The organism is Mycobacterium sp., from assembly GCF_036490025.1.
Taxonomy (GTDB): Bacteria; Actinomycetota; Actinomycetes; order Mycobacteriales; family Mycobacteriaceae; genus Mycobacterium.
The window spans coordinates 57,672-162,319 of record NZ_DASXEP010000127.1 but is presented as its reverse complement, the minus strand read 5'-3'; the positions used below and the strand labels follow the sequence as shown (position 1 = coordinate 162,319).

113 protein-coding genes and 3 pseudogenes (1 of these 116 only partly in view) are annotated in these 104,648 nt (G+C 63.8%); 50 read left to right on the top strand and 66 right to left on the bottom strand.

The features are described from left to right. The 5 genes and pseudogenes from VGG53_RS14185 to VGG53_RS14165 form a co-directional block, all read right to left on the bottom strand. Nucleotides 1-275: pseudogene (locus tag VGG53_RS14185) on the bottom strand (hypothetical protein); the annotation flags it as partial. Then, nucleotides 272-868, bottom strand: a complete 597-nt coding sequence (locus tag VGG53_RS14180; protein ID WP_331518671.1) for a hypothetical protein — start codon at nucleotides 866-868, stop codon at nucleotides 272-274. The pseudogene VGG53_RS14185 and the gene VGG53_RS14180, both read right to left, overlap by 4 nt. Beyond that, nucleotides 865-1,470 carry a hypothetical protein gene (locus VGG53_RS14175; protein ID WP_331518670.1) on the bottom strand — a complete coding sequence of 202 codons (606 nt, stop codon included), beginning with the start codon at nucleotides 1,468-1,470 and terminating at the stop codon, nucleotides 865-867. Before VGG53_RS14175 ends, VGG53_RS14180 begins: the two co-directional genes overlap by 4 nt. A gap of 10 nt (nucleotides 1,471-1,480) precedes the next feature. Continuing rightward, the gene (locus tag VGG53_RS14170) at nucleotides 1,481-2,764 is read right to left on the bottom strand and encodes an MFS transporter (protein ID WP_331518669.1); all 1,284 of its coding nucleotides are present in this window, start codon (nucleotides 2,762-2,764) and stop codon (nucleotides 1,481-1,483) included. A gap of 41 nt (nucleotides 2,765-2,805) precedes the next feature. Continuing rightward, the gene (locus VGG53_RS14165; RefSeq protein WP_331518668.1) at nucleotides 2,806-3,720 is read right to left on the bottom strand and encodes an alpha/beta hydrolase; all 915 of its coding nucleotides are present in this window, start codon (nucleotides 3,718-3,720) and stop codon (nucleotides 2,806-2,808) included. A 143-nt stretch (nucleotides 3,721-3,863) separates the two neighbouring features. Here VGG53_RS14165 and VGG53_RS14160 point away from each other — a divergent pair, with 143 nt between their 5' ends. Together VGG53_RS14160 and VGG53_RS14155 are read left to right on the top strand one after the other, a co-directional pair. After that, nucleotides 3,864-4,931 carry an amidohydrolase family protein gene (locus VGG53_RS14160; protein WP_331518667.1) on the top strand — a complete coding sequence of 356 codons (1,068 nt, stop codon included), beginning with the start codon at nucleotides 3,864-3,866 and terminating at the stop codon, nucleotides 4,929-4,931. 139 nt (nucleotides 4,932-5,070) lie between these two features. Continuing rightward, nucleotides 5,071-5,649: an XRE family transcriptional regulator gene (locus tag VGG53_RS14155; protein ID WP_331518666.1), complete on the top strand. Its 579-nt coding sequence runs from the start codon at nucleotides 5,071-5,073 to the stop codon at nucleotides 5,647-5,649. 9 nt (nucleotides 5,650-5,658) lie between these two features. On the opposite strand, the gene VGG53_RS14150 is transcribed toward VGG53_RS14155, so the two are convergent. From VGG53_RS14150 to VGG53_RS14125, 6 genes are all read right to left on the bottom strand, one after another. Then, nucleotides 5,659-6,876, bottom strand: a complete 1,218-nt coding sequence (locus VGG53_RS14150; RefSeq protein WP_331518665.1) for an acyl-CoA dehydrogenase family protein — start codon at nucleotides 6,874-6,876, stop codon at nucleotides 5,659-5,661. A gap of 264 nt (nucleotides 6,877-7,140) precedes the next feature. Then, entirely contained in the window at nucleotides 7,141-7,812 is a 672-nt protein-coding gene (locus tag VGG53_RS14145) for an esterase (RefSeq protein ID WP_331518664.1), read from the bottom strand. Between the two features lie 28 nt (nucleotides 7,813-7,840). Next, nucleotides 7,841-8,353 (bottom strand): hypothetical protein, encoded by a 513-nt coding sequence (locus VGG53_RS14140; RefSeq protein WP_414688966.1) that lies wholly within the window; start codon nucleotides 8,351-8,353, stop codon nucleotides 7,841-7,843. A 39-nt stretch (nucleotides 8,354-8,392) separates the two neighbouring features. Then, a complete protein-coding gene (locus VGG53_RS14135; RefSeq protein WP_331518663.1) occupies nucleotides 8,393-8,851 on the bottom strand; it encodes an STAS domain-containing protein in 459 nt (152 codons plus the stop codon). A gap of 210 nt (nucleotides 8,852-9,061) precedes the next feature. After that, entirely contained in the window at nucleotides 9,062-9,691 is a 630-nt protein-coding gene (locus tag VGG53_RS14130; protein ID WP_331518662.1) for a nitroreductase family protein, read from the bottom strand. A gap of 162 nt (nucleotides 9,692-9,853) precedes the next feature. Then, entirely contained in the window at nucleotides 9,854-10,840 is a 987-nt protein-coding gene (locus VGG53_RS14125; protein WP_331518661.1) for a nitronate monooxygenase, read from the bottom strand. 183 nt (nucleotides 10,841-11,023) lie between these two features. On the opposite strand from VGG53_RS14125, the gene VGG53_RS14120 reads away from it, so the two are divergent. From VGG53_RS14120 to VGG53_RS14105, 4 genes are all read left to right on the top strand, one after another. Next, nucleotides 11,024-12,256 (top strand): acyltransferase, encoded by a 1,233-nt coding sequence (locus tag VGG53_RS14120; protein WP_331518660.1) that lies wholly within the window; start codon nucleotides 11,024-11,026, stop codon nucleotides 12,254-12,256. A 241-nt stretch (nucleotides 12,257-12,497) separates the two neighbouring features. Then, complete coding sequence (locus tag VGG53_RS14115; RefSeq protein WP_331518692.1) at nucleotides 12,498-13,190, top strand: Rv0518 family GDSL lipase; 693 nt, start codon at nucleotides 12,498-12,500, stop codon at nucleotides 13,188-13,190. A 79-nt stretch (nucleotides 13,191-13,269) separates the two neighbouring features. Continuing rightward, on the top strand, nucleotides 13,270-13,680 hold the full coding sequence (locus VGG53_RS14110) for a hypothetical protein (RefSeq protein ID WP_331518659.1): 411 nt from the start codon (nucleotides 13,270-13,272) through the stop codon (nucleotides 13,678-13,680). Nucleotides 13,681-13,767: 87 nt separating this feature from the next. Then, nucleotides 13,768-14,931, top strand: a complete 1,164-nt coding sequence (locus VGG53_RS14105; protein ID WP_331518658.1) for an LLM class flavin-dependent oxidoreductase — start codon at nucleotides 13,768-13,770, stop codon at nucleotides 14,929-14,931. A gap of 13 nt (nucleotides 14,932-14,944) precedes the next feature. Here the strand turns inward: VGG53_RS14105 and VGG53_RS14100 are convergent, their stop codons facing one another. The 3 genes from VGG53_RS14100 to VGG53_RS14090 are packed head-to-tail and all read right to left on the bottom strand — an operon-like array spanning nucleotide 14,945 to nucleotide 17,907. Beyond that, nucleotides 14,945-16,507: an FAD-dependent monooxygenase gene (locus tag VGG53_RS14100; protein WP_331518657.1), complete on the bottom strand. Its 1,563-nt coding sequence runs from the start codon at nucleotides 16,505-16,507 to the stop codon at nucleotides 14,945-14,947. Between the two features lie 46 nt (nucleotides 16,508-16,553). Continuing rightward, nucleotides 16,554-16,895, bottom strand: coding sequence for a DoxX family protein (locus VGG53_RS14095; protein WP_331518656.1), 342 nt, complete (start codon nucleotides 16,893-16,895; stop codon nucleotides 16,554-16,556). A gap of 16 nt (nucleotides 16,896-16,911) precedes the next feature. Beyond that, nucleotides 16,912-17,907 carry an LLM class flavin-dependent oxidoreductase gene (locus VGG53_RS14090; RefSeq protein WP_331518655.1) on the bottom strand — a complete coding sequence of 332 codons (996 nt, stop codon included), beginning with the start codon at nucleotides 17,905-17,907 and terminating at the stop codon, nucleotides 16,912-16,914. Nucleotides 17,908-18,021: 114 nt separating this feature from the next. Between VGG53_RS14090 and VGG53_RS14085 the strand changes: the two genes are divergently transcribed. Next, nucleotides 18,022-19,080, top strand: a complete 1,059-nt coding sequence (locus VGG53_RS14085) for a phosphotransferase (RefSeq protein WP_331518654.1) — start codon at nucleotides 18,022-18,024, stop codon at nucleotides 19,078-19,080. Nucleotides 19,081-19,086: 6 nt separating this feature from the next. On the opposite strand, the gene VGG53_RS14080 is transcribed toward VGG53_RS14085, so the two are convergent. The 5 genes from VGG53_RS14080 to VGG53_RS14060 form a co-directional block, all read right to left on the bottom strand. Further along, nucleotides 19,087-19,362: a cytochrome C oxidase subunit IV family protein gene (locus VGG53_RS14080; RefSeq protein ID WP_331518653.1), complete on the bottom strand. Its 276-nt coding sequence runs from the start codon at nucleotides 19,360-19,362 to the stop codon at nucleotides 19,087-19,089. A 4-nt stretch (nucleotides 19,363-19,366) separates the two neighbouring features. Beyond that, on the bottom strand, nucleotides 19,367-19,948 hold the full coding sequence (locus tag VGG53_RS14075; RefSeq protein WP_331518652.1) for a cytochrome c oxidase subunit 3 family protein: 582 nt from the start codon (nucleotides 19,946-19,948) through the stop codon (nucleotides 19,367-19,369). Nucleotides 19,949-19,961: 13 nt separating this feature from the next. Then, nucleotides 19,962-20,717: a hypothetical protein gene (locus VGG53_RS14070; protein ID WP_331518691.1), complete on the bottom strand. Its 756-nt coding sequence runs from the start codon at nucleotides 20,715-20,717 to the stop codon at nucleotides 19,962-19,964. 8 nt (nucleotides 20,718-20,725) lie between these two features. Further along, nucleotides 20,726-21,469 (bottom strand): hypothetical protein, encoded by a 744-nt coding sequence (locus VGG53_RS14065; RefSeq protein WP_331518651.1) that lies wholly within the window; start codon nucleotides 21,467-21,469, stop codon nucleotides 20,726-20,728. Between the two features lie 93 nt (nucleotides 21,470-21,562). Further along, the gene (locus tag VGG53_RS14060) at nucleotides 21,563-22,153 is read right to left on the bottom strand and encodes a helix-turn-helix domain-containing protein (RefSeq protein ID WP_331518650.1); all 591 of its coding nucleotides are present in this window, start codon (nucleotides 22,151-22,153) and stop codon (nucleotides 21,563-21,565) included. 100 nt (nucleotides 22,154-22,253) lie between these two features. On the opposite strand from VGG53_RS14060, the gene VGG53_RS14055 reads away from it, so the two are divergent. Continuing rightward, nucleotides 22,254-22,619 (top strand): hypothetical protein, encoded by a 366-nt coding sequence (locus VGG53_RS14055; protein WP_331518649.1) that lies wholly within the window; start codon nucleotides 22,254-22,256, stop codon nucleotides 22,617-22,619. A 36-nt stretch (nucleotides 22,620-22,655) separates the two neighbouring features. Further along, entirely contained in the window at nucleotides 22,656-23,435 is a 780-nt protein-coding gene (locus tag VGG53_RS14050; RefSeq protein WP_331518648.1) for a hypothetical protein, read from the top strand. Here the strand turns inward: VGG53_RS14050 and VGG53_RS14045 are convergent. After that, nucleotides 23,432-23,599, bottom strand: a complete 168-nt coding sequence (locus tag VGG53_RS14045) for a hypothetical protein (RefSeq protein WP_331518696.1) — start codon at nucleotides 23,597-23,599, stop codon at nucleotides 23,432-23,434. The genes VGG53_RS14050 and VGG53_RS14045 overlap by 4 nt on opposite strands. On the opposite strand from VGG53_RS14045, the gene VGG53_RS14040 reads away from it, so the two are divergent. Next, nucleotides 23,532-24,995: a glycosyltransferase family 39 protein gene (locus VGG53_RS14040; protein WP_331518690.1), complete on the top strand. Its 1,464-nt coding sequence runs from the start codon at nucleotides 23,532-23,534 to the stop codon at nucleotides 24,993-24,995. The two genes, VGG53_RS14045 and VGG53_RS14040, sit on opposite strands and share 68 nt — an antisense overlap. Before the next feature lie 7 nt (nucleotides 24,996-25,002). On the opposite strand, the gene VGG53_RS14035 is transcribed toward VGG53_RS14040, so the two are convergent. Further along, complete coding sequence (locus VGG53_RS14035; protein ID WP_331518689.1) at nucleotides 25,003-25,833, bottom strand: glycoside hydrolase family 16 protein; 831 nt, start codon at nucleotides 25,831-25,833, stop codon at nucleotides 25,003-25,005. Between the two features lie 196 nt (nucleotides 25,834-26,029). Between VGG53_RS14035 and tpx the strand changes: the two genes are divergently transcribed. Continuing rightward, a complete protein-coding gene (tpx, locus tag VGG53_RS14030) occupies nucleotides 26,030-26,533 on the top strand; it encodes a thiol peroxidase (RefSeq protein WP_331518647.1) in 504 nt (167 codons plus the stop codon). On the opposite strand, the gene VGG53_RS14025 is transcribed toward tpx, so the two are convergent. Next, the gene (locus tag VGG53_RS14025) at nucleotides 26,530-27,825 is read right to left on the bottom strand and encodes an acyltransferase family protein (protein ID WP_331518646.1); all 1,296 of its coding nucleotides are present in this window, start codon (nucleotides 27,823-27,825) and stop codon (nucleotides 26,530-26,532) included. The genes tpx and VGG53_RS14025 overlap by 4 nt on opposite strands. Before the next feature lie 151 nt (nucleotides 27,826-27,976). On the opposite strand from VGG53_RS14025, the gene VGG53_RS14020 reads away from it, so the two are divergent. Continuing rightward, entirely contained in the window at nucleotides 27,977-28,321 is a 345-nt protein-coding gene (locus tag VGG53_RS14020) for a hemophore-related protein (RefSeq protein WP_331518645.1), read from the top strand. A 3-nt stretch (nucleotides 28,322-28,324) separates the two neighbouring features. Here VGG53_RS14020 and VGG53_RS14015 read toward each other — a convergent pair whose 3' ends face one another. Genes VGG53_RS14015 through VGG53_RS14005 form a run of 3 tightly spaced genes read right to left on the bottom strand, consistent with a single transcriptional unit; the run spans nucleotide 28,325 to nucleotide 31,037 of the window. Beyond that, on the bottom strand, nucleotides 28,325-29,134 hold the full coding sequence (locus VGG53_RS14015) for a glycoside hydrolase family 16 protein (protein ID WP_331518644.1): 810 nt from the start codon (nucleotides 29,132-29,134) through the stop codon (nucleotides 28,325-28,327). 28 nt (nucleotides 29,135-29,162) lie between these two features. Then, nucleotides 29,163-29,984, bottom strand: coding sequence for an alpha/beta hydrolase (locus VGG53_RS14010; RefSeq protein ID WP_331518643.1), 822 nt, complete (start codon nucleotides 29,982-29,984; stop codon nucleotides 29,163-29,165). A gap of 12 nt (nucleotides 29,985-29,996) precedes the next feature. After that, nucleotides 29,997-31,037, bottom strand: coding sequence for a class I SAM-dependent methyltransferase (locus VGG53_RS14005; RefSeq protein ID WP_331518642.1), 1,041 nt, complete (start codon nucleotides 31,035-31,037; stop codon nucleotides 29,997-29,999). A 60-nt stretch (nucleotides 31,038-31,097) separates the two neighbouring features. On the opposite strand from VGG53_RS14005, the gene VGG53_RS14000 reads away from it, so the two are divergent. Both VGG53_RS14000 and VGG53_RS13995 read left to right on the top strand, forming a co-directional pair. Continuing rightward, nucleotides 31,098-31,949, top strand: a complete 852-nt coding sequence (locus VGG53_RS14000; protein ID WP_331518641.1) for an SAM-dependent methyltransferase — start codon at nucleotides 31,098-31,100, stop codon at nucleotides 31,947-31,949. A gap of 2 nt (nucleotides 31,950-31,951) precedes the next feature. After that, a complete protein-coding gene (locus tag VGG53_RS13995) occupies nucleotides 31,952-32,743 on the top strand; it encodes a DUF1906 domain-containing protein (protein ID WP_331518640.1) in 792 nt (263 codons plus the stop codon). Nucleotide 32,744: 1 nt separating this feature from the next. Here VGG53_RS13995 and VGG53_RS13990 read toward each other — a convergent pair whose 3' ends face one another. Further along, on the bottom strand, nucleotides 32,745-33,908 hold the full coding sequence (locus VGG53_RS13990; protein WP_331518639.1) for a glycosyltransferase: 1,164 nt from the start codon (nucleotides 33,906-33,908) through the stop codon (nucleotides 32,745-32,747). A 68-nt stretch (nucleotides 33,909-33,976) separates the two neighbouring features. On the opposite strand from VGG53_RS13990, the gene VGG53_RS13985 reads away from it, so the two are divergent. Together VGG53_RS13985 and VGG53_RS13980 are read left to right on the top strand one after the other, a co-directional pair. Next, on the top strand, nucleotides 33,977-34,624 hold the full coding sequence (locus VGG53_RS13985) for a hypothetical protein (RefSeq protein WP_331518638.1): 648 nt from the start codon (nucleotides 33,977-33,979) through the stop codon (nucleotides 34,622-34,624). Nucleotides 34,625-34,628: 4 nt separating this feature from the next. After that, a complete protein-coding gene (locus tag VGG53_RS13980) occupies nucleotides 34,629-35,006 on the top strand; it encodes an NYN domain-containing protein (RefSeq protein WP_331518637.1) in 378 nt (125 codons plus the stop codon). 61 nt (nucleotides 35,007-35,067) lie between these two features. Here the strand turns inward: VGG53_RS13980 and katG are convergent, their stop codons facing one another. The 3 genes from katG to VGG53_RS13965 all read right to left on the bottom strand — a co-directional run bounded on the left by katG (nucleotide 35,068) and on the right by VGG53_RS13965 (nucleotide 38,545). Next, nucleotides 35,068-37,308, bottom strand: coding sequence for a catalase/peroxidase HPI (katG, locus tag VGG53_RS13975; RefSeq protein WP_331518636.1), 2,241 nt, complete (start codon nucleotides 37,306-37,308; stop codon nucleotides 35,068-35,070). 36 nt (nucleotides 37,309-37,344) lie between these two features. Further along, on the bottom strand, nucleotides 37,345-37,782 hold the full coding sequence (locus VGG53_RS13970; RefSeq protein ID WP_331518688.1) for a Fur family transcriptional regulator: 438 nt from the start codon (nucleotides 37,780-37,782) through the stop codon (nucleotides 37,345-37,347). A gap of 70 nt (nucleotides 37,783-37,852) precedes the next feature. Beyond that, nucleotides 37,853-38,545 carry a hypothetical protein gene (locus VGG53_RS13965; RefSeq protein WP_331518635.1) on the bottom strand — a complete coding sequence of 231 codons (693 nt, stop codon included), beginning with the start codon at nucleotides 38,543-38,545 and terminating at the stop codon, nucleotides 37,853-37,855. A gap of 246 nt (nucleotides 38,546-38,791) precedes the next feature. Between VGG53_RS13965 and VGG53_RS13960 the strand changes: the two genes are divergently transcribed. From VGG53_RS13960 to VGG53_RS13940, 5 genes are all read left to right on the top strand, one after another. Beyond that, nucleotides 38,792-40,273: an FAD-dependent monooxygenase gene (locus VGG53_RS13960; protein ID WP_331518634.1), complete on the top strand. Its 1,482-nt coding sequence runs from the start codon at nucleotides 38,792-38,794 to the stop codon at nucleotides 40,271-40,273. A gap of 170 nt (nucleotides 40,274-40,443) precedes the next feature. Further along, nucleotides 40,444-42,480, top strand: coding sequence for a DUF2961 domain-containing protein (locus tag VGG53_RS13955; protein ID WP_331518633.1), 2,037 nt, complete (start codon nucleotides 40,444-40,446; stop codon nucleotides 42,478-42,480). 114 nt (nucleotides 42,481-42,594) lie between these two features. Beyond that, nucleotides 42,595-43,836 (top strand): osmoprotectant NAGGN system M42 family peptidase, encoded by a 1,242-nt coding sequence (locus tag VGG53_RS13950; protein ID WP_331518632.1) that lies wholly within the window; start codon nucleotides 42,595-42,597, stop codon nucleotides 43,834-43,836. A 36-nt stretch (nucleotides 43,837-43,872) separates the two neighbouring features. Beyond that, complete coding sequence (locus VGG53_RS13945; protein ID WP_331518631.1) at nucleotides 43,873-44,259, top strand: DUF732 domain-containing protein; 387 nt, start codon at nucleotides 43,873-43,875, stop codon at nucleotides 44,257-44,259. Between the two features lie 75 nt (nucleotides 44,260-44,334). Beyond that, nucleotides 44,335-45,222: a transglycosylase SLT domain-containing protein gene (locus tag VGG53_RS13940; RefSeq protein ID WP_331518687.1), complete on the top strand. Its 888-nt coding sequence runs from the start codon at nucleotides 44,335-44,337 to the stop codon at nucleotides 45,220-45,222. A gap of 18 nt (nucleotides 45,223-45,240) precedes the next feature. On the opposite strand, the gene VGG53_RS13935 is transcribed toward VGG53_RS13940, so the two are convergent. Beyond that, nucleotides 45,241-45,888: an FKBP-type peptidyl-prolyl cis-trans isomerase gene (locus VGG53_RS13935; protein WP_414688965.1), complete on the bottom strand. Its 648-nt coding sequence runs from the start codon at nucleotides 45,886-45,888 to the stop codon at nucleotides 45,241-45,243. A 165-nt stretch (nucleotides 45,889-46,053) separates the two neighbouring features. Between VGG53_RS13935 and VGG53_RS13930 the strand changes: the two genes are divergently transcribed. The 3 genes from VGG53_RS13930 (at nucleotide 46,054) to VGG53_RS13920 (ending at nucleotide 48,152) form a co-directional block, all read left to right on the top strand. Next, nucleotides 46,054-47,307, top strand: coding sequence for a cytochrome P450 (locus tag VGG53_RS13930; protein WP_331518630.1), 1,254 nt, complete (start codon nucleotides 46,054-46,056; stop codon nucleotides 47,305-47,307). A 56-nt stretch (nucleotides 47,308-47,363) separates the two neighbouring features. Then, on the top strand, nucleotides 47,364-47,690 hold the full coding sequence (locus VGG53_RS13925; protein WP_331518685.1) for a VOC family protein: 327 nt from the start codon (nucleotides 47,364-47,366) through the stop codon (nucleotides 47,688-47,690). Between the two features lie 129 nt (nucleotides 47,691-47,819). Further along, the gene (locus VGG53_RS13920) at nucleotides 47,820-48,152 is read left to right on the top strand and encodes an aminopeptidase (RefSeq protein ID WP_331518629.1); all 333 of its coding nucleotides are present in this window, start codon (nucleotides 47,820-47,822) and stop codon (nucleotides 48,150-48,152) included. Nucleotides 48,153-48,305: 153 nt separating this feature from the next. Here the strand turns inward: VGG53_RS13920 and VGG53_RS13915 are convergent, their stop codons facing one another. Together VGG53_RS13915 and VGG53_RS13910 are read right to left on the bottom strand one after the other, a co-directional pair. Beyond that, entirely contained in the window at nucleotides 48,306-48,554 is a 249-nt protein-coding gene (locus tag VGG53_RS13915) for a cytochrome P450 (RefSeq protein WP_414688967.1), read from the bottom strand. 134 nt (nucleotides 48,555-48,688) lie between these two features. Beyond that, entirely contained in the window at nucleotides 48,689-49,354 is a 666-nt protein-coding gene (locus VGG53_RS13910; RefSeq protein WP_331518628.1) for a helix-turn-helix domain-containing protein, read from the bottom strand. Nucleotides 49,355-49,480: 126 nt separating this feature from the next. Here VGG53_RS13910 and VGG53_RS13905 point away from each other — a divergent pair, with 126 nt between their 5' ends. The 3 genes from VGG53_RS13905 to VGG53_RS13895 all read left to right on the top strand — a co-directional run bounded on the left by VGG53_RS13905 (nucleotide 49,481) and on the right by VGG53_RS13895 (nucleotide 51,529). Beyond that, nucleotides 49,481-50,803, top strand: a complete 1,323-nt coding sequence (locus tag VGG53_RS13905; RefSeq protein ID WP_331518683.1) for a cytochrome P450 — start codon at nucleotides 49,481-49,483, stop codon at nucleotides 50,801-50,803. 12 nt (nucleotides 50,804-50,815) lie between these two features. Beyond that, nucleotides 50,816-51,226 carry a nitroreductase family deazaflavin-dependent oxidoreductase gene (locus VGG53_RS13900; RefSeq protein WP_331518627.1) on the top strand — a complete coding sequence of 137 codons (411 nt, stop codon included), beginning with the start codon at nucleotides 50,816-50,818 and terminating at the stop codon, nucleotides 51,224-51,226. A 108-nt stretch (nucleotides 51,227-51,334) separates the two neighbouring features. Continuing rightward, a complete protein-coding gene (locus tag VGG53_RS13895) occupies nucleotides 51,335-51,529 on the top strand; it encodes a hypothetical protein (RefSeq protein WP_331518695.1) in 195 nt (64 codons plus the stop codon). Here VGG53_RS13895 and VGG53_RS13890 read toward each other — a convergent pair. Next, nucleotides 51,470-51,862, bottom strand: a complete 393-nt coding sequence (locus tag VGG53_RS13890) for an HAD family hydrolase (RefSeq protein WP_331518626.1) — start codon at nucleotides 51,860-51,862, stop codon at nucleotides 51,470-51,472. The genes VGG53_RS13895 and VGG53_RS13890 overlap by 60 nt on opposite strands. 77 nt (nucleotides 51,863-51,939) lie before the next feature. Between VGG53_RS13890 and VGG53_RS13885 the strand changes: the two genes are divergently transcribed. Both VGG53_RS13885 and VGG53_RS13880 read left to right on the top strand, forming a co-directional pair. Beyond that, a complete protein-coding gene (locus tag VGG53_RS13885; RefSeq protein WP_331518625.1) occupies nucleotides 51,940-52,173 on the top strand; it encodes a hypothetical protein in 234 nt (77 codons plus the stop codon). Then, nucleotides 52,163-52,474 carry a type II toxin-antitoxin system PemK/MazF family toxin gene (locus VGG53_RS13880; protein ID WP_331518624.1) on the top strand — a complete coding sequence of 104 codons (312 nt, stop codon included), beginning with the start codon at nucleotides 52,163-52,165 and terminating at the stop codon, nucleotides 52,472-52,474. Before VGG53_RS13885 ends, VGG53_RS13880 begins: the two co-directional genes overlap by 11 nt. Before the next feature lie 47 nt (nucleotides 52,475-52,521). Here VGG53_RS13880 and VGG53_RS13875 read toward each other — a convergent pair whose 3' ends face one another. The 4 genes from VGG53_RS13875 to VGG53_RS13860 all read right to left on the bottom strand — a co-directional run bounded on the left by VGG53_RS13875 (nucleotide 52,522) and on the right by VGG53_RS13860 (nucleotide 55,754). After that, complete coding sequence (locus VGG53_RS13875; protein ID WP_414688964.1) at nucleotides 52,522-52,992, bottom strand: nitroreductase family deazaflavin-dependent oxidoreductase; 471 nt, start codon at nucleotides 52,990-52,992, stop codon at nucleotides 52,522-52,524. A 57-nt stretch (nucleotides 52,993-53,049) separates the two neighbouring features. Beyond that, on the bottom strand, nucleotides 53,050-54,273 hold the full coding sequence (locus VGG53_RS13870) for an NAD(P)/FAD-dependent oxidoreductase (RefSeq protein ID WP_331518623.1): 1,224 nt from the start codon (nucleotides 54,271-54,273) through the stop codon (nucleotides 53,050-53,052). Nucleotides 54,274-54,334: 61 nt separating this feature from the next. Next, the gene (locus VGG53_RS13865; RefSeq protein ID WP_331518622.1) at nucleotides 54,335-54,874 is read right to left on the bottom strand and encodes a hypothetical protein; all 540 of its coding nucleotides are present in this window, start codon (nucleotides 54,872-54,874) and stop codon (nucleotides 54,335-54,337) included. A gap of 4 nt (nucleotides 54,875-54,878) precedes the next feature. Continuing rightward, the gene (locus VGG53_RS13860) at nucleotides 54,879-55,754 is read right to left on the bottom strand and encodes an alpha/beta fold hydrolase (RefSeq protein WP_331518621.1); all 876 of its coding nucleotides are present in this window, start codon (nucleotides 55,752-55,754) and stop codon (nucleotides 54,879-54,881) included. A gap of 64 nt (nucleotides 55,755-55,818) precedes the next feature. On the opposite strand from VGG53_RS13860, the gene VGG53_RS13855 reads away from it, so the two are divergent. Further along, nucleotides 55,819-56,469: a helix-turn-helix domain-containing protein gene (locus VGG53_RS13855; protein WP_331518620.1), complete on the top strand. Its 651-nt coding sequence runs from the start codon at nucleotides 55,819-55,821 to the stop codon at nucleotides 56,467-56,469. A gap of 30 nt (nucleotides 56,470-56,499) precedes the next feature. Here VGG53_RS13855 and VGG53_RS13850 read toward each other — a convergent pair whose 3' ends face one another. The 6 genes and pseudogenes from VGG53_RS13850 to VGG53_RS13825 all read right to left on the bottom strand — a co-directional run. Beyond that, nucleotides 56,500-56,958, bottom strand: a complete 459-nt coding sequence (locus VGG53_RS13850) for a cupin domain-containing protein (protein ID WP_331518619.1) — start codon at nucleotides 56,956-56,958, stop codon at nucleotides 56,500-56,502. Between the two features lie 16 nt (nucleotides 56,959-56,974). Then, on the bottom strand, nucleotides 56,975-58,351 hold the full coding sequence (locus VGG53_RS13845; RefSeq protein ID WP_331518618.1) for a hypothetical protein: 1,377 nt from the start codon (nucleotides 58,349-58,351) through the stop codon (nucleotides 56,975-56,977). A gap of 32 nt (nucleotides 58,352-58,383) precedes the next feature. Then, on the bottom strand, nucleotides 58,384-58,602 hold the full coding sequence (locus VGG53_RS13840; protein WP_331518617.1) for a hypothetical protein: 219 nt from the start codon (nucleotides 58,600-58,602) through the stop codon (nucleotides 58,384-58,386). 81 nt (nucleotides 58,603-58,683) lie between these two features. Continuing rightward, a complete protein-coding gene (locus VGG53_RS13835; RefSeq protein WP_331518616.1) occupies nucleotides 58,684-59,439 on the bottom strand; it encodes a maleylpyruvate isomerase family mycothiol-dependent enzyme in 756 nt (251 codons plus the stop codon). Between the two features lie 450 nt (nucleotides 59,440-59,889). Continuing rightward, complete coding sequence (locus VGG53_RS13830) at nucleotides 59,890-60,219, bottom strand: type II toxin-antitoxin system PemK/MazF family toxin (RefSeq protein WP_331518615.1); 330 nt, start codon at nucleotides 60,217-60,219, stop codon at nucleotides 59,890-59,892. Next, nucleotides 60,216-60,467, bottom strand: a pseudogene (locus tag VGG53_RS13825) (antitoxin); the annotation flags it as partial. The pseudogene VGG53_RS13825 and the gene VGG53_RS13830, both read right to left, overlap by 4 nt. A 339-nt stretch (nucleotides 60,468-60,806) precedes the next feature. Between VGG53_RS13825 and VGG53_RS13820 the strand changes: the two are divergent. Next, nucleotides 60,807-61,235 (top strand): cellulose-binding domain-containing protein, encoded by a 429-nt coding sequence (locus tag VGG53_RS13820; protein ID WP_331518614.1) that lies wholly within the window; start codon nucleotides 60,807-60,809, stop codon nucleotides 61,233-61,235. Between the two features lie 161 nt (nucleotides 61,236-61,396). Here the strand turns inward: VGG53_RS13820 and VGG53_RS13815 are convergent, their stop codons facing one another. Further along, the gene (locus VGG53_RS13815) at nucleotides 61,397-62,005 is read right to left on the bottom strand and encodes a MerR family transcriptional regulator (RefSeq protein ID WP_331518613.1); all 609 of its coding nucleotides are present in this window, start codon (nucleotides 62,003-62,005) and stop codon (nucleotides 61,397-61,399) included. Nucleotides 62,006-62,080: 75 nt separating this feature from the next. On the opposite strand from VGG53_RS13815, the gene VGG53_RS13810 reads away from it, so the two are divergent. The 3 genes from VGG53_RS13810 to VGG53_RS13800 all read left to right on the top strand — a co-directional run bounded on the left by VGG53_RS13810 (nucleotide 62,081) and on the right by VGG53_RS13800 (nucleotide 64,303). Beyond that, nucleotides 62,081-62,482 carry a hypothetical protein gene (locus VGG53_RS13810; RefSeq protein ID WP_331518612.1) on the top strand — a complete coding sequence of 134 codons (402 nt, stop codon included), beginning with the start codon at nucleotides 62,081-62,083 and terminating at the stop codon, nucleotides 62,480-62,482. An 804-nt stretch (nucleotides 62,483-63,286) separates the two neighbouring features. Then, entirely contained in the window at nucleotides 63,287-63,748 is a 462-nt protein-coding gene (locus VGG53_RS13805; RefSeq protein ID WP_331518611.1) for an antitoxin Xre/MbcA/ParS toxin-binding domain-containing protein, read from the top strand. Beyond that, nucleotides 63,749-64,303, top strand: a complete 555-nt coding sequence (locus VGG53_RS13800; protein ID WP_331518610.1) for an RES domain-containing protein — start codon at nucleotides 63,749-63,751, stop codon at nucleotides 64,301-64,303. 581 nt (nucleotides 64,304-64,884) lie between these two features. On the opposite strand, the gene VGG53_RS13795 is transcribed toward VGG53_RS13800, so the two are convergent. The 3 genes from VGG53_RS13795 to VGG53_RS13780 form a co-directional block, all read right to left on the bottom strand. Further along, nucleotides 64,885-66,429 carry a PE-PPE domain-containing protein gene (locus tag VGG53_RS13795; protein WP_331518609.1) on the bottom strand — a complete coding sequence of 515 codons (1,545 nt, stop codon included), beginning with the start codon at nucleotides 66,427-66,429 and terminating at the stop codon, nucleotides 64,885-64,887. 1,095 nt (nucleotides 66,430-67,524) lie between these two features. Beyond that, nucleotides 67,525-68,208, bottom strand: coding sequence for an MBL fold metallo-hydrolase (locus VGG53_RS13790; protein ID WP_331518608.1), 684 nt, complete (start codon nucleotides 68,206-68,208; stop codon nucleotides 67,525-67,527). Nucleotides 68,209-68,643: 435 nt separating this feature from the next. Further along, a complete protein-coding gene (locus tag VGG53_RS13780) occupies nucleotides 68,644-69,192 on the bottom strand; it encodes a MarR family winged helix-turn-helix transcriptional regulator (protein WP_331518607.1) in 549 nt (182 codons plus the stop codon). 55 nt (nucleotides 69,193-69,247) lie between these two features. On the opposite strand from VGG53_RS13780, the gene VGG53_RS13775 reads away from it, so the two are divergent. The 3 genes from VGG53_RS13775 (at nucleotide 69,248) to VGG53_RS13765 (ending at nucleotide 71,344) form a co-directional block, all read left to right on the top strand. Next, nucleotides 69,248-70,369 carry a hypothetical protein gene (locus tag VGG53_RS13775; RefSeq protein WP_331518606.1) on the top strand — a complete coding sequence of 374 codons (1,122 nt, stop codon included), beginning with the start codon at nucleotides 69,248-69,250 and terminating at the stop codon, nucleotides 70,367-70,369. Between the two features lie 73 nt (nucleotides 70,370-70,442). Further along, a complete protein-coding gene (locus VGG53_RS13770; protein ID WP_331518694.1) occupies nucleotides 70,443-70,952 on the top strand; it encodes a hypothetical protein in 510 nt (169 codons plus the stop codon). After that, nucleotides 70,844-71,344: a M24 family metallopeptidase gene (locus tag VGG53_RS13765; RefSeq protein ID WP_331518681.1), complete on the top strand. Its 501-nt coding sequence runs from the start codon at nucleotides 70,844-70,846 to the stop codon at nucleotides 71,342-71,344. The genes VGG53_RS13770 and VGG53_RS13765 overlap by 109 nt, the downstream gene beginning before the upstream one ends. A 28-nt stretch (nucleotides 71,345-71,372) precedes the next feature. Here the strand turns inward: VGG53_RS13765 and VGG53_RS13760 are convergent, their stop codons facing one another. Then, a complete protein-coding gene (locus tag VGG53_RS13760) occupies nucleotides 71,373-72,236 on the bottom strand; it encodes a haloalkane dehalogenase (RefSeq protein ID WP_331518605.1) in 864 nt (287 codons plus the stop codon). 1,249 nt (nucleotides 72,237-73,485) lie between these two features. Next, nucleotides 73,486-75,126, bottom strand: a complete 1,641-nt coding sequence (locus VGG53_RS13755) for an adenylate/guanylate cyclase domain-containing protein (protein ID WP_331518604.1) — start codon at nucleotides 75,124-75,126, stop codon at nucleotides 73,486-73,488. 966 nt (nucleotides 75,127-76,092) lie between these two features. Between VGG53_RS13755 and VGG53_RS13750 the strand changes: the two genes are divergently transcribed. Together VGG53_RS13750 and VGG53_RS13745 are read left to right on the top strand one after the other, a co-directional pair. Further along, entirely contained in the window at nucleotides 76,093-76,440 is a 348-nt protein-coding gene (locus VGG53_RS13750; RefSeq protein WP_331518680.1) for a type II toxin-antitoxin system Phd/YefM family antitoxin, read from the top strand. A gap of 22 nt (nucleotides 76,441-76,462) precedes the next feature. Continuing rightward, nucleotides 76,463-77,116: a zeta toxin family protein gene (locus VGG53_RS13745; protein WP_331518603.1), complete on the top strand. Its 654-nt coding sequence runs from the start codon at nucleotides 76,463-76,465 to the stop codon at nucleotides 77,114-77,116. 164 nt (nucleotides 77,117-77,280) lie between these two features. Here VGG53_RS13745 and VGG53_RS13740 read toward each other — a convergent pair whose 3' ends face one another. The 3 genes from VGG53_RS13740 to VGG53_RS13730 all read right to left on the bottom strand — a co-directional run bounded on the left by VGG53_RS13740 (nucleotide 77,281) and on the right by VGG53_RS13730 (nucleotide 79,333). Further along, nucleotides 77,281-78,063 (bottom strand): alpha/beta hydrolase, encoded by a 783-nt coding sequence (locus VGG53_RS13740; RefSeq protein ID WP_331518602.1) that lies wholly within the window; start codon nucleotides 78,061-78,063, stop codon nucleotides 77,281-77,283. Between the two features lie 98 nt (nucleotides 78,064-78,161). Then, nucleotides 78,162-78,878, bottom strand: coding sequence for a class I SAM-dependent methyltransferase (locus tag VGG53_RS13735; RefSeq protein ID WP_331518679.1), 717 nt, complete (start codon nucleotides 78,876-78,878; stop codon nucleotides 78,162-78,164). A 32-nt stretch (nucleotides 78,879-78,910) separates the two neighbouring features. After that, on the bottom strand, nucleotides 78,911-79,333 hold the full coding sequence (locus VGG53_RS13730) for a PIN domain-containing protein (protein WP_331518601.1): 423 nt from the start codon (nucleotides 79,331-79,333) through the stop codon (nucleotides 78,911-78,913). Between the two features lie 590 nt (nucleotides 79,334-79,923). Here VGG53_RS13730 and VGG53_RS13725 point away from each other — a divergent pair. Continuing rightward, nucleotides 79,924-80,892, top strand: a complete 969-nt coding sequence (locus VGG53_RS13725; RefSeq protein ID WP_331518600.1) for a PE-PPE domain-containing protein — start codon at nucleotides 79,924-79,926, stop codon at nucleotides 80,890-80,892. Nucleotides 80,893-80,931: 39 nt separating this feature from the next. Here VGG53_RS13725 and VGG53_RS13720 read toward each other — a convergent pair whose 3' ends face one another. The 4 genes from VGG53_RS13720 to VGG53_RS13705 all read right to left on the bottom strand — a co-directional run bounded on the left by VGG53_RS13720 (nucleotide 80,932) and on the right by VGG53_RS13705 (nucleotide 85,756). Continuing rightward, nucleotides 80,932-81,411: a VOC family protein gene (locus tag VGG53_RS13720; RefSeq protein WP_331518599.1), complete on the bottom strand. Its 480-nt coding sequence runs from the start codon at nucleotides 81,409-81,411 to the stop codon at nucleotides 80,932-80,934. A 33-nt stretch (nucleotides 81,412-81,444) separates the two neighbouring features. Next, complete coding sequence (locus tag VGG53_RS13715; RefSeq protein WP_331518598.1) at nucleotides 81,445-82,077, bottom strand: DUF5642 family protein; 633 nt, start codon at nucleotides 82,075-82,077, stop codon at nucleotides 81,445-81,447. 92 nt (nucleotides 82,078-82,169) lie between these two features. Further along, nucleotides 82,170-84,140, bottom strand: a complete 1,971-nt coding sequence (locus VGG53_RS13710; protein ID WP_331518597.1) for a zinc ribbon domain-containing protein — start codon at nucleotides 84,138-84,140, stop codon at nucleotides 82,170-82,172. Further along, nucleotides 84,137-85,756, bottom strand: a complete 1,620-nt coding sequence (locus VGG53_RS13705; RefSeq protein WP_331518596.1) for a S53 family peptidase — start codon at nucleotides 85,754-85,756, stop codon at nucleotides 84,137-84,139. The genes VGG53_RS13710 and VGG53_RS13705 overlap by 4 nt, the downstream gene beginning before the upstream one ends. Nucleotides 85,757-86,071: 315 nt before the next feature. Between VGG53_RS13705 and VGG53_RS13700 the strand changes: the two genes are divergently transcribed. From VGG53_RS13700 to VGG53_RS13690, 3 genes are all read left to right on the top strand, one after another. Continuing rightward, entirely contained in the window at nucleotides 86,072-87,412 is a 1,341-nt protein-coding gene (locus VGG53_RS13700; protein WP_331518595.1) for a sensor domain-containing protein, read from the top strand. Nucleotides 87,413-87,603: 191 nt separating this feature from the next. Further along, nucleotides 87,604-88,266, top strand: a complete 663-nt coding sequence (locus VGG53_RS13695) for a sensor domain-containing protein (RefSeq protein ID WP_331518594.1) — start codon at nucleotides 87,604-87,606, stop codon at nucleotides 88,264-88,266. A gap of 65 nt (nucleotides 88,267-88,331) precedes the next feature. Next, complete coding sequence (locus VGG53_RS13690) at nucleotides 88,332-89,126, top strand: sensor domain-containing protein (protein WP_331518593.1); 795 nt, start codon at nucleotides 88,332-88,334, stop codon at nucleotides 89,124-89,126. A gap of 57 nt (nucleotides 89,127-89,183) precedes the next feature. On the opposite strand, the gene VGG53_RS13685 is transcribed toward VGG53_RS13690, so the two are convergent. Genes VGG53_RS13685 through pncA form a run of 6 tightly spaced genes read right to left on the bottom strand, consistent with a single transcriptional unit; the run spans nucleotide 89,184 to nucleotide 94,717 of the window. Then, nucleotides 89,184-90,254 carry a sn-glycerol-3-phosphate ABC transporter ATP-binding protein UgpC gene (locus VGG53_RS13685; protein WP_331518592.1) on the bottom strand — a complete coding sequence of 357 codons (1,071 nt, stop codon included), beginning with the start codon at nucleotides 90,252-90,254 and terminating at the stop codon, nucleotides 89,184-89,186. A gap of 3 nt (nucleotides 90,255-90,257) precedes the next feature. Further along, on the bottom strand, nucleotides 90,258-91,100 hold the full coding sequence (locus tag VGG53_RS13680; RefSeq protein WP_331518591.1) for a carbohydrate ABC transporter permease: 843 nt from the start codon (nucleotides 91,098-91,100) through the stop codon (nucleotides 90,258-90,260). After that, a complete protein-coding gene (locus VGG53_RS13675; protein ID WP_331518678.1) occupies nucleotides 91,091-92,002 on the bottom strand; it encodes a sugar ABC transporter permease in 912 nt (303 codons plus the stop codon). The genes VGG53_RS13680 and VGG53_RS13675 overlap by 10 nt, the downstream gene beginning before the upstream one ends. A gap of 26 nt (nucleotides 92,003-92,028) precedes the next feature. After that, on the bottom strand, nucleotides 92,029-93,354 hold the full coding sequence (locus VGG53_RS13670) for a sugar ABC transporter substrate-binding protein (RefSeq protein ID WP_331518677.1): 1,326 nt from the start codon (nucleotides 93,352-93,354) through the stop codon (nucleotides 92,029-92,031). Next, the gene (locus VGG53_RS13665) at nucleotides 93,354-94,157 is read right to left on the bottom strand and encodes a ketosteroid isomerase family protein (protein WP_331518676.1); all 804 of its coding nucleotides are present in this window, start codon (nucleotides 94,155-94,157) and stop codon (nucleotides 93,354-93,356) included. Before VGG53_RS13665 ends, VGG53_RS13670 begins: the two co-directional genes overlap by 1 nt. Continuing rightward, entirely contained in the window at nucleotides 94,157-94,717 is a 561-nt protein-coding gene (pncA, locus tag VGG53_RS13660; RefSeq protein WP_331518590.1) for a pyrazinamidase PncA, read from the bottom strand. Before pncA ends, VGG53_RS13665 begins: the two co-directional genes overlap by 1 nt. A gap of 211 nt (nucleotides 94,718-94,928) precedes the next feature. Between pncA and VGG53_RS13655 the strand changes: the two genes are divergently transcribed. From VGG53_RS13655 to VGG53_RS13645, 3 genes are read left to right on the top strand one after another with little or no spacing between them, the layout of a single operon-like run. Further along, entirely contained in the window at nucleotides 94,929-96,200 is a 1,272-nt protein-coding gene (locus tag VGG53_RS13655; RefSeq protein ID WP_331518675.1) for a glycosyltransferase family 4 protein, read from the top strand. Then, the gene (locus VGG53_RS13650) at nucleotides 96,194-96,925 is read left to right on the top strand and encodes a class I SAM-dependent methyltransferase (RefSeq protein WP_331518589.1); all 732 of its coding nucleotides are present in this window, start codon (nucleotides 96,194-96,196) and stop codon (nucleotides 96,923-96,925) included. The genes VGG53_RS13655 and VGG53_RS13650 overlap by 7 nt, the downstream gene beginning before the upstream one ends. Further along, nucleotides 96,912-97,988, top strand: coding sequence for a prenyltransferase (locus tag VGG53_RS13645; RefSeq protein WP_331518588.1), 1,077 nt, complete (start codon nucleotides 96,912-96,914; stop codon nucleotides 97,986-97,988). Before VGG53_RS13650 ends, VGG53_RS13645 begins: the two co-directional genes overlap by 14 nt. Here the strand turns inward: VGG53_RS13645 and VGG53_RS13640 are convergent. After that, nucleotides 97,985-98,662 (bottom strand): class I SAM-dependent methyltransferase, encoded by a 678-nt coding sequence (locus tag VGG53_RS13640; protein ID WP_331518587.1) that lies wholly within the window; start codon nucleotides 98,660-98,662, stop codon nucleotides 97,985-97,987. The genes VGG53_RS13645 and VGG53_RS13640 overlap by 4 nt on opposite strands. A gap of 72 nt (nucleotides 98,663-98,734) precedes the next feature. Here VGG53_RS13640 and VGG53_RS13635 point away from each other — a divergent pair, with 72 nt between their 5' ends. The 4 genes and pseudogenes from VGG53_RS13635 to VGG53_RS13620 form a co-directional block, all read left to right on the top strand. Continuing rightward, on the top strand, nucleotides 98,735-99,316 hold the full coding sequence (locus VGG53_RS13635; protein WP_331518586.1) for a TetR/AcrR family transcriptional regulator: 582 nt from the start codon (nucleotides 98,735-98,737) through the stop codon (nucleotides 99,314-99,316). 32 nt (nucleotides 99,317-99,348) lie between these two features. Further along, on the top strand, nucleotides 99,349-99,864 hold the full coding sequence (locus VGG53_RS13630) for a DUF6328 family protein (RefSeq protein WP_331518585.1): 516 nt from the start codon (nucleotides 99,349-99,351) through the stop codon (nucleotides 99,862-99,864). A gap of 49 nt (nucleotides 99,865-99,913) precedes the next feature. After that, nucleotides 99,914-100,864 (top strand): DoxX family protein, encoded by a 951-nt coding sequence (locus VGG53_RS13625; RefSeq protein WP_331518584.1) that lies wholly within the window; start codon nucleotides 99,914-99,916, stop codon nucleotides 100,862-100,864. Nucleotides 100,865-100,872: 8 nt separating this feature from the next. Then, nucleotides 100,873-101,055: pseudogene (locus VGG53_RS13620) on the top strand (RDD family protein); the annotation flags it as partial. Here VGG53_RS13620 and VGG53_RS13615 read toward each other — a convergent pair. The 3 genes in view from VGG53_RS13615 to VGG53_RS13605 are tightly spaced (at most 27 nt apart) and all read right to left on the bottom strand, a layout consistent with a single transcriptional unit that may run on beyond the window. Then, a complete protein-coding gene (locus VGG53_RS13615) occupies nucleotides 101,045-101,569 on the bottom strand; it encodes a gluconokinase (protein ID WP_331518583.1) in 525 nt (174 codons plus the stop codon). The pseudogene VGG53_RS13620 and the gene VGG53_RS13615 overlap by 11 nt on opposite strands. Continuing rightward, nucleotides 101,542-103,560 (bottom strand): DUF7065 domain-containing protein, encoded by a 2,019-nt coding sequence (locus tag VGG53_RS13610; protein ID WP_331518582.1) that lies wholly within the window; start codon nucleotides 103,558-103,560, stop codon nucleotides 101,542-101,544. The genes VGG53_RS13615 and VGG53_RS13610 overlap by 28 nt, the downstream gene beginning before the upstream one ends. Nucleotides 103,561-103,587: 27 nt before the next feature. Continuing rightward, on the bottom strand, nucleotides 103,588-104,648 hold the 3' portion of the coding sequence (locus VGG53_RS13605) for a carboxylesterase/lipase family protein (RefSeq protein WP_331518581.1). 445 nt of this gene lie beyond the right edge of the window; the window shows 1,061 of its 1,506 coding nt (coding positions 446-1,506); the start codon falls outside the window, past its right edge — the gene reads right to left on this strand; it ends in the stop codon at nucleotides 103,588-103,590.

Genomic DNA, 104,648 nt, shown 5'->3' with positions numbered 1-104,648 from the left:
CCCGACCGCTCGAGAGTGACCACGACTAACGTCGCGCCCTGCGGCACCGACGGCCCGTAGGGGCGATCCGGCAGCTTGGCGATACGACGAATCGATTCCAGCCGCCATGTCTGCCCGAACCCCTGCGCCCGCTCTCCGCTGGTGACGACCTGCTGCGGTACGACAGTTTGCCGATAATGCGACCACTGCGGATACAACTCCACGATGCAAATGGTCGCGAGCGCGGCGGCAGCGACTGCGATCCCGATCAGGTTTCGCACCCACAGTCTGTTCATCCGGCCGGACCAACCTCATACGGTTTGACCGCGACGATGTCGACGCGCTCCGGCGCTGGTTTCTCGAGGTTGATCACCAGACGGCTGTTGAGCCGTTCCTCGCCGTTCGACCACACTCGCAACTGCAGCGGTGTGGTGATCGACGGCTGGATCAACTCGGGCGCCACGTCGAAAACCCAGTAGCCGTGTTGCGGCAGGCCTGGGTCGACATGAATGCCGAAGCCGCGCGCCGGACTGCGCAGTGACACCTGATAGGTGTTGCCGCCCACCACCAGATCGGCCGACGGTAGCTCCGAATCCTCGATCGCCGACAGCGTCGCATCTACCACAAACCACAGTCCCGTCGCCGAGATCTTTTCCGACGTGAATTGGCTCAGTGCGAATTTCCCTTTGGGCGCCACCCGCACCCTGGTGGCGGTGACGGAGAGCGCATGGCCACGCACCGGACTACCCAGATTGCCGTAGACGTCGAAGGGCGCGTAAATCTCTGTGGGAACAGGCAAGTGGTGCCACAGCACCGCGGCCGCGGTGATCAGTACCGCGGTTACCGGCACAGCCACCCGGCGGGCGATCCCGGTCCGCGCCGCACTCATCGTTTCACCACGGGCACGACGATTTGGGCGTAACTGGTTTCGCTGGCAAGCCAATCCTTGCCGTAGGTGACCACCATTTCACGCAATTGTTTCTGCCAAACTCGCAGGGTCACACTGGAACCGGCAGCAACCTCGCTGCGCGGTACTTTCCAGAGGAAGACCACCTTCTCGGACAATTTCGGGGCCAGCAACACGACCATCGAAGCATCGGCGATCCGGAACGCTCCGAGGAACTCGTTGCGCGGCTGTTGCAAATCGAACTCTGCATGCTTGAGTCCCGTACTCAGGGAACCCTGGATCGGCCCGTCGTTACGGATCGTGCTCACCAGGCCCAGGTAGATATGTCCGGGTTCGGCGGGCATGATCACACGCGCGCCGGCCCGAACATCGTCGAGAGCGGTCGCCCGCTCGACGGTCACCGTAAATTCACCGTCGCTGTAGGGCTGCCCGACGTTGAACACCTTCGGTTTGGCGTCCACACTGTCCAGGCCGCCGAACAGCGCTGCCACCGCGACCACCGCCCCGGCGACCAGATGCCACATCTGCAGAAGTTTCAACTGCGCCAACTCGCCGCGGATCACCCTGGCGAGGCCGGCGAGCATGCTGGTGAGCCTATCGGCCACTGTCGTCAGCCAAAGCAATCGCGCTGCTTTGGCTGGTGCCGAAGCGGATTCCGGTGGCGTCTCTGCCGATCGCGGTTAGGACGGCGACAGCGATCAGCACCGGCCCGATCGTCGCTGCCAAGGCGAACGGGTAGCCATGCGTGGCGGCCAGCCGTTCCTGGATCGGCAAGTTGAACGCCGCCAGCAGATTGCCCAGCTGATAGGTGACACCGGGATAGAAGCCGCGGATGGCGTCCGGCGACATCTCCGTCAGATGTGCGGGTATGACACCCCAGGCGCCCTGCACGGCGAACTGCATCAAAAACGAGCCGAGGCAGAGCATCGCGGCGGTATGCGAGTAGGCGAACAGCGGCACGATCGGCAGCCCGAGCACGGCGCAGAACACCACGGTGTGCCGGCGGCCGAACCGCTGCGACAGTGAGCCGAAGATCAGTCCACCGACAATGGCGCCGACGTTGTAGATCACCGCGGTCCATTTGGCAGTTGCGTGGGACAGTGCGGCACCGCCGTCGTGGGTGGCCGACAGAAACGTCGGATACACATCCTGGGTGCCGTGGCTCATCCAATTGAAGGCCGTCATCAGCAGCACCAGATAGATGAACCGCCGGATGACGGCGGCATCGCGCAGCACGTCGCGAATTCTGGTGCGGGTCAACCGCATTCGATTCCGCTCGGCCTGCCACACCTCGGACTCCTGCACCCGGTATCTGATGATCAGGCTGATCAGCGCCGGGATGATGCTCAGTCCGAACAACCAACGCCAGGACAGCCCCAGCCAGTTCATCAGCAGCAGCGACATCAGCGTTGCCAGCAGGTACCCGACCGCGTAGCCCTCTTGCAGCAGACCGGAAAAGAACCCGCGCCGCTGAACGGGAACCTTCTCCATCGCAAGCGCTGCGCCGAGACCCCATTCGCCGCCCATGCCGATGCCGTAAAGCAGCCGCAGAACGACCAGCACGGTGAAATTGGGCGCGAAGGCGCATAGAAATCCGACCACCGAATAGAACGCCACGTCGACCATCAGCGGCAGTCGTCGACCTACCCGGTCGGCCCACAGCCCGAACAGCAGTGCGCCGACCGGCCGCATGACCAGGGTGGCCGTCGTCAGGAACGCGACTTCGGTTCTGGTGTGGTGGAAGGCCTTCGCGATATCGGCGTAGACCAGCACCACCAGGAAGTAATCGAAGGCGTCCATCGTCCAGCCCAGCAGCGCGGCGATGAACGAGTTGCGTTGATCCGTGGTGAGCGGCGGATTTCCGGGCACTCGCACCATGTATCACACGGCGCGCGACGGTGTGGCGCGCACGAGCCAAATCACGTCTTTTCGATGCTGTCCCAGAGCTCGAGCATGGTGCGCAGAATTTCCTCGGCAAAGCCCAGGCCGGCGAGATGGCTCTCTCCGGGCAGCGTGTAGAGCTCCGCGTCGGGCAGCCTGCTCACGACGTGCGCGCCGTGCGCGAACGGCACGATGTGATCGCGGTCGCCATGCCACCAGCGGACCGGGATCTTCACCTCATCGAGCCGAAAGCCCCAGTCCCGCGCGAAAACGACGATATCCGCGAATGGGGCCGCCAGTTGCTTGCGCGAACCGTTGAGTAGATCGTCGAGGAACATCGCCTTGAATTCCGGCCGCACCAGCAACCGCCGATCGCCCTCGGGGGAGACCCGCGCGTAAAGGTACAGCGCGGGCTCGGCGACCGGCTTGAGCAGTCGGATGAATCCGACGGCCGCCCACCGGATCGGGAATCCGGCAACGGACAGCAGTGGCGCAACGAAAGAGGCGAGTGTCATCAGACCGCCGCGTATCGCCTCCGGGCCGACTGTGGGCGCCACACCACCCAGCACTCCGACCGCGATGACGCGATCGGGCAAGGCCGCCGCGCATCCCAATGTGTAGGGGCCGCCGCCGGACAGGCCGATCACGGCCATCTTGTCGATGCCCAAGGTGTCGGCGACAGTGCGCAAGTCATCGGCGAAAGCGAGGACATTCTCGTACTGATGAGGCGTCGATGCCCCGATGCCGGGTCGGTCGATGCCGATCAGCCGGATGTGGTTGTCTTCGGCGTAGATGCGGGCCTCGGCCGGGATCTGCCGTCGCGCCCCGGGGGTGCCGTGCAGCCAGAAGATCGCCCGCCCCTGCGGGTCGCCGAACTCGGCGAACCCCAGCTGCCGATCATCGCCGACCGCGATGTTGCCTTCCAGCTTGGGACGAGCGATCGAATAAGCCATTACCGCAGTGTTGCACGGCAGCGGGGCGCTCAATCCGAGCTGGGCACCTGCCAGGCTTGTTTGGCTGGCGTTTTGGAAGCGATGACGCCGTCGGTGGTGCAGGCTGCATACAACACCGTGGATGCTGCCGACGGGAGCGAGTTATGCGCATCATCGATGCCGACGGACACGTCGCGGAGAACCCGTCGCTGGCCATCGAGGCGATGAAGCGCTGGCCGCACCTCGTCACGGCCAGCGGCGACCGCAAGCCGAGGTTGGTCATCGAGGGACGCAACTATCCCGAGGACCGCGGCCCCGGCGCCGGCTGCCCGCCCGAGCACGGGATCAGCGCGGCACCGGATATCAACTGCAGATCGGTCGACGGCGTGCTGGGCGACGCCGATCGCGACCACATCAACACGATGGTGCTGTATCCGAGCCTCGGGCTGTGCGCACCCAGCCTCGAGGACCCGCAGTTCGCCGCCGGTTTCGCGCGGCTCTACAACGAGTGGATCATCGACTTCTGCGCCCCGGCGGCCGGCCGGCTGCGCGGCGTCGCGGTGACCCCGATCGAGCACGGGCAGTTGGCGATCGACGTCATGCGGGAAGCCAAAGATCTCGGGCTGGTGGCCACCCTCGTCCCGCCGGCGCTCAAGACACGTAACCTCGACCACCCCGACCTCGACCCGTTTTACGCCGCCGCGGTCGAGCTCGGAATGCCGCTGGGGATTCATGGCGCGCCGGGCATCCACCTGCCGAAGATCGGCGTTGATCGCTTCACCAACTATATCCAGGTGCACTGCATCAGCTTCCCGTTCGACCAGATGACGGCGATGACCGCGCTGATTTCCGGTGGTGTCTTCGACCGGCATCCGGGGTTGCGGGTGGCCTTCCTCGAGGCGGGTGTCGGCTGGGTGCCGTTCTTCATCGACCGGCTGCACGAGCATTTCGAGAAGCGCGGCGACTGGGTCGAACACGGCTGGCAGCGCGACCCGCAGGACTATCTGCGGGACGGCAATATTTTCGTGACGTGCGAGCCGGAGGAGCCGATCCTGCCCGGTGTCATCGACGTGCTCGGCGACGACTTCATCATGTTCGCCAGCGACTACCCGCACTGGGACGGGGAGTGGCCCGAGAGCACCAAGCACCTGCGCACGCGTCCGGACATCAGCGAAAACACGCGCGCGAAAATCGGTGGACTCAACGCGCAGCGTTTCTACGGTCTCGACTAGCAGTTGACCAAAGTGCGGACGCACTACTGTTGTGCGGCCGACGCTGTTACCAATACCCTCTTCCATGCAGCTGTCGGGACGGAAGTTGGTGGCAGCCCGTCACGACGTGAGCTGAACACCATCAATCGATTGAGGGGTCATGGGCGAATTCGATCAGCACGAAGGTGAAGCGCAAACCATAGTGAATCTCGCCGAGGCGGCGATGCACATGTACCGGGCTGCTATCGATTCGCTGCCTTTTCCCGAGGACAAGAAATTCCAGAAGCGCGCCGAGGTTGTTCTCAGCGGTATGCGGAAACTGCGCTCGGCGCTGACCGACGCGGCAAGCCACAGCAGGCCCACTCCCACCGTCATGATGGCGCTCAGCGACGTCCGGCGACGCTACGACGATCTGATGGAGCGGGCGGCCGACGCCCCCGGATCGACTCTGGGCCAACAGCTCTACAACGCCCGCATCCACGCCAAGCTGTCCGCCCACGAGGCGGCCAACGGCATCGGGCTACCGCGCGAGCTGCCGGACGAGCTTGAAGAGGGAGCGACGCCCACCGCGAACGAGACACCGCTGGTCGAGCAGCTGATCGCCGCCATCCGGTTGGTGGCGGGGCTCGACGAGGCTGAATTCGAGCCCGAGCTGCCCGCGGTCGAGGAGCACGTCGACGGCTGGGATGAAGCGCTGGCCACCAATGGTGCCGGAGAAGAGGCCAAAGCCGCGCATTAGCGGCGTTGGTCACCGAATGGGCAGGCCGGTCAGTGCCCGGCCGATCACCAGTCGCTGAATTTCGCTGGTGCCTTCAAAGATGGTGAAGATCTTGGCATCCCGGTGCATCCGCTCGACGGGGTAGTCGCGCGTGTAGCCGTTGCCGCCGAGAATTTGGATGGCTTCATCGGTGACATACACCGCGGTTTCACTGGCGTAGAGCTTCGCCATCGAACCCTCGGCTGAGGTGAACGGCTTGTTGTTCCGTTGCATCCAGCTGGCTCGCCACACCAGCATCCGGGACGCATCGATGCGACTCTTCATGTCGGCCAATTTGAAGGCGACGGCTTGGAATTCGGCAATTTTGCGGCCGAATTGTTCACGCTGGCCGGAGTATTCCAGCGCATATTCGTAGGCAGCACGAGCGATGCCCAGAGCCATCGCCCCGACGGTGGGGCGAGTGCGTTCGAAGGTCATCATCGCGGCCTGACTCGACGTGCGATGCCCTTCGCGGATCTTGGCGACGCGGCGTTCGAATTTCTCGCGGCCGCCCAGGATCAGCTCGCCGGGAAGGCGGACGTCGTCGAGCACCACCTCGGCGGTGTGCGATGCCCTAATGCCGTGCTTTTTGAACTTCTGGCCCTGAGACAGTCCTTTGGTATCGGGAGGCACGATGAACGTCGCCTGCCCTCGGGTGCCTAGATCAGGCTCCACGGATGCCACCACCACATGGACGTTGGCGATTCCACCGTTGGTCGCCCATGTTTTGGTGCCGTTGAGCACCCACTCGTCGGCAGCTTCGTCGTACTTCGCTCGGGTGCGGACGGCTCCGACATCCGAGCCGGCACCGGGCTCGGAGGAACAGAACGCGGCCAGCTGGGGATCGCCGGGGCTGCCGAACATCTGCGGCAGCCACTCGCCGATCTGCTGTGGAGTTCCGTTAGCGGCCAGCGCGGCCGCGGCCAGCCCGGTGGCCATGATGGACAGCGCGATGCCGGCGTCACCCCAGAACATCTCTTCGAAGACCGTCGGCATGCCCAGCCCGCTGGCTTCGCCTGCCATCTGAGCAAACAGGTCCGGGGTGTAGAGGCCGACCTTGGCCGCCTCTTGGATGATCGGCCAGGGCGTTTCTTCGCGCTCGTCCCACTCGGCCGCCGCCGGCCGGATGACGGACTCGGCGAACTCGTGCACCCAGTCCCGGACCTGCACGACTTCCTCGGACAGATCCAGTGAAAAGGTGGCTTCCATCCTTGCTCCTATCAGATGTCGCGCCCGCGTACCTGCGGAGTCCGGTCCGTTCGGCGACTGACACATACAGTAAACGTTTGTACACTGAGCAAACAAACTGGCAGTTCAGAACGGGCTTCGTTACGGGTGTTTGGGCGGCTAAGCGATCTGGCGGCGGAGGCGTCGGCGGTGCCGATGACCCCTGATGCGGCCGAAAAGCGCTGCAGGCCTTGGTAAGTCACGACGAATCTCCTTCGAGGCCGAGCGTGGGCTGACGTGGCCCAATCACCGGCAAGCATCAGCGATACGGGCCGCGACGTCCGCGGCGACGGCTAACGACGCTGCGTCGGCGGCCGCGGAGTAGCGTCCGGCGACGGGATCGTAGACCGCGCCGGCAATCGATCCGTGGTCGGCAGCCAATTCGACGACCGCCACCGGCCAGTTGTGCTGCCGCAGCGCCGAGGCGAAATCTTCGGTCGCCGAGACCGGTATGGCGCGATCGGCGACGCCGTGCAAGAGGGTGAACGGGGAGCGTTGCGCGCCGTCGTCCAACTGGGTCGCCGGAAGCTGGTTGAAGATCGGGTCAGGGACCATGAACGCGCCGGCCAGGCAGACCGTGTGGGCAACCGCCATACCCAACCGGTGCGCCTGGACCGTCAGCCCCGCGGCCGCGAGACCTCCCATGGACCAGCCGGCCAGCACCAATTCGTCGGGGTTGTCCATCCGCTCCCGGGCGAATCGCACGGAGCCCACCAGGTCGCCGCGGCCACCGTCTTCGGCGTACGAATCCCAGTCGGGGGCGATGACACCCAGACCATGACCGGCGATCAGCTCAGCGAGCGGCCGTACCGAGCCGCGCGCATTGGCCTGCTGGCCGTGCCACAACAGAACTGTGCGTTGTGAGGGTTCACCGGATATGTCGGCCAGCCGACCGGCGGCGTATTCGACGGTCTCCATACCCTGAGTTGTTCTACCGACTAGGACGTCACGGCTTCGGCGGTGCCGGCGGTGGGCTCCCGGGCGCCGGTGCGCCGCCGCCGATCAGCGAGTTGAGGATGCCCAGCGACAGGCCTGCCTCGGCCGGTGACTTTCCCGGATCGGGGACCGCGGCGTCGTTCTTCTGCCAGGCCTGGCAACCATCCGTCTTGAACGTCTTGTCGGTGGGGTCGATCTTCACCACCTGCGGCTTTTTGCTCATAGCGTTGTCGATCGGCTGTTTGGCATCGTCACCGAGCCGCTTCCAGTAGCAGACGCCGTTGCCGACTGGACCGGCCGACGTATAGATGCCCGGCACGATGTCGGTTCCAACGTTGTAGACACCGTCGTGGTCGATCGTCGTCTTTGCGTCGGCCGGCGCCGGTCCAGCCGGCGGAGCAGGGGCCGGAGAAGGAGCGGGCGCGGGAGGATCAGCGCTGGCAAGGCCGCCGGACACACCCCAGCCCAGCGCGATTACCGCCATAGCGGCAGCAGCTGACTTGGACGTCACAGATAGCAGCATACGGACTTTGCGAAATGGCCGCCGGAACCCAGATACGGGCTAGGCGGTTTTGGTGAGCAGCGGCAGCAACAGGCGGCGACGCGCGGAGTTGGCGTCCGCGAAGTAGTGCAGCGCCTCGTGGACCGTTGCGGCGGTGGGGAAGCTGATGTCCTCGCGGGTAACCAGCAACGTCAGGCTGACCGATTGGCTGGGGATGACCGCCCATTCCAACCCGGCGGCGTTGCAGGCGTCGTCGATGCCGTAGAGAAGTCGCACGGCCGGTGCGGCGAACGTTTCCAAACCGGATAAATCAAGGACAAAAGGCTTGTCCGGCAGGATGAAGCGGCGGGCGTAGTCGATGACCTGATCCACGTTGCTCGCGTCGACGGCGCCGGTGATCGTCAATACGGTCGCCAGATGACGACACTGTGCGCGCACCGCGGCGCCGCTGCAGTCGAAGGGGAGGTGGGCGTGCCGCGGCGCCAAGTACGAAGCCGCCGTGTTAACCGAGTCGTCCATCAACGCGTCCCCATTCCCAAAACCTGCTACCGCGATATCGGAATCTGCGACGACCCCGACCTGTTTGAGACGCTAATTGCCTACTCTAAGGTCACTGGGTGCGGCGTTTAATACTTCGGTAAGAAACAATTCCTCGGGCTCTTCTTCGAGTTCGTGGTGGCCTCAACGCGCGACCACAGCGGCTTCGCGATCGCATGGCGGAGGGTTGCATCAGCTTTCTCCCCAGCTGTCCCAGAAGGTGACGGTCTCGGCGGGCGGTCGCGAGGCCGGCCGGAAGTCAGTGCCAATCGTGTAGGCCACCGGGAAAAGCGCAGCCTGTGTGACCGTGGCCGGGATGCCCAACAATTCGGCTACCTCCTGCTCCTTGGCCAAATGCATTGTCGTCCAGACTGATCCGAGGCCACGAGACCGAAGCGCGAGCAAAAAACTCCAGCCGGCCGGGATGATCGAGGCCCACGCCGACGAGGCGACCACCAGATCGTTGCCGTCGAAGCGGCGCTGCAGACACGGGATAACGTGCACCGGAACTTCAGCGAGCGTGTCGATGAGGCTCACCGCGCTGCCGAAGACTCTTCGGGTCTGCGGATCGGACTCGACCGCCGCGAGTCCAGGCAGATATTTCATACCGATGCTGCGGTAGATCTCCGCGATCGCGGCCCGCTTGTCGGCATCGGTGATCACCAGCCAGCGCCAATCCTGCGCGTTGCTCGACGTGGGCGCCTGCATTGCCACCCGCAGGCACTCCAGGATCACGTCACGCCCCACGGGCCGTGTCAGGTCAAGACGTTTGCGCACCGACCGGGTGGTGGTGAGCAATTCGTCGACCGAAGCGATGTCCACTCGTCCCCTAGCAGCTGGTGTCACACGTCGATTGCGCAGGACTGATCGACCCCGAGGACAGCCAACGAGCGCCCCAGGCCGAAGATCACTGCCCCACACCCGAGCCAACCAGATGGTCGTCGTCAATGTCCAGGTTGTGCGGGAGACGGGAGGTCAGCCTGGTCACCCGTGTACTGACCGCGGCCTAAAGCTGTTCTCGCGGTTGAGGATTCGGTTAGCCTCTGCCACCATCTCGGCCACGATGGCAGCGGCGGGACGCACCGCGTGGATGAGGCCGACCGCCTCGCCGATGAGGATCGCGGCGATGTCGAAATCTTGTGCAGCAACGGCGGCTTCAAACGTGCTCACCGCATCGGGCAGCGACGCCAGCAGTTCGGCTTCGTTGCCGTGCCAGCCGTCGACAAACGGGTTACTCAATGCCCGCTCGTTGTATTCGGGTGCCCAATCCAGCCGGCGCACGTAGTCATAGACCCGCGTGCGGTAGGTGTTGTCACCGTTGGCGCCGATAGCTCGCTCGTGGGCGCGTGGTGACACCAACGCTTCGGGGGAAGCCCAGAACCGGGTGCCCACCACCGCGCCATCGGCACCGAGTGCGAGGGCCGCCGCAAGTCCGCGCCCGTCGGCGACGCCGCCGGCCGCCAGCACAAGCGCTTCGGGCACACGTACGGCCGCGAGATCCACGACTTCGGGTACCAGGGTGAACGTCGAGCGAACGGTCATTCCGTGCCCGCCGGCTTCGCTGCCCTGGGCCACCAATATCTGCGCGCCGTCGTCCAGAGCCTGACGCGCGTGGTCGAGCGTCTGAATCTGCGCGATGAGCGGGACACCGGCCGCGTGGATGCGCTCCGCGAACGGGTGCAGATCGCCGAAGGACAACATGATCGTGGCCGGTCGCCGTTCTAGTGTCTCGTCGAGTAGTCCGGGGTTGCGGGCCAGACTCCAGGTGATGAAGCCACACCCGACCCGAGTCCCACCGGCCAGACTGAATTCGCGCGCTACCCACTCCGAGTCGCCGTAGCCGCCGCCGATGAGGCCGAGCCCACCGCTCGCTGTCACGGCGGCAGCGAGCCTGCCCCCGGAGACCAGCGCCATCGGCGCGGACACGATCGGGTGGTCGATGCCGAAGAACTCGGTGAGACGAGTTTTCAAAAGTGGTCCACTTCATAGCGGTCGCGTAACGGCCTGCCTGCGGCAATGCCACTGTAATCGGGACAAGCCACACCGGCCCGACAACTCGCTATCACTCCATCGCGCTGATACCCTGCCAACGCCGTCGTTTGTGACGATGCGCCGCGGTGAACGAAGCACCAGCGGCCTCACGGAAAGATTGTTGTGCGCAGCGGAGAGATCAAGGCCCTCACAGGACTTCGCATCATTGCCGCGGTCTGGGTCGTGCTCTTTCATTTCCGACCACTGTTGCGCGATGCGGTGCCCGGATTTCGGGACGCACTCGCGCCAGTGCTCAACTGCGGAGCCCAAGGTGTGGATCTGTTCTTCATCCTGAGTGGCTTCGTGCTGACCTGGAACTACCTCGACCGAATGGGCTGGTCATGGTCGACACGGGCCACCGTGCACTTCCTCTGGTTGCGGCTGGCCAGGGTGTGGCCGGTCTATCTGGTCACCCTGCACTTGGCCGCGCTGTGGATCATTTTCACGCTGCACGTCGGTCACGTGCCGTCGCAGGACATCGGCCGGTTCACCGCGATCAGCTACGTGCGTCAGGTCCTACTGGTGCAGTTGTGGTTCCAGCCGTTCTTCGACGGTTCGAGCTGGGACGGGCCGGCATGGTCGATCAGCGCAGAGTGGTTGGCCTACTTGTTGTTCGGCGTACTGGTGCTGGTGATCTTCCGGATGGCACGCAGCACTCGCGCTCGCAACCTGATGTGGCTGGCGGTCGCCGCCTCGTTGCCCCCAGTGGTGTCGCTGCTGGTGACCGGGCAGTTCTACACGCCGTGGAGTTGGCTGCCGCGCATCGTCATGCAGTTCACCGCCGGAGCACTGGTCGCTGCCGCAGTCAGCAGGTTGCAGCCGACGGATCGCGGTCGGCGTACCGCCGGCTATCTATCGATACTGCTGATCGGTGCTGTCGTGGGCCTGCTGTACTGGTTCGATGCGCATCCGCTGCACGGTGTCGCGGACACCGGCGGGCTGGTCGACGTGCTGTTCGTGCCGCTGGTGATGACCCTGGCGATCGGCACCGGCGGCTTGCCGGCGCTGCTGTCCACCCGGTTGATGGTGTATGGCGGGCAAATCTCGTTTTGCATCTACATGGTTCACGAGCTGGTGCACACCACCTGGCTGTGGACCGCCGAGCAGTTCCGGCTCACCCTGTTCGGCAATGGCGGAAAGCTGATCCTCGCCGGCGTCCTCGCGGTCACCTTCGTCGCCGCGATGGTGCTTTTCCACGTCGTCGAAGAGCCTGCACGTCGATGGATGCGCACGATGGTCAACATCGACCGCCCGAAGACCGGAGCCGATCCTGCTGCGCATGTCGCCGGCGGCAAACTGCAGTCGATCGACGGGACCCAAGAACGACCGTTGCCCATTTCGGCGCGCGCCGGCTGAACCTCGCTTGATGGCGCGAGCGATACTGCGCCACATACTGATCAAGTACGATCCCCTGTGGCGCGAGACCTGGGGTGTCTCGCGTTCGTCGACCAAGTGGGGGCTTCACCTGTGGCGGCCGGTTCCCACCCGGCGTCCAACCGGATGCCAGCGCGTCGACGGTGAATTCGTCGTTGTGCTTTTACGATGCCGCTGATCCGGACACGACACGCGGCCGAGGTGGTGGACAGTGCAGGTAGCGGTGGGTCGTCTAGCCGCAGTTGTCATTTCGGTTGCTGTCGCGGTTGCCATGTTCACCCACCGGCCCGCCCCGCCGCGGCCTTATCAGACGGTGGCCCGGGGCACGCCGATCGACCATGTCGCGGTGATCGGGGATTCCTACACCACCGGCACCGATGAAGGCGGTTGGGGATCGAATGCGTGGACCACACGCACCTGGCTGACGCTGGCACGGCAGGGTGTGCAGGTGGCGCCGGAGGTCGCATCCGAAGGCCGGGCCGGCTACGTCGTCCGTGGGGACCACGGCAGCGTTTTCGAGGACCTGACGAACAGAGCGGTGCACCCCGACGATGCGCTGGTGGTGTTCTTCGGTTCACGCAACGACCACGGCGTGGACCCGGCGCAGATGATCGGCATGGCGCACGACACCTTGGATCTGGCTCGCCGTATCGCGCCCTCGGCGAAGCTGTTGGTGATCGGCCCGCCGTGGACGGGCCCCGATCCGCCGTTCGATGTCCTCTACATCCGCGACATCCTCAGCGGTCAGGCCCACGACGCCGGCGCGACATTCATCGACCCGATCAGCGACGGGTGGTTTGTCGGCAGGCCCGACCTTATCGGCGCCGACGGCATACATCCCAACGACGCCGGGCACGCCTACCTGGCGGAGAAGATCGCTCCGTTGATCCATGCCCAGTTGTCCAGGCGAGCCTGATCCCGCTCGCATTCAAAGCGTTTCACCAGCACTCGTCGCGGGTACTTCGGGCTGCACGAGACGAGATGGGGGATTGCAGATGAAGTCTGGCGCTCGGACAGCGATGACACTGTTCTTCGGGGCGGCCATGCTGGTGTTGGCAGTTGGCTGCGGCGGGGGCGGCAAGGGCGGGCCGACGTCGACCACAACAACGACGACGACCACGACTCCGTCGTCGAGCGTGGCGCCGGCACCCCCGATGGCTCCCGGCGGTGGTGGACCCGGCGGTGCGACCGGCGGCGGTGGACCGAATGGCGGGGGCGGCAGTGTTCCCGGCGGCCCGACCGGTGGCGGCGGGCCCGGCGGTGGGGCTGGCAGCATCCCGGGCGGTCCGACCGGTGGCGGCGGACCGGGCGGCGGCAGCGGCTGTGTCCCCGGTGTGGGTTGCGGCGGTGGCGGCCCCGGCGGTGGTGGTGGCTGCATCCCCGGCGTGGGCTGCGGCGGCGGCTGACCGCGGCCGGGCGTTGTCCGGAACCTTGAGTCCCGACGTGCGGGCAGGATTAAGGTTCGGGGCAACTCGACTGCTAGGGGACCGCAGATGGCCAAGCTCAGGTTTGGATATTTCATAGCACCGTTTCACCCCGCGGGCACCAACCCGACGCTGGCGATACAGCGAGATCTCGAATTCGTCGAGCACCTCGACGCGCTCGGCTTCGACGAGGCGTGGATTGGCGAGCATCACTCCGCGGGCAGCGAGATCATCGCCTCGCCGGAGATCTTCATCGCGGCCGCTGCGCAGCGGACCAAGTGGATCAAGCTGTGCACGGGCGTCATCTCGCTGGCGTACCACAACCCACTCTGGGTCGCCGACCGGTTGATGATGCTGGATCACCTCACCCACGGCCGGGTGATCGGCGGGGTGGGGCCGGGCTCACTGCCCAGCGATTCGTCGATGATCGGGCTGACACCGACCGACACGCGAGAACTGTTGGACACCAATCTCGACATCGTTGTCCGGCTGCTGCGCGGGGAGGCGGTGTCCGCGAAGACCCCGACGCACGAGTTGCACGACGCCCGCTTGCAGCTTGCCCCGTACTCCGACGCGGGTGTCCCGTTGGCGGTGGCAGCGGTCGCCTCGCCCACGGGTGCGCGACTGGCCGGCAAGCACGGCATCGGCCTGCTGTCCATCGGGGCGACGCTGACCGTCGAAGGCTTCAACGCGCTGCGGTACCACTGGGACATCGTCGAGGAGCGCGCGGCGGCATTCGGCACCGCGGTCGACCGCAAGAACTGGAGCCTGGTCGGGCCGTTCCACCTCGCCGAAACCGACAAGCAGGCCCGCGAAGACGTGAAATTCGGTCTCGAGCCGTGGTTCCGGTACTTCCAGAAGGTGGCCGCGTTCCCGCAGATGACCATGCCCGGCGAGCAGATCGACGAGATGATCGACGTCATCAACGACAACGGCGCCGGGGTGATCGGTACACCGGAGCGGGCGCGCGAACAAGTGCAGCGGATGTGGGATCAGTCCGGCGGATTCGGCTGCATGCTGCAGATGGGCCACGAGTGGGCCAACCCGGCGGCAACCAAACGGTCGGCCGAACTATTCGCCGCCGAAGTGATGCCGCATTTTCAGGGTCAGGCGCAACCGACATTGGATGCCGCCACGCGTGCCAGCGAAGTCCGGGAAGGCCTTGCGCAGTCGCAGAACGACGCCGTCGCCCATATGACCAAGAAGTACCAAGACGAAATCGAGTCGAAATAACCGACTTTCGGTTTCAGCCTGCGTCGATCCCGAACCACTCTCGAAGGACGAGACGAAGTTCGTCAACCTCGGGCTTGGGCGCCGACGAGGCCCACGCCACATAGCCATCCGGGCGGACCAGCAGCGCCGTGGCCGACACCTCGTCGACCGGGCGTCCCACGGCAACGGTAATCCGTTCTGCGACATCAGAAGTCGCATCGGCTACCACTGCGTCCTCGGTGAGGTCGATCAGCAACGGACGCCCGGTGCGCGCCAGCTCGGCCACCCGCCGTGCCGCGCCGCCGTAACCAATCGCGAAATCAGGCACCCACAGTCCGGCCAGCGGATGTGAATCGGCGCCCACGGCGTAGCGATTATCGTTGCCGGACAACAGATCACTGAGCCGGCGGGCGTTGTCCGAATCCTCGAGAAGTTCGGAGAACAGGTCCCGCAAGGCTGTGACTTCTGTCCCGGGCCGCACAAGAGCCAGCTGGGCGCGGCTGTGCATGACCACCCGCTCGGCCGCCGGCCGGCGCTCGGACTCGTAGGTGTCGAGCAGCGCAGGATCGGCACCGCCGGAAACGACCGCGGCCAGCTTCCAGCCGAGGTTCACCGCGTCCTGCAGGCCAAGGTTCAGGCCTGGCCCGCCCAGGGGTGAGTGGACATGCGCCGCGTCGCCGACCAGGAAAACCCGGTCCGATCGGTACCGCGACGCGATCCTCGAGTTGATGCCGTAGAAGCGGCGCAGGTCCAACGGAGCATCGGGCGAAGCCGGCCGCAGCGGTACGTCGGCGCCCAGCACACGTTTCACGCTGGCCTCGATCTCGGCCAGGCTCACCGGTGTCTCGTCCTCGTCGTCATCGATCCGGTCCTCTTGGGCCGATCGATCGAGTTCGAGAGTGATGAGCATCGACCGGCCGGCGAATTGGCGGCAGGCGAAAACGCCGCGCTCGGCACGGTGAAACGGCGTAGGCGGAACGCTGCCCCAGCCGGGAATTTCGAGCGCACCGGTGACCGGGTCGACCCATTCATCGGGCGGCAGCACCCCGAACGCCATCCGGGCTACCGCGTCATGCGAGGTCATTCCCGGAAAGTCCACGCCCGCCAGTTTGCGCGTCTGACTGCTGCCCCCGTCGGCGCCGACGAGGTAGGTGGCGCGCAGCTCATAGCGGCCGTCAGGACCGTCGACGTGCACGACGACGCGGTCGGTGTCCTGGTCGAATCCCACTAGTCGGTGTCCCCAGCGAAGGTCGGCGCCGTTGTCGCGGACCCGCTCGGCCAGAGTTTGCACCAGCCGGGGTTGTTGGACTGGGAACATGTAGTGCTGCGAATCCGGCACTCTCGTCAGATCCAGCACCATAGCTGCGAACATCGCCCACGGGGACGGCTGAGGCGGATCGGGTGTCCCGGCCAGGACGCCGTAGAGGCCGCGATGGTCGAGCAGCCGAACCGCTTGGCCGATAATCCCATTCGCGCGCCGTTGCGGGTTGGGCCCGGCCAGCGGTTCAAGTACGACTGGTCGCACACCCGCCAATCCGAGCTCATTGGCCAGCATCAGCCCATTCGGGCCGGCCCCGGCGATGACGACGTCATTCATTTAGCCCAGCTTAATAGTCGTCGGCCGGTGCCGGCAACGATGTCGGCTACGCCTGCAGGATAGCGGTCGCGACGGCCAGCCCCAGGCCGATCACCGCGGGAGCCGCGTCCGATGCGCTATCGGCGGCACGCACGTGAAAAACGATGGCGCCCAACAAAAGTAGGACTAGCCCCACGGCGGCGGCGACGCCGATCGGCGGCCACGCCAAGCCCGCCAAAATGCCGGCGACGCCGGCAAGTTCAAGCGTCCCGATCATCCGCCACTGCACCGGGTTGACGCCGAGGTGATCGCGGATCGTCAGCGATTGCTGAATCCCGGCAAGCTTGATCGACCCGGCAAACCCCATCAGCACCGCGAGCAAAGCCGTCACGACCACTTTGGCGATCATCACTACACCGTAGTACTCAACCCGCGACACCGGTGGCGGATGCGAAGGCGCGCAGCTCGCGTTCGATGTCGGATCCCGCTGGCTGGTAAGCGACTTCGGTCACCCCGACCGCGGCGAGTTCGCGCACCCGCGCCGCGACCTGTGCTGCGGTACCGGTCAGCGCCGCGGCGCTGGCCATCGGCATGAGCTCGGCGACGTACGGCTCGTCGCGCGGGTTGGCTTTCACCAGGTGCCCTTCGTGGATGACTAGGTGCCGTTCGTTTTCGGGGTGAGCCTCGACCGCCTCACGCCACCCAAGTCCGCCGGGCAGCGCGTCGACCGCGGTGGCGCCGCCGCGCTCGTACACGGCGTGATACATCGCCACTGCTGCGGGGGCCACAGCGTCGACGACTCGCGGGGAGGTCAGCTCCTCGCCCTCGTCGAGCACCGAGCCGAACGCCAGCAGTGCCCGCCAGTCGGCCGCGTTGACGGCATCCGGCTGCGGCACGACGGCAGAGAACACGCCGTCGCCGAGTTCGGTCGCCACGGCCAGCCCCTTCGGACCGTCGGCGCCGATCAGGATCGGCACGGTGATGGGCCTGGCCGCCCCGAAGCCGGACGGGTGCATCATCCGGATCCTGCTGCCGTCCCATTCGGCGGTCTCGCCGGCCAACAGCGTCTTCAGGCCGCGGACATATTCAGCGACCTGCCGCCACGGCATCGGCCGCTTGCCCAACGAAAACCGGCCGGTGAAGCCGGATCCGATTGCCACTGCGACGCGGCCCGGCGCCTGGTCTACGAGCTCGGCGATGGCGGCCGCGTTGACCATCGGGTGTCGCAGGCTGGGGACGAGCACACCCGGCCCGAGGCCTATCCGCGATGTCCGTTCGGCACATCGCGTCAGGATCATCCACACATCGGGATACAGAGCGGGGGAGTCGTAGAGCCACGCCCGCCGGTAGCCGAGCGCCTCAGCCAGTTGAACATGCGCCGGGGTGTCCGAGGACGTTGCGAACTCGCAAGAGATGTCCATACCCGGACATTAACCGGGTTCGCCCGTTCGCTCCTCGGTAGGGTTTTCGCAGACCCGGTTGAGTGGACGCTCAACAATCGGGCGCGCATCAACGAGGGGCCGTAGATGGCGGGGATGGCAGAGCTGGTGCCGGTGCTGCCTGCGCATCGCTTCGACGAGGCTGCGCTGGCCCGGTACTTGCGCGGCCGGCTGCCCGGATTCGACGGCCGACTGCAGGTTCGACAGTTCCAGGGCGGCCAGAGCAATCCCACTTTTCACCTGCAAACTGCCGGCGGCGACTATGTGTTGCGCAAGAAGCCGCCCGGCAAGCTGCTGCCGCGGGCGCACGAGGTGGAGCGTGAGCACCGCGTCATGGCCGCGCTGGCCGAAACGGACGTGCCCGTGCCGCACATGCAGCTGCTGTGCAACGACGAATCCGTCATCGGCACATCGTTTTTCGTAATGGACCACGTCCCGGGGCGGGTCTTTCCGGATCGGGTCTTGCGCGAGGGGACTCCCGCGCACCGCGCAGCCGTTTATGAGGACCTTGCCCGGGTGCTTGCGGCGCTGCACCGCGTGGATTGGCGCGCGGTCGGACTCGAGGGCTTCGGCCGGCCGGAGGGTTACATGCAACGTCAGGTGGCGTTGTGGACTCGGCAGTGGGAGGCCGCGCGCATGGAGGACATGCCGGCGATGGATCTGCTGGCGAAGTGGCTGCCCGGGCACCTGCCGGCCGATGACACACCGGCGTGCATCGCCCACGGCGACTACCGACTGGGCAACGTCTTGCTGCACCCGACCGAGCCTCGGGTGGTGGCGGTGCTGGACTGGGAGCTGGCGACGATCGGTAATCCGTTGGCAGACCTCGGGTATTTCTGCGTCACCTATCACGTGCCGGGCGGGCCTGGCGGCAGAAGCGGCCTCCTCGGTGAAAACCTCTCTGGCACCGGACTTCCCGACCAGCAGTCGTTCCTTGACAGCTACCGCGTGCATGCCGGTAGGGAGCTTCCAGACTCGCTCGACGTTTTCGTGGTGTTTTCGATGTTCCGGCTGGCCTCGATCACCGCCGGGGTATGGCGACGGGGCGTCGAGGGCAATGCCGCCGATTCGCGGGCCGGTACCGACGAATATCGTGAGCGCTATCGCGGTTTGGCCGAGACTGCATGGGAATTGGCGCAGAAGTTGACCGACTGACAGCCTTCAGTACAAGTAGATCGCCAGCACGCCGGCCCACAAGGTGGCGAGCCAGGCGTCGGTGAACAGCTTGAGCCACCGGGGAGCAGCACGCACCTCCATGAAGTACCGGATGATCACGCGTCCCTTGATGAATGCCAGCAGGGTCACGGCGAGGGTGATCGGCACGCTGGGTACAGCAGCTCCATGAGCGTGGCCGGGCGCCAACCACCACGAGACGATCGTGATGACCGATAGCACGACCCATGCGTAGGTCGTTGTCCGGGCAGCCGTCGTGGTCATGAGCTCACCTCATCACGTAGAGCAGGGCGAAAATGACGATCCACAGCAGGTCCACCATGTGCCAGTAGGTAGCGCCGGATTCGACCATGAACAGTCGCCGACGCCCGGGGTTGCGCAATTCGCGGACCACGACACCGAGGATGAGCAGCCCCAGGGAGACGTGGAACAAATGCACACCGGTGAGCATGTAGTAGAACATGAAAAAGTCGTTGCTCGAGATAGAGTGTCCCGCAGCGATTTCCGTCGACCATTCGTAGGCCTTGATCGCGATGAAACTCAGCCCGCACAGCCCGCCGAGATAGGTCAGGCGCAGCGCCCGGGCGGGTTCGTCGGCGCGGACGGCCTGGACACTTCGGGCGATGAACCAGGAACTGGCGAGCAGCACCAGGGTGTTCAGCACACCGATGTTGATGTCGAGATGCTGCTGGGACGTCAGGAAATCTTGCGGCTCCATGGCTCGGTAGACCATGAAGATGATGAAGTAGGCACCGAAGATGATCAGATCTCCGAGGACCATCACCCACATGTGGCCATCGCCCGGGGTGTGCGACTTGATGCCAGCGGTCGCTTGCTCTGCTTTGGTCATGATTATGGCTCGCTCAGTCCAAGGGTGGTTCGTCGGCGGGCTGAAGTTCGGTGGCTTTCATCAAAAAGACAATCACGCAGCTGAGCCAGCAGCCGAAGACCACAACTCCCATCCAGAACGAAATCGATCCGTTCCAGGCGAACGGCCCGGCTTTCGACACGAAGACCGGAGTCGCCAAGAGTTCGGTGACGATCTGCCAGACGGACACGTAGGCAAGCCATTTCGGGAAGATCTGATTCCTGTCGTAGAGGATCGCCACTGCCAAGGCAAAGTAGGCCGTCGAGAAACAGCCCAACGATCCGACGTAAGACAACAAACCGAGGTCGTAAAGCAGTGCCAGCAGTTGCGGATCACGGTCGGGCCGATACACGGCGGTCAAGAAGCAGAACGCAACCAGGAGACATCCCGGCAACGCGCCGACGGACATCGCACCGAGATAGGCGTAGGCCATCACCGATCCGACAGTCATGCGTTTCATATGGAAGGCGACGATCCCGTTCGACACTCCGGCGCCCCCGACGATCAGCACCAGCACACCGAAGCCGATTCGAATAGTCAGCGCGTGCGCGTGGAAGAAATGCACCATCTGGTCGACGGTCACGTCGGGACGCGGCGGCGGCATGACCCTGGCCAGCGCGAAGAAGATCATCCCGAAAGCGGTGTAGAAGGCGGGCACGATCCAAAACACAAGCCAGACATCACGTTTGCCTGCCCGCGATGATCGGCCGCGATCGACGGTGTCCGCAGTCGGTGACGACGGCGTTGAGATCGTGCTGCTCACCGCGCCACGCCCTCCTCGACTGCTTGGCGGTGCAACACATTGCGAAGCACGAAGAACATCACGATCACGAAGAGCGCGAAAGCAGCGTTGCGAAGCCAGAACGAGATTGCGCCGTTCCAGGCCAGCGGGCCACTCGAGAACACGGCGGCGCCGACGGCCGGCGCCATCGCAAGCGCGGTGAGCACGGCGTAATGCCCGACCCAGCGGGGAAACACTGCTTGCGGCCCGTCGTCGAAATAGATTGCCAGCCCGAGCAATAGGTTCATGGCGACGGCCGCCCCGACCGGGGCGATGAAGATCATCCAAGCCATGTCGTTGAGCAGCTGAATCAGCTCGGGGCTCCTGGCCGGACGAAAGGCCGCGGTCAGATAGAAGATGTCCGCGAGCGCGAACAGGGTTGCACCGCTGACCGCCGCGGTGAGGTAGCAGTAGGCGAAAATGTGGCTCTGGGTGGCCATTCGCTTCATCTGGACGGCGATCACCATGAAAATCGGCAGCAACATGATCCCGCACAGGTTGAAGGTGATCATGCTGAACCGAATCATCGCGGTGTGGTCGCTGTAGAACTTCGCAACTTGGCCGGCGGTCATATCCGGCGACATCGGCGGGAAGAAGCCCGGAAAGGCCAGGAACGCGATCAGCAGGATGACGCCGAAAACGGGCGCGGTCCACAGGCTGATCAGTTGGGTCTTGCTGTTGGCGGTGTTGGGTAGGTCCTCGGCCTCAGCAAGTATCTGCATAGCGCCTCCGTTGGCGGGGGTAGCCGATCGGCTACTGCAACCATAGACGATTCGACGGAAAGACAGCAAGAGCAACGACGTCGGCCGTCGGGATCAGCCGGGCAACTTGAACATGCGCGCAAGGAGCTGGATCAACACCGAGCGCAGCGTGTCGTCATCGATGTCGTCGACGAGGGGATTGATCACTGTCCCGGCGATCGCACCGGAGAACAGCGCCGCCGATATCCGCGCCTCGGTGTCGTCGGCCTCGTCCAGCAAGATCGCGTACAGCCGGGTGATCAGGTTGCGGAACGGCTCGTGCTCACCCAAAACCCGCACCATCACCGGGTCGTTCTGCAGGCTCATCACCCAGCGGCGGCGCTCGACGGCCATCCCGACCACTTCGGTCAGCAGCACTTCGCGGGCGCGCACCGAGTCCGCCTGGGCTTCGGCCGCTTCCAGCGCGCCCTCTAGCGTCGCCAGTTCCATCTCGGCGACCGCGATGACGATCTCCTCTTTGGTCTTGAACTTGTGGTAGACCGCAGCCTTGGTCACTCCGACCGCGTCGGCGATCATCTGCAACGACGTTCCGCTGACACCGTGATCGGCGAACAAGTCCAAAGCGGCCTGCAGGATGCGACTCTGAGCAGGAGTGCGCCGGACGCCCCCGAGCAGGCGCCCGGCGCGGGGCTCCTCGTCCGGCACCGGTTCAGGTTAGCTGAGCCCAGCCGGGCGCCCCTGGTCTCACAGGCAGGCGATAAGCGCTACCAATGCTGGAGCTAATGACCGAGCGCAATCATGGCTGATGACCACCACCACAGAATCTCCTGACATCAATTCAACCGCGGCGGGCCATCATGCGATGGGAGTGCTTGTCGCCGGTGCGGCCGCCGTCGCGCTGTTCGCGCTATTCGGCACCGCTTGGCCCGGCGCCGCCGAAACAACTGTCGCGTCGGTGCCGGCGCAGCTAGTAGATCAGTCAACCGCGCAGACGCCCCAAATACGGCTGGTCGACGACGACGACGATCAAGCTCAGCAGGCGGAAAACAATGCGATACAGACCATGATCCAATCCGAACAGCAGGCCGAACAACAAAATGAGCAGGCCCAGCAGCAGTTCATCCAAGACCAGTTGCAGGCACAACAAACCGAGCAGCAAGCCGGCCAGTAGCTCCGGTCAACCGTCACGCCCATACACTGACCGATCGTGGGCATTCTGTTTGGCTTCGCGCCGTGGATCGTCTATTGGGTGCTTGTCGGTAACGTGCCGTTCCTTGTTGCGGTGTTGGTTGCGTTGGCGCTCGCCGTCGTCGGGTTGGTGGTTGGCCGCGCCACACGGACACCGGGGCGGGCACTCGAAATCGGGGCTGTCGCAACATTCTTGGTGCTGACAGCCGCGACCTTGTTGTTCAGCCCGTCGTTGATACAGCGGTGGGCCCAGCCGTTGAGCAATGCGGGGATCTTGCTGGTTGCCCTTACCGGCCTGTTGATCGGCAAGCCCTTCGTGCACGAGTTCGCCGCCGCGGGTCAGCCCCCGGGGGTGGTCGAGAGCGATCTGTTCGGCCAGATCACTGCGCGGCTGACCTGGATCTGGGTTGCTGTCTTCGCGGGCATGACAGTCTCGTCGGCAATTCCACCGATCGTGCAGCGCGACGCGACGATCCTCGACACCAAGACACCGCTGTCGTTCATCTGCTACTGGGTCATCCCATTTTCGTTGTTGGGCCTGGGGGCGCTGGCGACAAAAATCCTGCCCGCCCTGATGCTCGCCGGGGCCGCCGACATCGTTCGAAAGACAACCTTCGTCGCCTACGGCGAAGCCACTATCGACGAGCTGTACTACCTGGCACAGGAACACGCCAACCGCGAAGTCGGGGCCGGAGAGCAGGCCTACGACGTCAAGGTCGGAGGCATGGGCACACCGCTGGTGGGCGACGACACCCGGCAGTCGTGGCCGTCAACATACAAAGTGCGTCAGTCTCGTTAGAAGACGCGCACCCAGTCGATGAGCATCGGTCGAACCCATTCCAGACGCCTGATCGCAACACGGTCGCGAGCTTGGCTGGACCCGCTGATCGTTGCAGTGTTGGCCGCCACCGTGAGCTTGGCCGGCGCAGGCTGCCCGTCGTTCTGGTACGACGAGGCCGCCACAATTTCGGCCTCCTACAGTCGTTCGCTGGCTCAGTTGTGGCAGATGTTGCGCAACGTCGATGCCGTCGAAGGTCTGTATTACCTGTTCATGCACGGCTGGTTCACAATTTTCCCGCCCACCGAGTTCTGGTCCCGCGCGCCAAGCGGTTTGGCTATTGGAGGCGCCGCGGCGGGAGTCGTCGTATTGGGCAAGCAGTTGTCGTCCCGAACGGTCGCCGTGGCCGCCGGACTCGTGTGTGCCATCTTGCCTCGGGCGACGTGGGCAGGCATCGAAGCGCGGCCGTACGCCCTGTCGATGATGGCGGCCGTGTGGCTGGCGGTACTGCTCGTCTACGCCGCACGCCGCGACAACGGTTGGGCATGGCTGTCCTATGGGATCGTCCTGGCGATATCGGTCCTGCTTGATGTATACCTCCTGCTGCTGCCTTTGGTGCACGTCGTTTTCATCTATGTCTTTCGGCGTGGCCGAAGCGTAGTAAGACGGTTCGCGCTCGCCTCGGTTTTGGCAGGTTGTGCCGTAACGCCGTTTTTGATCGTGGCCATTGGCCAAGCGCACCAGATCAGCTGGATCGCGCCGATTGGTCGCCGCACGATCGAAGACGTGGCGATTCAACAGTATTTCGAACGAAGCCCCCCGTTCACGATTGTGTCGGCGCTGATAGTAACGGCGGCTATTGTGTTGTGGCGCTTTACATCCGCGCACCTGGAGAAAGCAGACCGGCAGTTGCTGACCTTGGCGATTGGCTGGTTGGTGATTCCGACCGCCCTGATCGTCGTCTGGTCGGCGTTGGTTCACCCCATTTACACGCCGCGCTACTTAGCCTTCACGGCACCTGGCATCGCGCTGGCACTGGGCGTGTGCATCGGTACGTTGGCAGTGACACCGTGGGCAGCGGCCGCTGTCATCAGCCTGCTCGCTATCGCCGCGGCACCTAATTATGTTCTGGCTCAGCGTAATCCCTATGCGAAGTACGGTATGGACTACAGCCAAGTCGCCGATTTGATCACGGCGAAGGCGGCGCCGGGTGATTGCCTACTCGTCAACGACACGGTGACGTTTATGCCCGCTCCGATGCGCCCACTGATGGCGGCCCGCCCGGATGCCTACCGGAAGTTGACCGACCTCACGCTGTGGCGGCGAGCGACGGATCGTCGCGATGTCTTCGACACCAACCTCATTCCGGGGGTCGTCGCCGGGCCGTTGAGCCGCTGCAGTGTCGTGTGGATCATCACCCAAGCCGACAAAACGCGGCCCGATCATGAACAAGCACCGATGCTCCCACCCGGCGAAAGCTTCGGAACAACCTCGGCTTTCGCGGTTCCACACAATCTGGGCTTCCGGCTCGTCGAGCGCTGGCAGTTCAACCTGGTTCAGGTGATCAAGGCGACGCGATGACCGTCGGTTACCAGACCCGGATGTAGTCGATCAGCATTTGGGACGGAAAGGTTCCCTGGGCGGGATCGCCGGCGCCGACCCCGCCGACCGCGAGCGTGAACATCGGAGACATCCAGTAGCCGGGGTTGTTGAACGGCCACCGGAAGTCGTCAGGGGCACCACCGTGGACGTGGATGGGCTTCGGCGGAACCTTGAAGTACTCTGCACCGTCCCGCGAGAATTTGAAACCGTCCGTATCCCAACGCATTTGCCAGGTGTGCCAGGCGCCGTCAACCAACCCGGGAATCGATTTACCTTCCCAGGTTTTCCCGTTCGATGCCGCGTGGACGGTGCTACCCGGGGCCCATTGGCCGTTGCCATACCACTCGAAGATGTCGACCTCGCCGTCCGGCAGTGGATCCTCGTTGACAGTCCAGAACGACGGCCACAAGCCGGGGAACAAACAGTCGAGTTTGATCCGCGCCTCCCACGTGGTGTTGATCATGCCCCGCCAGTTGCCGCGCAGCTTGCCGCTGAAGTATTGACCGTTCTCCTGGCTGGCCTGCAGGACCAGATTGGAATTGCCGTCGATGAACACATTTTGCGTGCGGTATATCCCGTCGACCGGCGGGAATACGTCGTCCTGCCAGGTTTGGATCGTCCATTTCGACAGATCGGGGCCTTGGCCGGCCGGTCCGTCAAACTCGTCCTGGAAGATATAGGGCCCGGCGGGGCCCGCTGATGGCGCACCCGGTGGGCCCGCATGGGTCGGGTTGGCGCGGGCTTCCGGACCGCTCACCGCAGCGGCAGCCGCAAGCATGCCCAGCCCCGTCGTCAAGAACATGTTGCGTCGATTCATCTCCGGCACAGCTCGACGATATAGCAGACGGCCTGGCGGCACGCAGCGGTGGCGGCAGAATTCAGCCCGTGTCGCTGGTACCCGGCCGGTATCCTGAGCTACTCCAGCCAACCTGACCGGCGCCTATCGGCTCCCACAACCCGATGACACCAGCCCCGACCCACGGCTGCCCGTCCCGGCTTGGCAGACTGTGGCCATGGCACAGATAACTCTGCGTGGAAACGCGATCAACACCGTAGGCGAGCTACCGGCCGTCGGAGCTCCGGCTCCTGCTTTCAACTTGACCGGATCGGATCTCGGCGCGGTCAACAGCGAGCAGTTCCACGGTAAGCCCGTGTTGCTGAACATCTTTCCGTCGGTGGACACACCGGTGTGTGCGGCCAGTGTGCGCACCTTCAACGAGCGCGCAGCCGCAGGCGGTGTGTCGGTAGTGAACGTCTCCAACGATCTGCCGTTCGCGCAAGCGCGGTTCTGCGGCGCAGAGGGCATCGAGAACGTGCAGAGCGCATCGGCGTTTCGGGACAGCTTCGGTCAGGACTACGGCGTCACCATCGCCGACGGCCCCTTCGCCGGCCTCCTTGCCCGGGCCGTCGTCGTGATCGGCGCCGACGGCAATGTCACGTATGAGGAGCTGGTACCGGAGATCGCGCAGGAGCCAGATTACGATGCAGCGCTGGCCGCGCTGAGCGCCTCGGGCTAACTTTTCCTCGCGCCGGCACCGCCCTGGGAGCACACTGTCACCAGCAGCACGCCGACGGCGAATATCAAGAGGATCAGCCAGGGCAAATACCCGTACGGCGCAAAGCCTGCTGCGGCGAGGAACGCCAGCCCGTATGCCGCCATTGCGGCGCCGGCCAGCATGACCGGTTCGGCCCAGCGATCCCGGAGCACGGCCAGCCCCGGCAGCGGCGCGGCGAACAGGCGCCGGCCCCACCACAGCAGTGCCAGCTCGACCGCCGTCACCAGGCTGAGGATGATCACCCATTCCAGCCGGGCGAGCCACCACACAGCGCTGCCCTCGACCGGTTGTGGCAACAGGCCGGCCGGGTAGCCGATGATTGCCACGATCACCACTGGAATCATGTGCCAAAGGTAAAGGGCCATCACGTTGGTGTTGGCTCGCCACAGCACTCGCTGCATGGCATCGGTGCGCAGCGCTCGGTTGAGCACCGGCGCGAACGCGATCACCAGCCCGGCCTGTGCACCCCCGAACGCCACCATCGCCACCGAGGGTGGCTCGGTATTCTGCACGGCTTGGCCGGGAACACCGATCATGCTGACCGGGTAGGGACCGAGCCAGATCAGCAGCCACAGCGCGAACGCCGACCCGATCCCAAGCAGTACGGGTCTGAATCCCGCCAATAACCCGCTCTGCCAAGCTATTCCGAGTTGATAAAGCAGGCCCCAGCAGAGCAGATAGTTCAGCCAACTCAGATACGGCAGGTGGCCGGCCAGCGTGGCGACATCGACTGCCGCCGCGCCCACTGCGAGCGCCACGGGAACTAGAAGTCCCCAACGGCGTTGGGCCGCAATCGCTATCGGCGTCAGCGAAACTACCACCACATACACGGCGAGGAACCACAGATGCATTGCCACCGCCCAGCCCGCATATTCCAGAAGCGACTTCGCCGTCCCAGCGGTGCCGACCGCCGCAACTACTGCCGACACCAGCGCGACATACACCGTCGACGGCCCCAGTACGCGGGCGAGGCGATGTTGCAGCCAAGTCTGGCGTGACATCCCTCCGGTGGCCCGCCGATGACTCCAAGAGACTGCGGCTGCATAACCGGCGACTAGAAAGAAGGTGGGCACGGCTTGAAAGAGCCAAGTGAGCCACTGCGTCCAGGGCTGGTCCATCAAAGGGTTTTGCCGGCCGAAATATCCGTCGCGGTAGGTCACCGATCCGGCGAGCCAATGGCCCAGCACGATCAGGACCACCCCCGACACACGGTAGAAATCCACTGCCGAGTTGCGGACCGGGCCCTCGGACATACCCAAAAGTACCCATGCGGCGAAAAGCTAGGTGTGACCTGTGAGGTTGATGAGTCCGGTCCTCGCCAAATCCCACCTGCGAATCCTTCCGGTAAACTCAGCCTATCGACGCCGAGGTTCGGCAGTTCGTAATCCGGAAGGTGTCCCACATATGGTCACGCGTTCAATGAGCAAGCTGGCTGCCGCAGCCGGGGGTCTGGCGTTGGCGACGCTCGCTGGCGCGGGGATCGCGTCCGCTGACGAGCTGAGTCCTGCGGCGATCAACACAACCTGCAACTACAACCAGGTGATGCAGGCGCTTCAGCAACAGTCACCGGATGCAGCGGCGCAGTTCAACAGCTCGGGTCGGGCGAAATTCTTTCTGAATCAATACCTCGGGTCTGCGCCGCCCCAGCGCGTTGCCTTGGCCCAGCAGGCCCAGGCAGCCGCTCCGGACATGGCGCAGCGCTACATCCCGCTGATCAACCAGGTTGCTGTTACCTGCAACAACTTCTGACTCCTACCAGACCCGTATCCAGTCGACCAGCATCTGCGCTGGATAGCTTCCGGGCCCGGGATCGCCGCCGCCTGAACCGGCAACCGCGAGGTTGAAGACCGGATAGACAGTGTAGCCGGGCCCGTTGAACGGCCAATCCGGCAGCGAGTCCGCCGGAACGTCGAAGTACGGTTGCGCGCCGTCCACATAGTCTTTCCAGAACCGGATGCCGGCCGCATCCCATTGGCATCGCCACGTGTGCCAACCGCTGTCTAAAGCCACGTTGCGGGTCTTCCATTCGCCACCGTTCGCTTTCGCGTGCACCGTGGTGGCCGACGGCCAGCTGCCGTTGCCGTACCACTCGACGACGTCGATCTCGCCTTGGTCGTCGTTTCCCAGCCAGTAGGCCGGCCAGCTGCCGGCGGTGAGGCAATCGAACTTGATCCGCGCCTCCCAGGTATGGCCGACACCGCCGCGCCATAGGCTCTGGATTTTGCCGCTGTAGAAAGTGGGGCCGTCTTTCACGGCCCGGAGCACCAGGTTTGACTTGCCGTCGAGAAAGACGTTGCGGCGATCATCACGGTATTGGCCGATGTTCTCGGGCAGTTCCCAGTGCGTTGGGTCTTTGATCTGCTCGCGCGCTTTGGCCACCGTCCACTTACCCGGGTCAGGCGCTGCGCCGGACGAGCCATCGAAGTCGTCTTGGAAGATGTAGCCGCCCGACGGCGCGGCCGGTGGGCCCGGGTAAGCCCGGGCCTGCGGGACGGGAACGGCGGCCGCCAGCACGCCGACGCCTGTCATCAACATCATGCTGCGACGATCCATCTCGGGCATAAGCACAGCACGATAGCAGCGGCGACGATCACAGATGAGTCAGGAGTCGCTCCGCGAACGCGTCAGGGTGCTCGCGGTGCATGAAATGTCCGCCCGGAACCTCCTCGACGACATAGTCGCCACTGAACATTCGGCCTGCGTGCCGGTAGTCCGCAAGCTCCGCGACCGGATCGTCGAGCCCCGCGAACACGACGGTGGGCACGGTGATTCGTGTCTTCAACGAGGCGCTGGGCACCGGCGAAAGCTTTCGGTAGTAGCCGAACGCCGCGTTCAGACTGGCGCGGTTGGAGAAGCTCGCTCGTACCGCGTCGAATTCTTGCGGGTCGGGATTCCAGTCCGGCGACCATCGCCGTACGATCGCCGGCAGCGCCGCGAAGTCGTTGCGCGCGAATCGGTTCGGGGCTCCCGGTAGCTTGTAGACCGCGAAATGGCGGACGCCCCAAAGCTTTTTCAGCGACGGCCGGAGTGTGGCGGGGTGGGGAATGGCCAGAGCGAACAGCTTCCTCACTCGATCGGGACCCAGCGCCGCCGCGCCGTAAGCGGCCGCGGCTCCAAAATCATGACCGATCACGACGGCCTCGTCGGTGCCAAGTGCCTCAATCAACGCGAGCGCGTCGTGCGCCAGCGTCTCTTGGTCCGCGTCACGATCCGGGATCGCGGTGGGGTGGTATCCGCGCATGAACGGGCTGACCGCGCGATATCCCTTGGCCGCGATCCGGGAGCGCAGATCGTCCCAGGTGTGCGCGGTGTCCGGGAACCCGTGCAGCATCAGTACCAATGGCCCCGAGCCGTCCTCGAGATAGCCGAAATTCAGCCCGTTCGCATCGACGAAATGGATCGCATCGGCCATGGCAATCGCACCTTACGCCTTCTGATAAACGAGCCAGCGCAACTCGATGGGGGATTCCGCACGCTCGAGGTCGAACACATCGAGGCCGCTGGCCCACCCGTCGTACCAAGCGGTGGGCGGCCAGGCGCCGTCGGGCAGATAGGTTTTCTCATACTCGTATGCCGAGTCATCACCGACGAGATCAAGCGGTAATCCGGCTGTGGCCGTGGCTAATTCGTCGCGGGTGAAGATCATGGTGTTGCACTGCTGACCGAGTTCCCGCGCCGAGTCGTCGGGCGTGTAACCCGCGCGCGCCACAAAGGAGTTGAACACCAGCCGTCCACCCTGGGCCAGGCAATCGGCGGCGAGCTCGAATATTCCACGCAGCTCGCTGGTGGTCCGAAAATCGGGAACCACTTCGGCCAGGACGATCAACTGATAGTCGCGGCGGACACCGGTCATGGTCTCGAAGACGTCGCCATTCATCACGCGTACCTCGAGAGATTCGCGTTCGGCCTCCGTACGAATGATGTCGGCGAAATTCGGACTCATCTCCACCGCGTCCACGGGGTGGCCGCGTCGGGCCAGGGCCAGCGCGTTGCGCCCAGTTCCCGCGCCGATGTCGAGCACCGGATGGGACCGGGGATCGGTCACTTCGCCGGCCAGCGCCCATACCCGAGCGTCCGGTTCGGTGCCGAACAGCGGGCCCTCGCGGGTGCTGACCCAGCCGTCGTAGGCACCTCCGATCGTGACGGATTCGGTTGCGACACGGTAATTCATCGTGATGCCGAACGGAGCGTGGAACGAGATCACGATGTTCGACCGGGAGGACGCCGTGAAGGCCTTGGCCAACTCGGCCTCCAGCACCGTCTTCAGCTGTGCGGATTGTTCGGCGGTGTACCCGACGCCCGCGACCGCAAAGACATTGGCGCACATCGTGACGTACTCGTCGATCATGCTGGGAACGGCGGGGACGGTGATCTGTGCTGTCACTGCCGCTCGGCGATACAACCGGCGGGCCACCGCTTCGCGCAGCTTGGACGGATCGAAAGACCTGACCGGCGGATCCTCCATGAGATTCTTCTACACGACCCACCCCGGTTCCACCAGCGGCCAGGTGCTATAACGCAACGTATGGCAGAGGCCGGGCACATGATCACCCACGTTTCGGACACGGCCCGGTGGACCGCGCTGTACCGGGCGACCGAATCAGCGCGTGCCGACCCGCTGTTCAGAGATCCACTGGCCGAGCGCCTCGCGGGCGAGCAAGGCCGCGCGATCGTCGCGAAGACCCCAGTGACGAGCCGCAACGGCTGGTGGCTCATCGCGCGCACCAAGATCATCGACGACGCCATCGCCGAAGCGATCGCCGACGGCTGTGACCGGGTGCTGAATCTCGCCGCCGGGTTGGACACCCGACCGTATCGACTGGACCTTCCGGCTGATTTTCCCTGGATCGAAGCGGACCTTCCGCAGTTACTCGCGGAGAAGACGCAACTTCTCACCGACCAGACACCGCAGTGCAGGTTGACCCGGGCAGCGGTCGACCTTTCCGACCCGGTGGCTCGCGCCGCTTTCTTCGATGAGGCACTTGACGGTGCGACAAGAGCACTGGTGTTGACCGAGGGCCTGTTGATGTATCTGGAAGACCGTGACGTTGACGCACTTTCGGCATCGATCAACCGGCCCGACGTGGCCTGGTGGATGCTCGACTTCGCCGGTCCGGGCTTGAAAAGGCTGATGAACGATAAAATGGCCGGGCTGCGGCAGAACGCCCCGTTCATATTCGCACCCGAGGACGGGTTGGCCTATTTCGAAGACCTGGGTTGGCGCGTGCTCGAATCCGAATCGCTGATGGTGGCTGCCAACCGATTCCGCAGATTGCCGATTTTCATGCGGCCGGCCATCTGGGTGCCACAGCCGAATCCACGCCGCCCGGGCAGACGACCCTGGAGCGCCACGGCCCTCCTTACCCGTCGAGCGTGACCATGGCCGACTCATCCGGAAAGCGGACCGTCTCGCGGCGCGAGCTCGTCAAACGTGGTGCGGCAGCGGTTGTCCTGAGCCTGGCACCGCTGGACGCCATGCTCGAGGGGCGCAAAGCGTCGGCTGACAACGCCAGGCTGATCGATTTCGCGGAACGCAGAATCCCACCGGACGAAATCAAATCGGCAGGTTATACCGGAGTGGTGAACTACGTGTCCGAGTCGCGACCGGGCGCCAACTTTGAAGCCAAGCCCCTGACCCGCGACTACGCCGACGCGTTGCGAGCAGCGGGTCTGCACATCGTCAGCAATTTCCAGTACGGCAAACCGAACTGGCCAAACGCGCCGTCGGATTTCACCCGCGGCTTCGACGGCGGAGTGGCCGACGCGCACACCGCACTGGGAATCCACGCCGCGGCCGGGGGCAGCAATTCAGCCCCGATTTTCTTCAGCGTCGACGACGACATCAATGCCGACACCTGGAACAGCTTGGCTGTCAATTGGTTCCGCGGTATCAACTCGGTATTGGGCACCCAGCGAACCGGGATCTACGGCCATTTTCAAGCTTGCCAGTGGGCGATCAACGACGGCGTGATCGGCCACTCCGGCACCGCAGGACACCGATGGGCATGGCAGACCAGATCTTGGTCACACGGCCAGCGCGAATCCGCCGCGGTGTTGTACCAGGAAATAGTCAACAGCCCATCGAACCCCGGTCCGCTCCTTGGCGGCATCAACGTGGACGTCGACCAGGTGCTCGCCGCCGATTTCGGCCAATGGGATCTCGATCGATGATCTAGTTTGCTTGTGCGGCACTCTCTACGAAATCGGCAGCACAGGAAGCACTTTCGTGGGGCGACATCATCTGTGCAGCAATCTTGCGAGCTCGACTGAGGTAGTCCGGTGCGAGAATCGACTTCAGTTCCGCCACCAATGATTGCTGGGTAACATCCGAGAACTGTTGCGCTGAGCCGATTTTCAGCTGCTGAATGGCGGCTGCCCAAACCGGCTGATCGAGCCAGAGCGACAAGACCAGCGACGGTACACCTGCGCGCATGGCCGCGGCGGTGGTACCGGCGCCTCCGTGGTGCACGGCGGCTCGGCAGGCGGGCAGAATCGCCGCGTGATTGACCGCGCTGACTAACTTCACCTGGTCGAAATGATCGAATTCGGACAAGTCATTGGGTCCCGAGCAGATCACCAACCGCTCATCTAACTGCGCACACGCCGCAATGATCATCTCGACGATAGTGGCCGGCGGGGAGATCGGCGTGCTGCCCAAGCCGAAGTAAATGGGCGGAGTTCCGTCGGCGATCCACGACAGCACCGCGTCGTCGGCATCCGTCGGCGACTCCAGCGTGAGCGCACCGACGAACGGCTTGCCCGGTTCTGCCCACTGTGCAGGCTGACCCGGAAGGCAACGCTCGTCATACGCCTGGATCTCGAGCAGAGCCGCCCGGGGCTCCGGTGCCTCCGGCAGGCCCAGCGCCCGGCGTAGCGGGTCTTCGGAGAGCTTGGCAAGTTCTGAATCAAGTACTCCGGCCGGCTGGATCCGCGACGGGAAGAAGTGCAGCGCAACCAACGGAATATGGTGGTACTCCGCGATATTGGCGGCGAGTCGCTGCTCGTTCATACCCGTTACGAGCAGGTCGGCCCCGGCTGCCAGCGATGCCAGTACCGTGCCCTTGTCCACCCAGATCCGCGTCACACGTTCGATGACCTCAGGCAGCGCGCCGTACGGATCGGTCATCTGGGCCATGAATTCCGGAAGCGCATTGAATTGCGCGTGGGAATCCGGTCCATAGGCGACCGCGGCGAGACCGACCGACTCCACGAACGTGAGCATGTTCGGCGGGACCGCCATGCGCACGTCGTGACCTCGGCGCAGCAGCTCCCGGCCGACCACGGCGCAGGGCTCGATATCGCCCCGACTCCCGTAGCTGACCACTACACATTTCATCGGCCAAACCTCACTAGGGAACTCAGCGGCGACGAGTCTAGCGTGGTTCTGGGTGGCATCCTGATGAGGTGGGATTGCTGTTCCGATTGGTCGAGCTTCTGCTCGTCGTAGCGCCGCTCGCGGCCGTCATCATCGCGGCGGTGAAGGCGTTTTCGCGCGACAGGCCCTTAGGCGAGCAATCCCACGATCCAGGTCCAACGAGAACCGCCACCAATCAGGCCGCGCGATGGCGCTCACTCATCCGCGTCGTACAGGAGCACGACCGTACCGACACCCGATGGCTCGAGTACGAGCTCGACCACGGAAAACTACTCGACTTCCCGCTGATGACCGATATGAGCAGTCCGCTCACGGTCGCCTTCCACAAGGCCAAGCTGCGAGCAGACTTCCTGCGACCGGCCAAAGCCGAGGATCTTCTCGACGACCCTGACACTGCGGCGCGGTACCTGACCGCCGTCGAAGAGTATGTGACCGCGTTCAACATCGCCGAAGCGGAAGCAAAACGCAAGCGCCGCAACGACTTCTCAGCAGACGAGCAACAGCGCATAGTACGCGCGCAAAGTCTTTTACGCGTCGCGACCGACTTAGCAGCGACGCCGCAAGAACGCCAGAAGGCGTACGACCTGGCGCGCCGAGAACTCGACGGCCTGCTGGTCTTGCCGCCCGCAACGCAGGCCGGTATCGAACGTGGAATCTCCGGCCAGATCGACGGATAAAGCTGTGCGGTGGATCGTCGACGCCATGAACGTCATCGGGACCCGGCCGGATGGCTGGTGGAAGGACCGTCAGGGTGCCCGGGTCCGGCTAGTCGAACAGCTAAACCGGTGGGCGACGGCCCAAGCCCATGTCGTGGCTGTGGTCTTCGAGCATCCGACGTCGATTCACTCCACTGCAATCGAAATCCACCACGCGCCATGGGCAGCAGCCAATTCCGCTGACGACGAGATCGTCCGCATGGTCAGCGCTGACGATCGCCCCGACGAGATCAACGTCGTGACCTCGGATGCCACGCTGGCGCAGCGGGTCCGAAGCGCGGGCGCGGCTGTCTATCCTGCGGCGAAGTTCCGCAACCTCATCGACCCGTTCAACGCCACTTGATGCACACTGCGCCCCGCGAACCAGTGCTCGCGGGGCGCAGCCTGTGTCGGACGATCCGGTGTTACTTGAGGTCGAACCGATCGTTGTTCATCACCTTGACCCAGGCGGCGACGAAGTCCTCGACGAACTTCCCCTTGGCGTCGTCTTGTGCATAGACCTCGACCAGCGCACGTAGTACCGAGTTCGACCCGAACACCAGATCGGCAGCGGTTGCCGTCCACTTCTTGGCGCCCGACGCCCGGTCGTATCCCTCGTAGACGTTCTCCGTGGTCTGCGACGCCTTCCACTCGGTGCCCATGTCGAGCAGGTTGACGAAGAAGTCGTTGGTCAACACGCCCGTCTTGTCGGTGAAGACACCGTGCTTGCTGCCGCCGTGGTTGGCGCCCAGTGCACGTAGGCCACCGACGAGCACCGTCAGCTCCGGACCGGTGACGCCCAGTAAATACGCCCGTTCCAACAGCAGCTGCTCCAGCGGAGCCTTCTCACCGGCCCGCGCATAGTTTCGGAACCCGTCGGCCCGCGGCTCGAGCACCGATAACGCCTCCACATCGGTGTTCTCCTGCGAGGCGTCGGTCCGACCGGGCGCGAAATGCACCGAGATCTCATATCCGGCGTCTTTGGCGGCCTTCTCAACCGCCGCAGAGCCGGCCAGCACGATCAGGTCGGCCAACGAGATCTTCTTGCCGTTGGTGGCGGAGCCGTTGAAGTCGCGCTGGATCTTCTCCAGCGCCGACAGCACCTGGTTCAGCTCGGAGGGCTCGTTGAGCTCCCAGTTCTTCTGCGGCTCGAGGCGAAGGCGTCCACCGTTTGCGCCACCACGCTTGTCGGTGTTGCGATAGCTCGCCGCCGCCGACCACGCCGTCTTGACCAGTTGCGACACCGACAGGCCGCTGCCAAGCACCTTTTTCTTCAGCGCCTCGATGTCCTTCTCGTCGACCAGCTTGTGGTCGACCGCCGGGACCGGGTCCTGCCACAGCTGCGGCTCGGGAATCCAGGGCCCCAAGAACCGGGAAACCGGTCCCATGTCGCGGTGCAGTAGCTTGTACCAGGCCTTGGCGAAGGCGTCAGCCAGCTCCTCGGGGTGATCGAGCCAGCGCCGCGTGATGTCGCGGTAGATCGGGCTCTCGCGCAACGAGATATCAGTGACCAGCATCGTCGGGGCGCGCCCTGGCCCGCCGAACGGATCGGGGATCGTGCCCGCCCCCGCGCCATCCTTGGCGGTGAACTGCCAGGCCCCGGCGGGGCTCTTGGTCAGCTCCCACTCGTAGCCGTACAACGTCTCCAGGAAGGTGTTGTCCCACTTCGTCGGCGTCGGTGTCCATACCACTTCCAGGCCGCTGGTGATGGTGTCTTTGCCTGAACCGCTGCCGTAGGAGCTCTGCCAGCCGAGTCCCTGTTGCTCGATGGGGGCAGCCTCCGGCTCGGGACCGACCAGGTCGGCATCACCGGCGCCGTGAGTCTTGCCAAAGCTGTGACCACCGGCGATGAGTGCAGCCGTTTCCTCGTCGTTCATCGCCATCCGGCCGAACGTCTCGCGGATGTCGATCGCAGCGGCGACCGGGTCCGGCTTGCCCTCGGGGCCTTCGGGATTCACGTAGATCAGACCCATCGTGGTCGCGCCGTAGGGCTGGGCGAGGTCCCGCTTACCCGAGTAGCGCTTGTTGGTGCCCAACCATTCGTCCTCTTCTCCCCAGAGGATCTCTTCGGGCTCCCAGACGTCCTCGCGACCAAAGGCGAAGCCAAAGGTCTTGAACCCCATCGATTCAAGGGCAACGTTGCCGGCGAAGATGATCAGGTCGGCCCAGGAGATCTTGTTGCCGTACTTCTTTTTGACCGGCCACAACAGCCGGCGCGCCTTGTCCAGGCTCACGTTGTCGGGCCAACTGTTGAGCGGGGCGAAGCGCTGCATGCCCTGGCCGCCGCCGCCGCGGCCGTCGTGAATGCGGTAGGTACCCGCGGCGTGCCAGCTCATCCGGATGAACAGGCCGCCGTAGTGGCCGTAGTCGGCGGGCCACCAGTCCTGAGACGTGGTCATCAATGAAACCAGGTCGGCTTTGAGCGCGTTCACGTCGAGTTTGGCGAACTCTTCGGCGTAGTCGAAGTGCTCACCAAGTGGGTTGGACTGTGGTGCGTGCGGGTGCAACCTGGACACGTCGATCTGGTTGGGCCACCAGTCCTGATTGGTCAGCGGAGCATCACTCTTCGGGGTGGGCGAGGGGATTACGGGGTTTTCGCTCTCGCTGCCGCTAGCCGACTTGGCGTCTGGTTCGGGTGGGCGGCTATGCGATGTATCGGAGGACACTGCATTCCTTTCGGGGGTGGGTGAGACGAGCGGTGATCACTGTTGTGATCCGGACGTTGCGGTCGAACAGTCAGGGCACACGCCCCAGTAGATGACTTCGGCCTCGTCGAGGACGAAGCCGTCCAGCACGACGTCGTCGGAGGGGGTCAGACACGGTGCCTCGCCGACTGCGCAATCGATGTCGGCGATGACGCCGCACGATCGGCATACGACGTGGTGGTGGTTGTCACCGACTCGGGATTCATAACGGGCGACCATGCCCAATGGCTGGATCCGCCGGACGAGGCCTACCGCGGTCAGAGCGTTGAGAACGTCGTATACCGCTTGGCGGGAAACATCGGGAAGCCCGCTCCGCACGGCCGACAGGATTGTCTCGGTGTCAGCGTGCGGGTGATCGTGGACCGCTGCCAACACGGCGATCCTGGGTCGGGTCACACGCAGATCGGCCGTCCGCAGCTGTGCCGAGTATTCCATCGACGTTGACGACACGAACCCCAATATGCCGCTCTTATCTGGAGCCAGTCAAGACCTGATTTGGAGTTGGTCAAGAATTAATCGACCTGCTTACGGCCATGATTGCGGCGTCCGCTGCCCGGGCGGCCGCCAGCCTCGAGTCGTTGGCAAGCCGGATCAGCCGGGCGAGAGCACCGTGGCGCTTGGCCAGGTAGCGTGCGACGGCCGCCAGGTTGGCCGTGCCGTCCGGGTGGGTGAGGCCCGCAATCGCGGCGTCCACGCTGCCGTCGCCGGCCCGGTCACTTATTGCCCGTACTACCGACCAGGCGACGCCGCGCCTGTCGCACACCTCGGCAATCGCCGCTGTCTCCATGTCCAGCGAAACCACGCCCCGCGCCCTCAGCTCGGCGTGCACCGCCGGATCCGTCAGCAGCTCATCGGTGGTCCACATCGTCCCGCGGGGATTACCGACGCGCACCGGCGCCGGTCGGTACACCGAGCCATCGGCGCCGTTGACGACGCGTTCAGGCAGCACAAGAGCTCCGATCGGGGGGTGGTCGTCGATAGCTCCGGTGATCCCGACAACGACCACCCATCCGACCTCGACTGCGTCGAGCAATTGCACCGTCGCGTCCCGCGCCAAGACCGTGCCGATCCCGGTGACCACCGCGATCACCGCCTGATCACCGACATGGCCGATGTAGCCCAAACCGGATTTACGAAGCCGCAGTCGACGGCGCAGCGGGCGCAGCTCCATGGGCATCGCGCACAGGAAGGCGATCACGGCCGACGCGCACCGATGTCGCTCGCTGACACAGCGCCATTACCGTATACCGTTGCAGCAGAACAGTATTCGACACTCATGCCGAGGTGACAGCTCGCGAACAGCTGGAAGTGGACGAGGATTTGCGTCCTCACCTTCAACTTATAACGCACCCCGGGGCTTGCGGCAAGACCGGGGTCATGGCGCAAAATCGCTGGCCAAAGCGAGAACTCAGCGATTTGTGGGGGCCAAGTGGGTATCGAAGCAATGTCCGAACATGCGGTAGTCATCGCCGGGGGAGGACCGACCGGGCTGATGTTGGCAGGTGAGTTGGCGTTGGCAGGAGTCGACGTTGCCATCGCCGAGCGGCGCGCCGGCCAAGATCTGATTGGCTCACGCGCCGGCGGGTTGCATTCACGCACCATTGAGGTGCTCGACCAACGGGGCATCGCCGACCGCTTCCTCGCGGCGGGGCAGCTGGCACAGGTGGCGGGGTTCTCCCAGATCCGACTGGATATCAGCGATTTCCCCACTCGACACCCGTACGGACTTGCATTGTGGCAGAATGATATCGAGCGCATACTGGCCGGTTGGGTCGAGGAACTGGGCGTTCCGATTCATCGCGAACGCGAGATCACCGGCCTCGCGCAGGACAGCACCGGCGTGGACGTCCAGCTGTCCGGCGGTCGGTGGCTACGGGCCGAGTACCTGGTCGGATGCGACGGCGGGCGCAGTGCGGTCCGGAAATCAGTAGGCATCGATTTCCCGGGGTGGGACCCGACATTGAGCTATTTGCTCGCCGAAGTCGAGATGGCTTTCACGCCGGGCAACGAGCCCGAGTGGGGTATCCGCCACGACGCCATCGGTGTGCATGCGCTCAGCGAGCCGACGGACGGCGGACCGGTGCGGGTGATGGTGACCGAGCAGCACCTAAACCGCGGCAGCGAAGCCACTCTGGACGACCTCGGCGACGCACTCGTTGCTGTCTATGGAACCAACTACGGAATCCGCAGTGCCAGCTGGATTTTCAGAGCCACCGACATGACTCGCCAGGCGGTTTCCTATCGCAACAGGCGAGTCCTGCTCGCAGGAGACGCTGCGCACGTGCACCACCCGGTGAGCGGCCAGGGCCTCAACACCGGCGTCCAGGATTCGGTGAACCTTGGATGGAAGCTCGCCCTGGTTGTCAAAGAACTGGCGCCGGACAGCCTCCTCGACAGCTACCACGCCGAACGGCATCCGGTCGCTGCGCGGGTGCTGCACAACACGATGGCCCAGATAGCACTCTTGCGTCAGCCGGATGACTACCGCACAAAAGCACTGCGCGACATCATGTCTGAGCTCTTGACGATGGACGAGCCACGTCGGCGATTCGGTGCGATGATGTCGGGTCTGGACATCCATTACGACCTCGGCCCAGGGCATCCGCTGCTCGGACGGCGCATGCCCGATCTCGATATCGTGACCACCGACGGCCCGCGTCGTGTGTTCACGTCGTTGCACGATGCCCACCCGGTGCTGATCAACTTCGGCGCGCCGGACTGCTTCGAGATATCCGCCTGGGCCGATCGAGTCCGGCAGATCGACGCGAAATATGTTGGTCAGTGGGAGCTTCCAGCACTCGGTACGGTCGCTGCTCCCGCTGCCGCGTTGGTCCGCCCCGACGGGTATGTCGCCTGGGTGGGGGACGGCTCCGATGCCGGCCTGACTGAGGCGCTCAGCCGCTGGTTCGGAGAACTGGCCCTTTAATGGTTGCGCTGTGCCGGATGTACTGGACAATCGGTTTGTGCTCAGTGCCCAGATCTTCATTGAGCCGGTCGATGAAAGTACTGGTGTCCATGCGGCTAAGTTTCACGCGAGGCGGCGGGCTCAAACGCGGACCGGGTGGCATTGCCCCTGACCAGTGCCGATGCTTCACCATGGCTAACCCATCGTTGGCTGTTCGGGCATTGTCGGCGACCTTCGCGCTACTGCTATTGGTGATAGCCGGCACCGGCGCAGCGCCTGCTGAGCCAGCTCTTCGGGGAATCGGCGAAAGGGCAGTGGGCTGGGATACCTATCATCGATTGGATCGATTGCCGTATCTGACCTCAGACACCGAGACTCTGCAGCTGTCGAGCTTCGATCGGAGCGGCGGCGATTTCGACATCAGCACCGGAAACCAAAACGGCAGCGGCGGATGTCTGGCGTCCGGTGGTGCGGGGTGCGTCATCGCCGAAGATCGCGGCGCCGGCGAGGTTGATTCGATCTGGTTCACCCGCGACGGCGGCAACGTGACTCGGATGGGCGCGATCCGCATCGACATGGACGGACAGACCGTGCTGGACGCACCGTTGCAATCGCTAGTCGACGGCGGGCTTGGCGCGCCATTCGTCTGGCCACTGGTGGCCAACGCGGCGCAATCGCCGGCGGGGGTTTACATCAAGGTACCGATGCCGTATCGGCAGTCGATGCGGATCAGCGTCGCATCACATTTGCAGTACTACCACGTGGACTATCGCCAGTTTTCGAACGCCGAAGGGGTGAGGACGTTCTCGCTCTCCGATCCCGCGCTTGACGTGATCACCACCCTGCGCGCCGCGGGCACCATCGACCCCAAACCGCCGGCACCCAGAGCAGCGCACCACAATCGGGTCATCGAGCTCGGCGCCGGCAGTGCCTCGACGATCGCGGAATCGACTGGCTCAGGCAGCATTTCGTCGCTGCGCCTACGGTTGCCCAACCAATCGGATCAAGTCCTCAACGGATTACGGCTGCGGATCGAGTTTGACGACCGAACCACGGTGGACTCACCACTTGGCGAATTCTTCGGCGCCGGATTGGGCGCCAGTGACGTGCGATCGTTGATGTTTGCCACAATCCCACAAGCCGACGGGTCGCTGTCGTTATCGGGTTGGTGGCCAATGCCTTTCGCCCGCACAGCACGGGTCACGCTAGTCAACGCAACCGCCGGTCCAGTTGTGGGTATCGATGCCGATGTCGTGACCGCTCCCGATCCGCAGTGGGCGCCCGCGCTAGCCAGCGGCCGCGCCGGCTACTTCACCGCATATTCGCATGCCGGGCCGACGACCATCGGTCAGGACTGGTTGTTCGCCGACGAACAAGGCCACGGGAAATTCGTCGGCGTCAGCCACACCATCAGGGGGTCTCGCACCAAAACATCGTTTAGCGATGACGCCCCTTACTTTCTCGAAGGAGCCGAGCGCGTCTACACAGACGGTTCCCCGTCGCCCCGGTGGTACGGCACCGGCACCGAGGACTTCTACGAGGGCGGCTGGTATTTCAACAACGGCACCTTGTTCAGCGACCCGCTGACCGGCCAACCCGACCAACGGACCGCGGCCGGCGGATGTGCAGACTACTGTGTCGCGGTCTATCGGCTCATGCTCGCCGACGCGATCAGCTACCACTCCGCAATCCGCTTCGGAATTGAGCACGGCAAGCGCAACATGGTCCTACCCGACTACAGCTCAACGGCGTTCCTCTATACCCAACGAGACGACACCATTGCACCAAGCGACGAAATCGACCCCAGCGATCTGATAAGTCGCATCATGCATATCTATACCGATTCCGACGCCGCGGAGCAGATGCTGATCAGCACGTACGAGGGGAGTGATGACACCCGCACCGTCGCTGGCGTAGTCCGCACCGCTCAAGCACCGATTACATTCGACGCCCAAATCCGCCCGGACAATCACGGCGTCCTGGTGCGCCGCACGTCGGATCAAGCAACCGGCTTTCAATCAGCGGGCGTCGCCATCGGCGGAGTTGTTGCCGGCACCTGGTTACAACCGCGCAGTAACACATTTCACCGTTGGCTCGATGACACCTACCTCGTACCCGAATCCCTCACCGCAGGCAAAACCCGGATCACCATCACACTCACGCCCACCCCGAGCGCCCCACCCTGGACTGCCAGCCGCTACCGCGTGGAAACGCTGACGGAGAAATAGGTGGCTCTCGGGATCTTTTTCCCCTCCACCAGGGACCTGGCAACCCGGGCCGGTCGGATCAAGGCTGGCCCGGTAGGTTGAACGCGATTCCGGACTTGCCTGAAGGGAGACACCGTGGGCAAAACCGCGGCCATGCCCGAGGCCGACCGCGTATGGATGATCGACACGCTGCTGGCTCTGCTGCAGACCCCGAGTCCGTCTGGGCGCACGGACGGCGTAATGCAACTGATCGGAGACATCTTCAATGGCTTCGGTGTGCCGTTCTCGCTGACCCGCCGCGGCGCGCTCATCGCTGAACTTCCTGGTAAGTCGGCCAGGACCGATCGCGCCGTGGTCGTTCATGCCGACACCATCGGCTGCATGGTGCGCGCCCTGAAGGACAATGGCCGCCTCGAACTGATCCCCATCGGAACGTTCTCGGCGCGATTCGCCACGGGCGCCCGCGTGCGAATCTTCAGCGACGACCCCGACGAGTTCATCACCGGCACCGTGATGCCGCTCAAGGCCAGCGGCCATGCCTTCGGCGACGAGATCGACACCCAACCCACCGACTGGGACCACGTTGAGGTCCGCATCGACCGGAAAGTGCATTCGCGGGAGGACCTTGCCGGCCTCGGCCTCAAGGTGGGTGACTTCGTCGGCTTGATCACCAGCCCCGAACTCACCGAAGACGGCTTCATCGTTTCACGTCACCTGGACGGCAAAGCCGGCGTCGCGGTTGCGCTCGCACTGGCGAGGAACTTCTCCAAACGGAAAATCGTGCTGCCGCATCGCACCACGATCATGGTCACGATCACCGAGGAGGTCGGCCACGGAGCAAGCGACGGCCTGCCGGCTGACGTCGCCGAACTCGTCTCAGTCGACAACGCCGTATGCGCCCCGGGCCAGCATTCCATCGAGGACGGCGTCACGATCCCGATGGCCGACATGCACGGCCCCTTCGACTACCACCTCACCCGCAGACTGTGCCGCCTCGCCGAAGAGCAAGGGATACCGTTCGTGCGAGATGTGTTCCGCTACTACCGATCCGACGCCGCGGCGGCGATCGAGGCCGGTGCCGGCACCCGGGCCGCGTTGGTGGGCTTTGGCCTCGATGGCAGCCATGGTTGGGAACGCACTCACATGGATTCCCTGGAGGCGACATACAACCTGCTGCACGCCTGGCTGCAGACACCACTGACGTTCGCGAAATGGGACGCCCAGCCATCGGGCAAGCTGCGGGACTTCCCGTCGTCGAAGCAACCGGCGCCCACCGAGCAGTGGGTGCCGTTGGCTCGCGGCGAACATGGCGAGCCCGGCGATGTGTCGCCAGGCTCGCACTGGCCGCCGTCGGTGGCACCTGAATCGAGCGACTGACCCACCTGCCGTGCCGACTTGTACGAGGATGAAGCAATGCGACTTCGCGTAGTCGTCGCAAGCTGGGCGGCGTTGCTTGGCCTGGCCGCACCCGTGCACGCCGACCCGGACCCCGACGCAAGTTTCCTGGCTGCGCTCGACAACGCCGGTATCACCTACAAAAGCCGCCCCGACGCCGTCGCGATCGGCCGACGGGCCTGCCAACTGATGGATCAGGGCCACTCGGAACCTGACGTCGTAAAAAGCATGACGCAGCAGAATGCCGGATTCACGACCGGCGACGCCACGAAATTCACCCAGATCGCGGAAAGCATTTACTGTCCCCAACACATCGGGGGAGCGGCGCCGCCGCCACAACCCGCGCCGCAACCGTATTACCCGCCACCCGATTTCCCGTTGCCAGCACTACCAGGGGCGTTCTAACCAGGCGCCGAACCCGGATGGAAGTGAATGATGTGCCATAGCAATGTGATTGCGTTCCCAGCGCTCGTCGCGGCGATGATCGTGCTCGCCGGGTGCTCACAACCATCCGGGCCGGCGGCGCCGAAGGCAGCGGCGGATCCGATTCCCTCGACGACCGTGGCGGCGGCGGCCTCGCCGAAGACGCCCGAAGGCGCACAACCTCGGTTGGCGCCCGATCCCGCACAGTTGGCCGACGATCTGGTGGCCGACGAACACGCGCTGCGTGACCCGTCGATGGCAGAAGCCGGGCTGTCGGCCGCGGCGCACCGTGAGCAGGCCGCTTATCGTGCCATCGGACAACACCCGGAATGGGAAGCGACGACACGACCACGCATCCCGGCAGCGCTCCTCGACGTCTACGACCGCAACGTCGACGCCCGCCGACAACTAACCGCGATAACACCGGTGCGCACCACGTTGCCCGCGTGGCGCATCGTGCCGCCGGTTCCGGCCGACCAGCTTTTGGGCATTTACCACCAAGCGGAATCCGAAACGGGCGTCAGCTGGAACTACCTGGCCGCGATCAACCTCGTCGAGACCCGCCTGGGCAGCATCGACGGCGTGAGCACCGCCGACGCCCAAGGCCCCATGCAGTTCTTGCCGTCAACGTTCGCCGCTTACGGTCAGGGCGGCGATATCCATTCGCCACACGACAGCATCATGGCGGCGGGCCGCTATCTCGCCGCGAATAACTTCGCCAACGATCGTGATCACGCCATCTACCGGTACAACCACGCCAACGAATACGTGCGCGCGGTGAATCAGTATGCGGCACTGATTGGTTCCGATCCCGCCGCGTTCGCGGGCTACTACCGGTGGGACGTGTATTGCCGGACCAGCGCCGGAGATGTGTTGCTGCCCATCGGTTATGCCGCAACGTCACCGATCCCGGCTGCCGACTACGTCGCGAGCCACCGGCAGTAGGTCAGAGAGCCGTCGAGCTCAGCTCGAGGCACTGAGGACTTTGATCGCGAAGATCAGCGTGTCGCCCTTCTGAATGCCAGCGCTGGGCTGACCGTCGGGATACCCATCCGCGGAGGTCATTGCGACACCGACGGTGGACCCGACCTTTTGTCCGGCGATCGCCTTCTGAAATCCTGGCACGACTCCGTCGAGCGGGAATTGAGTTGGGGTGCCGCGCTCGTAGGCGCTGTCGAACACCCGACCGTCACGTCCGTTGACGCCCATGTAGCAGACAGAAACGGTGGCCGTGGGTGCCACGGTCGGCCCGTCGCCAGGACGCAGTGTGTGCACCTCGGTCTCGGTCACGCTGAACGGCGCCGTCACGGCGATCCGCGGTGCGGCCGTGTCGGTGGAGCCCGTCACCCCGACGCTGCCGGTTGCTCCAGTCAAGGTCCACTCCGGTGCTCCGCCGTCACCCGGTGCCTGGGTGGGGCAGCCGCTGGCCGGGGTCGCTGGTTCCGGTGACGCCGGGGACACGGCTTCGGTGATAGCCGGTGCGCCCAGCGATACCGAGGATGAGCTTGCCGATGGAGTTGTCTTGTCGGAGCCGCATGCGCCGAGCATCGCGACAACCGATGCCGTGCAGACCGCGAGTGCGACCGAAGAATACGTACGCAAGGAATTCACGCGCGCCACGTTACAGCGGAGCGTCCCGCGATCCCGCCACACCCTGCGGTTATGGTGCTTTCTGTGGCCAACGTGAGCCGGGGTTCGATTTGGGCAAGTCGCCCCCTGCGGCACCCAAGTGCGGTAATCCTCTTTTGATTGCAGTGTGCAGAAGGAGGGTGTTCGATGTCGACTCCGAAGTTGCCCGTGGGTTTCGACTTCACCGACCCCGACGTGTACGCGCAGCGCTTGCCGACCGCAGAATTCCAGGAACTGCGGCGTGCGGCACCGATCTGGTGGAACGCGCAGCGCGCCGGCGTAGGCGGGTTCAGCGATGGCGGTTACTGGGTGGTGAGCAAGCACCGCGACGTGCGGGAGGTTTCGCGACGCAGCGACGTGTTCTCAAGTGCGCGCAATTGCATCGTGCCCCGTTATTGCGACGGGGACACCGCGCGTGGACAGATCGAGGCGGGCCGGTTCTCGATCATCAATATGGACGCCCCGCAACACACCCGAATGCGAAAAATCATCTCGCGCGGATTCACCCCGCGTGCGGTCGGCCAGCTCAGGGCAGATCTGACCGGCCGGGCACGCCGTATCGTGTCTGACGCCGTCAGGGCCGGGTCTGGCGACTTCGTGACCCAGGTGTCCAGTGAGCTTCCGCTGCAAGCGATTACAGGTTTGTTGGGGGTACCGGAGGAGGACCAGGCCAAGCTGTTCCACTGGACCAACGAAATGGTCGGCGACGAGGATCCCGAGTTCGCCGAGTCCGAGGCGTTGGCATCGGCGGGGGAGCTGATGTGGTACGGCATGCAGCTGGCTGCCTACAAGGCCGAGCATCCGGGCGATGACATCGTCACAACCCTGGTGCGCGCCGACGTCGACGGACACAAGCTTTCCGATGAGGAGTTCGGGCTGTTCCTGGTGACTTTGACTGTCGGCGGTAACGAGACGAGCCGCAATTCGATCACTCAGGGGATGATGGCCTTCCTCGAATTCCCAGAACAGTGGGAGCTGTTCAAACGGGACCGTCCGGTGACCGCGGTGGACGAGATCATCCGTTGGGCCACCCCGATCACCGCGTTTCAGCGCACCGCGCTGCGTGACGTCGAGCTCGGAGGTGCGCGGATCGCCGAGGCCCAGCGGGTGGTGCTGTTCTACCGGTCGGCGAATTTCGACGAAGATGTTTTCGCCGACCCGTTCACATTCAACGTGCTGCGAGACCCCAACCCGCACGTCAGTTTTGGTGGTAACGGCGCGCACTTTTGTCTAGGCGCTAGCCTGGCCCGCCTGAGCATAGGTGCCATGTTCGACGCGATCGCCGATGAAATGCCCGACCTAGCGGCACTGGGCGAGCCCGAGCGGCTGCGGTCGGGCTGGCTCAATGGGATAAAGCACTGGCAGGTGGACTACACCGGTACCCGCTCTGCTGCTAACTAATAGGTCGTAGCGTGAGCATTGATCCTCCTTCGGGATTCCACGTTGTTACGCCTCGCATGGTTGTCAGCGACCCGGCGCTAGCGGTGGAGTTCTTGCGCGCCGTCTTCGGCGCTGTCGGAGAGATGAATGCCGATCACCCAGCCGAAGTGCATATCGGTGACTCCGTTGTCATGGTCAGTTCCTCCGCCGAGCGCGAGCCGTTCCCCGCGTTCCTCTACGTCTACGTCGAGAATGCCGACCGCGTCTATCAACGAGCTATCGCAGCCGGCGCGACGAGCATCGAACCACCGCTCGACACCCCATACGGCGACAGGCGAGCGATGGTGCGCGATCCGCTCGGCAACGTATTCCAAATCGCCCATCGCATGATCGATCGAACATGATCTCGCCAGCCATAACCGTTATCGAATACCGCCCGCCGTTGGTAATGCGACGTCGACGCCGAACTCGGACTATCGCCAAGGCTCGTCATTCGGCAATTTCCAGACTGCTCTGAGGCTTAGAATCGTAACGTGAACAACCGATTGCGAAATCTGTTGATAGGCGCGGCCGTGCTGATCGCCGGCGTCGTCGGACTCCTTTTACCGGTGTCGGTATGGAATGGTGGCAGTTCGACCGTTGGATGCGGCAATGCCGTTGTTGCCGAAAAGCCAGTTCCCTCAACGACGAACCTCGGCCAAATCAGCGTTGATGTCCCCGAGCAAGCAGTCAGCCATCCCGACTACGCGGCTCAATGCGCCACTGCGATCTCGTCACGCCGCCGCTGGGGGATTCCGTTGGTGATCGTCGGAACCGCCGGACTTCTGCTTGGAATTTTCTACCGGCCTCGACGCAAGACAAACTGAGCTGGCGGCCTCGTCTACCGACCAGCCTGCCATGGCCGAGACAGCCAACCTGATTGAGGAACTCGTACGTCCGAATGCCCGCGAAACACGAAACATCCTGCGCTGACAGAGATTTAAGGGTTCTCGTATCAACGGGGCCGCTGACGCGAACGGTTAGAGCACGCTGGATTGAGTCAGTTCACTTGGCGCCGACCGGGCTTGAAGTGTTGCGGATATGCGACTGAAGCCGTTGAGGGTCGCCAGGCCTCGTGGTGTTGGGTTCCCGTTGAGTTGCAGGCTGGGGAAGCGTTCGAAAAGTGCCCGCACGGCGATGGTGGCCTCCATGCGGGCCAGGCTGGCGCCGAGGCAGGCGTGGATGCCGCTGCTGAACGACAGATGGTCTTTGGCGTTGGTTCGGGTGATGTCGAACGTGGCGGGATCGGTGAAGACGCCGGGGTCGCGGTTCCCCTCGATAGCTAACGGATCCGGTTCGCCAGGCCCGCAACGGTTGCATCTGTTGCAGGACGGGCACCGCCGATGCGTTTCCGCCTGCCGGCTCAGCTGGGACCAGTGATCATCGGCATAAGGTAGTTGCGCACGTAGGCACGGGTGTCGTCGATGGTGGCCAGCTTGATGCTGGTGTGCGGAGTCACGATGAACGATAAGGTCAGGCGCGTGTGCAGCTCGGCGACGGTGCGCAGGTGGCGTTCCTGCGCCGGCGTTATGGTCGTCGTTTCGTAGAGCTCGCTGCGCAACAGCGCGATGGTGTGCTCGGCGGCGTAATCGATGATGGCGCCGGCGTCGATGGTCAGGCTGGGCAGGATCGTCTCGGGTTCGGTGCGCAGTAGGTTTCTGAGCAGGGTGTGTTCGCGCATGAACGTCACCGAGAACATCGTGCTGTAGGCCATCCGGTCTTCAAACGTGGTGGCCTGCGAGCGGGCTTGAGCGCTGCCCTGCAGATAGCGGCGCACTTCGGCGAGCACCAGGGCGTCGTTGAGCGCGGCCTTGGTGGGGAAGCGCCGATAGAGGGTCGCTCGGCCGACGCCGCCGCGACGGGCCACGTCTTCCATCGTGGTGCGGCGCAGACCGACCAGTTCGGCCTGCTCGAGCGCGGCGCGCAGGATCCGGGCGGTGATCGCGTCGGGCTGGTCGACCAGCGTCATGACGGCAGGGTCGGGGTCGGCGATGCGCTGCACGAACTCCTCTGTTCGGGTCGACGCCACCGAATTTCCTCCTTGCCCCTTGCCTGTTCATGCCGGTCGCAGTACCGTAGCGAGCGAAGCATACGAGACATTGATTGTCTAATTGTATCAAGTGCCTCATTGTGATGGACGGGAATGGGGATCGTTGTGCGCGTTGGTCTGTGGGCACGATGGGCGGCCATGCACGGCGTCCCGCGGGCGTTCTTCGCCGTCCGGGCGCGGCGGCGCGACCCGTTGGCCCGGCTGATCGGCAATCACGTCGCCGGTGATGACCGCTACCCGCTGATGGAAGAGCTCCGGGCCCGCGGACCACTGGTGCGCACCCCGTTCGTCTGGGCGAGTGTCGACCACGCCGTATGCCGGGAGATACTGCGCGACAGGCGGTTCGGTGTCTCGGATCCCGCAGCGATGGAATTGCCGCAGCCCCTTCGGGCACTCATCTCCAGGACCGACCCCGGCGTGGCCAATCCTGTCGAGCCGCCCGCGATGGTGATCGTGGATCCACCCGAGCACACCCGCTACCGACAGCTGGTGTCTCAAAGCTTCACCCCGCGCGCCATCGATACCCTGGCCAGCCGGGTAGCCGAGGTCACGAAGGAACTGATCGAGCGAATCGCCGCCAAATCCCAGCCCGATCTCATCGACGATTTCGCGGCTCAGCTACCGGTCGCGATCATCGCCGAGATCCTCGACCTGCCCGCCGAATCCCATCCCCGCCTGCTGGGATGGGGACACAGCGGCGCCCCGTTGTTGGATATCGGAATCCCCTGGAGAACCTACCGCGATGCCATCGACGGGCTGCGCGGCGCCGGCGACGAACTTCGTGAACACTTCCACCAGCTGCGCGCCGGAGAAGCCACTGAAAACCCGTTCAGTCCGTTCAGCCAGCTGGCCGCCGACGGCACCCTGACCGACCGCGAGCTGACTGCCAACGCCGCGCTCCTGATCGGCGCGGGATTTGAGACCACGGTGAACCTGATCGGCAACGGCATCGTCATGCTGCTCGATCATCCCGAGCAGCTGGCGCGGTTGCGCGTAGACCCTAACCTGTGGCCCCGCGCAATCGAGGAGATCCTGCGGCTCGACAGCCCGGTCCAGATGACCGCGCGCACCGCCAACTGCGAGGTCGACATCGCCGGTCAGCGCGTCGCGGCCGGAGACATGGTCGCGCTGCTTCTCGCGGGCGCCAATCGCGATCCACGCGTCTTCCGCGACCCCACCAGATTCGATATCACCCGAGCCAACGCCCGCGAACACCTGGCCTTCGGCTCCGGCGTGCACGCCTGCCTGGGTGCTGCCTTGGCCCGAATCGAAGGCGCCACCGCGCTGCGCGCACTCTGCGAGACATTTCCCGAAATGCGCCTTACCGCAACCCCGCAACGGCGTGGACTGGTCAACTTGTACGGATTCACCGCGCTGCCAGTACAACTGGGCAGCAGGAACCTAACAGCGGCCAGTCAGCCCATATAACAAGGAGTCCTCATGGCCGCCAAGGACCATCCCAACAACGCTCCCGGCCTGCCGATGCTGTTTCCGGCCTGGGTCGACCGATTACAGATGAAATACATGAATCCGGCCATGCGGCGGATGGCGCGCTATCTGCCGACGTTTACAGTGGTCAAACACCACGGCCGCAAGTCGGGCAGGCCCTATGAGACCGTCGTCAACGCCTACCGCAAAGGCGGCTTGCTCGCAGTCCTGTTGGGCCACGGCAACACCGACTGGGTCAAAAACGTGCTGGCCGCGGGTGAGGCAGACTTGCAGGTCTCAGGGCGGCACGTTCATATCACCTCTCCGCGGGTGCTGCCCGCCGGTGGCGACGGCAAAGGACTACCGCTACTGGCGCGAATAGCAGTGCACCGCATGGGTGTTCTGGTCGCCGACATCGCGTGAAATCCGTTGAACGCAAACTGGCGAAGCCGCCTGATCATCTCCGCACCCACGGGCTCTAGGAACGGCAGCGGCTGGCTTCTGGCCGGATATGCCGGTACCGCAGGCTTTTTGGCCCAAGAGCTATTCCTCCGCGGGCCCGGTACAGCGTCGAGCCTGAATGCGTCACACGCCGAGGTCACCGGATTGATGGGACGGGCCTATCAGCGACGCATCACCGCCGAAGAGAAGCTGCTACAACACGCCCTACCGGAATACGGCAGCTACCGTCGCCACACCAAAAAACTCATTCCGCTCATCTGGTAAATGTTGCCGTGGAGTGCATTTGGTTCGCCGACCCTTCAATCCGTGGCATGAAGATTCTCGTTGGCAACCCTGCGGGCGGCGGCGACTCCGGTGGCGGAATCCTCGAGCGCCACGCCCGCGCGCGGATGTGCGCCAAGCATCGAAGGCCTTGAGATACAGCTGTGGGTCCGGCTTTGGGCGCTCTACCTCGTCGGCAGCGACGGATACCTCGAAGAAGCCGGCCAGCCCAGAGGTGGCCAGAGCTGCGTTGAGCATGGCGCGGGGGCTATTGGTGGCGACGGCGAGCGGAACGCGGCCAGTGAGGCGTTCAAGCAGATCACGAGCGCCCGGCATGGCCTTCTACGTGCGTATTGCAATGAGCAGACCAGCGACCTGTCTAACGTCTTACAAATTGTAGTACGCTGTGAATCATGGCTGACACAATCACTTTTCGACCCGACGATGACACATCGAATGCGTTAGCTGTGTTGACGCGCGATGGCACTCCGGTGTCAGCCGCCGTCCGAACCGCGCTGATCGACGCTGCACGACGAAAAGTCGCCGCCTCAATCCGCGGCGAGGCTGAGGAACTTGCAGCGGACGAAGGCGACCGGGCGGAAGCAGCGCAGGTACTTCGCGACATGGAGACGCTGCGTGCGTGGTGAGATCTTCCGACTGCGCGTCCCGCGTGGCAGTCGCGGCCACGGGCAGTCCGGCACCCGATACGCTGTCGTGATCCAGTCCGACGAACTCCCATTGTCGACCTTGTTGGTAGCACCTACGTCGACGGCAGCCCGGGTAGCGAGCTTTCGTCCGGAGGTCGAGATTGCCGGCCGTGCGACCCGAGTGCTGGCTGAGCAGACGGCAGCCGTCGACCCGAGCCGACTAGGCGAAAGCGTCGGGTACCTCAGCTTTGACGACATGCGCCGGCTCAACGCGGCACTGCGAATCGTCATGGACTTGTAGAGGCAGCAGAATGCGTCGGCAGCCCTCGCATCCCCGCACTCGGGGAGTTAGGCCCGGTGCAACTCGAACAGCGGAATCACCCGACTGGTCTTGGCCTGAGACGCAGCGAAACCCGGCGCGATGGCGGCGACCTTCGGGTACAGCTCGTCGCGCTCGTCGGCCGGCAGTTCGCGAGCCGTCACGCCGAACGCTTGTACCCCCGGCGGGGCACCGACCTCGACGTGCGCCTGCGGGTTGGCCCGCAGATTATGCACCCAGGCCGGATTGACCGGGGCGCCATGGAAGGACCCGATGATGATCAGCTTGTCGTCGATGCGGAAATAGGCCAGCGGCGACACCCGGCGTTGGCCTGACTTGGCGCCCGTTGTCGTCAGCAGCAGCAAGTTCGCACCGGCGAATTGGCCACCGACCTTGCCGGCATTGGCCCGGAACTCGCCAACGATGTTTTTGTTGAACGCATTCAGCGTTTTCGGTCCCTTTTTGATCATGTCGTCGATGGCGTCAGGGGTTTCGGTCATGCTTCCTCAACCTGTTTGGGCTTGGCGCCTATTCCGGACTCCTTGCTGCGGGCCGGCTCATCGCCCGCGAGCTGGGCGGGCTTGCAGCTCCGGAGCGGCGGCGGCGAGGATCTCCGCGCGGTCGCCGTCCAGCGGGGGATAAATCCGTTCTGTGTTGATGACGCGCTTGGTGGCTTTAGCCTGGGCGCCGTGCGCCACCACCTGCCGATCCCAGCCTTCGGTATACACCGCACCTGCCGGCCCCAGGTCGAGAACAGTGACGTACCAAGGGATCCGAAGCGCCAGCATCGGTTTACCCAGTAGGTCGCTGACGACGTTGTAGCCTGCGTAGCGGCCCATCGGCCGTCCATGCTGACACGACATCACGGATAGGTGCTGATCGTCCATTTTCGCCGCCGCGACATCCCCGGCAGCGAAGACGCCCGGCACGCCGACCGCCTGAAGATAGTCGTCAACTGGCAGACGCCCCAACGGATCACGCTCCGTCTTGAACAGCGCGGTCAACGGGTTAGCCCGCATGCCCGCGCACCAGATGACCGTGGAGGCTGGGAGCCGATGCCCGGTGGACAGCGTCACACCATCGGCGTCGACGGCGGTAACACCGACGCCGGTCAGCACCTCAACACCGTTATCGGAGAGCGCCGCCTCTATCAGCGGACGCGCGGAGTCACCCATATCTGAGCCGACGAACGGGTTGTGGTCGATCAGCAGGACCCTCGGCGTGCATTCGTCACGGCCGGAAAACAGCCCCAGGAGCCTGCCGGGCAACTCGCACGCGGTCTCGATTCCAGTCAATCCCGCGCCGACCACTACGACGGTCGCCACGCCCGACGCGGGCGGGCCATCGGCCAGCGCCGTGAGGTGCCGGCGCAGCCTGATCGCGTGGTCGTAGGTGTCGACGTCGAAGCCGAACTGGCGCAGGCCGGGTAGGTCGGGTCTGGCCACAGAACTGCCCAGCGCGAACACCAGCCGGTCGTAGTCCTGCGAGCCGACACCGTCGGCGCCTGCGGTCGTGACGGTGCGCGCGGCGGTGTCGATCGCCGTGACGTCGCCGGTGATGTGCGTGACGCCAACCGGGTCGAGCACGTCGCTCAGCGAAATGCGACATGCGGACAGGTCGGTCTCGTAGTTGCGAACCCGGATGTCGTGGAACGGCTGCGAACTGATCACTGTCACACCGACATCGCCCACGGGGATACGCAGTTCGTCGAGTCGACGTGCCGCCCCGACTGCAGCCCACAGGCCAGCGAAGCCGGAGCCCAGAACGACGACATCTTTCACGGCCTCACCTTACCCACCTACATATCGTTGATCAGCCGTGCAAAACCATTACCCGGCGGTCTCAGTTGTTCAGTCGGTGAATGCGGTATTGCGAGTGAGGTTGGCGGAATCCGAGAGTGTTTTCGTCGAGGCCATTGGCGATCGTGACCTGTTCGGGGCCGAAGTCGAAGCTGATGGCCGGCGCACCGTTGCCGAAATCGGAGCTGTCGCCGCACCATTCGAGTAACGCGATAGCTTTGAGCTGGCGGCCGCTAAGTGCTGCGAGCCTCGCGTCGGCGTCGTTTCGCCAATCGAGCCGGTCTGAGCCTAGGGTTTTATCGTCACCGTCGTACCATTCGATGGGCGCGGTGGGGACGATGGTGTTCCAGGTGATGGACAGGTCGTCGAACTTCTGGTGGCAGATCTCCACTTGCTCGCCGTCGAAGTTCAGCACAACCGGACAGTCGGCTAGCCACTTACCGTATTTACGGTCCCACACCAACCAACTGTCGGTGAGCTGGCGACCGCTGAGCGACTCAAGCCGGCTGGTGTCAGCGGCAGTGATCCCGCGGCGGCCACTGCGCCAGTGCGGCTCGTAGTGCGGGATGCCGAAATACGACATCCGCCTAGGTTAGACCGGTGTGCCAGTGGCGAATCGCTGCCGCGAATTGCTCAGGCGCGTCGGATGGGACGAAATGGCCGGCACCTTTGACGATTGCGGTCTGGTGATCGGTAAAGGTCTGTTCCCACCGCCGCAGTTCGTTGTCGCCGAATGCGAAGTCGGCGTCGCCCCAGATGATCAGCGTCGGTAGTGCGGCGATGTCGGTCAACCCGGCGTCGACGTCGGCGAGAAAGGCGCGGCTGGCGGTGATCTCGCGGGGAAAGACCGCAGAGGCCTCCCGCCGTGCGGGGCTGTCGAGGGCCTTTTGGTAGTGGGCCATCTGCTCGCCTGTGGGCTTGGTCAGTCGGTGCCCGACGGGGATCATGACGTTGACGAAGAGGTTGAACTGTCGGATCAGCAGGCGCCCGATCGGGCTGCCCATCACATGGGACATGATCTGCACGAGCGGGGCGCCGATCGGCCACGCCCACGTGTTGGTCAGCACCAGCCGGTCAAAGGCCTCAGGACGGTGTTGCACCGTTGCCAAACCGATCGGGCCGCCCCAGTCATGAGCCACCAGCGTGATCCCGCTCAGCGTCAGTGCGTCAACGAATCCGCCGAGCACTTGGGCATGTTCGGTGGGCAGATACCGGTATCCCGGGGCCGCCACTGAAAGCCCGAATCCGGGGTAGTCCACTGCGATGCAACGAAATTCCGGCCGTAGGGATGCGATGACCTTGCTGTAGTCGAACGACCAGGTGGGATTGCCGTGTAGGAACAGCAGCGTGGGGCCTGATCCTTCATCCACGTAGTGGATGTTGTGCCCGTCGATGTCGACGAATCGGCTCTCGAACGGGAACAAGTCGTCATCGACCCAAGCGGGTCTTTCCGCGACTGCCATGTCCGCCTCTCCACTCTTTGAACTGTTATAGTAAAGCGCAGTTTAGATTAGCAAGTAGATGGTGATGAGTCGAGACTACGGTCAGTACTGCGGACTTGCCCGGGCCCTGGATGTGGTGGGTGACCGGTGGAATTTGTTGATTGTCCGCGAGCTCCTGATAGGACCCGCGCGTTACGGCGAGTTACGCGACGGGCTGTCCGGCATCGCGACGAATCTGCTGACCGACCGGCTCCGCGACCTCGAAACCGCCGGTGTGATCGAGCGGCGATTGTCCGACGACGCCAACGCGATCACGTACGCCCTCACCCCATGGGGTGAGGAACTCCGCGAGCCCATCAATGCGCTTATCCGCTGGTCGACGCCGCTGATGATCCGCGGGCCTGAAGGCGACGAATTCCGCGCCGAAGGGCTTCTGGTGGCATTTCCCGCCCTGTTCGCCGGGCGCGTGCCTATCGATCAGTCAGTGGCCGTGGGCATCGCCGTAGACGGCGTAACGGTCCAACTGCGGGCCACCGATGCCGGCATCGACGTCGACAGGCCCGACGGGAGCGAGCTTGACGCCGTGCTCACCGCCGAGGCACCGCTTGTTCTCGGACTCGCGGCGGGCGCGTTGTCACTTGATGACGTTGCTGCACTCGTCGACATCGACGGTGACGAATCCGCCCTGCGGACCTTCTTCGACGCGCCCAAGCCCACCATCGATTTCACCAGATGATCTCGGCGATGACTCAGGGCACCATCAGATCTACAGCGCGTATAAAGCCGGCAGATTGACGACGATCGCTTCCTGGCTGCTTCGTGCAATCACCAGTTCCGCCGGCGTGCTCAGGTCGGGATTTTCCTCCCTGTGCGGCAGGTGTGGGGGGACGAAGACGTAGTCACCGGGGTCGGTCCGCACGCGAATCTCGCTTACTCCGTCGAAGAAAACGAATTCAGGGTGCCCGCTGCGGATGTAGATCATGGTCTCCGAGTCACCATGGTGATGGTTGGCCGAAACGCTGCCCGGCGCGGCCAATGTCTCTCCCATCCACAACTTCTCGCTGCCCACGGTGGCTCCGCTGAGGGCGGCGAACCGCTGCATGCCATCGGACTGAGCCGTGCTCGCGTCGAGTTCGGATGATTTTATGTGGCGCACGCGATTGCGGGGCGCACCCTTCGCGGCATCGTTGGAGAAGTCGGGGTGAAAGCCGTCGGAGTCAGCCATGAGTTCCACCGTAGACTCAGCCGCCGCCTGGGCCGATCTTCGAGCCGCGTGCAGGTCGGAGATTGGCGAGGAGGATTCGCGGTAGGAGAGCGGGGTCTTGTAGTCGTGAGGGTGGGTCGACGAGGTTGGCGACGCGGAACAACCGCTCGGTGAGCGCGACGTCGCTGGTGGCGGCGCTCAGCGCGGCGTTGGTGGCCCACTTGCTGATTCGTTGTCGCAGAGTGCCCATAGCGCCGTCGGTGAGCGGGACGCGATCGTTGGCCTGGTTCATCGCCCAGGTCGGACCTATATGTCCGGCGGCGGCGGAGAAGAATCGACGCGGGAGGTCGACGTCGCCTTTTCGCAGGCAGTCGCGCAGGGTAAGTGCCTGCACGGCCGCCATCGTCATACCTTGTCCCCAGATGGGATCCAGCGTGCACAAAGCGTCGCCGATCACGACAACGCCGGCCGGATACTGCGGCATGTGGTCATAGCGTCTCCATGTCGCCGCGGTGTTGCGGAAGACGGCGGTATTGCCGACAGGTGCGCCGTCACGCAGGCCGGCCATGATCGTTGTAGGCATGAAACGCTCTGCAGTGGCGAGCATTTCGGCGAAACCGGTCGGCGGCTCACCCTGACCGACGGCGTGGCCGACTGCCAGGATCCAGGTGTTGTGTTCATAGCCCAATAGCAACAGGCGGGTTGCGGCGCTCGCGTGGTCGACGATCGAGGCCATGCGTTGGGCGATCCGTCCATGTGGGACGTCTATCAGCTGGCTGGAGTAGGCCCACGCCGCTGCTGCGTGCTTCACAGGTGGCGAGCCGAAGCCGTTGCGCTGCAGGAAATCGGGTGTACGCGAGGCGCGGCCCGTGGCGTCAACTACGAGATGGGCATCCAGAATGGTCGCGACGCCCGTGTCACAGGTAGTCATGCGCACGCCGGTCACTGCATCGGCCGTGGTGACTAGATCGACCACCTCGTGACTATCGAGAAACGTGACGTTGCCCAGCGCGGCAACACGTCGGCGAACGTGAAACTCCATGAAGGGGCGGCTCGCCTGGTAATACAGCAGCGCCTCCGGGTCGGCCAGCGTTCCGGTACAGCACAGCTCGTAGCGACCTACCCGGGTGTAGATCCGAGACGGATCGTTGATGACGGCGCCGGCGTCGACGAGTTCATCGAGAATACCCGGGAACAGTCCACCGAGTACTTGCGTTCCCCGCGTGAGGAATTGGTGCAGATGGCGCCCCTGCGGCACACCTTTGCGATGGCTGGGTTGATCGGGAAGCTGGTCTCGCTCCAGCACCGTCACTGACTCGTAAAAGTCCGACAGCACGCGGGCGCTCAGAAGTCCCGCCATGCCGGCTCCCAGGACAACAGCGCGCGAGCCGGTGGTGTAGCTGCTCTGTGCCACCGGGCGAATCCTTTCAGAGTTGGGCTCGGGCCCTAGTTCCGGCGGGCGACGTACTGGGTGTTTTCGAAGAGAGCGACCGTCACGTCAGGGTCGGGTAGTACACGGGCGATGTAGCGGCGGTGAGCGTCGATTTGTTCTGGGGGGGCGCCGACTTCATGCAGGTAGGCGTCGGCGCATTGTTCGAACCCCAGGGCGTGCACGAGTTTGGCCTGAGTTGTCGAGGCAATGGGTTGGTGGCGTTCGGTCGGCATTGCCGGGATTCCCTTCAGCCAGTTGATGATTCGGTGGACGGGACGGCATCGAGCCAGCGCCGCACCCCGCACACGGCGTCGTTATTCGATGAGGTCGTCGGTGGGTGGTCGTAGGCCGTCGTCGGTGAAGGCGGGAAGCATGTCTGTGAACGCGGGCATCAGGTTCGTCGGATCGCCGTCCCAGGGAAGCGCTAGCAGTTGCCCGATGCTGCGTCGGCCACCGAAGGCACGCAGCGCCTCAAAATCGGAGATGCTGAGTGCGACGTGCCCGCGCGCTGTGCGCGGGTCACCGAGTTGTACGGATCCGATTGTGGGAGTGGTTAACCGGAGCGCCGGCAGCTCCGCTTGTCGGATGAATTGGTCACCCATCGTTGTCATGAAGCCCGAGGCCGCCTTGAACGCGAGATCACCGGCGCGGGAACCCGGCTCCTTCAGCGCGCCGCGAATGTCATGCTCATGGGTCAGGGTGTCGAAAACGAGCTGGCATACCCCGGCGTCCGACGCAAAAGCGAGGTTCGCCGACACGGCGTCGAGCGACTGCCGCCACAGGTCGAGTAGGTCGTCGATGCTATATCCGCCTAGCCGCGCGACCTGCGCGTCCGCCCAGGCACCAGTGCCCTTCTCTTCCAAGTTCAGCGCAACGATGTCCTGGGCAACCCCAGCCAGGTGCGCAATCACCTGTCGGATGCTCCAGCCCGGACACGCTGGGACTGCCAGCTCCGCAATGCCATCACGCCCGCGAACCAGCCCATCGACACGTTCGCAGATGAGACGGTATGCCGCCTCCGCGTCACTGATCGGCACCAGTTGGGGCACTTGGCCGTAACGCACACTCACAGGCTCCACCTTTCGCCAAGGTCAGAACTCGACTGTCGGTAGACGCTACACCAAAATTAAGAAAACTAAGGGAACTATGTGGTAACGATAAGTCCGAGCGGCCCGGGCCGCCGAAATCCCCGGGCGGGGGAGCGACGCAACATTGCCCACGCGCATCCGCGGGTCATATTTCCAGATCAACTGTCGGTGTCCCGTACGCGTTGCACTGCAATAGTTTACCTGCCCACCCACGAAACATCAGAGTGATCGATATCGAAATATGTTGTAGTGCAACGTAATCAAGAAATGCTGAGGAATTTACCGGTAACGCTCAGTATGCGATGCCTGCATTTCCGGCGGGGTGTCCGTGTGCGCTGGTCCCAAGCTCGAGTTATTTCAGGCGGGCTGCCGGCTCAGCCCTTGGACTAGCGGCTCCGATTGCTGGATCCAGGAAGACACGCTGCGATCGGGTCAGCCAGAGCAGTCGACTGCAACCTCAAGGGCCGCGCATATCGCGCGCATCCGGGTGTCGGCAAGCCGGCCGAGTCGGCTGACCAGTACTGCGATTGAAACACTTTCGACTGAGTCCAGGTTCACCGCCGAACGCTGGGGGACCGGGTCGACACCAGGTTCAAGAACAACCTCGCTTGCCAGCCCGCGGATGGTCGTGGTGCAGGGAGCGACGAGTACCCGTCGAAGCCGGGGGATCGCCGCGTCACGCGACAGCACGACAACCGGGCGCCGACCTATTTCTGCCATCTCACACCACCACATCTCTCCACGTGCCGGCAGTGCGCTCACGAAGCGCCGGCCGCTCGCCGCCACGATGCCAGGTCGCCCCACTCGTCGGGCTCATCGGCCGGGTGCTCGTCATAGGCGGCATAGCTCGCATCCACCTCGGCCGATCGATGGCGAGCAAGAAGGGCGCCGAGAGCCTCATCGATGAGGGCAGCGTCGGTGATGCCCGCCCGGGTGCTGCGCGCGCAGCTCAATAGCTCGGCGTCAACCGTGGTGCTCAATCGTATGCGATTCATGCCATAACTATGCCACGTGCTGCCACTCGCAACACTTCTTTCCCGCGGCGGTGGGAGACAGCACGGGCGCCGCCCACCACAGGTGATCCTCGGGCGATTCGTCATAGCCTTTGTGGTGCCGGCGCCAGTCGCGGCCCCAGTAGCCCTCGAGCACAGAAGCTGTGTCGCCAGCTCGTCGTCGGACGGCTCGACGATGGCCAGGTGCTCAAAGCGAGATGACCGGAGGGCCTCAATCGCAGAGGCTCAGGGTAACCGAGGCTAAAATTTCATGACGGTTTCAGTTGAGCAAAGGTACTGCAGCTTACCTGCGATGCGACGGCCGATAGCGCCTGCTTGGCTTTAGTGTTGGCTGCTATGACCGGACTGGGCAATTACGTGAAGCGCTGGCGCACAGCGCTTCAGGTAACCGTGTCGGCATTGGTAGTTGGCATCCTCGGACTCGCCATCACCCCCGTAGCTCATGCCGCCGCGGCCACGGCGACGTTCTCGGTGGAACATACGTGGCAGACCGGTTTCATCGCCCGCTTCACCATCACCAACCCGAGCACCGCGCCACTAAGCGATTGGAAGCTTGAATTCGACTTGCCGGCAGGGGAATCCGTCTCGCACACCTGGAATAGCACCATTACCCAATCTGGCACGCACTATGTTCTCACCCCCGCGAATTGGAATCGCATCATTGCGCCCGGCGGTTCAGCCACAGGTGGTCTGAGAGGCGTGCTGACCGGTTCCTACTCGCCACCGTCGAATTGTCTGCTCAACGGACAATCTTTTTGCACCTAGAGGCGACGGCGCACCGAAGCTCCACCGCTCCGACACCCACCAACCCATGCCGCAGAGCGACTGGACCAGGGGCCACCGACACCGCTTATCGGTAAAGCTGCATATTCGATTCCTGCATATTCCCATTGGTCGCATCGGGAAAGTAATGCTCAGGGCCGAGCCTAGCTGTGGGCTGATTCCGATTCGTGTGCCATCCGGCGCATGGTCGCCAATAGTGGTTCGTAGAGCAGGGTTCCGATGACAAGGTGCTCGATGGCGGTCGCGCGGTCTGCCTCGGTCGTGATGGGTTCGACCTCGCTGGGGGCAAAACGGGACAGCGCTTCGGCGTATTGGTCAAGCAGCGCATCGGGTGCTGGGAAGGCCAGGCGGTCGAGTCGGTCGAGAGCGGCGGCCAGCACACGGTGGTGCGGACTGTCGGAGGCGAGTTCCCAGTTGTGCCGGCTAAGTAGAGCGCTGACCCTGTCGCAAGATTGGTCACTGGGTTCTTCGACCGTGTCGGGGGATAGGAGCCATTGCGCGGTCCCGAGAGCCTGGTGCAGTGGCACGGCTTCATTGGTGGCGACCTCGAGCACTCGGTGCACCGCCTCTAGGGGCAGGCCGGCGACGTCGATCAGGGCACGGATCAGAGCAATGCGACGCAGGTGGGAGTCGTCGTAGACCGACCATGTGCTGCTCTGCCGCTCCCCGGAGTGCAGGAGCCCGAGCCGCAGATAGTACTTGATCGTCGTCGCGGGGATGCCGCTCCGCGTGCAGAGTTCGGCCAATCGCATAACTCATCTTGACATATCGGCCACCGACGCTATCCAATATTAGAGAGTTATAGTCACTAATAAAAGGAGCGTTCGATGTCTGACACCACCCGGATTCTGGCCGGAATCCTGCTGCTCTCGCTGGTGACCGTCGAGACCGGCGGCCTCTACCTCGTGAGACTGGTGCGGGGCGCGGCGCCGGCGACGCCGTTTCAACTCGGTTTCGCGCGCGCAGGTCATGCCCACGCCGCGGTGCTTCTCGTCTTGTCATTGACGGCGTTGCTCTACGCCGATGCCGTACACCTGACTGGACTGTGGGGATGGCTGTCGCGTGTCGGGGTGCCGGCTGCGGCGCTGCTGATGCCTGCCGGCTTCTTCTTCTCCTCGGTGGGCAGCGACCGCACCTCTCCCAATGCCCTTATCGCGCTGGTCTACATCGGGGCGATCGTCCTGGCCGCGGGACTCGCATCCCTCGGGATTGGGCTGCTGACCGCATAAACCCAGGGGAGACAACTGTGTATCAGTTTCTGGTCAAACGTCACCTTCGTAAACAATTCGACCGGCTGAGCGTGGGCGACTACGAGTCCGTGCTTCGTGGCGTCGACGACCACGTCCACCACCCCTTCGCCAGCCAACACCCACTGGCGGGAAGCGCCACACCAAACAGGCACTCCGGGTGTGGTTTCAGCGATTATTCCGGCTCTACCGCAGCCCGGTGTTGGAAGTTCACCGCATCACGCTGACAGGCTGGCCGCGGGATCTGCGCGCCGCCGCAGAGTGGAGCGCCACGGTGACACCGGCGCGTGGACACCTACCTCAACCGTGGAGTGCACGTCATCCGCATTCGCCGCGGACGCGTCACACAGCTCTACGCATATGAGAAAGCCCAGGCGTGCCGAGCCATGGCCGACCTAGGCATCACCGAGGCGTCAGCACCGCCCATCGAAGCTGACTATTACTTAGGATCCGGGTATGCCGGCCTGACCGAGTCGCACATTGGAGCTCGGGGGGCTTTACTGGTAACCGCCATATTCAACTCTGCCGTATTCCTCTCCGATACGCAGCAGTGCATCGGGAAGGCGTGGCAGGGCAGAGGCAATGATAGCCGGGATGGCTATGGCCTATTCAACTGGTGCGTCCCTGCACGGTTCCGAAGCAAGTCTGTTTGCTGAAGCGTGCGATCGGCGTGGTGCATCAGCGTTCCCTCGGTTCGGTCGGATCGAGCGACGAGACTTCCCACCTACGCCGGCCCAGTTGCTCGGCGCGTTGCAGCCCACGAAAAAAATTGGGTAAAGTGATGATATGGCTGCAAAGAAGGCTGGCGGCGCCAAGAGTGCGTCAAAGAAGGTTGCCGTCAGAGCTCCGGCGAAGCGGGCGCCTACCGCGAAGGCGGCCGTAGTCGGGGCTGCGCGGAGGGGCCGGGTCGCCGCTGACGATCCCTTGTCTGAACAGCGGGTCCTGTACCTCGCAAACGTATTCTCGCGTGCACAGCTGGCGAAGTTGATTGGCGTCAGCCCATCACAGACTTCCCGATGGGCATCAGGTGAAGAGCGTCCTGGCCCCGCCGCAGCTCCGGCGCTAATTGATCTAGAGCATGTGTATTCGCGGGCGCGCTTGGTATGGGGTGGCGACTCAGCGCGTATCTGGATGGAAAGCGCCAACGCCTTCCTCGGGGGAGCCCGACCTCTTGATGTTCTAGTTACCGAAGGAGCCGCTCGGGTTCTTCAAACGCTCGACGCAGAGATGTGGGGCGGGGCGGCGTGAGTGCTGGTATATCGCGTCTTTCCCTACCTTGAAACGGCTCCGCTCGGCGAGCCAGGGCATCCGCTGTATGAACACCGCCCGCAACGCGGTGGCCGGGCTGATCACCCCGACTATTACGTATGGTATGTGGCCCGCCAATCCGAAGCCGCGTGCGGCGAAGCGTTCGGCAACCTGTCGCGCTGGATCGACTCAATGTTCGATTTTCCGGCAGTACCCGGTGCACGGAAGATGCTCGGGGTGTACGAACTGCCCGACGATCTGCGCATTTGCGACCTTGATGATCCGCGCCGCCTCGTAGAGCTAGGGCTTCGACCGACACAGATCGTCACTCGCAACCTGGCAGTCACTTCGGAGTGGGCGCACCGGATCTGGTCTCAGCGTTCTCCTGCCATTGATGACCGAAAATGGCAGGCGGTGCAGTGGTGGTCGTTCCATCGGCCAACTTGGACCGTGATCGCCAGTTGGGAACGGCCCAAGCTCGTCGAACTCGAGCATCTGGACCTCGACCACCCAGCCGTTGTCGCGGCAGCTAAGAGCCTCAACCGGCCTCTGTAGACAATCTGGCCCCGGAAGCGGATCGGCGACCTACCTGACGCCCTCCAGGCTTACGCGCATATTCGTCATCGGCAATGAAAACCGTTGGACCGCAGGGCAATACGGCGGCGTTTACTGGTAAAGCCGCATATTCGATTCCGTCGTATTCGACTGATCGGGTGGCGGGCGACTTTCGGGGCGGGCGATGAGCCGGCCGCGGCACACGTACCTAGGGAACCGGGCATCGTTACGCTGCTGTGTTACGCAAGGGACCCGCCTGGACAAGGCTCGGATCCGGGCGGCTCGCCGGGTAATCGACCCGATTTTTCTCGACACCCCGCTGTACCGTTGCGAGACGCTGGAGCCCGACCTTGGGTGCGCGGTGAGCATCAGGTCCGCGCCAGGCCGCTGGTCTGCGAGCGACGCATAGGGGTCCAGATTCCGGGTGTAGGGGTGAGGACTGACCATCTTCCCTTCCCGTGCGTGCTCATCGTCGATGATGTTGGTCACGTTCGCGAAGAGTTCTCCACGCCAGGAGATCTGGGCACGCAGTCGGAAACCGCGGTGAGTCGGGGGGTGCGGTAGGCGCCCGCGGTGGGTGGTTACGAGAACAGCTCCGCGAGGTTGACCACGGTACCTAGGGCGGCAAACAGAGGGGATCCGGCACCGAGTAGGAGGTCGAACGGAACGAGTGCGGTGTTGGCGGACGTCGGATCAAGGAGGGCGTCAAGGAGGTTACCGGCCTCGAGCTGACTCGCGAAGATGGTGGCGTCGTATGCGGGGAAACTGGTCAGGGACGCGTTGATTGCGTTTGCAAGGGGCAGCAACGAAGAATAGTCATACGAGAGAGTGCTGCTGAGATCGTTAATGATATCGGTGGGCGACGAGCTTAGCGTCACGTCTGAAACCGGGAAGCCGGCGAACTTGAGGAGCCCATCCACGACGTCTGTAAACGACGGGTTCTCGGGGGCAAAGCCCCACGTGTACAAGGAGTTCGCGAACGGCAACCACGGCGCGACCTGGTCTTGGTAACTGACCGGGTTTTGCAGATCCTGGAGGGCGTCGGTGACTCCCTGTTGCCAGCCGTTGCTCAGTGCCTCGGAGAGCTGCGTCGGGTTGATGTCCGGGAATAGCCCGAAGGTGGTGGGCACATCCGCCGGCCCCTGATTCCAGCCCTCGGTGATGCTGCCGTAACCCAGGTTCACCAGGATCTGCGTATCGGGCTCCAGCAGGTCATGGAGCGGCTGTCCGATTCCCGGGATCAACAGCAGCGGCTCCAATATGGGCAGGTTATCGTTGGGAATGATGAAGTAGTCGGTCAGCCCTGCCCCGGTGAGCGCCTCAGATCCCGGCAAGAGAACCGCGCTGCCGATCTCTTGGGGGGTGATATCCAGATACGTGAAGTGCTCTAAAAAGAACCCCAGTGTGGCGTTGAGGTCCGACAACAAGTTCGTCGTGTAGTGCGGGAAGTCGGCGAAACCGTCGTATTCGAGGCTGTAGATGTCGGTCGGGTAGAGGTCAGATGGCGTCGGGGGCTCAAAGGGGACGTCCGGAGCGGTGAAGGCCGAGGTGTTACCGGCTGGAAAATCGAAGGTGTTCAGAAAGCCGCCGTTAGGATTATCGGTATCACCGACCAGCACGAAGTGCACATCGTCACTAGGCACACCTGCGTCGTGGAGCTGTTGCATGATCAGCGAGGCGGTTGTGGAGCTCTGGGAGTAGCCGAAAACCACGACAGGGTTGGTGGCGCTCACCCCTCCGGCGGCTATTTCGCTTTCGATATCGGAGATCATGATCGGTTGGTCTTGGCTCAGCGACGTGCCGAACCCCAGGCTGTTGATACCAGTAAACGGAGACAACCCATCGGGTATGAACGAGGATTGGGCGGTGCCGGCGAAGCCTAGCGGCTGCAGATACAGCGTGTCGGCGGCATCCACGAATTGCGGGGGCGGTATCGGGACACCGCTGGGGCCAAAAACTAACGCTGTAGCGTCCCCAAGCGGCGAATCCGCGGTGTCAATATCGATGAGCTGAATCTCGCGCACCTGGACGTTCCGTGGCGGCGGTGCGACCGGGTAGACGACCATCAGGCTGGCGCAGGCGATGGCGACGCCAGCGGTGAGATACGGTCCAAGCCCGCGGTGCATGGCCTCTCCGTTCACTACGCGTGCAAAGATCGCTGAGTAGCCCCTTAAAAATAGCTGAGTCATACCTGGAAATAAAGTGTGGGGTGTGAGGTCACGGTAGGCGCGGACATCCTAATTTGTCACTGTGACGTAATTGCCGCGAGGGTTAATTTCATGGGCTCGGGGCCACGTGGGCCAAACATCCAAGTCAGCAGAGCTTTCCAGCGCCGGCAAGCGTCGTACGGACGATATGCCTCGTTGACCGTCGCTGTGTCGGGCTTTGGCGGCTCGAATCGCTCCAACACCCCTAGCCGCGCGAATCCCCCAGCGGGGGAGCGGCACTATTCGCCCCCAGCGATCGAGCCACGCAAGCTTCGCATTCTTTGCGGCAGTAATTGATTCACAGATGACTCAACATCGACAGATGTAGAGATACAGACGTCTACGCGGAAACCGTTGAGTGAGTGGGTCGGGCGAACTGTGAAACGTTATCGGCAACTATCGGTGGGGTGAAAGTGGTTGCTATACAACATGATAGAGAATATGCAGTACCGGTAAAGCCGCATATTCGATTTCCGCATATTCTGTCGAGATGCAAAGAAGATTAACAAGCTGCCCGATGTTGTTTAACAAAAGGCCGTAGGTTAAGAGCGTTAACTCCTGGCCTGAGATAGGAGGGCGGGCGGTGTGGTCACCCGACGAGTGGTCACCTGACGAATGGTCACCGCAGCACTGGTCACCGGACGAATGGTCACCGCAGCACTGGTCACCGGAGTACTTCGGTGAGCAGGAGGCCGGCGATCTGCCACCAGCTAAGCATCCCAGCGGTGGCGCTTCTGGTGGCAGCGAGACGATGTGGACATCATCGACAAAATCGATCGACGCCGTTCGTTTTCAGTGCCCAAGACGTCTCCTGCGACGGTCAGCAGCCGGATGTCCGCTAGGGACCATGAGCGGTTGACCTGGGTTTATGCAGTGAAGATTGACAGGCCTCCGCGACACGCCGAGATTTTGCCAAAGTAGACAGGCGTGTCTTGTCAATCTTTCCTGCATCTCGACATATTCCCCCTCGAACCGGCCATGATCCCCAAGGATGCGGAGCGCTGTTCCTTGCGCTCAGTGAGGTACCGTGCGTACTCCTTCGACCCACCGTTCGAGACTGCGGACCGGATAGCCATGAGTGGAGACGATGAGATCGGGTTTCAGTTCAGTCAGGCGCCTCCGGGATGCCACGGCCGCGTCCGGATCGCAGTGCCACTTCTTGGGCACGTACGCCCACTTCGGCTTGTAGGGGTCGGTGGAGAGGTTGATCGGCCCATCTCCAATGATCAGCGTCCGGTCCGCTTCACGCCAGAAGGCCAAGAGGCCGGGGCTGTGGCCGGGTTGCGCGAGCACCGTGAACCCCTCAACGACGTCCCCTTCCTTCAGGCACCGGTCGACCTTGCACCGTTTCCGCCCCATCGGCGCGACTAAGTACTTGGCGCCCCCGCCGGCGTGCCAGGCGATGTTGCCGCCGCTTTCGAAGGCGTCGGCTTCGATTTCGCTCATTGCGAGCGGGGCGCCGGTGTGATTGCAGATCCATGCCGTACAGCCGATATGGTCACCATGAGCGTGAGTGACAACGTGCTCGGCGATGTCGCGTCCCTGAAATAAGCGAGCCAGTCGCCGGCCCGCCCACGGTGGACCCGCATCGATCACGACGTCGCCGTCCGAGCCCTCCAAGATGACAGTGTTGAAAAAGTTACGCGGAGACAGCGCACCGACGTGTACGCCGTCGGCCACTTTCGTCAATTTCGTCACGCGCCTGAGTATGTCACCGACCACCTCACGCAACGAGTAAGAGAATTCGCATCGCGTATCGGGAACGCTGAAACGTCACATCGCAATCAGTGCGTCGCGTACGGCACCATGGTTGGGCGCTGAGTTCGGCATGGCGTTGGGTGACTTGGTAGCTGTAGCCGAGGAGTTTAGCGACTAGGGGAGGCGGTACTTCGGCAAACGAGGTTCTGCAGCGCGGAGTTGCGGCCGCCTAGAAGGCCGATGCCGTCGTCCATCCCCCGACACACCAAATGGCTAGGTGTAGCGAAGCCAAGGAGTTGACGGTGACGAACACGATCGTCGGAATCGCTGCAATCAGCATGCCGCTGACACCGCCCGAATTCTCAATAACGGCGCGCGAAATACCACGCCACGCGTCGGCTCCGCTCGGACGCGGTCTGCGCTCCGCGGAGTCGCTCATCGGCCCCGCACCGAGGCACACGGCTCGGCGTCCCGCGTATTCTCCCCAAGCCCGGCCTCGTCAACCCACAGCCGCAGCCCTCGGACAAAGCCGGCTCGCTGCTCAGTCGTCAGTTGATCGAGCGCCCGAAGCAGCGGCGCTGCACGCAATTCAAGGAACTCGCCGATCTGCTCAGAGCGCTCATCGGCCAGCGACACGAGCGTCCGGCGACGATTCGTCGAATCTACTTGCCGCTGCACCAGACCGGCTCGCTCCAGGTCACCGACCAGCTCACTCACCGTCGGCAATGAATTGCCGAGACGATCGGCCAGTTCGGTGACACTAAGCGGCCGTGACCCGTACATCTGGATCAGCACAGCTCCATGGCGCGGACCAAGACTGTGTGCGGCGAAGCTCTCGCGCAGCCGCGGCGGCATGTCTGCACGCGCTCGTTGAAAGAACGCGGACAGCAACGGCACAAACCCGACTACTTCAGCGATCTCGCCCTTCGTCGGGCGACGGCGGCGGGCTCGAGCCGCGGGCCGGTCTGCTTGCGGTGTGGTCACAGGGCGACTATACATGTTTGGAAATACAAATAGTTCGTATATCCCAGAGTTCAATGTGAGTGATTACGTGGACGCGATCGGCGATGCGCTCGATCGTTTGACCGGCCTCGGTTTCGAACGCGGCGGTGATGGCGGCGACCTGGCCAACCACGGGCCGATGGTGGCAGAGGCGCTGGCCTGCTTGGGATTCACCGACGAAGTGGCTTCCTGGGTCGAGCGGTATAAGCGCAACTCGTCGCATCATGATCCGCCGACACCACGCAGCCCCATTGATGCGCTTGACGAGTCGTCCTGGCGTGCAGCTCTCGGGCAGAGCAACCGCCTCGGCGACTGGGAGCGGTTGTTCGAATCCCAGCTTCAGGAGCGGCCTTGGCGATCGGTGCTCGCGCTATGGTGGCCGCGACTGCTACCGGGCCTACTCGCGAGCTTGACGCATGGGCTGATCCGCACGGCACATGCGGTGCGCAGCATCGCTCATGATGACGAGCCGACTAATGGCCAACTCCAGGAATTGGCTCGCGGACTCGCGTTTTGGGCGGGCCGCTTCACCGAAGTCCCCGGCATCGTCCAAATGACGGGAACGATGAGCATCGCCGACGCGGTCGCCGCACTCCCGCGCGTGCCCGCCGATCCCGGAACCGAAACACTGCCACCGGGCCGGAGTGTCGAGCGTTGGTTCGCCCGTCGACAGCTCGAGAGACTAGCGAACGGGGAGCGACCGGTCGGGTTTACAGACGCTTTAGCCAATCTGGCGCCGCCGCAAGGAGCTCAGCAGCTACTCAGCGACATGACCTCGACGTTCGCCGGCATCTACGTGGCGCACCCCGAGGTGTCGCCGGTCCCTTTGGTGCACGGCGTGACTGCGCCCGCGGCGATTCGCCTTGTGCTGCCGCATCTTCCCGAGGATCAGCACATGCCGTCGGTCGCCACCATGTGGAAAGTGCACCTAGCCTTGCTGCTCGCATTCACCCATGATCATGATGCCGGGGAAACTGGCCGACCGGAAACCGTCGACATCGACACGCAGGACTTCATCGCGCGCGCGTACGAGCACGGTGCCGAGCACGTCATCAAGCTGGTGGAGGCGTGCCTGCGCGAGAACGCGCTGAGGCCCGACCCTCGCTACGGCGCTGCCGCGGCCGCCTCACTCCAGCGCATCTCCGCTCTGCAGCCCTAGGAGCGCGGTCAAGCCTGCAACGTTGCGCGACCAGGAAGCGGTGCTTATGCCCGAGAGCCAATCTGGTTTCAGTATGAGAGAACGTAATCGACGCTGGGAGCGGGTGCGGTCCCTGATGAAACTCGAGCGACTCGACGTGGTCATCGGCATCGCCAATACAGGTTTGTGGGGGCAGCTGCAAGCCAGCGTGCGGTACCTGACCAATCTGGGTCCGTCGGGCAATTTGTCCTCCGTGGTGTTCCCGGTCGACGACGACGTCACGGCGGTTACTCTGCAGGACAGACAATCTCAGCTTACAACCCCGTGGGTCGACGATCGGCGTCCGGCGTTGTTCGACCACTTCACCGCAGTCATCGATCGGATGAAGGAACTCGGCCTCGACGGCGCGCGCATCGGAATCATCGGACTGTCGACCGGCACCCGATTCCCCGATGGGTTCATCGCACATCACGGCGTGCACCGAATTGCCGCGGCATTCCCTACCGCGCAGCTACTCCCACCGTTCCCTTTCGTTCGGGCGACGCGGTACGAGTCGAACTCGAGGCCAACTGGAATGGCTACCACGGGCAGATCACGACCATGACGATGTTGCGTCCGCTGTCGGCGAAGGAGGCGTCGGCACTCGAGTTACAGCGCGCCGCGCTCGATGAGTGCGCTCGACTGTGCCGACCCGGCGTCTCGCTGAAGCGACTAGCCAACGCATGTTCCCAACTGGCGGCCGGATCACAGTTCAGGTGCGATCTCGTGTTACATGGGCACGGCCTCGGCGATGACCCCCCGCTGATCCTTCCCCGGGGTGCCAGTAGGCGCATGCTGGACTGGACAATCCAGGACAACGAGACCTTCGTCATCAAACCAGTAGTCAGCCACCCCGATGGGACACTGATCCAGTGCGGCGGAGTGGTCGCCGCGACTCCTGGCGGGGCACGGCCGTTGGGCGCTCGACAACCGGCAATCGACGTCTTCAGCCCATGAGAGAAAGACGCTTCCCCAGGAGCCTGTTCTAGCGCAACCCTTTTCGGTCCATCCAGGCGGCGACAGCTGCGGCGATCTCGCGTGGGCGGTCCTCCGGAGCGTGGTGTCCAGCCTGACCGCAGGAGACAATCTCAAGGGAGGCGATGTTAGCGGCACACCACTGAGTCATTCGCTCATCGATCAGGAGCGACGGTGAGCCCTCGAAAGTGATCAGCAGTTTGGGAACATCCGCGCTGGCCGCCAGCCACGCGTCGTAGGTCTCGATACGGCTGACGATCTCGGGGGGTTCGCCGCCCAGGGGTAGCTGGCGTGCCCACGCGAGGATGGGCCAGCGGCTCTGCGGGGTCGGGAACGGTTCGAGGTAAGCCTGCATGTCGGCGTCGCTGACCGGGCTCAGTACACCGCCGCGGGTGAACGCCCCGAGCAGGAACATGTTGTCCTCCATCACCATTTTCTCGCCTGCTCCTGGGGTACGAACCGTCTCCCACCGCTGGCGCGCCTGCGGTGAAAGTTCCTCCCACGCCATGGGTTTGACGACGCTCTCGAGGAACGCGATCCCATTTACGCGTTCTGGGTGGCGAGCAGCCCAGTCGAAGGCCAGCGCCCCGCCCCAGTCGTGGCCAACCAGGATGACCCGGTCGAGTTCCAACGCATCGAACCACGCATCGAGATAGCGCACGTGGTCGACGAAACTGTAGGCGAGGCCGTCGGGCTTACCGGAGCGCCCCATCCCGATGAGGTCGGGCGCCAACAGCCGGCCACGTCCCAGACTTGGGATCACGTTGCGCCACAGATGCGAAGATCCTGGATTGCCGTGTAGCAGCACGATCGGACTGCCGCTGCCCGACTCCTCGTAGTAAACGCGGGAATCGATCAGATCGATAAGTGGCATGACTGAAACCCTTCATGATGTGGTCGTGAGATTTCACGACTGTCGGCCGGTGTGAACCCACCCTCCCGACACTTCGGGTATACAAACTATTTCTAAAACCAAACTGTAACCGCCAACACTGAGGTGAGCAATAGTCGGCCGTCGTGCGCGACGAGTTTCGAGCCGCGAAAGACCTTCGTGCTCGATCATCACCTCCGCAGCCGGATCTGCTTCCAAATCGCCCATCTGCGATCAACGCTGGCGCGCCGGCTCGGCCGCACGTTGGCGTGTGAGACGAGAACGGCCTCACCATGGCGCCGGTAATCGGCGACGAATCTCTCAACCGTGCGGCGCCCCGTACCGGTAAAGCCGCATATTCGAACCCGTCGTATTCTCCCGCAGTCGACCGCGCCGGGGTGGGGTAGGGAGTGCGGGTGTTGCTATGGTCGGCCGCTGCGGTCAGGGGGCTGAGGCTGATCGTCATGACATCGCGCTGCTCTTTGCTGTCGGTCCTATCCAGCGACGCGCCTGGTGATGGCGGTCGCGGCAGAGGTGCGTCACGATGTGGAAGTGAGCAGTGCGCTCGATCCGGCCTTCTCTGGATGGCAGTGGCAACCTGATGAGATACGAAGGTTGGCGGGCAGGGCAGCCGACCTGGTTGCTGAGGCGCTAATCGCCGCCTCGGCCGATCCGGCTCGATCACCTAAATCGCCAGCTAGATAAGCACTTTCATGCACTCCGCATACCACGTCGGCACGACGGCGCGGAGGAGCGATTGATTCAGCTGTTGCAATATGCGGTATTTAACCTGACATAATGTCGCTTATCGGCACGGTTATCTATCGAGGTCATCACTCGATGAATGCTTGGTGGCGAAGTGCTTTTCGGCCTGACCTGCGGGTTCGACTGTGTTCTCGGCCAGGCTGCGACGACGACCAGTGCGATTTAGCTGCATGGATTGCCATTTCATTCATTTAACGAACGCAACGTTCCATTGCTCGGCGGTCCCCATCGACCGACTGTCATGTTGCGCCTCTGACCCCTTTCGATCGGCCGCCAGCCCGTCCCAGCGTCCTGGGCACATTCGTCACTGTGACGTAATATTCTGTGCCACAGTTGGTTTCGGCTTCTGCATCTACCGGATCACACCAGCCGAGATGGCTGGCCATTGCTGGCGTGCCGCATTGACGCACTGATGGCGTACCAACGAATCAGTAATCAATCGTTAGATGAATGAAACGGTTGATGCGTCACAGGACGAATTGGGTTCTTACCGCTTCGCACGGTTCTCGGCCGTCGTTGACGACAGACCAGAAACGTCGGGGCTTTGGAACTCCTCACGGGCCCGCGTTGACTTCGGCAGCTTCCGGCTGCGAGCGGTGGCTGGGACCAGGCGGGCCATCCCGCGCAGGATCCACGGTGCCCGCCTTACCATCACCGCCACGGCGCGGTCCGAGCGACGCATCGCGTTTCGGGGTCCGGGAGTGGGTGTTGACGCCAGTTCGGCCTCGGCCGAGCCGGCCGGCGGGCCGTTGCGGTCGACCGCCAAAAGTTGCCAGGTGCCGGGCACGCCGCGAAGCTCGACGCTGCCGCGGTCATCGAAGCCGGTGCCCGAGCCGACGACCAGGTCCCGCACAGTCCGCGAGACCAGGATTTCGCCCGCGCCGGCGTGGCCGAGGATGCGCGCCGCGATGTGTACCGCGAGTCCCCCGATGTCGGCGTCGAGCAGTTCGCATTCGCCGGTGTGGATTGCAGCGCGGATCTCGAGGCTCAATGTCGCGGCGTCATCGCGCAGAGCTTCGGCACAGCGGATCCCCTGCGTCGGCCCGTCGAAGGTGGCGAGATACCCATCGCCGGTGTTCTTGACGACTGTGCCGCCGAAACGTTGCGTGAGGTCGGCGGTGATTTCACCGAACCGGTGCAGCACCGCTCGCCACCGCTCGTCGCCCGTCGCTGCGGCGCGCTGCGTCGAGGCGACGATATCGGTGAACAGCACGGTGCGCAGGGCGCGATGTGACGGTGACGGCGCCGCATGGCCTCCGGTGAGGAACCCTTCGATCTCGGCCAAGATCTTGTCGGGCTCGGTTAAGAAGGGTGCGTGGTCCACACCCTCGACCTCCAGGTACCGCGCGTCGGGGATATGGGCGGCGAGATACCGGCCGCCCTGCACCGGAACCGCAGGGTCCTCGCGGGCATGGATGACCAGGGTGGGCACGCTGAGCGTCGGCAGGATCGGCCGCACGTCGACCAGGAACGCTGCTTCAAATGAGGCCCGCGCCATCCCCGGGCTCGCGCACATGCGCTCGCACATCGCGAGCTGGCGAACCGACCGGACGGATGGCGCGCTGACACTGGCTGTCGCACCATTGCCCCACTCGGAGCGCACCGTGCGGCCGGCTTTCTGAAAGCGGGCGAGCTGCTCAATCGACGGCGTGTAGTCCTCACCCAGCTCAGCAAGGAAGCGCGACCGCAGCTCGGCCGGGTCGCGATCAATGTCATCCCACCCGTTGAACCCCCAATACGGAACCGTGCCGATCAGGATCAGCGACCGCGTTCGCTCCGGCCGTGTTGCCGCGAACAGCATGGCGACCGGTCCACCGTCACTCAGACCGCCGATGACGGCTTGTCCGAAGCCGACCGCGTCCATGACAGCCTCGATCTCGGACGCTCGATCTTCCAGCGTGCGAACTTTTGGCACCGGGTCGGACAGCCCGACCCCCGCTTTGTCGAACCAGGCCACGCGACAGAACGTGGCGAGCTGGTCAAGAAACGCTTTGAATTCCGGAAGGATCCACGCGAGCTCGATGTGGGTGACGAATGGCCCGACGATGATTAGCTCGATCGGCCCATCGCCGAACACCTGGTAAGCCAGGCTGAGGTCGCCGCACGGTGCATACGACGTTTCCACCACAGTCACGAGCGTATGACGTCGCGCGCTATGAATACCGACTTTGGCGCATTTGCCTGTCGTGTCAACCCACCATCACTAACTCGCACCGCTTGAACACGCACCGTTACCGGCAACCACCGCGGCTGACACCAGGTGAAAGTGCTCGCACCCGTTGACGATTGACCCATTGCCGCACAATGTTCTGGGACCCAGACCCCCGAACGGCTGCCCGAGGTTGGCAAGTATTCAATCACTTAGTGAATGATTCGGGTATTAGGTGAAACCTTGAGGTTGCCCCGCGCGACTGGCCCCATAGGCGGCGTCGACTGGCTGCCCTTCCCTGCCGGCGAGGTCACCAATAATACGTCACTGCGACGTATTATCGTGTGTAACAAGCTGATTCGCGCTATCTGCATCTAGCCGGATCGCAGTAGCCAACAACTACGCGGGGCCCGCGGCGGCGCGGCTCAGCATGAATCTCGATGCGGCATAACCATCGGAGCGAAGCTATTGGCAAGATCGTGCGGCTGTCTACGGAAGTAGGATGATCTTTCCTAGTTTGCCCCGGGCCGGTCGTCACCGTCCTGCCGTTCGACGACGAGGACGAGGCCGTCGAATTGGCAACAACAGACCCAGATCTGCGGAGTTGAGGCCAGCGGCGCGAACGCGTACGAGAACCTCGCCCACACCGGGCTCCGGGTCTGGATGCGCGCCGATTTCAATACCGCCGCCCGGCTTGATGGTTACTGCCTTCATGGATCTTCTCCTCAATCATCAGCGCTTCCGGTCGGTGGGTGCGCACCGCAATTGACGTTTTTCCGCAACGGGCTCGAGCACAGATGTAGCGCATCCGAGTCTTGTGTTCGTCTATCCGCCCGATCGGGAGGCCAACTGCTGCGTCCCGGCCAAAACAGCCACCCGCCCCGATCGCACAAAATAGACAAAAAGGCTAGAATATTTGGAACGTAGGTAACCAGGGAGGAGAAGATCATGACCGTCTCGTTCCGCAACCGCGACGGCAAACTGGTTGATGTCCCCATCGTGTCCGCCAGCCGCCTCAAAAACGAATTCGGCACTGTCTTCGAGCAGGCCGCAGTCGAAGGAGCGGTCGTGATCACCAAGCACGACACCCCGAGGGCGGTGCTGCTGTCGTATGCCGAGTTCGAGGCGCTGACCGCCTCGGCCACCCCGGCCCTCGACGACCTCCGTGAGCGCTTCGACGCCCTACTGGCCACCATGCAGAAACCGGAAGCCAAAGCCGGCGTCGCCGCGGCATTCGACGCCTCCCCGGAGGAGCTGGGCACCGCCGCGGTAAAGGCGGCGCGCACCGCGTAACCGTGGTGATCCACCGCGACCCATGGTTGACACCTCAGTGACGCCAGCGCAGATATACGTGCTGGCAGGCGTCAATGGCGCCGGCAAGAGCAGCATCGTCGGCGCCACGATCCGCGACAAGGGTGGTGAGTACTACAACCCCGACGAGGCCGCGCGGGCCATCATGGCAGCTAACCCCGGGCTGGGCCAGACCGACGCCAATGCGGCGGCCTGGGAACAGGGCCGCAGGCTGTTGCAACGCGCGATCGACGAGCGCCTCGATTTCACCTTCGAGACCACACTTGGCGGCAACACGATGCCGGCTCTGCTTGCCGAAGCCGCCAACCGCGGCATCGAGGTCCGCCTTTTCTTCGTCGGGATCGAGGGCGCGGAGGCCCACATCGAACGGGTGCGGCAACGGGTCCGCGGCGGTGGGCACGACATCCCCGAAGCCGCCATCCGCCGTCGCTACCGGCACAGCCGGATCAATCTCATCACGCTGCTAACGGTGCTCACCGAGCTGCGGATGTATGACAACTCGGCGACCGCCGACCCCGCCACCGGACAGGCGCCCAAGCCCGCCTTGGTGTTGCACATGCAGCGCGGCCACATCGTCGGGCCGTCCGATCTGACGTCGACGCCGGCGTGGGCGCAGCCCATTGTTGCTGCCGCGCTGGAACTTTCCCAGCAGCTTTGAGCGTGACCGGTATGTGAGGCTCGGCGGTCGAAACGTCAGGGTGCGAGGATGCGGTATTGGGCGGCGGCTTACTGGTGTGCGGTGCAGAGTTGGCGCGCAACGGTTTTGACCGGGTACCTATCCGATACCCATCCACGTCGCGAAACAGCAAGACACTGCGATATTTACAGCCCTTGGGCCGTGAGCCAGCCGTCGATCCTTTCGGCGACTGCTTGCCATCCTGGTTCAAGCATCATGACGTGCCCCATGTCGGGAAAAATCTCCACATCTGCCTGGTAAATCCCCGCCAGGGCAGACGCGTCCCCGTCGATTCGCGAGCTGTCGTCTTTTGCGCCGAGAACAAGCATCGGTGCTGTCACACGGCGGGCGTCGGGAAGTCGGTTGACCGTTTCTCGTGCGGCACGTCTGCTCTCGGGCTGCAACCGGTCCACGCAGAACCCGACGATGGAGTCGGGGGTGTGCGCGGAGAACAAGAGTTCACGGGCCAAGGACGAAGTGTTAAACAGATCGACTGGGTTGCCGAAGGTGTTGGTCCGTAGAACAATCCACGGGTGACGGCGGATCATCCGGAGCGCCCAGCGCCGTAATCCCTGCGGTGTGCCCGGTGCCATGAGGACCCCCGCCGGGACATCGTGCATCGCAAGGTACTTCAGTACGACCGAACAACCCATCGAATGACCGATGAGCACTGGCGGGGAACCCAGCTTGACGACAACAGTGTGTAGGTCGTCCACGTAATCGGCAATCGAACAAGATTGGAGAGGCTTGGACAAGCTGCTGGCACCGTGGCCGCGAAGGCTCAGTGCGACAGCGCGGTAACCCTTCTCGGCGAAGAAGTCCAGAAAATGCTCATCCCATACCCATGCTGTGCTGCAAGCGCCGTGAACAAACAGCAGCGGAACAGGATGCGATTTGGCGGAAGACCCTTTGTCAATTACTTCGAGCACAGGCGCCCCCTCCGGTCGGTTACGCATTGCTTGAGCAATCTTCGCAGGCACCCGATGCTTGGGTGTCACATGCGGTGAAGATCGCCAGTGTATTGGAGTTAAACCAGTGCCAGTTCGACGATTCCGAGACGATGCCACCGTGCCACTGAAGCCGCGACAGCGGGATCTGCGCGGATCTCTCGCCACGCCTTACGCATCCCGGCGCAGTATGTGATGTCGTCGAACAGCACCAAGCCGCCAGGTGACATGCGGGGCTTCAAAATCTCCCACTGCTTCATCACGAAGTCGTAGTCGTGTATCCCGTCCACCAGCGCGATGTCAATCGGTGCGGGGATGTCATCAACATGGTCCTCGAAAGCTCCGCGGATCAGGGAGAAATGGTCGGTGATGGTTTTGATGTTGCGTTCAGCAATGTCAGCCCATTTCGGGTTAATTTCGAACGAGTACAGCCGACCCTGTCGCAGAGCGGTTGCAAAGTACATCCCTGACACGCCGAACGCCGACCCGAACTCTACGACGACCTGTGGGTCGCGCTCAGCCACCAGATAGGCATACAGGTCGCCTTGCGATGAGGGTGAACGCACCTCGTCAGGGCTGAAGGTATCCGGTAGGTCGTATTCGGGCGCTAGCGGCTGCGCCCCGATCGCATTTGTGGTTTCGGCGATGGCTTCGATCTCGGCTTGACGTGGCGCCGCTGGCAACTTCCGGGGCAACCTAGCCAGCCGCGCGTTGCTCGATTTCCCCCAGAGTTTCACCCGCGCAGCATAACAGCGGGTCGTCAACGAATAACTCATGCATAGACTGAAGCGTCGCATCAAAGCTCGGCAAGACAGCCCTGACGGCGCGGTCAGATGCTAACCCGAGGCACCACCCATCGGTGCTCGAAAGTCAATACGGTCGCGGCGGTTTCGAAGTCAGCATCGTAGTGGATAACTGTGAGTCGGTGCGTTGCGGCGAGAACCGCGGTTAGCAGGTCAGCCATTCCCACGGCTCGATGCTGGCTTGTTGTAGCGAGATCTCGTTGGGCACTGAGCGCGGCCTGCCAATGTTCATCATTGGTCGGCAGGTATTCGTAAGCAGCGCGGCGGTCCGCCCAAAGCTGCTCGTATTCGGCCGGCCCGCGGGCACTATAGAGCGCTTCTGCGTCCAGCGATGCTGTTGTCGCGACTGCGCCACCTTCGATGAGCCAGCGCAGGCGCCGCGAAACCTCTGGGTGGCGCATCCTTGCGGCGGCGCTGGTATCGATTAGGTAGCGGGCGATCAGCGCCAAACTTCCCCGCGCTCATCCGGATTGGCCATGCCCTCAAGTCCGCCACGCTCTAACCAGTCGATCTGGCGTGCCCGGGCGGACTTGGCCGCCGCTTGCTGAAGCGCGATCCGGACAGTGTCTGAGACCCCAGTGGTACTTAGTTCCCGCTGCGCTGCCGCGAGAAGCTCATCGTCCAGATCGATCAATCTTTTGGGCATGGCGACCTCCCAGGAAGAGTATATACGTATTGACCATCGAGTATATATACCCGAGGCGAAACACAACTGATCGGGATCACCAAGTCCGGAATTACGTGAGAGTGCGCAGGGGCCCCGAAAACCGCGACCGCTCCCCTACACAGGAACTTAGCGCTGCGAATTTACTTGAACGGCAGAGCTTTTCAGTTGTGACTGACACGCATCGGCCTGGGATGGTCGGCACGACGATTCCTCCGACGGTGAGTCGGTAGGTGGCCATCGGTACTCGACCGGTCTCAGGAACTCCTTTAATCCAAGATTAAGAATTGCTTGAATCCAAGATTAACTTCAGATAAGAAAGATGCGATGACGCGCATCACAGTAAGGCTCGCCGGCGGAGCAAAGGAGTGAGCGGTGAACGGATCGAAGGTACTCGCGAAGGTCGCCGCCGTTGGTCTGGGCGTTGGCGTTGCCGGCATTCTGGGCAGTCAAGCCGCCCACGCTGACGAGACGCTGCTCGGCCCGCTATCTGGGAGCGAGACGGCGATCATCCTTGGTGGCACCACCGAGCCGACGCCGTCGACCGCTTTCGCGCAGGCCGCCGAAAATCTGTATCTGCACCCCCTGGGTTTCGATGGTGGCGCGACCTCCTCGACGGTCTGCGACATGATCGTGACCGACCCATGCGCCGCGCCGCTGCAGGTGCTGACGACGCCCGAACTGATCCAACAGGGCCCGAGTAGTCTCACCGCAGCGGACGATGTCGTGCTCGCCGTGAGGAATGAATTCGACGCCAATCCAGGCGCTTTCGACGCCGACCACCCACTGACGATTTTCGGCTACTCGCAAAGCGCCACCGCCGAGTCAATCGCCATGGCCCGATTGGCGGCCGATGGCATTCCTAAAGAGGATCTGCACTTCGTGTTCATCGGCGACCCCTCCCTCGCGGACGGCGTATGGCCGAATCTGGTACCAGACCTGGACTCAATATTCGGCACGACTTTGACCAACACCATTCTCACGGATCTCGGCTTTGACGGCGTCCTCGGAAACCTGACACCGGATGATATCTACCCGGCGACCATCTACACGCTGGACGGCGACGGCGTCGCCGACTTCCAACAGGATTTCAACTCCGGCGGTCTACTGGAACCGCTCGTGCGCCTATTCACCACGCACGTGGAGTACCTGGGGTTGACACCGGCCGAAATCGCTCTCGCGACCACGTCGACCAACGACTTGCTCACCTTCGTCGACATTCCCGACAATTTCAACGACGCTGCAGCTTGGATCAGTGCAGTGTTCGAGCACGGGGCCGCCGGCAGCGGACTGCTCGAGAGCGTATTCCAGTCTCTGGAACTGTATTTGACCAACTCGTTCTGACCTGAGTCGCGATCACACCCAGTGACTGCCGCGCGGATGTCATGCCTCGATCGTTGCAGCAGTGTTGCTCGGACGCAGCGGCAAGACCGTCAACCAGGCGTCCGAGAGTAGCTCCAGTAGCTGCCCGTCCGGGTCGCGGATCATTGCCGACTGATCGGAAACAGTGCCCTCGACGATCGATCCGCCGAAACGCTCCACCGTCGCAACGACCTCGTTGAGGTCAGATACCGACAGCGACAGGTGGGTAAGCCCGACTTGGTCCATCACGCGATCTGGACCCGCCCGCAGGACGCGATGCGAGTAGGCAAGCAGCTCCAGGACCAGCCCGTCGCGGACGAGATATGTCGCGTGCAACCCGATCGGCTTATTCAGTTGGAGCAGTTGGCCGGTACCGCCATCGGGTGGCTCGAGTTCCCACCAAAACGTGAAACCAAGTAGGCCCTCGTAGAAGCGGCGCGATCGCGCGGTGTCGGCGACACACAACCCGACATGGTTGAAGACTATTCGGTGACGGGCCATTTCAACCTCCAACCAGTGCGCCGGCGACGTCCGCTAAGGCGCACGGACCACATTCACGGCCTTGATCAGCATGCCGCTGAGGAGATCTTCCGCGTTCGCATTTCCGGGAAGAATACCCTCGGCAGAGACGGCCACCGTCTCGCTGAGAAAGGCCGCAAACACATAGGATTTCATTCCCGTCTCGGCGATTACCGCGGCGGATTCGGTCGTGACAACACCCTCGATAGCAGGGCCGGGACGGCGGGTGACCGTCGAGGTGACCCGTCGACCTGCGAGTCGCTGGGTGACCGCGACCTGCTCACAGCCTTTGGGGACGGCCGCCTTCCCGAGCGGCGTGGGAGAATTCACGGCGCCGACCATGATCGCGCCACGCCCGATCCCGCCAATCATGATGAATTGCGCATCCTGGGGCGCTCGCACCGGTTGGAGCACCGATCGGCACAACGGCGGGTCCACCTTCACGATGTCCCCGACGCCGATGGCGAAGAAGGTGCCGGCATCGGCTCCCAGAGTCGCGACGGGAGTCCCTTGGACGCGGTCGAACCCCGGCGGAAACTCGTCCTTCAGCTGCGCGAGTTTGCTGATGTCGTAGTCGTTACGCTGTTGCTTCGGAGGGCTTTTGGTTTGCGATGGCGCTGCCGGCAGGGCAGCATTGTGCGGACTCACCGGAATTCCGTCGACGGAGCGTGTGCATCCCGGCAGCGCGCCCGCTACGAGCGCCACCGCCGTACATGCGAGCGACCGTCGAAGGCAAGGGCTCACTGGGACGCCGGTTTGTTCCAGGTAAAGCTGTTCACCGAGTTGCCCATCAGCTGGGCGATCATCATGTTGACCGCAGACGGATGCCCAGAGGTTCGCGGCGTGAACCTGATCATCGGGCCCTCCGCGACTGCCACAAGGGCCAAACCGTTTTTCACCGCGGTCATCACGAGCAGACGTCCCCGCGTCGATTCCGCGTTGGGGTTCTCCACCGAGAAGTCGTCGACTTCGCCGTAGCCGGGTTCGTACCCGACCATGGCGTTGGGAATCTGATACGCGGTCTGAGCGGTTCGATAGTTCTTCTGAATGTATTGCTCGACCACCTGTCGCGGTGTCCGGTTGTTCGCCGGCGTCCCGAACAGCCGGATCTCGCCCTCGAACCGATCGAACGTCAGCGTGATGCCGTCATCTTTTTTCGTGATGTCGGCAGCCGGAAGATAGGCGACCGAGAATGCTCCGTCTTTGGAGGTGAACCGCGGATATGTGTTCACCGCAACCCGTGGCACATTGGGCGGCGTCGAGGCGGGCGGCTCGGCCGCCGGAGCCTGGCCGGGTTCGCCCCCGACCGGCGGACCGATCGGCGGCCGCCCACAGTCGGGAGGGCACGCGTAGCGCACCAACGCCGGAGTTGTTTTGACAGAGACGGCCGAGACCGCTGCCACCGCGACCGCCACAACTGCAGCCGTCCCCAAGATCAGCCGGGCCGACGATGCCGGTCGAGGAAGCGGTGCGCTGTAGGACCCGGGCGGCACGCCGTAGCCCGGGAACGACCCCGTCGGGCTCCCTTCGGTCGAGGCCTCGGCAACAGCGCGCCTGGCACCGCGGGCGGTACGGCTGGCCGCGCGGGTGGCAGCGCCGCAGTTTGGGCAAAAGGCCATGCCCGGGACGACGTGGCGGCAATGAAAACACAACACGGCTTCACCGTGCGCGGTGTCCGGCTGCTCATGCAGCAGCGCTGAGTGCACGCCAATTCGCAAAGATACCAAAGCAATCGCGGCCACGAGCAGATGCAGACCGAGCTGCACCGGCGGAGTCAGGCTCATGACGTCCACGACCCCGAGCACCCCGTAGACGAGGATTACCACGAGCACCGCCACGATGACGGCACCCCGCAGGGGCGCGCGCCGGGCCTCCCCGCGCCGGTTGAACCACAGCGCGACTCCGGTCATACCACCCGCCGCCGCGGCGGTCAGCGGCATCGCGAGACCTTGCACGCCGGCTTGCATGAGTAGAACACTGACCGGTTTATGGTGTGCGACAAGCCCGTTCGAGACCTGAGGTGCGACACGAACCGCGATGGCTGCTGCGGTGTAGAACAGGGCGGCCAGTGCCCCGATCGCATATCCGTCCAGGGATTCCCGGCCGCCAGGCCGGAAGATGCGCGCGAGAACCGCCGGGGCCACCATCAAGACCGCCCCGATCACCGGGATACTCAACCCTTGTGCGATCAGCCGAGCGCCACCAGGACCGGGACCGAGCACGCTGAGATAAGAACCGGCAAGTAACGGGCCAGTCAGTAACGCCCACCCTGCGCCGAGCGCCACACCTGTCAACGACGTCAGTGCCATGACACGCAGACCGAGATCACGACGAGCGCCGGTTTGCAGTAGGTAGGCCACGAACAGCACCGGCAAGCCAGATACGCTGACCGCGATCAGCGCCGGTTGCCAGCGCAGCATGGCCAACACGACCAGCGCGATGATCAGCAGTCCCAGCGTCCCGCGAAACGCCCTCCGGGACCGCGGCAGCAGGTGCGGGAAAAGCGTAGTAATCAGCGACAGTCGGACCAGTTGTTCAGCCGGCTCGGCCGTGTAAGCGTCTGAGCGCAGACGATCGGGTCCGTTGCCGGGCAGTTGGTAGAGGTGGGCACCGCAGTAACCACAGAACGCACCGCTGGGAACGTCGCTGTGGCACACCCGGCACTGGGTGGTCGCTGAATGCTGTTGGGCGACAGCATTACTGGCCGTCATCGCCTGGCTCCTTGCTGGATGTCGAGGATGTCGTGAGCGAGATTGTCGGTGTTGGGCGTGCCCAATCCGGTGACCAGGTCGTAGCCGGGCACGGCGATATGGACCGCGTTGCCCCCCAAAACCACATCGTGAAAGGCCGGTCTGGCTGCGCCGGCAGCGACTTGGTACAGCACCGGGTTGATGTTGCCCACTGGCTGTCCGCCGTTCGCTGACAGGAATTGGTTGATCAAGACCGTGAGCGCCGCCCAGATGGGCGCGGACTGCGACGTCCCCCCGCCGGCCATCCATTGTCCGTCCACCAGGATGCTGACCCCGCTGTACGGGTCGGCGTCAGCGGCAACATCAGGGGTCAGCCGGTGGCTGGTGTCCCACGCCGACGACACGCTGCTCTGCCACGGGGGTCGCGAGAACAAGCGCGAGACTCCCCCGCCGGTGCCCTGCGACATAGGCGAGTCAAACCAGCTGGCTTCTGAGACCCAGGCGCCCCGAGCGTCAGTGCTGAGGGTGGTTCCCCCGACATCGGTCATCGCCGGTACCGATCCGACAGCGTTGACTCCCTGATCGTTTTCACCGGGCGGCGTCGACCAATCGCCATTGAACTCAGCACATTCCAAGCCACCGGAATCTCCGCTCGACATGAACGCCGATGTGCCGTGCGACGCCGCGATCTGAACGGCTGACTCCACCGGTGCCAGGTCAGCGGCAGTCGCCATCCGGTCGCAACCGATGCCAAGCGACGTGCTCCACACCGCACCGGGGAACTGCCGGTCGGCGAGCTGATACATCTGTCCGGCCTGCGCATAACTGGTGGAGCCGCCGAAGGCCAGCGCGTTGACGACGACCAGCTTGGCGTCGGGAGCGATGGCGTGGACGACTTCGAGGTCCATCTCGGTCTCCCCCAACACCCTGCCGGGCTGGCCACCGATGAGCACCGGAGTGAAGCGCGGCGAGCCGAGCTTGTCGGCCCACCGGTCGAGATCGACCTGCTTGTAACTGTCTATCTCGAAGAACACGACGGTTTGCCCTTTGCCGGTGAAGCCATCGCGGGCCAAAGGTTCGGCGTTGTAGGTACGCAGCAGCGCCGGCGGTATGAGCCCACCGCGGGGTACGTCCACCGGGATGTTCGGCGGTTGCGCACGGTGCATCAGCTGGTATCCCAAGATGCTGCCGAGCTCGCTGACCTCGTTCCTGAGCTGGACCGGAATCGAAGGTTGTTGTGCGGCAGCATAAAAGACCTGCCCACTTCGGCTGCGGTAGTCATGGATCGCGACGTCGAAAGCTGACCCGAGGTGCGCCGGCGTTCCCTCGATGTATGCCCAGTCGGCGCCGGGCGTCCACTGCACCCCCAGCTGGTGCTGCTGCGTCCAGCCGATCAAGGCGTCGGGGCGCGCCGAGCGGTGCAGTGACGCAGCCAGAGCGATGCGTTCCTTGCGCGCGGGACCCAGGTCTTTGGAGGCATTGACCAACCAGGCCGTCGGCCCGGACACGAGCCGTGGATATCCGGTGGTCATCGGGCCCGCCCCGAGCGTCAGAGCCAGGTACACCCCGGCCAGCACCGTCACCAGAAACACGGCCCTGAACCGCACGGCGATCGGGCGCGACGGCGTACGCGTCATTTTCGTGGTCCGAGCACCGCGGCGGGTGCCGCATGATGGATAGGTGCACACGCTGGGGTCCAATGACAAATCACAGTTACTCCTTCGACGACTGATCGAGACATCCGCAATCGACGACACACGTCCCTTGATGTTCCGCTGGAAAATAGCATCAACAGCGTGGGCCGGTCTTCGCAAATCAGATGTGTCCATCGAATCAGCGAATTTTGCCCCGCCGCGGCGTTTAACATCGGCCTGGCTCAGTCACAGCCCGTCGCGTATGAATTTGAAAGGAATCCGTTCATGACGCATAGACAACGGCGCTGCCTTCTGGTAATGGGCGGCACCGTGGCAATTGTCTTGACGCTCGCGGCCTGTGGTAGCCGGACGACATCAGGAACCCCGCTGCAAGCCCACAAGACCAGCGCCCCGGCCGCCGCGCCCGGTAGCCAGCGGGGACCGTCAGGGCGCCCGACTGAGCCCCCGAAACCGGTGCCCTCCAGCAACATCAAGAACCTTGCATTGTCTTCCGAGGACATCAACGAAATTTCCGGGCTGTCACTCAGCGACAGGACCGAGTTCGCCTCGCCATTCGGGTCCGCGAACGACTACACCAACCCTGACTGCGGCATCATCGACGGAATCACCAAAGAAGCCCTCGGCAACGGCGAATTCACCGCCTTCCGACGAGTGGAGAACAAGGCCGTCAAAGGTGACAGCCTCATCGGCCTGTTCAAACAAAACATCGCCATCTTCGAGACGTCCGACAAAGCCCGCGAGCTTTTCCGCAAAGCCTATGGCTCGCTCGGCAAATGCAACTCAGCCACCTTTGCAAGCAAGTCCGACCCCACCACGTGGAAGATCTTGGCGCCCGGGCCATTCAGCGGCGACGTCGTGACATTTTCCTCACTTCAGCTGACGGATAAACAAGAGATTCTCGGATGGCGCTGCACTCACGAAGTACGCGTCAAGAACAATGTCATCGTCGAAGCGTTCTTCTGCGCATGGGCTAACGGATCACCGGCCGTCGCGGCAGCGGTGGACCAAATCAGCGCCCGGATACCACCACCAGACAAGCCCATACCGCCGACCCCCGCAGACTTCCTCGCGCCGAACAAGATCAAATCGGTAATCGTGGGGGTCCCACAAGTCGGCAAGCTCCTGGGCGCCAACCTCGGCTACAGCAATACTTTCCTATATCCGCCGGACGTCCGGGATCTGGACGGTAAGCCCAACTGCAGTCCGTTGATCGGACCCGACGTCAACTCTTTCGGTGTCAACGTCGACTACACCGCCTATCACCAAGCCGAGTATCTGGAAGACAAAGACGACTACCAGCACATCATCGATCAACAGGTCGCCACGTATTCCGATACGCCAGCGGCGTCGCGTGCCTTTGAGAATGCTCTCAAAGGACTCAACCGGTGCGATGGTGCCGTGGTTCCCAGCGGACAACCCAATGCTCAATTCAAGTTGCAGGCCCCCGGGATCGCCGGCAATGCCGCTCAGTGGACTTTGATTCACATGACCGACGGGCAGGTCGATACCTGGCGCTGCGTTTTCAACTTCCGCACGCAGAGCAATGTCCTGTTCGTCGCGAAAGTTTGCCAGTACGGCAATCCGGCCGACATCGTCGGGCAGATCGCCGATCAGATGGCCGACTCCATACCCAAGTGAGCCGATGACTTCACCTCGTTCGCTGCAAGAGCACGCCAGTGCCCGAGACATGTTGAAATGGCAAGAGTTTCGGTCAATCCACCCGCGCAGGACATATTCGCCCGATAGGCTGCCAACGCTGAGCTGGCGAATTGCATACCGTCAACGCTCGCGAACGTCGAGGGTTGAGATGACAGGAGGCAAGAATCTCGATGAAACGTAGACTTCTCACGCTGGGGTGCGCCGGCCTGGCCCTACTGATGTCGGCGACACCGTCGGCGATGGCCGATTCATCGGCGGCGAAGGTGACCGGCTCCAACATCGATGCGGTGTTGTTGCCGGGCGACGTTGTCGGCGACATCCTCGGCAGCAATATGCCGATACAGCAAAAAAGCAAGCGTCCGCTGCCGGCCACCCAGCTCGACAAAAACCAAGAATGCGGAGTGCTTTTCGGGCCGGACAGCAAGTTTTACGGATCCGACCTCAACCTGTACCGAATTTCGCTACTCGAGGACGACAAGGATCAACCCGACTACGTGGTAGTCCAGACGGTAGCCACGTTCCCCGACGCCCAAACCGCCAAGACGGTACTCACGAACGGGATCGAGCCGACGTCCGGCTGCGGTCAAACGGTGCAGATCACCGACCTCGACAGCAAGCCGACCTGGAAGCTGTCGGCCCCGCAGGTCTCTGCCGGCGACGCCAAATGGCATATGGCACAGCTGTATCAGGGCGACCCCATCGGCTGGAATTGCTACTTCGATTTACGCGCGGCCGAGAACGCGATTCTGCAGGCGCAGGTCTGCCAGATGGGTAATGCTGGCCCGGCGGTCAGCCAGATGATCGATCAGATGGTGGGCGGGCTCCCGTCATAAACAAGCACCTGACGACATGCATGTACCCACACCAAGGCTTTGAACGACATGAAAGGGCAGAATCGATGAAGCGGGTAAAACTTGTCTCCACGCTTGCGGGCCTGATTGGGCTGGCCACGGTGGCTTGCTCGCACTCCAACTCCGACGAACCCACCCTCAAGCCGGCGATCAACAAGCCGGCGCCAACCGCCACCTCGCAGCAGGCGGCAGCAGGTGACCCCACCGCTCCGCCCGCGGCGGCGCCGACAGCCTCGTCGGCGCCGGCCACACCTGCCCCACCGCCGCTGGTGGTGCCGGGCAAGGTGGATTCATTGCTGTTGCCACTGGACGAGACCGGCGGAATCATCGGCGCCACTTTGAATTACGAGCAAAAGTTCAAGAATCCGTTGCAGCCGTACGCCTTGGGCAACCAGTCGGGGTGCGCGGTGCTGTTCGGACTCAACACAGCCGCGGTCGGCAACGACTACACCACCTTTCGCGCGCTGCGCCAGCAGGAGAGCAAAGACAACTACGCGCACGTCGTCGAGCAGGAGGTCACCACGTATGCGGACGCCGCAACCGCGACGGGCGTGTTCGAGAACGCCTTCAAATCGGTGAATCAGTGCAACGGCGTCACCGTGCACCGGCCTACCGACAACGCGGAGATCACCTGGCAGTTCCAGGTTCAAAACGGCGATCCGGCAAACGCGCAGTGGCACAACACCGAGCTGACCAACAACAATCCCGACGGCTGGGGATGCTCACACGGCGCGCGGGTGAAGAACAACGTGATATTCGCCGCCAGGGTATGCCAGCGCGGCGATACCGGCGCCGGTGTGCCCACCATTCTCGACCGTATCGGGAATTCGTTCCCCGCTTAGGCTCACTTTGGTCGTGGGGGCCGGTCAACCACTCGGTCGGCCCCCATCCCAACGCGTTCACGGCAACCGGTGACCATCGACACCGAAAAAGTGCAGGTGTCCCGGCTGTGGATGTAAGCGCACGCGACTACCCCGCGGCGGCGGGTCGTGCCCGTCGGTGCGTGCGACGATCGGGTGTGCGGAGGTGTTGTCGGGCCCGATGATGCGCCCGTACAGATATGCGTCCGCTCCGAGTTCCTCGACCACCTCAATCTGCATCTCGACACCGGTCCCGCCGATCTCCAGATGCTCGGGCCGCACACCGATCACGAGTTCTGCTGCTGTATCGGTGATCTCACGCGGCAACGGGACCGACCAGTCACCCAATGCGACGCATTGATCGACAACAGGAAGGGTCAACAGGTTCATCGCCGGCGACCCGATGAACTCCGCCACGAACATATTGACCGGACTTCGGTACAGCTCTCGCGGCGTTGCGCACTGTTGCAGGACACCGTCGCGCAAGACTGCAACCCGGTCGCCCATGGTCATCGCCTCGACTTGGTCATGGGTGACGTAGACGGTGGTGGTGCCCAGTCGTCGTTGGAGTCCGGCGATCTGATTGCGGGTCTGCACCCGTAGTTTTGCGTCCAGGTTGGAAAGTGGTTCGTCCATCAGAAACACCTGCGGCCGACGCACGATCGCACGTCCCATCGCCACCCGCTGGCGTTGCCCTCCAGACAGGTCCTTGGGTTTGCGGTCCAGGTACGGCTCGAGGTCGAGTAATCGCGCCGCATCCAATATCCGTTGCTGAATCTCGCTTTTCGCTATCCGGGCGATCTTCAGCGCGAAGCCCATGTTCTGCGCAACCGTCATATGGGGATACAGGGCGTAGTTTTGGAAAACCATCGCGACGTCACGGTCTTTGGGGTCGTCGTCGGTGACGTCTCTGGCGCCGATGAAGATCCGTCCGGAGTCGACGGCCTCCAACCCGGCGATCATTCGTAGCGACGTGGTCTTGCCGCATCCAGACGGTCCGACCAGTACGATGAACTCGCCATCGTTGACGCTCAGGTCCAAGCGGTCAACGGCGGGCCGATCCGCGCCCGAGTAACGCCGGGTCGCTTGCTCGAAAGTCACTGACGTCATCGGCTATCCGCCCAGCCCGGTGACCGCGATGCCGCGGATGAAGGCGCGTTGCGCAATCGCGTACACCCCCAGCAGCGGCAACAAAATCAGGATCGACGCGGCCATCAGCACGGGCCACCTGGCAACGTATTCGCCCTGCATCCGAACCAACCCCAGGGTCAGGGTCGCGATGCTGCTGCGCTGAATCATCAACAGCGGCCAGAGGAAATCATTCCAGACATTGACCCATGTGAGCACCGCCAGCACCATCACCGCCGGCTTCGCGTGCGGCAGCAGTATTCGCCAGAAAATCTGCCACGGCGAGCAGCCGTCGAGGATGGCCGCCTCCTCGAGCTCGTCCGGCAAGGTGCGGAAGAACTGGCGCATCAGGTAGGTGCCGAACGCGCTGCCGAACAACCCCGGCACGATCATGGCCCACGGCGTGTCGGTCAGCCCGGCGATGCGCATCAAGATGAACTGCGGTATCACCGTCACCGTCAGGGGCACCATCAACGTCCCCAGATACAAAATGAACAACGTGTCGCGGCCCCGAAACCGCAGTCGCGCGAAGGCGTATCCGGCCAGCGAGCAGAAGAAGACCTGGCCGATGCTGACACAGCCGGCATAGAGCACCGAATTGAAGAACATTCGCCAGAACGGCATGACGGCGAATACCTCGCGGTAGTTGGACCACTGCGGGTGTCCGGGAAACAGTACCGGCGTCGTCACCTCACCCACCCTCTTCAACGAGCCGGAGACCGCCCACAGGATCGGCAAAAGCGCACACGTGGCAATAGCCGTCAGAGTGGCGTACAGCACCACACCACGAAAGACGCTGGGCCGCAACACTCGTTCTGCTACGCCCACGATCGTTCCTCCTGGGCTGCTCGACGACGCCCCAGCCGCAACTGCACAACGGTCAGCACCAGCAGGATGGCGAACATCACCCACGCCAACGCTGAAGCGTAGCCGAACTCCAGGAAGGCAAAAGCATGCTGGAACAGCATGATGCCGAGAACATACGTCGCGGTCTCCGGCCCCCCGTTGCGTCCGGTGAGGACGTAGACCAGATCAAACGCCTGGAATGCGTGGATGATCGAGATGACGACCACGAACGACACCGCGCTGCGTATCAACGGCACGGTGATCGACACGAACTGGCGCAACTCCCCCGCGCCGTCGAGTCTGGCGGCCTCATAGAGGTTCTCTGGTACACCCTGCATGGCGGCCAACAGGATCACGGTCGCGAAAGGCACGCTGCGCCAGACGCTCACGAGACACAGTGACGCCATGGCATATCTCGGATCGACCAGCCACGGAACGGGACCGATACCGATCCAACCGAGGATGATATTGAGCAAACCGTTGTTGGTGTTGAACACGAACTGCCAGACAACAGCCATGACCACCGACGATACCGCCAGCGGCAAAAAGATAATTGTTCGAAATATGGCTATGCCCTTGATTTTCCGATTGAGCACGCCGGCCACGGCCAGGCTGATCAACACCGTGGGGATGACAGTGCCCGCGACGTAGACCACGGTGTTGCGCAACGCGATAGCGAACAGCGGATCTTCGGTAAAGAGGCTGCGGTAGTTCGCCAAGCCGACGAACTTGGCCGGCATGAACACATCCCAGTTGTGAAAGCTCATGTAGAGCGAAAAGCCAAGTGGAAACAGCATGAACACCGCGACCGCGATCAAGTTAGGCGCGACGAAGAGGCGACCGGCACGGGCGCGCCGCTTCCAAGGCCCGCGCCTGCGGGTCACCGCCGTGGCTGCTGCATCGGTCGGTGTCATGGCGTTCGGAGTACCTCGTCGATCTTGTCCGCCAGCCCCGTCGTCAGCGTCGTCGCCGGCCGCGAGCCTCGCAAAACCGGGCCGATATTGCGGTCCATCAACGCGGCGATCTTCGGCCACGCCGGCGTGATGGGCAGACCCTCGGCGTGCGCCGGCCCGCCGGTGAGCACGGCGAGATTGCCGATTCTGTTATGCGCCTTGGCAAAATCGGACGAGTGGATCGCCGACCGCAAAACCGGTACAAACAGTCCGGACTCGGCGATCACCGCTTGTCCAACGGGTCCGGTGGCGAATTTCATGAACTCCCACGCCTGTTCCTTGCGGGGACTACTCGATGCGATGGCCAGCCCGGTGGTCCCGATATTCGAGTGAGCCGCATGTCCTTTCGGGCCAGTCGGGAGCACGGCAATGTCGAAATCCAGGTCTTTGGCCCGGTCGAACGTCTGGTATCTCCAATGCCCGCCGAGCGCCATCGCGGCGTGTCCTGAGGAGAACAGATCCGTCGTCGACATCGACTGGGTTTCGGATGCGGTGGGGGCAACCCCGTGCTTGTTGGCAAGATCGGCGTAGAACTGGATCCCCTCGATGAACGCGGCGTCGTCGAAATTGAGATGGGTGGGGTTCATCCGCGGGTCTGACCACGGGACGCCGTTGTTCATGCCGAACAACAGCGCGGAGTAGTACGGAACCCAGGTGTCGACGAATCCCCACTGAGTGACCCGGCCCGATCTGTCGCGCTTGGTCAGCGTCTGAGCGGCGTCGAGGAATTCGCCGAAGCTCCACGGCTCGCTCCATCGCCCGGGCGGTGGACGCAGCCCCGCCTCAGCGAACAACTTCTTGTTGTAGAAGACGAAGTTTCCGGACCACTGTTCCGGAAATGCATACTGCCCACCGTTATAGGTGAATGTCTCGTACAGGGACGCGACGCTGTCGGCCCTGAGCTTCGCGGCGAAAGTCGTGTCGTGTGCCAGCATCGCGTTGAGGTCGAGCAACACTCCCCGCTCGGCCAGTCCCGGGTAGGTGAATTCCCACGCCATCAGGACATCCGGGCACTTGCCGCCGGCACAGTAGATCGACACATGCTGCAACGCGTCCGGCCCGGACAACAGGGTCCGAACCTTGATGTCTGGATGCCTGCGCTGAAATGCATCCACGACGCGCAGCCGGGCATCCGCCTCCTCGGGGTTGGCCGCGAAGAAGAAGGTCAGCGCATCGTCGTCAGAGCTACATGCGGTCGGCCACAGCGCCAGCGCAGCGGCGCCGAGCGCGCCGGCACCGCGGAGCAGTGTCCGCCGTTCGAAAGGCGTACCGCGACCGGTGATCACTGCGGGAAGAAACGAATCCGATGAATCCCGGTGCCACGCCGGGGCAGGTCGGCGAACAGCACACCGCGCTGCTTTTCCGACGTCACGGAGGCTGCGATAGTGGAGCCCGCAGCGATCAGCTTCGTCGCTCCCGCCCCGGAATACCGCTCGATGAGTCCGGCGACGTCGACGGTTTCGGCGACTTCTTCATCGCCGAAAGTGATTGTCGCACTGGATGACAATGCCTGAAGCGCGCCGAATCTGTCGCCTCGTCCCACGGCGTTCACGAAAGTGTCGACCAACGTCTTCTGCCGGGACCCCACCCGGCGGAAGCCGGCGACGAATCCGGCGGTGCCCCGCAGTCGCTGATTGCGGAGGAGACCTTGCGAAAGTTGGACGGTGGCCGGCATCGCGGAGACGCCGTTGCGCAGGAACTGCACCACCATGGCAGGCAGTTCCCAAAACGCCCGAAGCGTCGCGATCTTCCATTCGCCGTTGACCTCGCGAAGGTCATATCGGAGGAACGCCGGGATGGTCATCGTGACCGCGGCACCCATCACCACCTCGAGAGCCAGATCGCGGATGACTGATGAGCCGCGGACGATGTCGAGGTCGCGATGAAAGGTGATATCGCGCGGGCCGATGAAAGTGTCATAGAACCGGCCGATCTCGACCGGCCCGGTGTGTGGCCGCGAACCCACCGGATCTTCGATACGACCGTCGGTCGTGAACAGACCCACCCAGCCCGCGCGGTCGTGGGCCGCCGCGGCCTGCGGTGATCGCTCCACCGCTGCCAGCAGCGCCTGCTCACCCGGGCCCATCACGGGCTTGCCACGATCTCGACGCCCGATGCACGCAGCCCTTCGAGGGCCGCCGCGGTGGACTGCTCCGCCACGCCCGCCGTCAGATTCACCAGCACCCGGGTGGCCAAGCCCTGCCTCGCAGCGTCTTCCGCGGTACGGCGTACGCAGTGCTCGGTCGCGATACCCACAACGTCGAGCTGGTCGACCTCGCGTTGTCGCAGCCAGTCCGCCAGCGGGGTCCCGCTGTCGTCAACCCCGCTGAACCCGCTGTAGCCGGCGTCATAAGCGCCCTTGCGGAAGACGGCCTCGAACCGGCCGGCGCCAAGGCCGGGATGAAACTGCGCGCCGGTGCTGCCGGCACGGCAGTGCGGCGGCCACGACGAGATGTAGTCCGGGTGCTCGGAGAAATGGTCACCCGGATCGATGTGGAAATCCTGGGTGGCCAACACATGGTGATACTCGGTGCCGCGCGCCAGGTAGTCACCGATGGCTCCGGCCAGCGCGGCCCCACCGGTCACCGCCACCGAGCCGCCCTCGCAAAAGTCGTTCTGAACGTCGACGACGATCAGCGCACGCATCACACCACGGTATCGCCGACGCAGCCGTACCCGAGTCACTGCGACGATTCGGCTGGGTAGGATCGGCGAAGTTAACGCCGTTACCTGCGCGTTGCATCAGGTAGATTGTCAAACTATAGTCCAGACACGTGTCCAGAAAGTTCGCTGACGTCTCGCCTGAACCTGTCGCCGTGATGTGTCCCGGCAGCCCCATACCGGATAGGGCGTGAGTATGCGGATTGCGCTGCTGTCGTATCGCAGCAAGCCGCATTGCGGCGGCCAGGGGGTTTACGTCCGGTACCTCAGCCGGGGACTGATCGAACTCGGACACCACGTCGAGGTGTTTTCGGGTCAGCCCTACCCCGAGGAACTCGACTCCCGGGTCGTGCTGACCGAGGTACCCAGCCTTGACATGTATCGCGAGCCCGACCCCTTTCGGATTCCACATCCCCGGGAAATCCGGGATGGCATCGACCTCCTCGAATTGGGCGGGGTGTGGACGGCCGGCTTCCCCGAACCGCGCACCTTCAGCCTGCGCGCCGCGCGCCTGCTGGCCGATCGGCACAGCGACTTCGATGTAGTGCACGACAACCAGAGCTTGGGCGACGGCTTGCTGAACATCGCGGCGACCGGTCTCCCGGTGGTGGCGACGGTGCATCATCCGATCACCCGCGACCGGGTATTGGATCTGGCGGCCGCACAGTGGTGGCGTAAACCGATGGTGCGCAGATGGTATGGCTTTTTGAAGATGCAGGAGCGGGTCGCTCGCCGCATTCCGGAGTTGTTGACCGTCTCGTCCTCCTCGGCCACCGACATCACCACAGACTTCGGCGTGCACCCCGACCAGCTCCATGTGGTGCCGCTAGGTGTGGACACCGACATGTTCGCGCCGTCGACGGAGCCGCGAATTCCCGGTCGCATCATGGCGATTGCCAGCGCAGACCGGCCGCTCAAGGGCGTCGGGCACCTGCTGCAGGCAGTGGCCAAGCTACGGATCGAGCACGACCTCGAGCTGCAGCTGGTGGCCAAACTCGAACCCAACGGTCCCACCGAGAAGTTGATCGCTGAGCTCGGCATCTCCGACATCGTGCACATTTCCAGCGGACTTTCCGACGCGGAGCTGGCACGACTGTTTGCCTCCGCTGAAATCGCCTGTATCCCTTCGCTTTACGAAGGATTCTCGCTCCCGGCCGTAGAAGCGATGGCTAGCGGGACTCCGATCGTGGCCAGTCGTGCCGGCGCACTGCCAGAGGTGCTCGGACCCGACGGCGGTTGCGCCCGGCTGGTGCCTCCCGGTGACGCTGTAGAGCTGATTCGGGTGATCGGCGAGCTGCTGGCGTCCCCCGATCAACTGAAGCGACTCGGCGCGGCAGGTCGCCGCCGTGCTGTCGAGGTGTTCAGCTGGGAATCGGTGGCTGCCCAGACGGTGCGCGTCTACGAAAGGGCCATCGCTCGAAACTCGGCGAACCGTGACCCGCGCCAGGCAGTGGGTGAGCCGTGCTGACAGTGGATTTCGACCGCCTGGGTATCGGTCCCGGCGCCAAAGTCATCGACGTCGGCTGCGGGGCGGGCCGGCACAGCTTCGAGGCGTACCGGCGGGGTGCCGAGGTCGTGGCATTCGACCACGATGCCGTCGAGCTCGGCGAGGTCGACACCCTGTTCCGTGCCATGGCCGACGCCGGGGAGGTGCCGCCGGGGGCCCACGCCGAGACCGTCGTCGGCGACGCGCACGCGTTGCCGTATGCCGACGGGACGTTCGACTGCGTCATCGCCTCGGAGATCCTCGAGCATGTTCCGGCTGACGACGCCGTCATCGCCGAGCTGATTCGGGTGCTCAGGGTCGGTGGCCAACTGGCCGTGACGGTGCCCCGATGGTTGCCCGAGCGGGTGTGCTGGCTGCTCTCCGACGACTATCACAGCAACGAGGGCGGCCACATCCGGATATATCGGGCAAATCAGTTGCGCGGCAAGATCACTGGCCGCGGCATGACATTCACCCATACGCATCACTCGCACGCGTTGCACTCCCCGTTCTGGTGGCTGAAATGCGCAGTCGGCGTGGATAACGCGGACCATCCGGCTGTCGCCGCTTACCACAAGATGCTGGTATGGGACATCATGCAGCGCCCCCTGCTGACCCGGATGGCCGAAGTGACATTGAACCCGCTGATCGGCAAGAGCGTCGCACTGTATTTCGAGAAACCGGTACCCGCCGTTGAGCTGGTCTAAGGTACCGGGCGTCCCCGGCGTCCTCTCCCCCGTCGAATGCCGGCAGACGGCGGAATCTATTGCCGCACTTCAAGGCTCGTCCGGTGAAATCCCATGGTCGGACGACGGGCACACCGACCCGTGGGACCATGTGGAATGCGCGATGGCACTGACCGCGGCCGGCCTGACCGAAGCGGCGCGACGCGCCTTCGATTGGTGTCGTCACCGACAACGGCCGGACGGCTCGTGGCCGATCCAACTTCGCGCGGGCATCGTCGAGGACGCGAACAGCGACAGCAACTTCTGTGCATATGTGGCAGTGGGAGTCTGGCACCACGTGTTGGTCACCGGTGACCGGGGCTTTGCGACCGCGATGTGGCCGACGGTGCGCGCGGCCATCGACTTCGTCTTGGAGCTGCAACTGGAGGGCGGCGAGATTTGTTGGGCGCGTGGCGCTTCAGGGCCGTTAACGGAGGCGCTGCTCACCGGTTGCGCCAGTATTTTCCACAGCATGCGCTGTGCACTGGCCTTGGCGAATCTGGTCGACGAACCGCAGCCCGAATGGGAGCTCGCGCTCGGCCGGCTGGGTCATGCGATCACTGCCCATCCATCCGCGTTCACCGAGAAGCCGCATCACTCGATGGACTGGTACTACCCCATCCTGGGTGGCGCACTGCGCGGTCGCGCCGCGGAAGCCCGGATTGCGGACCGGTGGGGCGATTTCGTCGTCGACGGTCTGGGCATCAGGTGTGTCGACGACCGGCCGTGGGTGACCGGTGCGGAGACCTGCGAGCTCGTGCTGGCACTGGACGCGATGGGCAATCGGCAGGCTGCCCTACAGCAGTTCGCCGCCATGCAGCACCTGCGCGAGAAGGACGGGTCCTACTGGACCGGCCTGGTCTTCAGCGATGGAAAGCGTTGGCCCGTCGAGCGAACCACCTGGACCGGAGCGGCGGTGATTCTCGCCGCCGATGCGCTGTCTTCTACGACCGCGGGCAGCGCCATCTTCCGTGGTACCGATCTGCCGCGCGGCTTGGAGGGCGACTACGACTGCGAGTGCGCGACCAGCCAGTCCGATCGCTAGACCGCGACCCCGGCGTCGCCTGCAATCCGTTCCAACACCCGCATCGATCCGGTGACGGATCTCTCCATGAACACGCCGCTTTGTACAGCACGGCAATAGATTTCGTAGGGGGCCTGGCCGCCGTCCCGCGGGTCGGGGAACACGTCGTGGATGATCAACGCGCCTCCGATGGCCACCCACTTCGCCCAGCCGTCGAAGTCTTGGCGCGCGGCATCCTCGCTGTGACCGCCGTCGATGAACAACAGTTGCAGCGGCGTGCGCCAGCCCCTGGCCACCACGGTCGACTTGCCGACCACCGCCACCACGTTGTCGTCCAGTGCGGCCGCGTCGAGGGTGTGCCGCAACGTCGGCAAGGTGTCGAATAGTCCGGTGACGTCGTCGACCAGTGACCTGTCGTGGTACTCCCACCCGGGCTGATGTTCTTCGGAGCCGTGGTGGTGGTCGACGGTGTAGACCACGCTCCCGCGCGCCTGCGCCGCCGCGCCCAACAGCACGGTCGACTTACCGCAGTACGTACCGATCTCCACCCCGACGCCATGATCGAGGTAGCTCAGCGCCGCATCGTGCAGCGCGCGGCCCTCGTCGGCGGGCATGAAGCCGGTGACCTGCTCGGCCAATGCGAACAATCGCCTGGTCAGCTCGTCGTGGGCAGTGCGATCTGAGGAGGTCGTCATCATCAGAACGGTAACGCACAGGCGTCCTCGTCCGGTTGCCGCACCTGGGTCGGTGTAGTAGTGTCCGGACACGTGTCCACCCCGGTAGCTCGGGAATCGACCAGACGGCGACTGACCGCCAAGCAGGCCGACACCGTTGACCGGCTTGGTCAAGCCGCGATCGGCGTGCTGAGCCGAGAAGGCTTCTCCGGGTTGACGATTCGTATGGTCGCGGCCGAGGCCGGAGTCGGCGCAGCCACGGCGTACACCTATTTCTCGTCGAAAGAACACCTCGTCGCGGAAGTCTTCTGGCGACGGTTGGCATCGAGCCCGGTTCCGCCGATCGATTCGCCGGATTCAACCGCACGGGTGATCGCGGTGCTGCGTCACATCGCGTTGCTGGTGGCCGACGAACCCACACTCGCCGGCGCGGTGACCAACGCCTTGCTGAGCAAGGATCCCGAGGTCGAGCATCTGCGGCTGCGCATCGGCGGTGAGATCCATCAACGCCTGGTCACCGCGTTGGGTCCTGGTCACGTCCCCGACCTGGTCGAATCACTCGAGCTGCTGTATGCGGGGGCTTTGGTGCGCGCCGGCATGGGATATGCCTCGTACACCGAGATCGCCGATCGGCTGGAGGTATCGGCGCGGCTTCTCTTGCACGAGAAGCCCTAGCAGCCGGTTCCAGGCTGGCATGATCAACGCCCATGGACGTCGTCGATCATCCTGAGCGCGACGAAGACTGGGATAAAACGGCGCGATCTGAGACCGAAACCCAACGATTAGACCGCAATTGGCTCAGCCTGCTGCAAGAGCTGCGGGTCGTTCAGACCGGCGTCCAACTGCTCACCGGTTTTCTGTTGACGCTGCCCTTCCAGGCCCGCTTCGACGGGCTGAGCACCACCATGCGCGTGATCTTTTTGGCGACGGTGGGCTGTTCGATCGCCGCCACGGTGTTGTTGGAAGCTCCGGTCGCGATGCATCGCTTGCTGTTTCGTCGGCATCGAACCCAGTTCCTGGTCTCCGCGGCCCACCGGTTTGCTTATTGCGGACTGTTACTGATGGGCTTAGCCCTTACCGGCGTCGCGGTAATCATCTTCGGCGCGGTGGCAGGTCCGGTCTCCGGTGCCATTGCCGGGGCCTGCGCGTTCGTGGCTCAACTCTTTTTCTGGGTGCTGTTGCCGCTGTGGGCGCGACACGAGACGCCCCCGACAACCCCATAAGGACCGTCGCCACGGTTTGTCCTGCCGGCAACCTGGGAACACAGCTGCCATGTTGATTCGCAGAATCGCTCGCCCCCTGCTGTCCGCGGTATTCATTGGCCAAGGTGTCGAGACATTGCGCAACCCGTCCGCCACCCTCGAAGCGACCGGACCGACCGTCGCGGCCCTGCGTAATCTGCCGGAGCCGTACGGAGACAAGGTTCCGGCGAATCCCGAGACGGCCGCGAGAATAACCGCAGCGGTTCAAGTCGGTGGTGGATTGTTGCTGGCCACCGGCAAGTTGCCCCGGATCGCGTCAGCCGCGCTGGCGTTCACGGTGATACCGGGCAGCCTTGGCGGACACCTGTTTTGGAATGAAAGCGACCCGGAGCGCAAAGCGCAGAAACGCCGCGATCTGCTCACCGACCTGAGCCTGCTGGGCGGCCTCATCATCGCCGCCGCCGACACGGCCGGCAAGCCGTCGTTGGGATGGCGCGGTAGGCAAGCGGCGGGGCGCATCTCCGAGGCGGTATCGCATGCTCTCCCGTTGGACGGATCCGAGGACTCGGTGTTCGATTCCGAGCTGGCCGATCGGATCGCCCACAGCCTGCACGCCGGCGCCGAGCGCGGCCGGGAGTTTGCCAGCACCGCCGCCGAAAGAAGCGCGCCCGTCGTCGAGGAAGCCCGCAAGCGGGCCGGCGAACTGGCCAACACGGCCGCCGAAAGAAGCGCGCCGGTGGTCAAAAAGGCACGCAAGCGGGCCCGCAAGCGTGGCGCTCAGCTGGCGGACGCGGTGCGCGGCCGAGGCTCTGAGCTGGCCGACACCGCGCGCGAACGCGGCAGCGAGTGGGCCGACACCGCGCGCGAACGCGGCGTCGAGTGGGCCGACATCGCCCGCGAACGCGGCAGCGAACTCGGCGAGCGAGCCTACGAACGCGGTGGCGAGCTCGCGGAAACAGCACGCGAGCGCGGTGGCGAATTGGCTCACCGCGGACGAGTCAAAGCGCGTCACTGGCGCTGATCGGGCGGCCTCGGCGCGCGGTTCTTCGCCCGGCTGTTCGACGGCATCCTGGTGAACATCAAGCGCCCAAGCCGGACTTCAGCCAGTCGGCCGTCCGCAACTCGTTCATCGCCGTGACGATCAGCGCCAGCCCAACCAAGCAGGGCAAGCGCGACGAACTGGCCGGCGGCACCCAGGTGGTCAAGGGCTGAGCGACAGATACCGCACAAATGCCTCGACGATGGCCTCGACACCCTGCCCGACATCGACGGCCATCCCGTGCTCGTCGGCATCCAGCGGTTCCAGCGCGTCGAATTGGGACATCACCAACGACGACGGCATGAAGTGCCCGGGTCTGCCGGCTAGCCTGCCGCCGATCATCTCCGGTGAGCCGGTCAAATGCAGGAACACGACATCCGACCGGTACGAACGCAACTGGTCGCGGTATCGCCTCTTGAGCGCCGAGCAACTCATTACGCCGTCGTCATGTGTGGCCAGCCACCCCCCGACCGCGTCCAGCCACGGACGGCGATCATCATCATCGAGCGCTGTGCCGGCGGCCATCTTGGCCACGTTGGCGGCTGGGTGAAACGTATCGGCGTCAGCGAACGGAACGCCCAGGCGGCGCGCCAGCGCCGCACCCACCGTCGATTTGCCGGAGCCGGAGACACCCATCACCACGGCCGCACGCGTACCCGCTACTGGGCCGGCAGATTCCGGTTCCATTCCAGCCAGCCCACACCGGTTCGCCCGTCGGCGGTGGTCAGAGTGCCCCACACCCGGGGAAATTGGCTGATCCGCCCGTCTTGGGCCATCAACCGTAGCGGTGCATGACCGCCGACATCGACGGTTGCAGTGATGCCGCCGGGCTCGATTGCCAGCGTCGCGCCCACCGGCAATCCGCCGGCGTCGAATGTCTGTACCGGAGTGATGGTTTGCAACTCGGTGACCACCCCCCCACGGTCCTGAACATAGCCGACACTGACCGGCGGAACGCCCGGTATCCGAAGGCCCACCGCGTGCAGGTGTGTTCCGTCGTCGAGATGCAGCGCGCTCCAGATCCAATCCATGCTCCACCAGTCCCGCACTCCCCAGGAGTGGTCCCGCTGCCCGGGTACCGAGTCGAACGCGTAGCAGTGGCCGTCGACTGTGACGGAACCCGTTACGGTGCAGGGTATTTCGTATCGGGTAGTCAGCCGATACTGATACGGGGTGCCGTCGGTGGTCCACTCCAAATCGATCGCCACCTCGGCGGGTGCACCCTGTTCTGCGCGCAACAACGCTGCCGGGTCCTGATAGGACTGGCCGCGTCCGCGCAGGGCGATGCGGTACATGCGCAACGGCTCATCGGCGGAGTGGGTGAAATCGATTGCGTTTGTATGCACAGCCCACGGGTCGGCGGGCAGCGGAACCTCGAAATCGACTACTGCGACCGTGGGCAGGCCGGGACCGCACAGCAGGGCGTGCAACCACGCCGTCTGCTGATTGGGAATCAGACCGAGTCGTATCCAGCCGCCGAATCCCTGTGCGGCATCAGCGAAGTCGGCATACCAGCTCTCGCCCCACAGCTGCTCGTCGGTGGCCACGTGGGCCGATTCGTCATCGTGCGACGGGCACAGCGGCACGACGGCCGTCGGTGCGGGCAGGATGGCCAGTGCGTCCGTGTCCAGCACATGCTCACAATGCCGCTGCAGCAGCGTCATGAACATCGCGTCACCGCGTTCCGTGCGTTCCACCAGCATCGACGACACGATGGCCATCATCACCCCGAAAAAGCTCTGCCTGCGTACGCCTTCGCGGACATCAGCCAGGGTGATCGGCGCATCCGGTCCGAGCGCCCGGTAGTAGTCGAGGAGCAGCGCGTCGTAGTGTTCGCGCCGGTCGGCCACCGGCAGAGCGCAACCGAGAAAATACGCCAGGTCGGTCATCGCCGGACCCCACGTGACCGTCTGCCAGTCGACCACGGTCAGCCGGCGGGCGGCCCCGTCAGCGCCGAACAGCAGGTTGTCCAACCGATAGTCGCCGTGCACGAGGCCTCGAAGGTTACCGCTCCGGTTCGCGGCCGCCTCCTCGGCCAGGTAGCCGTCGAAGCCGTCAACCAGCCTGTCACACACCATGCGGTGCTGCGGCGCGATCTGGTCACCGTAGCGGTCGACGAAGCCGGCGTGCAGTGCGGTGATCAATGCCTGGTTGATCGGCGCGTCCCGATTGAGCCACGGCACGTCGGCGAGCGTGGTGTCACTCAACAACGGGCCTTGAAGATGGGCCAGTTGGGTGACCGCAATCTGAGCTTGCGTCGTTGTGGCGCCACGGATTTCATCGCCGACAACCGCAGGATTCGCGTCCCCGAGCAGCACGTCGAAAATCCCGGATGACGGGTCGAAACCGGTGTGGTAGCACGACGCGACCGGACCGTGCAGCCGCGGAGCGATGTCCCGGTAGAAGGACACTTCACGCTCGTAAAGCCCGAGCGTCATCCCGGTCTGACGGCTCATCGGGTCGGTCGCCGCAACCTTGAGCACCACCGAGTGTGGTCTGTCTGCATCCGGCGCGGTGTCGGCGTAGCTCAACTGGACCCGGTAGCACTCGCTCATCTGGCCGGTGCCGATACGCTCGACAGCGAAGTCGACGATGGTCCCGGCGCCGATAGCTGCGGTGAGCCACTCGGCGGTGAGGTCAGCCGGCCGTTCGACGACGTTGTCGGTGTGCGGTGTCATGGCTCGTCCACGAAACCACATCCGCGGTCATCGCGCCAGGGAAAAACCCTCCCACGCCAACCGCCGCTCAGGGTGCGGATCGAACTCGAGATGTGACTTACGGTCGAAGACCATCACCGCACGGTCGGCGTTGGTGTAAGCCGGCCAGTCGTCACCGGGGCTGCCGGTACGGCTGAAAGACCGCCAGCGCCTTTGTACTTCGTTGGTGACCCGCAGAGCGGATCGCCGATCAGCGGGCGCGGTCAGCAACGCCCCGAGCTTTGTGCGGTACACCCCGAATACCGCGAGCAGTTCCGTGGCGTGGGTTGCCCCCAGCCCGGACCAGCGCAACACGCGGGGTGCGTAGTCGTATCGATAGAAGTAAGCGGGAGCATGCCGGCCGTGGGCCTCGGCGATCTCCCATGCCGCCGAGCTGAAGGCGAAATCTCCGCCCAGCCGGATGCATGCGGACCGCCCCGGATAGTCCGGGTAGGCGTCGGTAATGCGTTCCCGCGCAGCAGGTTCCATCTCAGCCAGCAGCGCCTCGATCATCGGCTCGGTCGTCGGCAGCAATTGGAGAAAGCGGGTGAACAGACGTCCCTCTTCTGCGTTGGTTCCCACGATGAGCGGAACCCGATGCGCGGTGCCCTGCCTCATCGCTTCGACGGGGTCCAGTGGCAGGTAGTCGTCACCGAAGACGGGGCCGATGGGGAACGCGCCCAGCATGTCTCGCACACCGTCGTCGATCAGCCGATTCTGCGCGGCCACCAGCTCCGCGGGGGAAGCTTTCATCAGCGCGTGCGCGGCATCCTGCGTGCGGACGCCCAACAACGTGGCGAATCGCTCGGCGAACTCTGCGGCGACCTCACTTGACCGCGTCATACCGCTGGCGGGGCTTTCCGAAATCGCCTGGGCAAAAAGGCCTTTGGCGTCGGGTGCCGCCAGCAATGCCGCGACGGCGTGCGCACCGGCGCTTTCGCCGAACACCGTCACGTTGTCAGGATCACCACCGAACGCCGCGATGTTGTCGTTGACCCAGCGCAGCGCCGACACCAGATCACGCAGAAACAGGTTGCTGTCTAACGCGATGTCCGCCGTCGACAGCGCCG

Coding starts and splice junctions, on each gene's coding strand:
- VGG53_RS14165 (WP_331518668.1), bottom strand. CDS start 3,720: ATGGCTTATTCGATCGCTCGTCCCAAGCTGGAAGGCAACATCGCGGTC.
- VGG53_RS13885 (WP_331518625.1), top strand. CDS start 51,940: ATGGCTGACACAATCACTTTTCGACCCGACGATGACACATCGAATGCG.
- VGG53_RS13940 (WP_331518687.1), top strand. CDS start 44,335: ATGATCGTGCTCGCCGGGTGCTCACAACCATCCGGGCCGGCGGCGCCG.
- VGG53_RS13990 (WP_331518639.1), bottom strand. CDS start 33,908: ATGAAATGTGTAGTGGTCAGCTACGGGAGTCGGGGCGATATCGAGCCC.
- VGG53_RS14015 (WP_331518644.1), bottom strand. CDS start 29,134: ATGCCCGAGATGGATCGTCGCAGCATGATGTTGATGACAGGCGTCGGC.
- VGG53_RS14135 (WP_331518663.1), bottom strand. CDS start 8,851: ATGGACGACTCGGTTAACACGGCGGCTTCGTACTTGGCGCCGCGGCAC.
- VGG53_RS14180 (WP_331518671.1), bottom strand. CDS start 868: ATGAGTGCGGCGCGGACCGGGATCGCCCGCCGGGTGGCTGTGCCGGTA.
- VGG53_RS13945 (WP_331518631.1), top strand. CDS start 43,873: ATGCGACTTCGCGTAGTCGTCGCAAGCTGGGCGGCGTTGCTTGGCCTG.
- VGG53_RS13625 (WP_331518584.1), top strand. CDS start 99,914: ATGTTGATTCGCAGAATCGCTCGCCCCCTGCTGTCCGCGGTATTCATT.
- VGG53_RS14055 (WP_331518649.1), top strand. CDS start 22,254: ATGACCACCACCACAGAATCTCCTGACATCAATTCAACCGCGGCGGGC.
- VGG53_RS14020 (WP_331518645.1), top strand. CDS start 27,977: ATGGTCACGCGTTCAATGAGCAAGCTGGCTGCCGCAGCCGGGGGTCTG.
- VGG53_RS14080 (WP_331518653.1), bottom strand. CDS start 19,362: ATGACCACGACGGCTGCCCGGACAACGACCTACGCATGGGTCGTGCTA.
- VGG53_RS13745 (WP_331518603.1), top strand. CDS start 76,463: ATGGTTGACACCTCAGTGACGCCAGCGCAGATATACGTGCTGGCAGGC.
- VGG53_RS13630 (WP_331518585.1), top strand. CDS start 99,349: ATGGACGTCGTCGATCATCCTGAGCGCGACGAAGACTGGGATAAAACG.
- VGG53_RS14140 (WP_414688966.1), bottom strand. CDS start 8,353: ATGCTGCTATCTGTGACGTCCAAGTCAGCTGCTGCCGCTATGGCGGTA.
- VGG53_RS13930 (WP_331518630.1), top strand. CDS start 46,054: ATGTCGACTCCGAAGTTGCCCGTGGGTTTCGACTTCACCGACCCCGAC.
- VGG53_RS14105 (WP_331518658.1), top strand. CDS start 13,768: ATGGCCAAGCTCAGGTTTGGATATTTCATAGCACCGTTTCACCCCGCG.
- VGG53_RS14035 (WP_331518689.1), bottom strand. CDS start 25,833: ATGAATCGACGCAACATGTTCTTGACGACGGGGCTGGGCATGCTTGCG.
- VGG53_RS13795 (WP_331518609.1), bottom strand. CDS start 66,429: ATGCACCGCGGGCTTGGACCGTATCTCACCGCTGGCGTCGCCATCGCC.
- VGG53_RS14010 (WP_331518643.1), bottom strand. CDS start 29,984: ATGGCCGATGCGATCCATTTCGTCGATGCGAACGGGCTGAATTTCGGC.
- VGG53_RS14160 (WP_331518667.1), top strand. CDS start 3,864: ATGCGCATCATCGATGCCGACGGACACGTCGCGGAGAACCCGTCGCTG.
- VGG53_RS13970 (WP_331518688.1), bottom strand. CDS start 37,782: ATGGAATACTCGGCACAGCTGCGGACGGCCGATCTGCGTGTGACCCGA.
- VGG53_RS14170 (WP_331518669.1), bottom strand. CDS start 2,764: ATGGTGCGAGTGCCCGGAAATCCGCCGCTCACCACGGATCAACGCAAC.
- VGG53_RS13805 (WP_331518611.1), top strand. CDS start 63,287: ATGGCTGCAAAGAAGGCTGGCGGCGCCAAGAGTGCGTCAAAGAAGGTT.
- VGG53_RS14065 (WP_331518651.1), bottom strand. CDS start 21,469: ATGCAGATACTTGCTGAGGCCGAGGACCTACCCAACACCGCCAACAGC.
- VGG53_RS13700 (WP_331518595.1), top strand. CDS start 86,072: ATGGGCGGCACCGTGGCAATTGTCTTGACGCTCGCGGCCTGTGGTAGC.
- VGG53_RS14025 (WP_331518646.1), bottom strand. CDS start 27,825: ATGTCCGAGGGCCCGGTCCGCAACTCGGCAGTGGATTTCTACCGTGTG.
- VGG53_RS13820 (WP_331518614.1), top strand. CDS start 60,807: ATGACCGGACTGGGCAATTACGTGAAGCGCTGGCGCACAGCGCTTCAG.
- VGG53_RS14090 (WP_331518655.1), bottom strand. CDS start 17,907: ATGGACATCTCTTGCGAGTTCGCAACGTCCTCGGACACCCCGGCGCAT.
- VGG53_RS13840 (WP_331518617.1), bottom strand. CDS start 58,602: ATGCCGACCGAACGCCACCAACCCATTGCCTCGACAACTCAGGCCAAA.
- VGG53_RS13690 (WP_331518593.1), top strand. CDS start 88,332: ATGAAGCGGGTAAAACTTGTCTCCACGCTTGCGGGCCTGATTGGGCTG.
- VGG53_RS14145 (WP_331518664.1), bottom strand. CDS start 7,812: ATGGAGACCGTCGAATACGCCGCCGGTCGGCTGGCCGACATATCCGGT.
- VGG53_RS13760 (WP_331518605.1), bottom strand. CDS start 72,236: ATGCCACTTATCGATCTGATCGATTCCCGCGTTTACTACGAGGAGTCG.
- VGG53_RS13710 (WP_331518597.1), bottom strand. CDS start 84,140: ATGACGGCCAGTAATGCTGTCGCCCAACAGCATTCAGCGACCACCCAG.
- VGG53_RS13810 (WP_331518612.1), top strand. CDS start 62,081: ATGTCTGACACCACCCGGATTCTGGCCGGAATCCTGCTGCTCTCGCTG.
- VGG53_RS13770 (WP_331518694.1), top strand. CDS start 70,443: ATGAGAGAACGTAATCGACGCTGGGAGCGGGTGCGGTCCCTGATGAAA.
- pncA (WP_331518590.1), bottom strand. CDS start 94,717: ATGCGTGCGCTGATCGTCGTCGACGTTCAGAACGACTTTTGCGAGGGC.
- VGG53_RS13735 (WP_331518679.1), bottom strand. CDS start 78,878: ATGCGACGCTTCAGTCTATGCATGAGTTATTCGTTGACGACCCGCTGT.
- VGG53_RS13685 (WP_331518592.1), bottom strand. CDS start 90,254: ATGACGTCAGTGACTTTCGAGCAAGCGACCCGGCGTTACTCGGGCGCG.
- VGG53_RS13695 (WP_331518594.1), top strand. CDS start 87,604: ATGAAACGTAGACTTCTCACGCTGGGGTGCGCCGGCCTGGCCCTACTG.
- VGG53_RS13850 (WP_331518619.1), bottom strand. CDS start 56,958: ATGGCTGACTCCGACGGCTTTCACCCCGACTTCTCCAACGATGCCGCG.
- VGG53_RS13720 (WP_331518599.1), bottom strand. CDS start 81,411: ATGGCCCGTCACCGAATAGTCTTCAACCATGTCGGGTTGTGTGTCGCC.
- VGG53_RS13875 (WP_414688964.1), bottom strand. CDS start 52,992: ATGACCGAAACCCCTGACGCCATCGACGACATGATCAAAAAGGGACCG.
- VGG53_RS14155 (WP_331518666.1), top strand. CDS start 5,071: ATGGGCGAATTCGATCAGCACGAAGGTGAAGCGCAAACCATAGTGAAT.
- VGG53_RS13705 (WP_331518596.1), bottom strand. CDS start 85,756: ATGACGCGTACGCCGTCGCGCCCGATCGCCGTGCGGTTCAGGGCCGTG.
- VGG53_RS14110 (WP_331518659.1), top strand. CDS start 13,270: ATGAAGTCTGGCGCTCGGACAGCGATGACACTGTTCTTCGGGGCGGCC.
- VGG53_RS13640 (WP_331518587.1), bottom strand. CDS start 98,662: ATGACGACCTCCTCAGATCGCACTGCCCACGACGAGCTGACCAGGCGA.
- VGG53_RS14000 (WP_331518641.1), top strand. CDS start 31,098: ATGGCAGAGGCCGGGCACATGATCACCCACGTTTCGGACACGGCCCGG.
- VGG53_RS13655 (WP_331518675.1), top strand. CDS start 94,929: ATGCGGATTGCGCTGCTGTCGTATCGCAGCAAGCCGCATTGCGGCGGC.
- VGG53_RS14100 (WP_331518657.1), bottom strand. CDS start 16,507: ATGAATGACGTCGTCATCGCCGGGGCCGGCCCGAATGGGCTGATGCTG.
- VGG53_RS13865 (WP_331518622.1), bottom strand. CDS start 54,874: ATGTCGTATTTCGGCATCCCGCACTACGAGCCGCACTGGCGCAGTGGC.
- VGG53_RS13860 (WP_331518621.1), bottom strand. CDS start 55,754: ATGGCAGTCGCGGAAAGACCCGCTTGGGTCGATGACGACTTGTTCCCG.
- VGG53_RS14085 (WP_331518654.1), top strand. CDS start 18,022: ATGGCAGAGCTGGTGCCGGTGCTGCCTGCGCATCGCTTCGACGAGGCT.
- VGG53_RS13665 (WP_331518676.1), bottom strand. CDS start 94,157: ATGGGCCCGGGTGAGCAGGCGCTGCTGGCAGCGGTGGAGCGATCACCG.
- VGG53_RS13925 (WP_331518685.1), top strand. CDS start 47,364: ATGGTTGTCAGCGACCCGGCGCTAGCGGTGGAGTTCTTGCGCGCCGTC.
- VGG53_RS13960 (WP_331518634.1), top strand. CDS start 38,792: ATGTCCGAACATGCGGTAGTCATCGCCGGGGGAGGACCGACCGGGCTG.
- VGG53_RS14150 (WP_331518665.1), bottom strand. CDS start 6,876: ATGGAAGCCACCTTTTCACTGGATCTGTCCGAGGAAGTCGTGCAGGTC.
- VGG53_RS13890 (WP_331518626.1), bottom strand. CDS start 51,862: ATGCCGGGCGCTCGTGATCTGCTTGAACGCCTCACTGGCCGCGTTCCG.
- VGG53_RS13955 (WP_331518633.1), top strand. CDS start 40,444: ATGGCTAACCCATCGTTGGCTGTTCGGGCATTGTCGGCGACCTTCGCG.
- VGG53_RS14095 (WP_331518656.1), bottom strand. CDS start 16,895: ATGATCGCCAAAGTGGTCGTGACGGCTTTGCTCGCGGTGCTGATGGGG.
- VGG53_RS14075 (WP_331518652.1), bottom strand. CDS start 19,948: ATGACCAAAGCAGAGCAAGCGACCGCTGGCATCAAGTCGCACACCCCG.
- VGG53_RS13615 (WP_331518583.1), bottom strand. CDS start 101,569: ATGGAACCGGAATCTGCCGGCCCAGTAGCGGGTACGCGTGCGGCCGTG.
- VGG53_RS13900 (WP_331518627.1), top strand. CDS start 50,816: ATGGCCGCCAAGGACCATCCCAACAACGCTCCCGGCCTGCCGATGCTG.
- VGG53_RS13815 (WP_331518613.1), bottom strand. CDS start 62,005: ATGCGATTGGCCGAACTCTGCACGCGGAGCGGCATCCCCGCGACGACG.
- VGG53_RS14005 (WP_331518642.1), bottom strand. CDS start 31,037: ATGGAGGATCCGCCGGTCAGGTCTTTCGATCCGTCCAAGCTGCGCGAA.
- VGG53_RS13855 (WP_331518620.1), top strand. CDS start 55,819: ATGAGTCGAGACTACGGTCAGTACTGCGGACTTGCCCGGGCCCTGGAT.
- VGG53_RS13610 (WP_331518582.1), bottom strand. CDS start 103,560: ATGACACCGCACACCGACAACGTCGTCGAACGGCCGGCTGACCTCACC.
- VGG53_RS14175 (WP_331518670.1), bottom strand. CDS start 1,470: ATGCTCGCCGGCCTCGCCAGGGTGATCCGCGGCGAGTTGGCGCAGTTG.
- tpx (WP_331518647.1), top strand. CDS start 26,030: ATGGCACAGATAACTCTGCGTGGAAACGCGATCAACACCGTAGGCGAG.
- VGG53_RS13995 (WP_331518640.1), top strand. CDS start 31,952: ATGGCCGACTCATCCGGAAAGCGGACCGTCTCGCGGCGCGAGCTCGTC.